General features: G+C 65.4%; 107 protein-coding genes and 2 tRNA genes (2 of these 109 cut by a window edge). 51 read left to right on the top strand and 58 right to left on the bottom strand.

The genetic code is table 11. From position 1 onward, the window contains the following. Nucleotides 1–1,284, bottom strand: partial view of a cardiolipin synthase gene (gene cls, locus ACFOMH_RS04550; protein ID WP_377742903.1) — the 5' portion only. The gene continues 144 nt to the left of window position 1, outside the view; the window shows 1,284 of its 1,428 coding nt (coding positions 1–1,284); its start codon is at nt 1,282–1,284; the stop codon falls past the left edge of the window. 88 nt (nt 1,285–1,372) lie between these two features. On the opposite strand from cls, the gene accD reads away from it, so the two are divergent. From accD to ACFOMH_RS04535, 3 genes are all read left to right on the top strand, one after another. Next, the gene (gene accD / locus ACFOMH_RS04545) at nt 1,373–2,323 is read left to right on the top strand and encodes an acetyl-CoA carboxylase, carboxyltransferase subunit beta (protein WP_377742902.1); all 951 of its coding nucleotides are present in this window, start codon (nt 1,373–1,375) and stop codon (nt 2,321–2,323) included. A 77-nt stretch (nt 2,324–2,400) separates the two neighbouring features. Then, entirely contained in the window at nt 2,401–3,636 is a 1,236-nt protein-coding gene (locus tag ACFOMH_RS04540) for a bifunctional folylpolyglutamate synthase/dihydrofolate synthase (protein ID WP_377742927.1), read from the top strand. A 164-nt stretch (nt 3,637–3,800) separates the two neighbouring features. After that, entirely contained in the window at nt 3,801–4,733 is a 933-nt protein-coding gene (locus ACFOMH_RS04535; RefSeq protein ID WP_377742901.1) for a Hint domain-containing protein, read from the top strand. A gap of 62 nt (nt 4,734–4,795) precedes the next feature. On the opposite strand, the gene zapE is transcribed toward ACFOMH_RS04535, so the two are convergent. The 6 genes from zapE to ACFOMH_RS04505 form a co-directional block, all read right to left on the bottom strand. Continuing rightward, entirely contained in the window at nt 4,796–5,917 is a 1,122-nt protein-coding gene (gene zapE / locus ACFOMH_RS04530; RefSeq protein ID WP_377742899.1) for a cell division protein ZapE, read from the bottom strand. Between the two features lie 70 nt (nt 5,918–5,987). Beyond that, on the bottom strand, nt 5,988–6,596 hold the full coding sequence (locus ACFOMH_RS04525; protein ID WP_374425513.1) for a DUF6778 family protein: 609 nt from the start codon (nt 6,594–6,596) through the stop codon (nt 5,988–5,990). Nucleotides 6,597–6,841: 245 nt separating this feature from the next. Then, a complete protein-coding gene (locus ACFOMH_RS04520; protein WP_377742897.1) occupies nt 6,842–8,155 on the bottom strand; it encodes an MFS transporter in 1,314 nt (437 codons plus the stop codon). Between the two features lie 183 nt (nt 8,156–8,338). Continuing rightward, the gene (locus ACFOMH_RS04515) at nt 8,339–9,583 is read right to left on the bottom strand and encodes a hypothetical protein (protein ID WP_377742896.1); all 1,245 of its coding nucleotides are present in this window, start codon (nt 9,581–9,583) and stop codon (nt 8,339–8,341) included. Then, nucleotides 9,580–10,629, bottom strand: coding sequence for a hypothetical protein (locus ACFOMH_RS04510; protein WP_377742894.1), 1,050 nt, complete (start codon nt 10,627–10,629; stop codon nt 9,580–9,582). Before ACFOMH_RS04510 ends, ACFOMH_RS04515 begins: the two co-directional genes overlap by 4 nt. Nucleotide 10,630: 1 nt before the next feature. After that, nucleotides 10,631–11,050 carry a hypothetical protein gene (locus ACFOMH_RS04505; protein ID WP_374425509.1) on the bottom strand — a complete coding sequence of 140 codons (420 nt, stop codon included), beginning with the start codon at nt 11,048–11,050 and terminating at the stop codon, nt 10,631–10,633. Nucleotides 11,051–11,405: 355 nt separating this feature from the next. Between ACFOMH_RS04505 and ACFOMH_RS04500 the strand changes: the two genes are divergently transcribed. Further along, complete coding sequence (locus ACFOMH_RS04500) at nt 11,406–12,812, top strand: hypothetical protein (RefSeq protein ID WP_377742892.1); 1,407 nt, start codon at nt 11,406–11,408, stop codon at nt 12,810–12,812. Here the strand turns inward: ACFOMH_RS04500 and ACFOMH_RS04495 are convergent, their stop codons facing one another. Continuing rightward, nucleotides 12,813–15,056: a heavy metal translocating P-type ATPase gene (locus ACFOMH_RS04495; protein ID WP_377742891.1), complete on the bottom strand. Its 2,244-nt coding sequence runs from the start codon at nt 15,054–15,056 to the stop codon at nt 12,813–12,815. A gap of 91 nt (nt 15,057–15,147) precedes the next feature. On the opposite strand from ACFOMH_RS04495, the gene ACFOMH_RS04490 reads away from it, so the two are divergent. Next, on the top strand, nt 15,148–15,576 hold the full coding sequence (locus tag ACFOMH_RS04490; RefSeq protein WP_377742889.1) for a MerR family transcriptional regulator: 429 nt from the start codon (nt 15,148–15,150) through the stop codon (nt 15,574–15,576). Here ACFOMH_RS04490 and queF read toward each other — a convergent pair. Genes queF through queC form a run of 4 tightly spaced genes read right to left on the bottom strand, consistent with a single transcriptional unit; the run spans nt 15,573 to nt 17,806 of the window. Further along, the gene (gene queF, locus ACFOMH_RS04485; protein ID WP_377742887.1) at nt 15,573–16,037 is read right to left on the bottom strand and encodes a preQ(1) synthase; all 465 of its coding nucleotides are present in this window, start codon (nt 16,035–16,037) and stop codon (nt 15,573–15,575) included. The two genes, ACFOMH_RS04490 and queF, sit on opposite strands and share 4 nt — an antisense overlap. Nucleotides 16,038–16,047: 10 nt before the next feature. Then, on the bottom strand, nt 16,048–16,758 hold the full coding sequence (gene queE / locus ACFOMH_RS04480; RefSeq protein WP_377742885.1) for a 7-carboxy-7-deazaguanine synthase QueE: 711 nt from the start codon (nt 16,756–16,758) through the stop codon (nt 16,048–16,050). Next, nucleotides 16,755–17,108, bottom strand: a complete 354-nt coding sequence (queD, locus tag ACFOMH_RS04475; RefSeq protein WP_377742883.1) for a 6-carboxytetrahydropterin synthase QueD — start codon at nt 17,106–17,108, stop codon at nt 16,755–16,757. The genes queE and queD overlap by 4 nt, the downstream gene beginning before the upstream one ends. Next, nucleotides 17,108–17,806 (bottom strand): 7-cyano-7-deazaguanine synthase QueC, encoded by a 699-nt coding sequence (gene queC, locus ACFOMH_RS04470; protein WP_377742880.1) that lies wholly within the window; start codon nt 17,804–17,806, stop codon nt 17,108–17,110. Before queC ends, queD begins: the two co-directional genes overlap by 1 nt. 183 nt (nt 17,807–17,989) lie before the next feature. On the opposite strand from queC, the gene phnC reads away from it, so the two are divergent. The 4 genes from phnC (at nt 17,990) to phnE (ACFOMH_RS04450) (ending at nt 22,000) form a co-directional block, all read left to right on the top strand. Beyond that, complete coding sequence (gene phnC / locus ACFOMH_RS04465) at nt 17,990–18,820, top strand: phosphonate ABC transporter ATP-binding protein (RefSeq protein ID WP_374425501.1); 831 nt, start codon at nt 17,990–17,992, stop codon at nt 18,818–18,820. A gap of 20 nt (nt 18,821–18,840) precedes the next feature. Further along, on the top strand, nt 18,841–19,755 hold the full coding sequence (gene phnD / locus ACFOMH_RS04460) for a phosphonate ABC transporter substrate-binding protein (protein ID WP_374425500.1): 915 nt from the start codon (nt 18,841–18,843) through the stop codon (nt 19,753–19,755). 62 nt (nt 19,756–19,817) lie between these two features. Further along, a complete protein-coding gene (phnE, locus tag ACFOMH_RS04455) occupies nt 19,818–20,690 on the top strand; it encodes a phosphonate ABC transporter, permease protein PhnE (RefSeq protein ID WP_377742878.1) in 873 nt (290 codons plus the stop codon). Beyond that, nucleotides 20,690–22,000 carry a phosphonate ABC transporter, permease protein PhnE gene (gene phnE / locus ACFOMH_RS04450; protein WP_377742877.1) on the top strand — a complete coding sequence of 437 codons (1,311 nt, stop codon included), beginning with the start codon at nt 20,690–20,692 and terminating at the stop codon, nt 21,998–22,000. The genes phnE (ACFOMH_RS04455) and phnE (ACFOMH_RS04450) overlap by 1 nt, the downstream gene beginning before the upstream one ends. A 55-nt stretch (nt 22,001–22,055) precedes the next feature. Here phnE (ACFOMH_RS04450) and phnF read toward each other — a convergent pair whose 3' ends face one another. Then, a complete protein-coding gene (gene phnF / locus ACFOMH_RS04445) occupies nt 22,056–22,775 on the bottom strand; it encodes a phosphonate metabolism transcriptional regulator PhnF (protein WP_377742875.1) in 720 nt (239 codons plus the stop codon). A gap of 90 nt (nt 22,776–22,865) precedes the next feature. Here phnF and phnG point away from each other — a divergent pair, with 90 nt between their 5' ends. Genes phnG through ACFOMH_RS04430 form a run of 3 tightly spaced genes read left to right on the top strand, consistent with a single transcriptional unit; the run spans nt 22,866 to nt 24,957 of the window. Continuing rightward, on the top strand, nt 22,866–23,306 hold the full coding sequence (gene phnG / locus ACFOMH_RS04440; protein ID WP_377742873.1) for a phosphonate C-P lyase system protein PhnG: 441 nt from the start codon (nt 22,866–22,868) through the stop codon (nt 23,304–23,306). Beyond that, entirely contained in the window at nt 23,303–23,872 is a 570-nt protein-coding gene (gene phnH / locus ACFOMH_RS04435; protein ID WP_377742871.1) for a phosphonate C-P lyase system protein PhnH, read from the top strand. The genes phnG and phnH overlap by 4 nt, the downstream gene beginning before the upstream one ends. After that, nucleotides 23,872–24,957 carry a carbon-phosphorus lyase complex subunit PhnI gene (locus ACFOMH_RS04430; protein WP_377742869.1) on the top strand — a complete coding sequence of 362 codons (1,086 nt, stop codon included), beginning with the start codon at nt 23,872–23,874 and terminating at the stop codon, nt 24,955–24,957. The genes phnH and ACFOMH_RS04430 overlap by 1 nt, the downstream gene beginning before the upstream one ends. A 5-nt stretch (nt 24,958–24,962) precedes the next feature. Here the strand turns inward: ACFOMH_RS04430 and ACFOMH_RS04425 are convergent, their stop codons facing one another. Beyond that, a complete protein-coding gene (locus tag ACFOMH_RS04425; RefSeq protein ID WP_377742867.1) occupies nt 24,963–25,193 on the bottom strand; it encodes a hypothetical protein in 231 nt (76 codons plus the stop codon). A gap of 11 nt (nt 25,194–25,204) precedes the next feature. On the opposite strand from ACFOMH_RS04425, the gene ACFOMH_RS04420 reads away from it, so the two are divergent. From ACFOMH_RS04420 to ACFOMH_RS04400, 5 genes are read left to right on the top strand one after another with little or no spacing between them, the layout of a single operon-like run. Then, the gene (locus tag ACFOMH_RS04420) at nt 25,205–26,044 is read left to right on the top strand and encodes an alpha-D-ribose 1-methylphosphonate 5-phosphate C-P-lyase PhnJ (protein WP_377742865.1); all 840 of its coding nucleotides are present in this window, start codon (nt 25,205–25,207) and stop codon (nt 26,042–26,044) included. A 38-nt stretch (nt 26,045–26,082) separates the two neighbouring features. After that, nucleotides 26,083–26,871 (top strand): phosphonate C-P lyase system protein PhnK, encoded by a 789-nt coding sequence (phnK, locus tag ACFOMH_RS04415; protein WP_377742864.1) that lies wholly within the window; start codon nt 26,083–26,085, stop codon nt 26,869–26,871. A 2-nt stretch (nt 26,872–26,873) separates the two neighbouring features. Next, entirely contained in the window at nt 26,874–27,560 is a 687-nt protein-coding gene (phnL, locus tag ACFOMH_RS04410) for a phosphonate C-P lyase system protein PhnL (RefSeq protein ID WP_377742925.1), read from the top strand. After that, entirely contained in the window at nt 27,557–28,081 is a 525-nt protein-coding gene (locus tag ACFOMH_RS04405) for a phosphonate metabolism protein/1,5-bisphosphokinase (PRPP-forming) PhnN (protein ID WP_377742863.1), read from the top strand. Before phnL ends, ACFOMH_RS04405 begins: the two co-directional genes overlap by 4 nt. Further along, entirely contained in the window at nt 28,078–29,208 is a 1,131-nt protein-coding gene (locus ACFOMH_RS04400) for an alpha-D-ribose 1-methylphosphonate 5-triphosphate diphosphatase (RefSeq protein WP_374425489.1), read from the top strand. The genes ACFOMH_RS04405 and ACFOMH_RS04400 overlap by 4 nt, the downstream gene beginning before the upstream one ends. A gap of 69 nt (nt 29,209–29,277) precedes the next feature. Here ACFOMH_RS04400 and gltX read toward each other — a convergent pair whose 3' ends face one another. After that, nucleotides 29,278–30,603 (bottom strand): glutamate--tRNA ligase, encoded by a 1,326-nt coding sequence (gltX, locus tag ACFOMH_RS04395; RefSeq protein ID WP_377742861.1) that lies wholly within the window; start codon nt 30,601–30,603, stop codon nt 29,278–29,280. 77 nt (nt 30,604–30,680) lie between these two features. Here gltX and ACFOMH_RS04390 point away from each other — a divergent pair, with 77 nt between their 5' ends. Then, entirely contained in the window at nt 30,681–31,088 is a 408-nt protein-coding gene (locus ACFOMH_RS04390; RefSeq protein ID WP_374425487.1) for a metallopeptidase family protein, read from the top strand. Further along, nucleotides 31,085–32,062, top strand: a complete 978-nt coding sequence (locus ACFOMH_RS04385) for a 1-phosphofructokinase family hexose kinase (RefSeq protein WP_377742859.1) — start codon at nt 31,085–31,087, stop codon at nt 32,060–32,062. The genes ACFOMH_RS04390 and ACFOMH_RS04385 overlap by 4 nt, the downstream gene beginning before the upstream one ends. A gap of 22 nt (nt 32,063–32,084) precedes the next feature. Here ACFOMH_RS04385 and ACFOMH_RS04380 read toward each other — a convergent pair whose 3' ends face one another. The 10 genes from ACFOMH_RS04380 to rpmH all read right to left on the bottom strand — a co-directional run bounded on the left by ACFOMH_RS04380 (nt 32,085) and on the right by rpmH (nt 40,562). Then, on the bottom strand, nt 32,085–32,603 hold the full coding sequence (locus tag ACFOMH_RS04380) for a SixA phosphatase family protein (RefSeq protein WP_374425485.1): 519 nt from the start codon (nt 32,601–32,603) through the stop codon (nt 32,085–32,087). 91 nt (nt 32,604–32,694) lie between these two features. Further along, nucleotides 32,695–33,594 (bottom strand): acetylglutamate kinase, encoded by a 900-nt coding sequence (gene argB / locus ACFOMH_RS04375; protein ID WP_377742923.1) that lies wholly within the window; start codon nt 33,592–33,594, stop codon nt 32,695–32,697. A gap of 61 nt (nt 33,595–33,655) precedes the next feature. Further along, nucleotides 33,656–34,306: a ribosome biogenesis GTP-binding protein YihA/YsxC gene (yihA, locus tag ACFOMH_RS04370; RefSeq protein WP_374425484.1), complete on the bottom strand. Its 651-nt coding sequence runs from the start codon at nt 34,304–34,306 to the stop codon at nt 33,656–33,658. Then, the gene (locus ACFOMH_RS04365; protein ID WP_377742856.1) at nt 34,303–35,067 is read right to left on the bottom strand and encodes an MOSC domain-containing protein; all 765 of its coding nucleotides are present in this window, start codon (nt 35,065–35,067) and stop codon (nt 34,303–34,305) included. The genes yihA and ACFOMH_RS04365 overlap by 4 nt, the downstream gene beginning before the upstream one ends. After that, a complete protein-coding gene (gene yidC / locus ACFOMH_RS04360) occupies nt 35,064–36,968 on the bottom strand; it encodes a membrane protein insertase YidC (RefSeq protein ID WP_377742855.1) in 1,905 nt (634 codons plus the stop codon). Before yidC ends, ACFOMH_RS04365 begins: the two co-directional genes overlap by 4 nt. A 445-nt stretch (nt 36,969–37,413) precedes the next feature. After that, the gene (locus tag ACFOMH_RS04355) at nt 37,414–38,703 is read right to left on the bottom strand and encodes an EAL domain-containing protein (RefSeq protein WP_374425481.1); all 1,290 of its coding nucleotides are present in this window, start codon (nt 38,701–38,703) and stop codon (nt 37,414–37,416) included. Nucleotides 38,704–38,762: 59 nt separating this feature from the next. After that, complete coding sequence (ttcA, locus tag ACFOMH_RS04350; RefSeq protein WP_377742852.1) at nt 38,763–39,671, bottom strand: tRNA 2-thiocytidine(32) synthetase TtcA; 909 nt, start codon at nt 39,669–39,671, stop codon at nt 38,763–38,765. Between the two features lie 44 nt (nt 39,672–39,715). Beyond that, a complete protein-coding gene (gene yidD, locus ACFOMH_RS04345; protein ID WP_374425479.1) occupies nt 39,716–39,967 on the bottom strand; it encodes a membrane protein insertion efficiency factor YidD in 252 nt (83 codons plus the stop codon). Then, nucleotides 39,964–40,392 (bottom strand): ribonuclease P protein component, encoded by a 429-nt coding sequence (rnpA, locus tag ACFOMH_RS04340; protein WP_377742851.1) that lies wholly within the window; start codon nt 40,390–40,392, stop codon nt 39,964–39,966. Before rnpA ends, yidD begins: the two co-directional genes overlap by 4 nt. Before the next feature lie 32 nt (nt 40,393–40,424). Next, nucleotides 40,425–40,562, bottom strand: coding sequence for a 50S ribosomal protein L34 (rpmH, locus tag ACFOMH_RS04335; RefSeq protein ID WP_028718048.1), 138 nt, complete (start codon nt 40,560–40,562; stop codon nt 40,425–40,427). A gap of 250 nt (nt 40,563–40,812) precedes the next feature. Here rpmH and ACFOMH_RS04330 point away from each other — a divergent pair, with 250 nt between their 5' ends. Next, nucleotides 40,813–42,246, top strand: a complete 1,434-nt coding sequence (locus ACFOMH_RS04330; protein ID WP_374425477.1) for a sensor histidine kinase — start codon at nt 40,813–40,815, stop codon at nt 42,244–42,246. A 92-nt stretch (nt 42,247–42,338) separates the two neighbouring features. Next, nucleotides 42,339–42,415: transfer RNA gene (locus ACFOMH_RS04325), tRNA-Arg, on the top strand. 96 nt (nt 42,416–42,511) lie between these two features. Here ACFOMH_RS04325 and ACFOMH_RS04320 read toward each other — a convergent pair. The 4 genes from ACFOMH_RS04320 to ACFOMH_RS04305 are packed head-to-tail and all read right to left on the bottom strand — an operon-like array spanning nt 42,512 to nt 45,859. Next, nucleotides 42,512–42,652, bottom strand: a complete 141-nt coding sequence (locus ACFOMH_RS04320; protein ID WP_377742849.1) for a hypothetical protein — start codon at nt 42,650–42,652, stop codon at nt 42,512–42,514. After that, nucleotides 42,653–43,573 (bottom strand): CobW family GTP-binding protein, encoded by a 921-nt coding sequence (locus tag ACFOMH_RS04315; RefSeq protein WP_377742847.1) that lies wholly within the window; start codon nt 43,571–43,573, stop codon nt 42,653–42,655. Next, nucleotides 43,570–45,219 carry an amidohydrolase gene (locus ACFOMH_RS04310; protein ID WP_377742845.1) on the bottom strand — a complete coding sequence of 550 codons (1,650 nt, stop codon included), beginning with the start codon at nt 45,217–45,219 and terminating at the stop codon, nt 43,570–43,572. Before ACFOMH_RS04310 ends, ACFOMH_RS04315 begins: the two co-directional genes overlap by 4 nt. A 19-nt stretch (nt 45,220–45,238) precedes the next feature. After that, on the bottom strand, nt 45,239–45,859 hold the full coding sequence (locus ACFOMH_RS04305; RefSeq protein WP_374425474.1) for a helix-turn-helix domain-containing protein: 621 nt from the start codon (nt 45,857–45,859) through the stop codon (nt 45,239–45,241). 133 nt (nt 45,860–45,992) lie between these two features. Here ACFOMH_RS04305 and ACFOMH_RS04300 point away from each other — a divergent pair, with 133 nt between their 5' ends. The 6 genes from ACFOMH_RS04300 to ACFOMH_RS04275 all read left to right on the top strand — a co-directional run bounded on the left by ACFOMH_RS04300 (nt 45,993) and on the right by ACFOMH_RS04275 (nt 54,059). Next, a complete protein-coding gene (locus ACFOMH_RS04300; RefSeq protein ID WP_377742844.1) occupies nt 45,993–47,588 on the top strand; it encodes an ABC transporter substrate-binding protein in 1,596 nt (531 codons plus the stop codon). 57 nt (nt 47,589–47,645) lie between these two features. After that, the gene (locus tag ACFOMH_RS04295) at nt 47,646–48,614 is read left to right on the top strand and encodes an ABC transporter permease (RefSeq protein WP_377742843.1); all 969 of its coding nucleotides are present in this window, start codon (nt 47,646–47,648) and stop codon (nt 48,612–48,614) included. Beyond that, nucleotides 48,611–49,492 carry an ABC transporter permease gene (locus ACFOMH_RS04290; RefSeq protein WP_377742842.1) on the top strand — a complete coding sequence of 294 codons (882 nt, stop codon included), beginning with the start codon at nt 48,611–48,613 and terminating at the stop codon, nt 49,490–49,492. The genes ACFOMH_RS04295 and ACFOMH_RS04290 overlap by 4 nt, the downstream gene beginning before the upstream one ends. Next, nucleotides 49,492–50,490, top strand: a complete 999-nt coding sequence (locus ACFOMH_RS04285; RefSeq protein ID WP_377742840.1) for an ABC transporter ATP-binding protein — start codon at nt 49,492–49,494, stop codon at nt 50,488–50,490. Before ACFOMH_RS04290 ends, ACFOMH_RS04285 begins: the two co-directional genes overlap by 1 nt. Beyond that, nucleotides 50,487–51,500, top strand: a complete 1,014-nt coding sequence (locus ACFOMH_RS04280) for an ABC transporter ATP-binding protein (protein ID WP_377742838.1) — start codon at nt 50,487–50,489, stop codon at nt 51,498–51,500. Before ACFOMH_RS04285 ends, ACFOMH_RS04280 begins: the two co-directional genes overlap by 4 nt. 90 nt (nt 51,501–51,590) lie before the next feature. Continuing rightward, entirely contained in the window at nt 51,591–54,059 is a 2,469-nt protein-coding gene (locus ACFOMH_RS04275) for a GcvT family protein (RefSeq protein WP_377742836.1), read from the top strand. Between the two features lie 493 nt (nt 54,060–54,552). Here ACFOMH_RS04275 and ACFOMH_RS04270 read toward each other — a convergent pair whose 3' ends face one another. The 8 genes from ACFOMH_RS04270 to ACFOMH_RS04235 all read right to left on the bottom strand — a co-directional run bounded on the left by ACFOMH_RS04270 (nt 54,553) and on the right by ACFOMH_RS04235 (nt 63,467). After that, a complete protein-coding gene (locus ACFOMH_RS04270) occupies nt 54,553–55,311 on the bottom strand; it encodes an SDR family oxidoreductase (RefSeq protein ID WP_377742835.1) in 759 nt (252 codons plus the stop codon). Continuing rightward, nucleotides 55,308–56,336, bottom strand: coding sequence for a zinc-dependent alcohol dehydrogenase (locus ACFOMH_RS04265; protein WP_377742833.1), 1,029 nt, complete (start codon nt 56,334–56,336; stop codon nt 55,308–55,310). The genes ACFOMH_RS04270 and ACFOMH_RS04265 overlap by 4 nt, the downstream gene beginning before the upstream one ends. A gap of 13 nt (nt 56,337–56,349) precedes the next feature. Beyond that, nucleotides 56,350–57,444, bottom strand: coding sequence for a mandelate racemase/muconate lactonizing enzyme family protein (locus tag ACFOMH_RS04260; RefSeq protein WP_377742831.1), 1,095 nt, complete (start codon nt 57,442–57,444; stop codon nt 56,350–56,352). Nucleotides 57,445–57,451: 7 nt separating this feature from the next. After that, nucleotides 57,452–58,411, bottom strand: coding sequence for an ABC transporter permease (locus tag ACFOMH_RS04255; protein WP_377742829.1), 960 nt, complete (start codon nt 58,409–58,411; stop codon nt 57,452–57,454). Next, complete coding sequence (locus ACFOMH_RS04250; RefSeq protein WP_377742827.1) at nt 58,411–59,361, bottom strand: ABC transporter permease; 951 nt, start codon at nt 59,359–59,361, stop codon at nt 58,411–58,413. The genes ACFOMH_RS04255 and ACFOMH_RS04250 overlap by 1 nt, the downstream gene beginning before the upstream one ends. Further along, nucleotides 59,358–60,881: a sugar ABC transporter ATP-binding protein gene (locus ACFOMH_RS04245; RefSeq protein ID WP_377742825.1), complete on the bottom strand. Its 1,524-nt coding sequence runs from the start codon at nt 60,879–60,881 to the stop codon at nt 59,358–59,360. Before ACFOMH_RS04245 ends, ACFOMH_RS04250 begins: the two co-directional genes overlap by 4 nt. A 79-nt stretch (nt 60,882–60,960) precedes the next feature. Further along, nucleotides 60,961–61,935 carry an ABC transporter substrate-binding protein gene (locus tag ACFOMH_RS04240; RefSeq protein ID WP_377742823.1) on the bottom strand — a complete coding sequence of 325 codons (975 nt, stop codon included), beginning with the start codon at nt 61,933–61,935 and terminating at the stop codon, nt 60,961–60,963. A gap of 56 nt (nt 61,936–61,991) precedes the next feature. Then, entirely contained in the window at nt 61,992–63,467 is a 1,476-nt protein-coding gene (locus tag ACFOMH_RS04235) for an aldehyde dehydrogenase family protein (protein WP_377742822.1), read from the bottom strand. 184 nt (nt 63,468–63,651) lie between these two features. On the opposite strand from ACFOMH_RS04235, the gene ACFOMH_RS04230 reads away from it, so the two are divergent. From ACFOMH_RS04230 to ACFOMH_RS04220, 3 genes are all read left to right on the top strand, one after another. Beyond that, on the top strand, nt 63,652–64,374 hold the full coding sequence (locus ACFOMH_RS04230; RefSeq protein ID WP_374425459.1) for an FCD domain-containing protein: 723 nt from the start codon (nt 63,652–63,654) through the stop codon (nt 64,372–64,374). 40 nt (nt 64,375–64,414) lie between these two features. Beyond that, complete coding sequence (locus tag ACFOMH_RS04225; RefSeq protein ID WP_377742821.1) at nt 64,415–66,037, top strand: GMC family oxidoreductase; 1,623 nt, start codon at nt 64,415–64,417, stop codon at nt 66,035–66,037. A gap of 275 nt (nt 66,038–66,312) precedes the next feature. Further along, nucleotides 66,313–66,816, top strand: coding sequence for a peptide-methionine (S)-S-oxide reductase (locus ACFOMH_RS04220; RefSeq protein WP_374425457.1), 504 nt, complete (start codon nt 66,313–66,315; stop codon nt 66,814–66,816). Between the two features lie 239 nt (nt 66,817–67,055). On the opposite strand, the gene gndA is transcribed toward ACFOMH_RS04220, so the two are convergent. From gndA to ACFOMH_RS04190, 6 genes are all read right to left on the bottom strand, one after another. Beyond that, nucleotides 67,056–68,480: an NADP-dependent phosphogluconate dehydrogenase gene (gene gndA / locus ACFOMH_RS04215; RefSeq protein WP_377742820.1), complete on the bottom strand. Its 1,425-nt coding sequence runs from the start codon at nt 68,478–68,480 to the stop codon at nt 67,056–67,058. A gap of 103 nt (nt 68,481–68,583) precedes the next feature. Beyond that, nucleotides 68,584–69,546 (bottom strand): aldo/keto reductase, encoded by a 963-nt coding sequence (locus tag ACFOMH_RS04210; protein ID WP_377742819.1) that lies wholly within the window; start codon nt 69,544–69,546, stop codon nt 68,584–68,586. A gap of 8 nt (nt 69,547–69,554) precedes the next feature. Beyond that, nucleotides 69,555–70,313, bottom strand: a complete 759-nt coding sequence (locus ACFOMH_RS04205; RefSeq protein ID WP_377742818.1) for an SDR family NAD(P)-dependent oxidoreductase — start codon at nt 70,311–70,313, stop codon at nt 69,555–69,557. A 37-nt stretch (nt 70,314–70,350) separates the two neighbouring features. Further along, on the bottom strand, nt 70,351–71,187 hold the full coding sequence (locus tag ACFOMH_RS04200; protein WP_377742816.1) for an amidohydrolase family protein: 837 nt from the start codon (nt 71,185–71,187) through the stop codon (nt 70,351–70,353). A gap of 141 nt (nt 71,188–71,328) precedes the next feature. Beyond that, the gene (locus ACFOMH_RS04195) at nt 71,329–72,954 is read right to left on the bottom strand and encodes a glucan biosynthesis protein (protein WP_377742814.1); all 1,626 of its coding nucleotides are present in this window, start codon (nt 72,952–72,954) and stop codon (nt 71,329–71,331) included. 243 nt (nt 72,955–73,197) lie between these two features. Continuing rightward, nucleotides 73,198–74,061: a pirin family protein gene (locus ACFOMH_RS04190; RefSeq protein WP_377742812.1), complete on the bottom strand. Its 864-nt coding sequence runs from the start codon at nt 74,059–74,061 to the stop codon at nt 73,198–73,200. A 221-nt stretch (nt 74,062–74,282) separates the two neighbouring features. Here ACFOMH_RS04190 and ACFOMH_RS04185 point away from each other — a divergent pair, with 221 nt between their 5' ends. From ACFOMH_RS04185 to ACFOMH_RS04175, 3 genes are all read left to right on the top strand, one after another. Next, nucleotides 74,283–74,873, top strand: coding sequence for an NADPH-dependent FMN reductase (locus ACFOMH_RS04185; protein ID WP_377742811.1), 591 nt, complete (start codon nt 74,283–74,285; stop codon nt 74,871–74,873). 142 nt (nt 74,874–75,015) lie between these two features. Next, nucleotides 75,016–75,330, top strand: a complete 315-nt coding sequence (locus tag ACFOMH_RS04180; protein ID WP_377742810.1) for a GNAT family N-acetyltransferase — start codon at nt 75,016–75,018, stop codon at nt 75,328–75,330. Nucleotides 75,331–75,354: 24 nt separating this feature from the next. Then, a complete protein-coding gene (locus ACFOMH_RS04175; RefSeq protein ID WP_377742808.1) occupies nt 75,355–75,999 on the top strand; it encodes an isochorismatase family protein in 645 nt (214 codons plus the stop codon). Between the two features lie 130 nt (nt 76,000–76,129). On the opposite strand, the gene hmgA is transcribed toward ACFOMH_RS04175, so the two are convergent. From hmgA to ACFOMH_RS04160, 3 genes are all read right to left on the bottom strand, one after another. Further along, nucleotides 76,130–77,485, bottom strand: a complete 1,356-nt coding sequence (hmgA, locus tag ACFOMH_RS04170; RefSeq protein ID WP_374425447.1) for a homogentisate 1,2-dioxygenase — start codon at nt 77,483–77,485, stop codon at nt 76,130–76,132. Between the two features lie 63 nt (nt 77,486–77,548). Beyond that, nucleotides 77,549–78,322: a prephenate dehydrogenase/arogenate dehydrogenase family protein gene (locus ACFOMH_RS04165; RefSeq protein ID WP_377742806.1), complete on the bottom strand. Its 774-nt coding sequence runs from the start codon at nt 78,320–78,322 to the stop codon at nt 77,549–77,551. Between the two features lie 163 nt (nt 78,323–78,485). Further along, nucleotides 78,486–79,523, bottom strand: a complete 1,038-nt coding sequence (locus tag ACFOMH_RS04160) for an AraC family transcriptional regulator ligand-binding domain-containing protein (protein WP_377742804.1) — start codon at nt 79,521–79,523, stop codon at nt 78,486–78,488. Between the two features lie 183 nt (nt 79,524–79,706). On the opposite strand from ACFOMH_RS04160, the gene ACFOMH_RS04155 reads away from it, so the two are divergent. Genes ACFOMH_RS04155 through ACFOMH_RS04145 form a run of 3 tightly spaced genes read left to right on the top strand, consistent with a single transcriptional unit; the run spans nt 79,707 to nt 82,866 of the window. Continuing rightward, a complete protein-coding gene (locus ACFOMH_RS04155) occupies nt 79,707–81,161 on the top strand; it encodes an APC family permease (RefSeq protein ID WP_377742802.1) in 1,455 nt (484 codons plus the stop codon). A gap of 3 nt (nt 81,162–81,164) precedes the next feature. Beyond that, the gene (locus ACFOMH_RS04150; protein ID WP_377742800.1) at nt 81,165–82,487 is read left to right on the top strand and encodes an NAD(P)/FAD-dependent oxidoreductase; all 1,323 of its coding nucleotides are present in this window, start codon (nt 81,165–81,167) and stop codon (nt 82,485–82,487) included. Nucleotides 82,488–82,509: 22 nt separating this feature from the next. Next, nucleotides 82,510–82,866 (top strand): cupin domain-containing protein, encoded by a 357-nt coding sequence (locus tag ACFOMH_RS04145; RefSeq protein WP_374425442.1) that lies wholly within the window; start codon nt 82,510–82,512, stop codon nt 82,864–82,866. A 96-nt stretch (nt 82,867–82,962) separates the two neighbouring features. Here ACFOMH_RS04145 and ACFOMH_RS04140 read toward each other — a convergent pair whose 3' ends face one another. Next, nucleotides 82,963–83,697 carry a helix-turn-helix domain-containing protein gene (locus ACFOMH_RS04140; RefSeq protein WP_377742797.1) on the bottom strand — a complete coding sequence of 245 codons (735 nt, stop codon included), beginning with the start codon at nt 83,695–83,697 and terminating at the stop codon, nt 82,963–82,965. 148 nt (nt 83,698–83,845) lie between these two features. Here ACFOMH_RS04140 and ACFOMH_RS04135 point away from each other — a divergent pair, with 148 nt between their 5' ends. The 6 genes from ACFOMH_RS04135 (at nt 83,846) to ACFOMH_RS04110 (ending at nt 89,479) form a co-directional block, all read left to right on the top strand. Then, nucleotides 83,846–84,805, top strand: coding sequence for an MBL fold metallo-hydrolase (locus ACFOMH_RS04135; RefSeq protein ID WP_377742796.1), 960 nt, complete (start codon nt 83,846–83,848; stop codon nt 84,803–84,805). 26 nt (nt 84,806–84,831) lie between these two features. Next, nucleotides 84,832–86,412: an FAD-dependent oxidoreductase gene (locus ACFOMH_RS04130; RefSeq protein ID WP_377742794.1), complete on the top strand. Its 1,581-nt coding sequence runs from the start codon at nt 84,832–84,834 to the stop codon at nt 86,410–86,412. After that, nucleotides 86,400–86,591 (top strand): DUF2783 domain-containing protein, encoded by a 192-nt coding sequence (locus ACFOMH_RS04125; RefSeq protein WP_374425438.1) that lies wholly within the window; start codon nt 86,400–86,402, stop codon nt 86,589–86,591. Before ACFOMH_RS04130 ends, ACFOMH_RS04125 begins: the two co-directional genes overlap by 13 nt. 34 nt (nt 86,592–86,625) lie before the next feature. Further along, nucleotides 86,626–88,026, top strand: a complete 1,401-nt coding sequence (locus ACFOMH_RS04120; RefSeq protein WP_377742792.1) for an aldehyde dehydrogenase family protein — start codon at nt 86,626–86,628, stop codon at nt 88,024–88,026. A 164-nt stretch (nt 88,027–88,190) separates the two neighbouring features. Further along, a tRNA-Ser gene (locus ACFOMH_RS04115) sits at nt 88,191–88,280 on the top strand. A gap of 395 nt (nt 88,281–88,675) precedes the next feature. Further along, the gene (locus ACFOMH_RS04110) at nt 88,676–89,479 is read left to right on the top strand and encodes a hypothetical protein (protein ID WP_377742790.1); all 804 of its coding nucleotides are present in this window, start codon (nt 88,676–88,678) and stop codon (nt 89,477–89,479) included. Between the two features lie 389 nt (nt 89,480–89,868). Here the strand turns inward: ACFOMH_RS04110 and glmS are convergent, their stop codons facing one another. After that, nucleotides 89,869–91,686, bottom strand: a complete 1,818-nt coding sequence (glmS, locus tag ACFOMH_RS04105) for a glutamine--fructose-6-phosphate transaminase (isomerizing) (RefSeq protein ID WP_377742788.1) — start codon at nt 91,684–91,686, stop codon at nt 89,869–89,871. A 3-nt stretch (nt 91,687–91,689) separates the two neighbouring features. Then, nucleotides 91,690–93,030, bottom strand: coding sequence for a bifunctional UDP-N-acetylglucosamine diphosphorylase/glucosamine-1-phosphate N-acetyltransferase GlmU (gene glmU, locus ACFOMH_RS04100; protein ID WP_377742786.1), 1,341 nt, complete (start codon nt 93,028–93,030; stop codon nt 91,690–91,692). A 106-nt stretch (nt 93,031–93,136) separates the two neighbouring features. Between glmU and ACFOMH_RS04095 the strand changes: the two genes are divergently transcribed. Beyond that, entirely contained in the window at nt 93,137–93,838 is a 702-nt protein-coding gene (locus tag ACFOMH_RS04095; RefSeq protein ID WP_377742785.1) for an HAD-IA family hydrolase, read from the top strand. Between the two features lie 29 nt (nt 93,839–93,867). Here ACFOMH_RS04095 and ACFOMH_RS04090 read toward each other — a convergent pair whose 3' ends face one another. From ACFOMH_RS04090 to ACFOMH_RS04080, 3 genes are all read right to left on the bottom strand, one after another. After that, nucleotides 93,868–94,287: a hypothetical protein gene (locus ACFOMH_RS04090; RefSeq protein WP_377742783.1), complete on the bottom strand. Its 420-nt coding sequence runs from the start codon at nt 94,285–94,287 to the stop codon at nt 93,868–93,870. 166 nt (nt 94,288–94,453) lie between these two features. After that, nucleotides 94,454–94,939 carry a bacterioferritin gene (gene bfr, locus ACFOMH_RS04085; RefSeq protein ID WP_377742782.1) on the bottom strand — a complete coding sequence of 162 codons (486 nt, stop codon included), beginning with the start codon at nt 94,937–94,939 and terminating at the stop codon, nt 94,454–94,456. After that, nucleotides 94,887–95,177 (bottom strand): (2Fe-2S)-binding protein, encoded by a 291-nt coding sequence (locus tag ACFOMH_RS04080; protein ID WP_374422673.1) that lies wholly within the window; start codon nt 95,175–95,177, stop codon nt 94,887–94,889. The genes bfr and ACFOMH_RS04080 overlap by 53 nt, the downstream gene beginning before the upstream one ends. Before the next feature lie 119 nt (nt 95,178–95,296). Between ACFOMH_RS04080 and queA the strand changes: the two genes are divergently transcribed. The 4 genes from queA to lpdA all read left to right on the top strand — a co-directional run bounded on the left by queA (nt 95,297) and on the right by lpdA (nt 99,714). Further along, nucleotides 95,297–96,352, top strand: a complete 1,056-nt coding sequence (gene queA / locus ACFOMH_RS04075; protein ID WP_377742781.1) for a tRNA preQ1(34) S-adenosylmethionine ribosyltransferase-isomerase QueA — start codon at nt 95,297–95,299, stop codon at nt 96,350–96,352. Beyond that, complete coding sequence (locus tag ACFOMH_RS04070) at nt 96,352–97,596, top strand: MFS transporter (protein ID WP_374422669.1); 1,245 nt, start codon at nt 96,352–96,354, stop codon at nt 97,594–97,596. Before queA ends, ACFOMH_RS04070 begins: the two co-directional genes overlap by 1 nt. A gap of 84 nt (nt 97,597–97,680) precedes the next feature. Then, nucleotides 97,681–98,265 (top strand): DUF924 family protein, encoded by a 585-nt coding sequence (locus ACFOMH_RS04065; protein WP_377742779.1) that lies wholly within the window; start codon nt 97,681–97,683, stop codon nt 98,263–98,265. A 42-nt stretch (nt 98,266–98,307) separates the two neighbouring features. Beyond that, a complete protein-coding gene (gene lpdA, locus ACFOMH_RS04060) occupies nt 98,308–99,714 on the top strand; it encodes a dihydrolipoyl dehydrogenase (protein ID WP_377742777.1) in 1,407 nt (468 codons plus the stop codon). A gap of 102 nt (nt 99,715–99,816) precedes the next feature. Here lpdA and ACFOMH_RS04055 read toward each other — a convergent pair whose 3' ends face one another. The 3 genes from ACFOMH_RS04055 to ACFOMH_RS04045 form a co-directional block, all read right to left on the bottom strand. Further along, entirely contained in the window at nt 99,817–100,986 is a 1,170-nt protein-coding gene (locus ACFOMH_RS04055; RefSeq protein WP_374422665.1) for a M20 aminoacylase family protein, read from the bottom strand. 102 nt (nt 100,987–101,088) lie between these two features. Further along, nucleotides 101,089–101,802 (bottom strand): TetR/AcrR family transcriptional regulator, encoded by a 714-nt coding sequence (locus ACFOMH_RS04050; protein WP_374422664.1) that lies wholly within the window; start codon nt 101,800–101,802, stop codon nt 101,089–101,091. Nucleotides 101,803–102,126: 324 nt separating this feature from the next. Then, complete coding sequence (locus ACFOMH_RS04045; RefSeq protein WP_377742776.1) at nt 102,127–103,959, bottom strand: ABC transporter ATP-binding protein; 1,833 nt, start codon at nt 103,957–103,959, stop codon at nt 102,127–102,129. Between the two features lie 232 nt (nt 103,960–104,191). Here ACFOMH_RS04045 and ACFOMH_RS04040 point away from each other — a divergent pair, with 232 nt between their 5' ends. From ACFOMH_RS04040 to ACFOMH_RS04025, 4 genes are read left to right on the top strand one after another with little or no spacing between them, the layout of a single operon-like run. Further along, the gene (locus ACFOMH_RS04040) at nt 104,192–105,895 is read left to right on the top strand and encodes a peptide ABC transporter substrate-binding protein (protein WP_377742774.1); all 1,704 of its coding nucleotides are present in this window, start codon (nt 104,192–104,194) and stop codon (nt 105,893–105,895) included. A gap of 54 nt (nt 105,896–105,949) precedes the next feature. Next, nucleotides 105,950–107,644, top strand: coding sequence for a peptide ABC transporter substrate-binding protein (locus ACFOMH_RS04035; protein WP_377742772.1), 1,695 nt, complete (start codon nt 105,950–105,952; stop codon nt 107,642–107,644). A gap of 16 nt (nt 107,645–107,660) precedes the next feature. Continuing rightward, nucleotides 107,661–108,668, top strand: a complete 1,008-nt coding sequence (locus ACFOMH_RS04030) for an ABC transporter permease (RefSeq protein WP_374422656.1) — start codon at nt 107,661–107,663, stop codon at nt 108,666–108,668. Beyond that, complete coding sequence (locus ACFOMH_RS04025) at nt 108,661–109,662, top strand: ABC transporter permease (protein ID WP_377742770.1); 1,002 nt, start codon at nt 108,661–108,663, stop codon at nt 109,660–109,662. Before ACFOMH_RS04030 ends, ACFOMH_RS04025 begins: the two co-directional genes overlap by 8 nt. 39 nt (nt 109,663–109,701) lie before the next feature. Here ACFOMH_RS04025 and ACFOMH_RS04020 read toward each other — a convergent pair whose 3' ends face one another. The 3 genes in view from ACFOMH_RS04020 to ACFOMH_RS04010 are tightly spaced (at most 2 nt apart) and all read right to left on the bottom strand, a layout consistent with a single transcriptional unit that may run on beyond the window. Then, nucleotides 109,702–110,358, bottom strand: coding sequence for a thiamine diphosphokinase (locus ACFOMH_RS04020; RefSeq protein WP_377742768.1), 657 nt, complete (start codon nt 110,356–110,358; stop codon nt 109,702–109,704). After that, the gene (locus tag ACFOMH_RS04015) at nt 110,355–110,567 is read right to left on the bottom strand and encodes a DUF2842 domain-containing protein (protein WP_377742766.1); all 213 of its coding nucleotides are present in this window, start codon (nt 110,565–110,567) and stop codon (nt 110,355–110,357) included. The genes ACFOMH_RS04020 and ACFOMH_RS04015 overlap by 4 nt, the downstream gene beginning before the upstream one ends. A 2-nt stretch (nt 110,568–110,569) precedes the next feature. Further along, on the bottom strand, nt 110,570–111,430 hold the 3' portion of the coding sequence (locus tag ACFOMH_RS04010; RefSeq protein WP_377742764.1) for an adenylosuccinate synthase. The gene runs 432 nt beyond the window's last position; the window shows 861 of its 1,293 coding nt (coding positions 433–1,293); its start codon lies beyond the right edge, outside the window; it ends in the stop codon at nt 110,570–110,572.

Genomic DNA, 111,430 nt, shown 5'->3' with positions numbered 1-111,430 from the left:
GCCCACGAAGAGCATGTTCATTTCGTAATTCAACTCAAAGCTGCGGCGGTCCATATTGGCGCTGCCCAGCATGACCATTTCGTCGTCGACGCTGATGATCTTGGCATGAAGCAGGCCGCCTTCGAACAGCATCAGCTTCACCCCCGCCTTGACCAGACCGTAATAGAATCCCTCGGAGGTCGCCTGCACGATCAGCGAATCGTTGCGCGCCGGCAGGATCATGGTCACGTCGATGCCGCTGCGCGCTGCGGTGCGGATGGCGGAATCCAGATCGCTGCCCGGCACATAATAGGGCGTGGTGATGGTCAGCTTGCGCCGCGCGGCATAGATCATCGTCGTCATGCTGTCCGAAAGCGATCCGTTGCGGCTGTCGGGTCCGGTGGCCACGACCTGCGCGATTTCGCCGGGCGCCGCGACCGGGGGCACCATGCACAGCATGTCGCCCAGATCCTCGCCGGTATAGCTCATCCAGTCCTGCAAAAAGATCGCCTGCATCTGGCGCACGACCGGCCCCTGAATGCGCAGAAAGATATCGACCCAGGGCGCGAAACGCGGCTTGACCGCAAAGGCGCGGTCCGAACAGTTGCGGCTGCCGGTAAAGCCCAGATCGTTGTCGATGATCACGATCTTGCGGTGGTTGCGCAGGTCCATGCGCTGAAACAAGAGCCCGATCACCGGCATGCCCAAGGGCAGGGCCTCGACGCATTCGCAGCCCGCCGCACGCATCCGCGCCCAGACATCCGACCGCCCAAAGGCGCGCGAACCAAAGGCGTCGATCACCGCGCGCACCTTGACCCCGCGCCCGGCGGCGCGGATCGCCGCCTCGGCGACCGACCGGCCCGATGCATCGTCCAGCCAGATATAGAACAGCATATGCACATGCACCTGGGCGTCATCGATGGCCGCGACCAGATCGGCGATGGCGCTGTCATCCTCGGCCAGCAGGGTGGCGTGGTTTCCGGCGACCGCATAAAAGCCGCCGATGGCCTGATTCGCCGCCACCACCGGCGCGGCCAGCGCGGGCGGCTTGCGCACCACCTCGGGGCTGGGTTGCCACAGGCCCGACAGATGCTGCCGGACCCGGGCCATGGTCGATTTTTCGGCGCTGCGCATGCGCACCTCGCCAAACAGGATATAGGCGACGACACCGACCAGCGGCACCAGTTCGATCACCAGGATCCAGGACAGGCGCACCGTCGGTTCCAGCCCCGGGCGCAGCAGCACCCGGACGACGACGACAAGCGCCAAAAGGAAATGGGCATAAGCGATAATTTCGGTCCACATCCCGGCATCAAAGCCCGGCCTGCGCGGAATTGCAATTCCGCGCGGTTTTGCCTATCTGACCCCCTGAACGCAGCGTGAGGACCCACCGATGAACTGGATCACCAACTATGTCCGTCCGCGCATCAATTCACTGTTTTCGCGCCGCGAGGTGCCCGAAAACCTGTGGACCAAGTGCCCGGAATGCGGAACCATGCTGTTCCACCGCGAATTGGCGGACAATCTGAACGTTTGCAACAATTGCGACCACCACCTGGCGATCACGCCGCGCGCCCGTTTCGCGGCGCTTTTCGATGGCGGCGTCTTCAACGAGGTCAAGGTCCCCGAGCCGGTCGCCGACCCGCTGCAATTCCGCGATCAGAAGAAATATCCCGAACGGATGAAGGCGGCGCAGAAATCCACCGGCGAAAAAGAGGCCATGCTGGTCGCCGAGGGCGAGATGGGCCGCACCCCCGTGGTCATGGCCGCGCAGGATTTTTCCTTCATGGGCGGGTCCATGGGGATGTATGTCGGCAATGCCATCATCGCCGCCGCCGAACGCGCGGTGAAACTGAAACGGCCCCTGGTGCTGTTTTCGGCCGCCGGCGGCGCGCGCATGCAAGAGGGGATCCTGTCCCTGATGCAGATGCCGCGCACCACCGTCGCGGTCGAGATGCTGAAAGAGGCGGGCCTGCCCTATATCGTGGTGCTGACCCATCCGACGACCGGCGGCGTCACCGCAAGCTATGCGATGCTGGGCGATATCCAGATCGCCGAGCCGAACGCGCTGATCTGTTTCGCGGGCCCGCGCGTCATCGAACAGACCATCCGCGAAAAGCTGCCCGAAGGGTTCCAGCGCGCCGAATATCTGCGCGATCACGGCATGCTGGACCGGGTGACGCATCGCAAGCAGCTGCGCGATGAGCTGATCTCGATCCTGCGCATGGTCGGCGGCCTGCCCGCCCCGGTCGCGGGCGATCTGCCGGCGCCGGGCAATATCCCGGCCGGCAAACCCGACGCCGCCGACAAGCCAGAGCCGGCCCCCGCCAAGGTCGGCGCCTGATCCTCGTCCCAGAGGAACCGCGCCACAGGAACGCTGATATCGTGACCATCACATCCGACGCCATTCTCGCGCGGCTCATGGCGCTGCATCCCAAGATCATCGACCTGTCGCTGGACCGGATGCAGCGCATCCTTGCGGCATTGGGCAACCCCCAGGACCGGATCCCGCCGGTGATCCATATCGCCGGCACCAATGGCAAGGGTTCGACCCAGGCGATGATCCGCGCCGGGCTGGAATCGGCCGGGCTGCGGGTCCATGCCTATACCTCGCCGCATCTGGCACAGTTTCACGAACGCATCCGGCTTGCGGGCGAGCTGATCACGGAAACCGATCTGGCCGCGATCCTTGCCGAATGCGAGGCCGCGAATGCCGGCCAGCCGATCACCTTTTTCGAGATCACCACGGCCGCCGCCTTTCTGGCGTTTTCCCGCGTGCCGGCGGATTTCACCCTGCTTGAGGTGGGGCTTGGCGGGCGGCTGGACGCGACGAACGTCATCGACACGCCGCGCCTGACCGTCATCACCCCGGTCAGCATCGACCACACCCAGTATCTGGGCGAAACCCTGGCCGAGATCGCCGGCGAAAAGGCCGGCATCCTGAAACGCCGCACCCCCTGCATCGTCGCCCCCCAGGACCCGGTCGCCCGCGCGGTGATCGAAGAAAAGGCCGAGCGGCTTTTCGCCCCCCTGCGCATCGGTCGCCAGGACTGGGACAGCCGGCGCGAAGGCATGAGCCTGATCTATCAGGACGATCACGGGCTGATGGACCTGCCTTTGCCCGTCCTGCCCGGCCCGCATCAGATCGTCAACGCCGGCACCGCCATCGCCGCGCTACGCGAGCTGGGCTTTGGCCGCATCGAGGCCCGCGCCGCCGTCATCGAGGCCGAATGGCCCGCCCGCATGCAGCGGCTGAGCCACGGCCCGCTGGTCGAGGCGGCGGGTCAGGCCGAGCTTTGGCTGGATGGCGGCCACAACCCGGCCGGCGGCGAGGCGCTGGCCGCGACACTGGCCGGCATGGCGAAAAAGCCCACGCACCTGATCTGTGGCATGCTGAACACCAAGGATGTCGCGGGTTATATGCGTCCGCTTGCGGCGCAGGTCCAAAGCCTGACCGCCATCGACATCCCGGGCGAGCCGAACACCCTGCCGGCCGGGGAAACCGCCCGCATCGCCGCCGAAACCGGCATCCAGGCCACGACCGCGCCCGACGCGGAAACGGCGCTGCGCCGCATCGTGGCCGAATCAGCCTCGGCGCGGGTGCTGATCTGTGGCTCGCTTTATCTGGCCGGGCACATCCTGCGCCAGAACGGCTAGCTGAAAACCCGCGCGAAATCTGGCCCTTTCGTCAGGTTTTGCCGCTGCGGGGCATTTGTCTAAAAATTTCATTTGCGCCTTTCCCGGCGCATGCACATCTTGCCTGCATGGGCGGTTTTTCCGCCCTCGAATAGCGATTCCGATCGGTAGCCAAGGAGACCATCGTGCCCATCGTGACCATTCAGGTCTATCGCACCACCGTGGTGAACGGCGTTGCGACCGCATCCCAACCCTTTGCCCTGCAAGTGAACGACGCCGATAACAGCGGCTCGATCACGCGCGACGAATGGGTCAGATATACCGGCGACAGCGCCGGCCATATCGGTGGCTCAGTCGGCGGCGTGCCCGCCCTTTGGGACGGCACCGATGGCACGCTGAGCACGAAATCCAGCGGCTTTCTCTATACCGCCGAGCCGCTGCCGATCACGGCGCCGGAGAATGCGACCCAGGTCCAGAACATTCTCAGACAGATCGTTCACGCCCCGAAATATGACGTCCGTCTGGCCGATCTGGAAATCTGCTTCCTGTCGGGCACGATGATCGACACACCCGAGGGCCCGCGCGCCGTCGAGACCCTGCGCGGCGGCGATCTGGTGATGACCCGCGATCACGGCCCGCAACCGCTGGTCTGGACCTCGTCCAGCCTTGTCAGCCGCGAGGATCTGGACCGCGCCCCGAACAAGCGCCCGATCCAGATCGCGGCCGGCGCGCTGGGGGACGGCCTGCCACGGAAAACCGTCGAGGTATCGCCGCAGCATCGCGTCATGGTCTGCCATGATGGCCGCGAATATCTGATTTCGGCGCGGCATCTGATGATGGCCGGCCTGCCGGGTGTGAGCGCGCGGCGCGATGACAACGAATTCACCCTGATCCATATCGCTTGCGCCGATCACCAGATCGTGCTGGCCGAAGGCGCGCCGATGGAGACCTTTTTCACCGGGGTGATGGCGGTGCGCGCACTTGGCCTGCCCCAGCGGCTCAGCCTGATGATCGCGCTGCCCGAGCTTGCGATGGGCGGCAATCCGATGACCCCGGCCCGCCCCTTTATCAAGCATCATGACTATGCCCGGATGCTAACCCCCGGCACAGCGGCCTGAACCGACCGGCCCCACAGAACCGCACCCCGCGTCCCGAGAGGCGCGCGGGGCCACCCGGCGATCTAGCCGGCCGTTTCCGATGCCGGCCGGCCCCAGTCGGCATCGCGCATTTCGCGCAGCCGGCTGGCGGTGCGTTCGAATTCGAACGCCCCCTCGCCCTCGGCGTAAAGCCGTTCGGGTTCATCCGCGGCGCTGGCGACAAGCCGCACCCGGGCCTCATAGAGCGCGTCGATCAGGGTCACGAAACGCTTGGCCTCGTTATAATTCGACATGCTCAGGCGCGGGATGCCATCCAGAAACAGCACATCGACCGCCGCCGCAATGGCCAGATAATCGGCCGGCCCCAAAGGTTTGGCGCACAGATCCCAGAAGCTCGCACGGGCCACGCGGCCACAATGGCGCGGCAGTTCGACCTTGCGCCCCTTGACCTCAAGCAATAGCGGGCTTGCCATCTCGCAATTGGTCAGCCGGTCCCAGAGCGCATCCATCTGTGTCCGCGCACCGGCATCGGCGGGAATGAACCAGACCTGCCCACCCTCGTCCCGGTTCTGCCGGTAATCGGTGGCGCTGGCCAGTTCGACGACCTGCATGCGGTCGCGGATCAGCCCGATAAAGGGCAGGAAAAGCTGGCGGTTCAGCCCGTTCTTGTAAAGATCCTCGGGCACCCGGTTCGAGGTGGTGACGATGGTCACCCCCTCTTCGAAGAGAACCTGAAACAGCCGCCCCACGATCATGGCATCGGCGATATCGGTGATCTGCATCTCGTCGAAACAGAGCAGCCGGGTCTGCTGCGCAACGGCAAGGGCCACGGGACGGACGGCATCTGCCTGACCGGTCTTGCGCACACCTTCCAGCGCACCCTGGATATGCTGCATGAATTCGTGGAAATGCACGCGGCGCTTTTGCGGGATCGGCGCCGCCTCCATGACCAGATCCATCAGCATGGACTTGCCGCGCCCGACACCGCCCCAGAGATAAATCCCCTTGACCGCCTGTGCCGGGGCCGAGGCGCCGCCCATCAACCGCGAAAACCAGCGCGATTTCGGCGCCGCCGTCGCCGGAACCGCCTGCGCCAGCTCACGCGTGACCCGATCCAGCGCCGGCAGAACGCCGCGCTGCGCATCGTCCGGCGCAAGTTCCCCCGAGGCGACCCGGGCATCGTATAATTCGGTCACGCTTGCCATCACTGGCACCTGCCAAAGATCGAACCGGCCCGCAAGAGCCGGTTCGACCGGAACCGGATTTTCCCTGCGATCAGCGTCCCATGCGGGAATAATGCGTGCGCGGATCGGGTCCCTTGCCCAGCCAGTTCTGCGTCACCGCCGCGATATGGTTCACGATCTGGACACGCTGCGTCAGGCCACGGGCATCGGCCTCGTCCCCGGTCTTGCCGGTCAGGGCGGGGAATTCCGCCTTGATATTCTGCGGCTCGGTCAGCGCGGCGCCGCTATGGGCGTCAAACACCTGAATCGTGTACTGAATATTGTGAACGCCGACGCCGTCCATCTTGCGCACGGTCGGGGTGATGGCATGAAACTGCGTGATGGTGGCGGAAATGCGCACCGATTTGCGGCCGTGAAGGGCGCTGCGCGCACCGCGTTCGATCCCCTCGGTGACGATGGCGGCGGCCTGTGCCCGGCGGTCGCCGGCCGGTTCGCCATGCCAGACGATGTCAAAGTTCGGCACATAGCCATCCGTGTCGCTGGTGGTCAGCGTTTCGGGGGCCGCCACATCGACCATGGCCAGCCGCCAGCTGGCGGCCTGGGCCGGATCGACCTGCGTATAGGCGGTTTCCCATTCCGAGGTCGCGCAGCCTGCAAGCCCAAGCGCCATCGCCAATGCGACAAGAGTATGTTTCAGCATGAAAATCCTCACTCATGACAATCCCCGGACAAGGTACCGCATGCCCCCTTTTGCCGGATTGCCGCTCGCGTCTTGCCATGATTTCGTTAAAGCAATCTTAATAGATGACAAAAAAGCGCAGGACGATCAGGCATGGCTTGCGCCTTGGCCGGTGGGCGACGGGGAATCCGTCGCCTGCGGGCCAGAATACCCATGCCGGGGCCACGGGCAATGCCCATCCCACCGGCCCGCCACGCTTTCACATCCTAAGCGATCGAGCGGTTTCGCGTCTCGGTCGGGATGAAGAGCGTGGCAATGGCGGCCAGCAACAGCAGCGCCGCGAAGACCCCGATGGCAAGGCCGAACCCCCGCGCCACCACCAGCCCCAGAAGCGAGGGCGCAAGCAAGCCGCCCACCCGCGCCACCGCGCTTGCCGTCCCCATGCCGGTGCCGCGCAGGCCGGTCGGATAAAGCTCTGGCGTAAAGGCATAAAGCGCGCCCCAAGTGCCCAAAAGCGCAAAGCTCATCAGCAAAAGCGAGGCGGCGACCAGCCAGGGGCTGGCGGCGATGGTGAACAGCACACAGCCCGCCGCACTCAGCAACAAAAACAGCTGCAAGGTCGGCTTGCGCCCCCAGCTTTCGACCCCATGCGCAGCCAGCGCATAGCCCGGCACCTGTGCCAGCGCCAGCAGCACCAGAAAGCCATAGCCGCGCACAAAGCCGAAGCCGCCCTTGACCAGCTCGGACGGCAGCCAGACGAACACCCCGTAATAGGACAGCGACACCAGAAACCATGCCGCAAAGATGCCGATGCTGCGGCGGCGCAGTTCGGGACCAAAGAGCCCCTGCCCCGCCCCCTCGGCCGGGGGCGCGATCAGCCGCACATCATCCGCCAGCGCCCGGCCACCATTGGCCATCAGCACCTTATTGAGCACCGCACGCGCCGCCGGCTCATCGCCCTTGCGCAACAGATACATGGGCGATTCCGGCACCCAAAGCCGCAGCCAGATGCCGATCAGCGCCGGAAAGGCCGCCACCGCAAAGATCCAGCGCCAAGGCTCGGCCGCGCCCGCCAGATGCGCAATCCATGCGGTCAGCGCGATGACCAGCGTGCCGACGGCCCAGAACCCTTCGAGCCAGACCAGCCAGCGGCCGCGATTGCGCGGCGGCAGGAATTCGGCCATCATCGCATAATCGACCGGCAAGGTGCCCCCCACCGCCATCCCGGTCAGAAAACGCAGCATCAGCAGCGTCCAAAAATCCGGCGCAAAGACCGAGGCCAGCCCGAAAACCGCGTCGCAGGCCACGGTCAAAAGCAGCACCTTGCGCCGCCCGACCCGGTCGGCGATGCGCCCGAACAGCGTCGCCCCCGCGAACATGCCCAGAAAGAACAACGTGCCGGTTTGCAGCGCCTGCGCCACGCTCAGCCCGAAACTGGCCGCGATCGAGGCGGCGGTAAAGCCGATGGCGATGACCTGCATCGCATCCGCCGCCCAGACCAGACCGAAAATGCCCAGCAGGCGACGCTGAAAGCGCCCGGCCCCGCCTTGGGTCAGCGCCTCGTCGATGGTCATGTTCATGCCTGCCTCCGCCCTGCGAATCGGCGACAGTTTCACAACGTTTTCGGGCATGTCCACGCCAAACTTGGAACGCCGCGGGCTTTTCCCCGGCAAGGCGTGGCGGATATGGCAATGCCCGGCCGGGCGATGCGCCGGCCGGGCATGATGTCGCAAAAGACCCCCGGACCGCCGGCGCCGCGCCGGTCAGGTGCCATCCTCGGGCCGGAAGATATCGCCCTGAAAGGTGCCGCGAAAACCGGGCAAGGACCGCCACAGCGTTTCCCCCGGCAGATAGCGGCTGGCCCGGCTGTGACTGCCAAAGAGCGTGGTCCGATGCGCCGACATCGTCATCCCGGCCGCATCGGCCATCGCCGCGCAATCCTGCACCTGATGGGCAAAGCGCAGCCAGCCGGCGGCCGGATTGGCCAGGGTGATGGTCACGCTGTCGCCTTGCAGATCGGGCTGGACGCCGACGATGCCGCCATCCGCCTCGAACCCGTAATGCGGACAGGTCGCGGCGCCGCCAAAGCTGTCATAAAGCCCGGCGCGGTTCAAAAGCGTCTCGCCCGGGCGCAGGTCAAAGCCCACGACAACCTGTGCGCCCGATTTCATCACCTGATAGGTGATGTTCCACGCATGACCGGCCTCGGTTTCGGCCATGGCCCATTCCGCCGTCTCGCCGATCAAGAGCTGGGCCTGACCGTTGATGTGGATATTGCGATCCTCGATCGGATAGGCGCGCTGCCATGTGGCGATGATGCCGTCGTAATCCAGCCCGATCCGGTATTGCGTCGCCGGCGTGGCATAAAGATCGCCGATGGTGTTCACGTCACCGCCATTGACCACCACGATCAGCCGCGGCCTGGCGCCGAACAGGCTTTCGGCCTGGGCAAGCGTCTGTCCATGCGCGGTGTCGAACCTCGCGCGATAATCGGCACCGGGATCGTCCTTGGCCGAAGTGCCCTGAAACAGCCAGACATAGGGACAGCTCAGCCCGATCTGCATGCTGTCGGCCAGACGCTTTGCCTCGCGCATCCAGTAAAGCTGATTGCGGCCGACGGGATTGGTGGGGTTGTTGATGTCCCATGCGTCGATCAGCTGTCCGCCGAAACCGTTATCGCCGATGATGACGCCGCGCTGCCCCTGCCCGGCATCGCGCCAGCGCGCGGCCCGCGCCATCAGCGCGGTAAAGGACGGCGCCACATCCGGCGAGGTAAACCCGGCAAGCCCCGTGGCCGGCACGTTCTGATCGATCGCGGTCGTGCCGGCGCCGTTCACGCCGATGGCGGTGCCGGCCACGGTGCGCATGCCGTCCAGAACATAGGCCTGTGCCGATTGCCCCGCCAGGATCAGGTCGGCCAGAACCGGATCGACCTTGCGGCGGTTTTCGCTTTGCCCATAAGCCGGCATGATTTCCAGTGAGGTGACGGTAGGTGCAGGGGCCGTCACACCCCCGCCCGAAAATCCGCAAAGACCTCCTCGAAGCTGACCGGCCATGCGCCGCCCTCGGGCCGGCCGAACACCGCCAGCCGGTGCAGGGTGCCGTTCAGATAGCGGCCAGAGATGACCCGCGTCAGGTCGGGATTGGTGCTGCCGATGGGCTGTTCGGAATAAGCGCCGGCAAGGTCATACATGCCCAGCATATCGGTCAGATCGTCGATACGCCCGCCGATCACGAAACGCCTGCCATAGGGGGTGGTGCCCGCGTTCATGGTGATGGTGGTGTCCTCGACCCCCTGCACCCGCAACGCGCCGCTCATGTCCAGCAGGTTGAGCCGGCTGCCCGCGCCCTGCAACAGCTGCCCGCTGGACGTGCCATAGCTGGTCAACGTGAAATCCACGACCGCGAACATCCCGTCGCCGGTCGGCTGGCCGGAAAGCACGGCGGATTGCATGTAAATGCCATTGGCAAAGGTAAAGCCCGCCGGGCCATGCGTGACCGGATTGCCCGACCCCGTGGCCGTCAGCACCAGCCCCTGCCGCCCGGTCGTGGTGATGGCGGTGACATTCGTGGCGCTGCCCTGAAAGGCAGAGGCCGCGTCGATATAGACGATGGCCTGGCCATAATTGATCGGCGGCGCCTGCGGCGCGGGCTCGACGGTCAGCGAGGCGATGACGGCATCGACGATGCCGGCATTGTTCGACCAGCTGACGCTCAGCTCGTAAAGCCCGGGCCGCGACAGCTCGACGGTCAGCACCCCGGCATCCAGCTGGCTGCGGATCGAATCGCCGTTCAGCGTGATATCCCAGCTGGCCTCGGGCTGCGGCGCGCCCGTGGCGGCCCCCAAATCCAGCGAGATACTGTCCCCGATCACCGCCCCAAGCGGCAGGATGCTGGGCGCGCGGGTGATCGAGGGGGCGATGTCGGGGCCGGCCCCCTCGATCAGCGTCCCCCCTTCGGCATTCAAAAGCGGGATCATCTGGCCGGCCAGATAGACCCGCTCGACCCCCCGGAACAGATTGCTTGCGATACCGTTCTGAATCGAGACCGCCATATCAGGCCCCCTTCACCAGCACGAGATCGCTTTCGCGGCGCTGCGCTTCGGGCAGGGCCGCATATTCGGCGTAATCGGACACAAAGATCAGCCGGGCGACGCTGCCATCCTTGGCCGCCTTGAGGTTCTGGGCGCTGGTCTTTTCCAGATCGCCCAGCGTGGTCGGCAGGGCCACCGGAATGAACAGCGATTTCACCTCGAAGACCTTGGCGACATATTGGTTATAGCCCTCGATCATCCAGCTGGTGCCGGCGGTATCGCCCTCGCCATTGACGATAAGATCCATGGCCCAGGCGCCGGTCGCATCGGTCGTGGCCTCGACCTTCTGGGTGACGATGCGCACGCCATCCTCGAATACGTCCGAGCCGCTGAGCGTGGCGATGATCTTGCCCTCGGAAATCGGGGCGAGTGTGGCGTCCATCAGGACCCCCCTGACTGTGGCTTTGTTCGGCATGTCTGTTTCCCTCTGCTCATTCCGAAAGGCGCGGCCATTATCGGCGCGATTCGGCGCCGTTGCCGTTCGGCGCGATGCAACGCGCCGCGCAGCGGGGCGCGACAGGCGGCAAACCACAATCGGGGGCCGGCAATCGGGCCCCTCTAGGGGGCGATTGCGGGCGGGACCGGTTTGACATGACCGGCGCTTGCGGCAATCCTTGCCCGGGCAGGCCGCCGCGCCGCGCGAAACCCCCAAAGAGCCGCCAGATGCCGCCCCACGCCCCCCTCGCCCGATTCCGTCCGCCCCGATGCCCGTCATGGCCGCGCACGGGGGGCGACCGGTGAGTGCGCGGCCGCGACTGACGCATCTGGCCGGCCTGTTGCCGGCGGCGGTCATGCTCTGCGTGATCTGGGGCGAATATGGCGGCGATCCGCTGGCCTCGGTGCTGGCGGGGATCTTTGCGCTGGCGGCGATGGCGGTGTTCAGCATCGGCGCACGCCCGTCGCGGCTGGCATTTGTCGCCATCGGACTGGGTCTGACCGTCTGGGCCATGCTCAGCCATGACGACTGGCTGGCGGGTCTGGCGGCGGCGATCCGCAGCGGCTGTCTGATCGTGGCGCTGTTCACCGCGCTTTCGGCCATTCGCAGCGCCGCCATCACCTCGCAAGAAATCCTCGAAACCGGGCGTTTCCTCGCCCGACAGCCGCCGGGCCTGCGGTATCTGGCGCTGACGGTGGGGGGACATCTTTTCGGGCTGATCCTGCTTTATGGCTCGATCGCGCTTCTGGGATCGCTGGCCACGGAAAGCGCCGCGCGCGAACCCGATCCGGAAATCCGCCGCCACCGCACCCGCCGCATGCTGGTCGCGATTCAGCGCGGTTTCGCGGCCACGCTCTGCTGGTCGCCCCTTGGCTTTTCCATGGCGCTCAGCACCAAGCTGGTGGCGGGGGCGAACTGGAACCATGTCGTGCTGCCCTGTCTGGGCAGCGCGGCGCTTTTGTTGCTGGGAGGCTGGGCGCTCGACACGATCTTCAAGCCGCGCCTTGCCAATCCGCCGCCGCCCCGCGCGCCGGAAACCGGCAGCTGGCTCGTGCATCTGCGCCCGCTTTTGCTGCTTTTGGCGGTGGTCGGGACCGGGGTCGCGATCCTTCATGCGCTGACCGGGGTCGAGGTGGTGGGCGCGGTGATGACGCTGGTGCCGCTGACCGCCATCGCCTGGGTCTTTCTGCAACGCCTGCCCAGCGGGGCCGGCGCGCTGCGCCATACCGGCGACCGCATCGCGGGCTTTGTGCTGCGCGAATTGCCCGGCTATCGGGGCGAGATCCTGCTCTTGTTCATGGCCGCCTTTATCGGCAGCCTCGGCGCGTTCCTGCTGGTGCCGCTGATGGCGCGGCTGGGGGTGGATTTCTCGGCGGTGCCGCCTTTGGCGATCCTGATCGCGCTGATCTGGATCATCCCCCTGACCGGACAGCTGGGGATGAACCCGATCCTGTCGGTATCATTGCTGATCCCGCTTTTGCCGACGCCGCAGGCGATGGGCATCAGCCCCACCGTGCTGATCGCCGCGATCACCGGCGGCTGGGCGCTTAGCGGCGTGACCTCGCCCTTTACCGCCTCGGTGCTGCTGGCAGGATCCCTGGGCAAGGTCCCCCCGCGCGAGGCCGGGCTGATCTGGAACGGGCCCTATGCGGCGGTGATGGGGGTCGTGCTCTCGGTCTGGGTGCTGCTGCTCGCCTGGCTTTTGTGATCACACCCGGTCGGGATCGAACCGCAAAAGCCGCAGCGCGTTTAGCGTCACCAGCACCGTCGCCCCGGTATCGGCCAGAATCGCGATCCAAAGCCCGGTGATCCCCAGAACCGAGGTCACCAGAAACACCCCCTTGAGCCCCAGCGCGATGGCGACGTTCTGGCGGATATTGCCCATGGTCGCACGCGCCAGCCGGATCAGGCCGGGCACATCGGCAACCCGGTCGCGCAGGATCGCCGCATCGGCGGTTTCAAGCGCCACATCGGTCCCCGACCCCATCGCCACGCCCACGCCCGCCTGTTTCAGCGCCGGCGCGTCATTGATGCCGTCGCCGATCATCATCACCCCGCCCTGCGCCGACAGGTCGCGGATCGCGACCAGCTTGTCCTCGGGCAGCATCTCGGCCCGGAACTCCATCCCCAGCCCCCCGGCAATGGCGGCGGCGGTGCGGGCATTGTCCCCGGTCAGCATCACCGGCACCAGATCCATCGCGCGCAGCTGCCGCATGGCTTCGGCCGTATCGGCGCGCGGCTCGTCGCGCATCGCGATCAGCCCGTGCGGCGCCCCCTCGCGCCAGACGACCACGACGGTCTTGCCCTCGGCCTCCAGCGCCTCGGCGCGGGCCTGATGCCCCGGCGCCATGCCGCCATTCCCGGCCGCATGCCGGGGCGAGGCGACCCAGGCAAGGCTTTCGCCCACCATCGCCTCGACCCCGCGCCCGGCCAGCGCCCGCGCCCCCTGCGCCAAAGGCGGCGCGATCCCCGCATCCCGCGCCCGGTTCAGGATCGCCAGCGCCAGCGGGTGGCTCGACCCCTGTTCGACCCCGGCGGCCAGCGCGATCAGCTGCGCCTCGCTGACGCCATCGGCGGTCAACAGATCGGTGACGACGGGCTTGCCAAGGGTCAGCGTGCCGGTCTTGTCGAACGCGACATGGCGCAGGCCCGCCGCCGCCTCGATCACCGCGCCGCCCTTCATCAACAGGCCACGCCGCGCCCCCGCCGACAGCGCCGAGGCAATCGAGGCCGGCACCGAAATCACCAGCGCGCAGGGACAGCCGATCAGCAACAGCGCCAGCCCGCGATAAATCCACGTCCCCCAATCGCCGCCAAAGGCCAGCGGCGGCACCACGATGACCAGCGCCGCCAGCGCGACGATGGCCGGCATATACCAGCGGCTGAATCGGTCGATAAAACGCTCGGTCGGCGCGCGGGCCTCTTCGGCCTCTTCGACCAGTCGGATAATGCGGGCGATGGTGTTGTCAGAGGGTTCCCGTGTCACGCTTACGCGCAGCGCCGCCTCGGTATTGATGGCGCCGGCGAAGACCGTGTCGCCCGGCCCGCGCGTCTGCGGCATGCTTTCGCCGGTCACCGGGCTTTCATCGACACCCGAGACGCCTTCGACGACCTCGCCATCGGCGGGAATGCGGTCGCCGGGCCGCACCAGAACCGTCTGAGCAATGCGCAGATTTTCCGCCGGAATTTCACGGGTTGCGCCACCTTCTTCAAGCAGGGCGGTCTTGGGCACCAGATTGGCGAGCGCGCGGATGCCGTCGCGCGCACGACCCGCCGCGACCCCCTCAAGCACCTCGCCCACGGCAAACAGAAAGACCACCAGCGCCGCCTCTTGCGCCGCGCCGATCATCAGCGCGCCAATAGCGGCAATGGTCATCAGGCTTTCGATGGTAAAGGGCTGGCCCATGCGCAGCGCGGCCCAGGCGCGCCGGGCCACCGGCATGACCCCGATCAGACAGGCGGCGACAAAAGCGTAATAGCCGATGCGACTTGCGGTCAGAATCTCGACCACCCAGGCCAGCGCCAGCATCGCACCGGTCAACAGCACCAGCCGCCCCTTGCCCGTCTGATACCAGCTTTTGCCGCGATCGGCGGGATCGTCATGGCTGTGGCTGTGGCCGCCGTGATCATGGCCGTCATCGCCATGGGCGTCGTGATCATGCGCATCACGATCATGCCCATCGCAGTTATGCCCGTCATGATCATGCGCGGCATCCGCCGTCGCGGGCGCCGCCGCCTCCCGCGCAGTGATGCCATAGCCCAGCTGGCGCACCGTGCCCTCAATCTGATCGGGGGTGGTGCCGCGGCCATCCAGTTGCAGGCTCAGCCGTTCGGTCATCAAGGCCACGCGCACCTCGCTGACACCGGGCAGGCGCTCGACCGCGCGCGTCACCTTGACCGAACAGGATGCGCAATCCATGCCGGTGATCTTCCATTCGTGACGTGCCTGCATGGCCTTCCCCTTCGCCGTCCATCGCCGGGCCTTGTGCCCCAGCGAATCGGAACCTAAGTGCTCTAGCAACTAGAGGTTCAAGAGGTTTTTCATGCTGACCATCGGAAAACTCAGCCGCGCCACCGGGGTCAAGGTCCCGACCATCCGCTATTACGAACAGATCGGCCTGATGCCCGCCCCCATCCGCAGCGCCGGCAATCAGCGCCATTACGACCGCGCCGCGCAGGACCGGCTGGGCTTTATCCGCCATGCCCGCGACCTTGGCTTCCCGCTTGAGGCGATCCGCGAATTGCTGGGCCTGAGCGACGATCCGCAAGGGGCCTGCGCCGTGGCCGACGACATCGCCCGCCGTCAGCTGGCGGCGGTCGAGGCCCACATCGCCCGCCTGACCCTGCTGCGCGACGAATTCAAGCGCATGCTGGCCCACCCCAGCGGCAGCGCCGCCGATTGCCGGGTGATCCAGGTCCTGGGCGATCACGCGCTATGCGGCCACGATCACGCCCGCGACGACATCGCCTAGCCCCGCCCGCGATAGGGCGGAACCCCCTGATCGGGGATCCAGACGGCGTCGGGCATCGGCCCGGTCTGCCAGAAGACGTCGATCGGGATGCCGCCGCGCGGATACCAATAGCCGCCGATGCGCAGCCATTGGGGCGCCAGAAAATCCGCCAGCCGCCGGCCGATGCTGACGGTGCAATCCTCGTGAAAGGCGCCGTGATTGCGGAACGATCCCAGATACAGCTTCAGCGACTTGCTTTCGACCAGCCAGTCGCCCGGCACATAGTCGATGACCAGATGCGCGAAATCGGGCTGGCCCGTCATCGGGCAAAGCGAGGTGAATTCCGGCGCGGTAAAGCGCACGTTATAGGCGGTGTCGGCCTGCGGGTTTCGAACCCGCTCCAGCTCGGCCGCCTCGGGGCTTTCGGGCAGGCGGGTGGCCCCGCCCAGCTGTTTCAGCCCGCCATAGATATTCTCGGTCATGATGTTCCTTTCAGACCCCGCGCTTGTTGCCCCAGATCAGCACATGCAGCTGTGGCAGCACGCGGGGCGCGAACCAGCCGTCGCCGGTGACCTTTTCGACCAGCCAGTGCAGCCGGTCGATACAGGCCTGCAAATCGACCGGCGTATCGGGATCGGTTTCGGGATTTCCCGGTTGCAGATAAAGCGGCAGCGCCGGATAGCGCGCCGCCGCGGCCTTGGCCCAGTCGTAATCCAGATCGTCAAAGATCACGATTTTCATCACCATCTGCGGCCCGGTGCCCGCCGCCGCCAGACAGGCGTCAAAGGCGGTCCAGTCCACCGTCTCGCCGCTGGAGGGCGGCTTGGGGCTAAGGACCAGCATATCCAGATCAGCGAACCATTTCCGCGCCACCGACCCCTGGGTTTCGCAGGCAAAGCGATAGCCTTCGGTCCAGCCGCGCGCGATCACCTGTCCGAAATCCTGAATCGCCGGATTGCCGCCCGAAATCGAAACCGTCAGCGGCCGCCCCCCCGTCAGCTCGCGCACCCGCGCCCAGATCTGATCGGGCGTCATCACCGCCCAGTCGCCGCGATGGACGCTGTCCACCGCATGCGGGCTGTCGCACCACGAACAGCGGTAATCGCAGCCGCCGGCGCGGATGAATACGGTGGGTTCACCGATCAGCGCGCCCTCGCCCTGAATGGTCGGGCCGAATATCTCGGCAATGCGCAGCCCGGTCATGGCCGGTACTCCGCCCAGGTCTTGGGCGTTTCCGACACCTTGACCGCCGACACTTCGGGCCAGCGGGCGCGGCACCAGTCAAAGAAATGCCGGGCCATGTTTTCGGCGGTCGAGGGCATTTCCAGCACATCGTTCAGATGCCGGTGGTCGAATGCCGTGTCGATATAGGTCTTGAGCGCCGCAAGCTCGTGATAGTCGCGCACAAAGCCATCGCCGTTCAGCGCCGGGGCCGCCAGCTCGACCACGACGATATAGTTGTGCCCATGCAGCCGCGCGCATTGGTGATCCGCCGGCAGATGCCCCAATTGATGCGAGGCCGAGAAATGGAATTCCTTGCTGATCCGGTACATCAGGCACGCGCCTTTTCGACCGCGCCGATCCAGAAATCCGCATCCTCGTAATCGGTCGGATCGGGAATGCCGGCCAGGTGGAACGCCTCGCGCCGCTCGACGCAGGTGCCGCAGCGTCCGCAGTGACGCGCGCCACCCTTGTAACAGGACCATGTTTCGGCGAATGGCGTGGCGACCCGCGCCCCCTCGGTCACGATATCGGCCTTGCTTCGATGCACGAACGGGGTCAACAGCGCCACCTCGGCATAGCCGTCCAGCGCGGCGCGCTGCATGCGGTCAAAGGCCTCGGTGAATGCGGGGCGGCAATCGGGATAGATGAAGTGATCGCCGCCATGAACGGCGGTCGCGACCGTCCCGGCCCCGGTCGCCGCCGCGATCCCGTAAGCAATGCTCAGCATGATGGCGTTGCGATTGGGCACGACGGTGATCTTCATCGTGTCCTCGGCGTAATGGCCGTCAGGCACGTCGATATCGTCGGTCAGGGCGGAACCGCTGAGCGCCGCGCCGATGCCACGCATGTCGATGACCCGATGCGGCACGCCCAGCCTGTGTGCACAGGCCGCCGCAAAATCCAGTTCCTTGCGGTGGCGCTGGCCATAGTCAAAGGACACAAGGCCGGCAAGTTCGCCGCGCGCGGCGATGATATGGGCAAGCGAAACGGAATCCAGCCCGCCCGAGCAGATGACAAGAGTTCGCAATGTATCAGTCCTTGTTTTGTTAACCGGGTAGGCTGCGACCGGTGACATCGCTGATAAAAGTCCCGCTCCCGGAATGCAACCGGGCTTGGGGCGCGACCGAAACTTCACAAACTGTCATGGAAACTGTCGCCCGACCGTCACGATCCGCCGCCATTTCTGCGCCCGAACCAGACAGGGGCGAACATGCGCATCGAAGCGGATCAGATCACACGGATTTTCGGCACCGCCCGCGCGGTCGACGCCGCCAGCTTCGTGATCGACCGGCCCATGGTGGTGGGCATCATCGGCAGTTCGGGCGCCGGGAAATCGACCCTGTTGCGGATGATCAACCGCCTGACCGACGCAAGCGCGGGCCGCCTGATGATCGGGGGGCGCGACGTGCTGGCGCTCAACGGTCGCGCGCGCCGCGCCTGGCAGGCCGATTGCGCGATGATATTCCAGCAATTCAACCTGGTGCCGCGCCTCGACGTGGTCAGCAATGTCCTGCACGGGCTCTTGAATAAGCGCGGCGTGCTGCCGACCCTGATGAACATCTGGGCGCGCGCCGATATCGACCGCGCCATCGGCATCCTCGACCGGCTCGGCATCGCCGAACAGGCCTGCAAGCGCGCCGAGGCGCTGTCGGGCGGCCAGCAACAGCGCGTGGCCATCGCCCGCGCGCTGATGCAGGATCCGCGGATCATTCTGGCCGACGAACCCATCGCCAGCCTCGATCCGATGAACGCCCAGATCGTGATGGACACCCTGCGCCGCATCCATGACGAGGACGGCCGCACCGTCATCGCCAACCTGCACACGCTGGACACCGCGCGCCGCTATTGCGACCGCGTCATCGGCATGCGCAAGGGCCGCATCGTGTTCGACGGCTCGCCCGCGCAGCTGACGACGGGCGCGGCCCGCGATATCTATGGCGCCGGCGCGGATTTCAGCGAGGCGATGACCTCGACCGCGCTGGAACCCAGCCCCCCGATCACCCCAGACCGCGCCTATGCCGAACGGCTGATGGCCGACTGATCCAACCCCGGAGACCAACCATGACCAAGACCCTGACCCTGCTGGCGCTTTCGACGGCGCTGGCCCTGCCGCAACTGGCCGCCGCGCAGGACATCACGGAATTCCGCATCGGCGTTCTGGGCGGCGAAAACGCCCAGGAACGCATGACCAACAATGAATGCCTGCGCAAGCAGACCGAGGAATTGCTGGGCGTTCCCGTCCGCCTTTTCACCCCCGCCGATTATGACGGCGTCATTCAGGGCCTTCTGGGCGGCACGCTGGATGCGGCGATCCTGGGCGCCTCGGGCTATGCCAAGGCCTATCTGACCGATCCCGAGGCGGTCGAGCCGGTGCTGGTCAAGACCAATCTGGACGGCTCTTCGACCTATTATTCGGTCGGCTTCGCGCGCAAGGATCGCAATGTCAAATCGCTCGACGACCTCAAGGGCAAAGTGCTGGGCTTTGGCGATCCGAATTCGACCTCGGGCTATCTGATCCCGGCGGTGGAAATGCCGGCCGCCGGCTATTCGATGGAACCGGGCCAGTTCTTTGGCGAGATCAAGTTCACCGGCGGCCATGAACAGACCATCGTCGCGGTGCAGAACGGCGATATCGATGCCGGCGTGACCTGGGCCGATGGGCTTGGCAACTGGGAAGACGGCTATAATTCCGGCGCGCTGCGCAAGGCCGTCGATGCCGGCATCGTTGACATGAACGACATGGTGGAAATCTGGCGCTCGAAGCCGATCGCCGAGGGACCGCTGGTCGTGCGCAAGGCCCTGCCCGCCGAGGTCAAGGCCAAGTTCACCAAGATGATGCAGGACATGATCAACACCGACAAGGAATGCACCTATGGCGTCGCAGGCGGGGAAACCGCCGGCTTCATGCCGGTGGCGCATGAAAATTACCTCAGCATCATCGAGGCCCGCAAGCTCGAGGAAGCCAAGGGCAGCTGATCGCCAGAACACCAGGCGGCGCGGGCCTGATCGCCCGCGCCTTTTTTCATGCCGAGGCCAGAATGACCGCATCCGCCGACCGGATTTCCGCCGCCTATCAGGCCCAGCTTGCACGCCGCCGCAGCTATGGCACTGTTCTTTGGGCCATTTTCATCGCGCTGATGGTGGCGGGCTTTGGCATGGCCGACGCGCGCAATGCCGGCGGCTTCTGGCAGGGACTGCCCGCCATCGCGGACTATCCCGCCCAGCTGATCGCCGAGGCCTGGGCCAAGGCGGCAAACCTGCCCGGCCATATGTGGCGCGCCCTTCCCGCGCTGGTCGAGACGTTGAACATCGCCGCTGCATCGACCCTGATCGGCGCGCTTGGCGGCGGCATCATGGCGTTGCTGGCAACGCCCGGGCTTGCCCCATGGCCGCGCATGGTGCCGGTCTTTCGCCGGCTTCTGGACATCTGCCGGGCGATCCCGGAACTGGTGATCGCGCTGGTGCTGATCTTTGTGCTGGGCGGCGGGCCGGTGCCGGCGGTCATCGCCATCGCCTTTCACACCACCGGCGCGTTGGGAAAGCTGTTTTCCGAAGTGGCCGAGAACGCCAGCCTGAAACCCGTCGAGGGGCTGGAATCGGTCGGCGCCGGCTGGCTACAGCGGGTCTGGTTCGGCATCCTGCCGCAGGTGGCGCCGAACTGGGCCAGCTATGCGATGCTGCGCTTTGAAATCAACATCCGCGCCAGCGCCATCCTTGGCTTTGTCGGCGCGGGCGGCATCGGCTATGAGCTGCGCAATGCCATCAGCTGGGGTCAGGGCCGCTATGACGCCGCCGCCGCGATCTTTATCCTGCTTTTCGCCACCATCGTCCTTTTCGACCAGCTGACATCCGTCGCGCGCCAGCGGCTGGTGCGCGGACAGGAACAGGGCGAAGCCGGAGGACGGATCTGATGGCACTGGCCGACATCACCCTTGAAACCAATAGAACTATTGCGCGCAGAAAACTGTTTTCGCTTGGTATTCCCGCGCTGATCCTGGTTTATCTTAGCTATGTGGCCTTTGCCTTCGACGTGGCGGGGCTGGCCGGGCGGGCAAGGCTCGACAATGGCGCGCTGCTTTTGCAGGACTTCTGGTCCTACAAGATCCACGTCACCCGCGACAATCGCAACAGCGCCGTGACCAGCGCGGTCGAGGGTATGCGCAACGCCACATTCACCCGCGAAAACCGCCCGGACTGGATCGCCGAGGATGCCGGCACGACGCGGATCGCCCTGCCGCGCGGCCATGCCGTCAGCTTCCTGCCCGACGGGCTGGTGATCCTGACCACGCCCAAGGCGCGTTACGACATCCGCCCCACCCCCGACGGGATCAAGACCGACATCCCCGTGCCGCCGCCCGGCTTCAGCATCTCGGACAGCCGGTTCAGCGCCGATCTGCCCGAGGGCGCGCGCCTGACCGTGACCCGCGCCCGGTCCGAGGTCTTTCGCCGCCAATTCGGGTGGGAGCTGTTCTTTTTCGACCTCTCCAGCCCCTTCCACGGCAAATCCCTGCCACAGCTGATCGGGCTTGCCTTCAGCGGCGAGCGGCTGGATCCGGCGCGGCCCAATATCTCGGCCATGGCGCATGATTTCTGGACCAACAGCATCTGGCACCATGGCGACACCGCCTGGGCGATGTTCGAAACCGTGCTGATGGCGTTTCTGGGGACCTTCGGCGCGGGGCTGATTTCGATCCCGCTGGCCTTTATGGCGGCGACGAATTTCACGCCCCTGCGCGTCGTGCGCCAGGTGTTCCGGCGCTTTTTCGACTTTCTGCGCGGGGTGGACGCGCTGATCTGGACGATCATGCTGTCGCGCGCGTTCGGGCCGGGGCCGTTGACCGGCAGCCTTGCCATCCTGCTGACCGAGACCGGAACCTTTGGCAAGCTTTTCTCTGAGGCGCTCGAAAACATTGACGAAAAGCCGGTCGAGGGGCTGCGCTCTACCGGCGCGGGGGCGCTTGCGCGCATCCGCTGGGCGGTGATCCCGCAGGTCGCGCCGGTGATCATGTCGCAGCTGCTTTACTATTTCGAATCCAACACCCGCAGCGCGACGGTGATCGGCGCCATCACCGGCGGCGGCATCGGGCTTTTGCTGATGCAGGCCATGCAGACCCAAAAGGACTGGGAACATGTCGCATGGTATATCGTGCTGATCGTGATGATGGTCATGCTGATGGATTGGGTCTCGGGGCGGATCCGCGCACGGCTGATCCGTGGCTGATCCATGGCGGACGCCGCCAGGGCCGCCGAAATGGCGGCCCCCGGCGTCCCACCCGTCACGTCACCGGATCGGCCTCATCCAGATGCGGCAGGGTCAGCGTCACCCGCTCGGCCGCCCACCATGTCAGGGCGCGTTCGATCATCCGCCCCTGCCAACGGCTCAGCCCCTCGGTCCGCAACAGCGCGTCGCCCGGCTCGATCTGCAACTTGCCGGCCTGGACCGCATCGGCGATCCGGGCCGAAATCCGCGTCGAAAGCCGGCGGTAATCATCGACTCCACAGGCCGCCAGCGCCCGCGTCACCGAATCCTCACGCCGCAGCGCCGCCGGCAGATCGGGCAACAAATCGGCCGGATAGGTCGACCGAAACAACGCCACCGGCTTGAAATCGACCAGCGACACCCCCTCGGCCACATGCACCATGGCGCCCGGCGAAAGCCCAAGCGCCATGGCCTCGGCATCCCCGGCCGGCCGGGTCATGATCGCGTCGATGGTCCGCCCCGGCACCTTTCCCGACAGCTCGATATTGCGATGAAAGCGCACGCGTTCGCTCAGCGGGTAATCGACCGGGTTCGCGGCGACAAAGACGCCCGCGCCACGCCGGGAATACAACAACCCCTCATCGGCCAGCACCCGCGTCGCATGCCGCACCGTGTGACGGTTCACGCCAAAGCGCGCCGCCAGCTCGGCCTCGGGCGGCAGTCGCGTTCCCGATGGCCATTTGCCGCCGGCAATCTCTCCGCGCAGTTGATCCGCTATGCTTTGCCAAAGGCTCATGTGTCACCGAAATTTCATGTTTTGCCGGATTGTGCCCCGGCCGGTTTCGTTCTACAACAAGTCTAGTTGTATAGACAACCGGTGAAATACATGACCGAGACCACATCCCCACCCGACCGGCGCGCGGCGCTTGGGCTATTGGCCCGCAGCCCGGCCGCCCGTCTGAATGCCCTTTTGCCGGACCTGCCCGCGCATGAGGTTCTGCGCAGCCCCGAGATCGGCACCGTCATGGTGCGCGGGCGCGCGGGCGGCACCGGAAACGCCTTCAATCTGGGGGAAATGACGGTGACACGGGCCAGCGTGCGGCTAAGCAGCGGCGAGGTCGGGCATGGCTATGTTCAGGGCCGCGACCGGGGGCACGCGCTGCGCGCCGCGCTGGTCGATGCGATGGGCCAGGCCGATCCCGCCCGCGCCGACGCGATCCTTGCGCCGCTGCGCGCCGACGAGGCCCGCCGCCGCGCCGCCATCGCCGCCGAGGCCGCCGCCACCCGCGTCGATTTCTTCACCCTTGTCCGAGGAGAGGACGAATGAACGCCCCCCTGGCCCGGCTTTCGGGCGGCTTCGCCCATCCCGCCCATGACAGCGCGCGCGGGTTCCGCGCCATCCTGAACGCGATGGCCCGCCCCGGCACCTCATACGGCATTGCCGGCGCACAGGGGCCGGCGCCGATCTCGGCGGCGGCGGCGACGGCACTGCTGGTGCTTTGCGACCGCACGACGCCGCTTTATCTGGCGCCGTCCCATGACGTGGCGGCGCTGCGCGACTGGATCGCCTTTCATTGTGCCGCACCGCTGGTCGCGGCCGGGGATGCGGCCTTCGCGCTTGGCGACTGGGCCGCGTTGCAGCCCGTGGACCGCTTTGCCATCGGCACCGCGGAATATCCCGACCGCGCCGCCACGCTGATCGTCGATCATCACGATTTCGATGCCCCTGCGCAGGTTCTGCGCGGCCCCGGCATCCGGGATCAGGCCCGGCTTGCACTGCCGGATGCGGATGTCTTTGCCGCCAACCATGCCCGTTTCCCGCTGGGCTGGGACACCATTTTCACCGCAGGCGACCGTATCGCGGCCCTGCCCCGTTCGACCGAGGTGGGCTGATGTATGTTGCCGTCAAAGGGGGTGAGCGCGCGATCGACGCCGCCCATGACTGGCTGGACCGCGCGCATCGCGGTCCAAAGGATCAACCGGCGCTCGACACCGCCCAGATCCGCGATCAGATGGGACTGGCCGTCGCCCGCGTCATGGCCGAGGGTTCGCTTTACGACCCCGATCTGGCCGCGCTTGCGATCAAACAGGCGCGCGGCGATCTGATCGAGGCGATCTTTCTGGTCCGCGCCTATCGCACCACGCTGCCCCGGCTTGGGGTTTCAAACCCGGTCGAGACGGGGGGCATGCGGGTCAGGCGCCGCATTTCGGCCACATTCAAGGACATTCCGGGCGGCCAGATCCTTGGCCCGACCTTCGACTATACCCACCGTCTGCTGGATTTCCGGCTGATGGCGGATGGCGAATTGCCCCCGACGCCCGACCTCTGCGGAAAGGATCAGCCGGCCCCCGCGCCGCATGTGCTGGATTTCCTGAACCGCGACGGGTTGATCGAAGATGCCTGCGATGACGGCGCCGAGCCGCCGGACCTGACGCGCGAGCCGATGGAACTGCCTGCCGAACGCGCGCTGCGGCTTCAGGGGCTGGCGCGGGGCGATGAGGGTTTCCTGCTGGGGCTGGCCTATTCCACGCAGCGCGGCTATGCGCGCAACCACGCCTTTGTGGGCGAGCTGCGCATCGGCACTGTTCCCGTCGAAATGGAGATCCCCGAGCTGGGCTTTGCCATCGAGATCGGCGAGATCGACCTGACCGAATGCGAGACGGTGAACCAGTTCAAGGGCAGCCGGCTTGAGCCCGCGCAATTCACCCGAGGCTATGGCCTGACCTTTGGCCAGACCGAGCGCAAGACCCTTGCCATGGCGCTTGTCGACCGCGCGCTGCGCTGGGAGGAGCTGGGCGAAGAGGATCAGGGCGCACCCGCGCAGGATGCCGAATTCGTGCTGTCGCATTGCGACAATATTCAGGCGACCGGATTTCTGGAGCATATCAAGCTGCCCCATTACGTCGATTTCCAGGCCGAGCTTGAACTGGTCCGCAGGTTGCGCTCGGGCGCGCTGGAACAGGTGGCCGCCGAATGACAGTTTCAGTCGCCGCCCCCGCCCCCTCCATCACCTCCACCGCAATCGCCGCCGCCGGAATCGGAATGGCAGCTGCCGGAATCGCCGGAACCGCCCGAACTGCCGGCGTCACTGGCGACGATGCCCGAGCCGCTGTCGTGCCGGGAAACACGGCTGGCGCGATTGGACATCACCGCCAATCGCCAAAGCACCACCGCCAGGATCAGCAATATCACCACGATCTTGGTATTCATCATGCAGGTTTCCCATGACTGACCAGAGCTATAACTTTGCATATCTCGACGAGGACACCAAGCGGATGATCCGCCGCGCGATCCTTAAGGGGATCGCGGTGCCGGGCTATCAGGTGCCCTTTGCCAGCCGCGAAATGCCCATGCCCTATGGCTGGGGGACCGGCGGCGTGCAGGTGACGGCGGCGACGCTGGTGCCCGATGATGTGCTCAAGGTGATCGATCAGGGCGCCGACGATACCACCAATGCCGTCAGCATCCGCAAGTTCTTTCAAAAGACCGCAGGCGTCGCGGTGACCGGCCGCACGCCCGAGGCGACGGTCATCCAGACCCGCCACCGCATCCCCGAGACGCCGCTGACCGGCGATCAGATCCTTGTCTATCAGGTGCCGATCCCCGAGCCGATGCGCTTTCTGGAACCGCGCGAGACCGAGACCCGGCGCATCCATGCGCTGGCCGATTACGGGCTGATGCAGGTGCGGCTTTACGAGGATATCGCCCGTCACGGCGAAATCGCCACCGCCTATGCCTATCCGGTCGAGGTGGCGGGGCGCTATGTGATGGATCCTTCGCCCATCCCGAAATTCGACAATCCAAAGCTGGACGATTGCCCGGCGATCCAGCTGTTCGGTGCCGGGCGCGAACAGCGCATCTATGCCCTGCCCCCCCATACAAGGGTGCGCAGCCTGGATTTCGAGGATCATCCTTTCGTCGCCTCGCGGGCCGAACATGCCTGTGCGATCTGTGGATCCGAGGCCAGCTATCTGGATGAGGTCATTACCGATGACGCGGGCGGGCGAATGTTTGTCTGTTCCGATACGGATTATTGCGCCCAGCGGGCGGAAGGGGGTGCATGATGGCGGGGTTGCTTGCCTCCGGCGGGGATATTTACGGCATGAAAGACGCAGAGGCGCCCCGGCCCCTGCTTTCGGTGCGGGGGATAGAAAAGCGCTATGGATCGCGGATCGGCTGTACCGGGGTCGATTTCGATCTGTGGCCCGGCGAGGTCCTGGGGATCGTGGGCGAAAGCGGTTCGGGCAAGTCGACCCTGCTGGGCTGTTTGTCGGGACAGTTGCGCCCCGATGCGGGCGAGGTGATCTTTGACACCCGCGAGCGGGGGCCGGTCGACACCCTGTCGATGTCCGAGGCCGAGCGCCGGCATCTGGGCCGCACCGACTGGGCCTTTGTGCATCAGAACCCGCGTGACGGGCTGCGGCTGGGCGTCAGCGCCGGCGGCAATGTCGGCGAGCGGTTGATGGCCGGCGGGGCGCGCCATTACGACCGCATCCGCAGCACCGCAGAGGATTGGCTGGCGCGGGTCGAGATCGACCCCGCCCGCATCGACGACCGCCCGCGACAGTTTTCGGGCGGCATGCAGCAGCGTTTGCAGATCGCGCGCAACCTTGTCAGCGGCCCCCGGCTGGCCTTCATGGACGAGCCGACCGGGGGGCTGGATGTCAGCGTTCAGGCGCGGCTTCTGGATCTGTTGCGCGGGCTGGTGCGCGATATCGGTCTTTCGGTGGTGCTGGTCACACATGATCTGGCGGTGGTGCGGCTTTTGGCCGACCGCCTGATGGTGATGAAGGGGGGCCATGTCGTCGAAAGCGGGCTGACCGATCAGGTGCTGGATGATCCGCGCCACGCCTATACGCAGCTTCTTGTTTCCTCTGTCTTGCAGGTATGACCATGATCATCGCCGAAAATGTCGCCAAGGAATTCACCCTGCACAATCAGGGCGGCACCGTCCTGCGGGTGATGGAGGGCGCGAGCCTTGCGGTCGCGCCGGGGGAATGTGTCGCGCTGACCGGGGCGTCGGGTGCGGGGAAATCCACGTTGATGCGGATGATCTGGGGCAATTACCGCACCGATGCCGGGCGCATCGTGGTGGGTGGGGTCGATGTGTCCCGCGCCGAGCCGCGCCAGATCATCGCGCTGCGCCGCGCCACGCTGGGCTATGTCAGCCAGTTCCTGCGCGTGCTGCCGCGCGTGCCGACCCTGCGCGTCGTGGCCGAGCCGCTGATGGCGCTTGGCCTGCCCGAGGCCGAGGCGACCGAGCGCGCGGGGGTGCTTTTGGCGCGGTTGCGGATCGCGGAAAGCCTGTGGGGGTTGTCGCCCACGACGTTTTCGGGCGGCGAGCAGCAGCGCGTGAACATCGCGCGCGGCTTTGTCCATCCCTATCCGGCGCTGTTGCTGGATGAGCCGACCGCAAGCCTTGATGCCGCCAATCGCGACACGGTCATGGAATTGATCGAAGAGGCCAAGGGCCGGGGCTGCGCTATTCTGGGCATCTTTCACGACGAGGGGGCGCGGGCGCGGCTATGCGACCGGCTGGTCGATGTGACGGGCTTTCGCCCGGAAACGGTGGCGGCATGAGCCATTTCGCCATCGTCGGCCCCTCGGGCGCGGGCAAGGATACGCTGATCGCGGCGGCGCTGGCGCGACGGCCCGATCTGGGCCGGGTGCGCCGGGTCGTCACCCGCGATCCCGATGCCGGCGGCGAGGATATCGAGGCGGTGACGCCCGCCGAATTCGCCCGCATGCGTGCCGAGGGGCGGTTTCTTCTGGACTGGAACGCGCATGGGCTGAGCTATGGCCTGCGTTCGGCCGCGTTTCTGGATGGGCCAAAGCTCGTCAACCTGTCGCGGCGGGTTCTGCCGCAGGCGGTGGCGGCGCTGCCGGGGCTGCGCGTCATCCATGTCTTTGCCCGGCCCGAGGTTCTGGCCCAGCGGCTTGCCGCGCGCGGACGCGAGGATGCGGATCAGATCGCCGCCCGCATTGCCCGCGATACCGGCGCGCTGCCGGCGGGGCTGGACATCATCCATATCGACAATTCCACAACCATCGAAGCAGCGACCACGGCCTTTCTGGCCGCGCTGGAAACGGTACACATATGATTCTGGCCAATGCCGAACTGATCCTGCCCGACCGCGTGATGCGCGGCGCGGTCCATGTCGAAGACGGGCTGATCGCCCGGATCACCGAGGGCGCCGAGGTGCCGCCCGGCGCCGAGGATTGCGATGGCGCGCATCTGGCGCCGGGGCTGATCGAATTGCATACCGACAACCTGGAGCGCCATCTGCGCCCGCGCCCCGGTGTCGACTGGCCGCATTCGGCCGCGCTTTTTGCCCATGACGGCGAGCTGGCGGCGGTTGGCATCACCACCGTCTTTGACGCGCTGCGCGTGGGCACCGTCATCCGCGATCAGGCCGCCGAGCCGCGCTATGCCCGTGCGCTGGCGGATGAACTGAATGCGCTGGTCGCGGCGGGGCGGATGCGGATCAGCCATCATATCCACCTGCGCGCCGAGATTTGCAGCGAGACCCTGTTGGACGAGCTCGCGGAATTCGGGGCCGAGGACCGGGTGCGGCTGGTCAGCCTGATGGATCACACCCCCGGCCAGCGCCAGTTCCGCGACCTGTCGAAACTGGCGCAATACATGCAGGGCAAGCATGGCTATAGCGATGCCGAATTCGCCGATCACACCGCCCGGCTGCGCGACATGCGCGACCGCGTCGGCCCGGCGCATGAGGCCGGGGCGGTCGCCGCCGCAAAGCGGCTGGGCGCGGTACTGGCCAGCCATGACGACACCACGGCCGAACAGGTCGCGACCAGCGCCGCGCATGGCATCCGGCTGGCCGAGTTTCCCACCACGATGGAGGCCGCGACCGCCGGCCATGCCCATGGCATCCGCAATATCATGGGCGGGCCGAACCTGATCCGTGGCGGGTCGCATTCCGGCAATGTCGCGGCCGAAGAACTGGCGCGCGAAGGGGTTCTGGACATCATTTCGTCCGATTACATCCCGTCGAGCCTGCTTCTGGGGGCCTGTCATCTGGCGCGGCTCTGGGGCGATCTGCCACGCGCCTTTGCCACCGTGACCGCGGCCCCGGCAGAGGCCACCTGCCTGTGCGATCGCGGGCGCATCGCGACCGGGCTGCGCGCCGATCTGATCCGGCTGGCCGATATCGACCGCACCGCTCGTGTCACCGGCAGCTGGGTCAAGGGCCGGCGCATCGCCTGACCCCTTGGGCGAAATGAAAAGCCCCCGCAGCATCGCGGGGGCTTTCTTGTTTCGCACCGTGGCGGCCCCTTAGCCGCGCGCGCGCACTACCTGCAAAAGCGGCATCACATCGGACATGTCCGGCCCATGCGCCTGTCCGGTCAGCGCCTTGCGCAGGGGCATGAACAGGCCCTTGCCCTTGCGGCCCGTCGCCTCTTTCACGGCATTGGTGAACTCGGCCCAGCTGGTATCGGTATAGGGCGGCGGCGGCAGCAGAGTCATCGCCTGGGCGATGAAATCGGCATCCTCGGGGTCGATCTGCGGCTCGGCGCCATTGGCAAAAATCTCCCACCAGCCGGCCAGATCGTCCAGCTTGGTGATGTTCTGCGAGGCCACACGCCAGAAACGTTCCGCCAGCGCATCGGGCACGCCAAGCGCCTTGATGCGGTCGCGCACCACCGCGAGCGGACGGGCCTGATTGGCCTCGCGGGTCAGGGGCCACAGATCCTCGGCGTCGAATTTCGTGGGCGAGGCGCCGAATTGCGACAGGTCGAACCCATCGGCCAGTTCGTCCAGCGTCATCCGCATCTCGACCGGCTGGGACGAGCCGAGCCGCGCCATCAGCGACAAAAGCGCCTCGGGGGCGACGCCGCTTTCGCGCAGGTCCTTGATCGACAGCGTGCCCAGACGCTTGGACAGTTCCTCGCCCTGCGCCCCGGTCAAGAGGCTGTGATGGGCAAAGGCCGGCGGCGTGCCGCCAAGTGCGCGAATGATCTGAATCTGGGTCGCGGTATTGGTCACATGGTCGGCGCCGCGCACGATATGCGTGACCGCCATGTCGGTGTCATCGACCGAGCTCGCGAATGTGTAAAGCACCTGTCCGTCCGCGCGGATCAGCACCGGATCCGACACGCTGGCCGCGTCGATGGAAATATCGCCAAGGATGCCATCGGGCCATTCGATGCGTTCCTGATCCAGCAGGAAGCGCCAATACCCTTCGCGCCCCTCGGCGCACAGCTTGTCCTTGTCGGCATCGGACAGGTTCAGCCCGGCGCGGTCATAGACCGGGGGCTTGCCCATGTTGAGCTGTTTCTTGCGCTTGAGGTCCAGTTCGGTCGGGGTCTCGAACACCTCGTAAAGTCGGCCGGAACCGCGCAGCTCATCGGCCGCCTGCGCATAGCGTTCTAGGCGGTCCGATTGCCGCTCGATCCGGTCCCATGACAGGCCCAGCCATTCCAGATCGCGCTGGATGCCGTCGGCATATTCCTGTTTTGAGCGCTCGCGATCGGTATCGTCCAGCCGCAGGATGAAGGTGCCGCCCGACTTGCGCGCGATCAGATAGTTCATCAACGCGGTGCGCAGGTTGCCGACATGGATATGCCCGGTGGGCGAAGGGGCGAAACGGGTGATGGTCATGGGTGATCTCCTGTCGGCTTCGCTCTTTCACAAACGCCGGTTTTTGTCCATATCGGGACCAAAGACGAGGTAAGCAAATGCTTGACTGGAAGAATGCAGAAGCCCCCGAAATCGCCGATATCGAGGATCTGGCCCGCGAAGCCATCGCCGGCCTGCCCCCCGAATTCGCCGGCCCCGCCGCGCAGGTCGTGCTGCGCGTCGAGGATTTCGCCAGCGAGGAGTTCCTCGATGAGCTGGAAATGGACGACCCGCTTGAGCTGACCGGCCTTTACGATGGCGTGCCGCTGACCGAAAAATCCACAAGCGACCCGCAGCATTTCCCCGATACGGTCTGGCTGTTCCGGCGCGCCATTCTGGATGAATGGGCGTCGCGAGGCGATGTCACGCTGGGCGCGCTGGTCGCGCATGTGGTGGTGCATGAATTCGCCCATCATTTCGGCTGGTCGGACGACGATATCGCCGCCATCGACAAATGGTGGGAATGATGGCGCAACAGGCGCGCATCCTGACCATCACGCTGAACCCGGCGCTGGATCTTTCGACGGCGGCGGCGCATGTGGTGCCCGATGTCAAGCTGCGCTGCGCCGCGCCCAGCCATGATCCGGGCGGCGGCGGCATCAATGTCAGCCGCGCCATCATGGCCATGGGCGGCGAAAGCCACGCGCTGGTCGCGCTTGGCGGACCCACCGGCCAGCGCATGGCGCAGATGCTGTCGCAGATCGGGATCAGGCTGATTTCCCTGCCCGCGCCGGGGGAAACGCGGCAATCGCTGACGGTGGATGACGAGACCACGCGCCAGCAATATCGTTTCGTCATGCCCGGCCCGGAATGGTGCGCGCAGGATGTCGAACGCGCGCTGAATGCCGCCGCCGGCACCGTCGAGCCCGACACGCTGGTCGTGCTTTCGGGATCGAACCCGCCGGGCGTGCCCTCGGGCTTTGCGGCCATGCTGGCCGAGCGCCTGCAAGGCACCGGCGCACGGCTGATCGTCGATACCTCGGGCGCGGCGCTGGCCGCCGTCGCCGCAGCCAATGACCTCCGGGTCGAGATCCTGCGCATGGACGATGCCGAGGCCGAGGGGCTGGCGGGACGGCCGCTGCCCTATCGCGCCGATACGGCGGCCTTTGCGGCCGGGCTTGTCGCCTCGGGCGCGGCGCGGGGGGTGATCGTGGCGCGTGGCCGCGACGGCAATATCATCGCCACCGATGACGGCATCTGGCATGCCGAGGCCGCGCGCGTGCCGGTGCGCAGCAAGGTCGGCGCGGGCGACAGCTTTCTGGCCGGTTTCACGCTGGGCCATGCGCGCGGCTGGCCGGTGGCGGATGCGCTGGGGCTGGCGGCCGCCGCCGCCTCGGCCACGGTACAGACGCCCGCGACCGAGCTGTGCCGCGGCGAGGATGTCGAACAGCTGTTCGCCGCCCGCGTCATCACCCGGATGCAGATCGACGCCGCGCCCTGATCAAAGGCGCGGCTGCGGGCGGTCAGCGCCGCCCGTCCATGCGCACGAAATCCAGCACGCTGCCCTCACCCGGTTGCAGGTCGGCCCAGCGGTCGATCTGAAAGTCGACGACCAGCGTCGCCGCCGTCGGATAACGACGGAAATCCGGGTCGACCGGCACCCGCGCCGGCAGCATCGCCGCCAGTTCGGCAATGCCGGGATTGTGCCCCAAGAGCATCACCGTCGGCGCCGAGGCAGTGCGCAGCATCGTCAGCATCTTTTCGGGCGAGGCATGATACAGCCCCGGCTCGAACCGCAGATGCGGCCGCACCTCAAGACAGGCCATGGCCACGCCGTCCCAGGTTTCGCGGGTGCGCGCGGCGGTGGAACACAGCACTTCTTCGGGCTCGTATCCGCGGCTGGCCAGCCAATCGCCCAGCTCGCGCGCCGAACGGCGTCCGCGATCGTTCAGGGGCCGATCGTGATCCGCCTGCGTCGGGTCGTCCCAGGACGATTTCGCATGTCGCGTCAGGATCAATCGGCAGTGTCCGAGAGGGGTCATCACAAGGCCCTTTCGACCATGTTGAGGTTTCGCCGCGCAGCCGAGCCTGCCACAGCTTTCGCGGGGCGGGCAAGCACTCTCTGCGCGAGTGTCAGAGGCCGCTGTCACCCTGTCGCAGACCGCGCGGCTTGACCCGCGGCTCTGTCGAACGGATCAGGCTGCCGGCGCCATGTTCGGTGAACAATTCCAGCAGACAGGCATTGGGCACCCGCCCGTCCAGAATGACGACCGCGCGCACGCCTTCGTCCAGCGCCTTGAGCGCGGTTTCGGTCTTGGGGATCATGCCGCCGGCAATGGTGCCGTCGATGATCATGTCGCGCACCTGCTGCGGGCTCATCGCCGTCAACACCTCGCCCGAGGCATCCTTGACGCCCGCGACATCGGTCAAAAGCAGCAGCCGGTCGGCCCTGAGCGCGCCGGCAATGGCGCCGGCGGCGGTGTCGCCATTGACGTTGAAGGTCTCATTATCCTCCATCCCGGTCGCGACGGGGGCGATCACCGGGATCAGGCCGGCATTGTAAAGATCGCGAATGATCTGGACGTTCATTTCGACCGGGCGGCCGACAAAGCCCAGTTCGGGATCGTCCGCCTCACAGACCATCAGGTCGTCGTCCTTGCCGGAAATGCCGACGGCGCGGCCGCCGGCATCGTTGATCGCCTGCACGATGCGCTTGTTGACCAGACCCGACAGCACCATCTCGACCACCTCGACGGTCGCGCGGGTGGTGACGCGCTTGCCGCGCACGAAATGGCTTTCGATGCCCAGCTTGCCCAGCAGATCGTTGATCATCGGGCCGCCGCCATGGACCACGACCGGGTGGATGCCCACCTGTTTCATCAGCACGATGTCACGGGCGAATTCGGCCATGGCCTCATCGTCGCCCATGGCATTGCCACCGAATTTCACCACCACGACCGCGCCCGAATAGCGCTGCATATAGGGCAGCGCCTCGGACAGGGTGCGGGCGGTGGCGGTCCAGTCACGGTTCATGTTCTGCTTTCTCATCAGTGACCCCTATGCGTCGCGCCCGACCCTAGGGCGCGGGCGCGGATCAGTCCAGACCGGCGATGATGCTGCGCAGGGTGGCGATGCCATGTCCCTTGTCCGAGCTTGTGATCACAAGCTCGGGATAGGCGGCGGGGTGCTTTTGCAGCGCCTCCTGAACCTGGGCCACGGTGGCCTCCATGGCCTGCGGACCGATCTTGTCGGCCTTGGTCAGGACCACCTGAAAGGGAACGGCAGAGCGGTCCAAAAGGCGCATGATCTCGTGATCGACATCCTTCACGCCATGGCGCGAATCGATCAGCGCAAAGGCCCGGCGCAGGGTCGGACGCCCGGACAGATAATTCTTCAAAAGCGCCTGCCATTTCGCGACCACCGCGACCGGCGCCTTGGCAAAGCCGTAACCCGGCAGGTCGACCAGATAGGACCGGTCGCCCAGGGTGAAATAGTTGATTTCCTGTGTGCGCCCCGGCGTGTTCGAGGCCCGCGCCAGCGATTTCCGGCCCGTCAGCGCGTTGATCAGGCTGGATTTGCCGACATTGCTGCGGCCCGCGAAACAAACCTCGGGCCGGTCGGCGGGCGGCAGCCCGTCCATGGCCACGACCCCCTTCACGAAATCGACCGGGCCGGCGAACAGCTGGCGTGCGGCCTCGGCCAGTTCGGGATCGGGCTCGGGGGCCAGGGGGAAAGCCACTTTCATATGCGCACCTCGTCACCCAAAGCGATGTCGCCGCCGCTGACAACCTCGGCGTAAATGCCGAATTCGCTGTGCCCGAACTGGGTCCGCAGCGCCTCGGGCATGTCGATGTCGATCCGGCCCGTCGCGGTGTCGGCGCTGGTCGCGGGGCATCGGCCAATCGTTTCGGTCACCCGCAATTCGACATCGCCAATGGTCAGGATATGGCCGATCAGATCGCGCTCGGCATAGGCGTCCCACCCCTCGAGCCACAGATTCGCGCGCCAGCGCTCAATGCCCAGCGGTCGGTTCAGCCGCGCCTCAAGATCGCGCAGGCTGGCCAGCGACAGGATGGAAATCCAGGGCTGCGCCACATCGGTCCAGCCGGTCGGCCCCTGGACCAGCCGCGTCGGCGCGGGCTTGTCGGCGGGCCAAAGCGGGCGGATCCATTCCAGCAACTGCGCGGCCCCGGTCACCGGGTCAAAGACCAGATCCGGCAGGTCGGGATGGCTCAGCCGGATCGGTCCATCCGGCCCGCCCTCGGCCCAGCCACCCTGAACGGCTTGCAGCGCGGCCGAGGCCGCGCCTCGCAGAAAGCAGGATTTGGGCAGCCAGCGTTCAGGGCGCGGACCGTCCCCGGCGTGACGTTCGCCCGCTTCGGTCAGCAACCCCCAAAGCCGATCGCCCGGCAGACGCCGCGCCGCATCCAGACGGGTGCGGGCGATGTCCTCGCCGCCGATCGCCTTGATGGGATGGCGGCGGATGCGGGCGATCCGCGCCGTCATTTACCGGTCTTGCCGCCCGGCTTGCCGTCGCGCTTTGACCGCGCCGGCAGGCTGGATTTGATATTGCCAAAGAAATCCGGCCGGTGACCATGCATCGACATGATGGTGTATTGCTGGATGATGGTGATGGTGTTGTTGGTGATCCAGTACAGCACCAGCCCCGAGGCAAAGCCGCCCAGCATCAGCATGAAGATCCACGGCATCCAGGCAAAGATCATCTTTTGCGCCGGATCGGCGGGGGCCGGGTTCAGCTTTTGCTGCATCCACATCGAAATGCCCAGAATGATCGCCAGAATCGGCAGCGAAAAGCTGTGCAGCAGGGTCCCCTGCCCCGGTCCGTCCCAGGGCAGCAGGCCGAACAGGTTCCACAGGCTGGACGGGTCCGGCGCCGAAAGGTCGCGGATCCAGCCAAGCCAGGGCGCGTGCCGCAGCTCGATGGTGACGAAGATCACCTTGTAGAGCGAGAAAAAGATCGGGATTTGCAAGAGCACCGGCAAACAGCCCGCGGCGGGGTTCACCTTTTCGCGCTTGTAAAGCTCCATCACCTCTTTCTGGTACTTCATCCGGTCGTCGCCGGTGCGCTCTTTGATGGCCTCCATCTCGGGCTGAAGTTCCTTCATCCGTGCCATCGAGACATAGGATTTGCGCGCCAGCGGGAAGACCAGCAGCTTCAGCACAAAGGTCAGCGCGATGATCGACCAGCCCATATTGCCGATAAAGCCGTGCAGCCAGTGCAGCAGGCGGAAGATCGGCTTGGTCAGGAAATAGAACCAGCCCCAGTCGATCGAATCGACGAAACGGTCGATGCCGGGATTTTCCTGATAGCCCTTGATGGTTTCCCAGACCTTGGCGCCCGCGAACAGATAGCTCGACGAGGTGCCGGTCGCGCCGGGCTGAATGGTCTGAACCGGCATCCGGGTTTCGGTCTGATAGATGTCCGAGCCGGGGATGTATTTCACCGCCGCCGTGAAGGTGGTGCCCGCCGCCGGGGCCAGCGTCGTCATCCAGTATTTGTCGGTGAACCCGATCCAGCCGTTTTCCTTGACCTCGATCAGCTGGCCGGGGAACTGGCCGTCGATCCGGTCCATATCGGGCAGGTTCTTGTATTTTTCCTCGAGCAGCTGGCCATCGGTCATGCCGACGACGCCTTCGTGCAGGACAAAGAAATTCTGCGTGTCGGGCAGGCCGTGGCGGGCCAGAATGCCATAGGGCGCGGCCGAAAACGGCGCCGTGCCGGTGTTTTCAACCGATTGCGTGACGGTGAACAGGTATTTGTCGTCCAGCTCATAGATACGGCGGAACACCTGACCGGCGCCATTGTCCCAGCGCAGCGTCACAGGCTTGCCGGGGGCCAGATCGGTGCCGGATTCGACCTGCCAGATGGTGGCAGGCCCCGGAACCAGCGCCGGATCGGTGCCGGCGGCCGGCGCCCAGCCGTAAAAGGCGTAATAGGGCTTGCGCACGACCGGTTTGAGATCGCCGCCGGGGGCAACCGCGCTGCCCGCCGCCGCAAGGCCCGGCTCGGCCGTGGGGGACAGCAGCCGGACATAGGGCGAATTATTGTCCAGCGTCTCGTGATAGCCGGTCAGTTCCAGATCGTCGATACGCCCGCCCGCAAGCGAGATCGAACCCGCCAGCGAGGGCGATTCGATCTTGATCCGCCCGGCGGTGGCCGAGGCATCGGCATTGGCGGTCGCAGCCGCGTTGCCCGGCGCGGTCGCCGGTTGCCCGGCCGTCCCGGGTGCTGCGGCACCGCCGGTTTCAGCGGTGGCGGCCACCTGTTCCTGCGCCGCATCGGGTGCGGGTGGAGGGGGTTCGGGCGCGAAGAAGATCGACCATACAAGCATGACAATGGCGGAAAGCACCATCGCCAGGATGAGGTTGCGGTTATTGTCTTCCATTCCGGAACTGCCCCTTCGTCGTCACCCGGCCTGTGGGTTCGGGCCGCTTCAACAGAAGCGACCGCCAAAGGTCAAGGGAATTTGCCCGAAACCGAACGAAGAGGCAGGCCGGAACATCGTCCCGGCGGTGTTTTCCACCCCGGATTTCGCGCGCCGCGGCGGGCCGCGCATGCCGGGATCAAAAAGGTGGGCGTATCCGGGTCTCAGCGCGCGCCGGCTCGCGCCCGGGAACCGCGCCGGGTCACGCCGGACGTCACAAGCGGTGCCCGCCGCACCGGGAACGCGCCTGAGCGTTTGCACGGCAGCCTTTGCACAGGTCCTTTGTCCGGGATGATCGCCCCACCCGCCCCGGGCATTCCTGCACAAGGACATGCGGGATGGATCGTCCGGCATCCGGGCGGGGCATGGCAACCATCCCGCCCCCTGGGACATCACCGGGCCGGGATCAGGCCCCCGATCGCATGGCCGGGATGGCGGCCATCGCATGCACATGCTCCATCAGGAAGCTGTCGGCATCTTCGGTATCCATCCAGGGTGCGACGGCCGCGCCCTGCACCGCATTGAACCCGATCTGGGTCAGGAAGGCGCATTCCGCCTGGGTATCGACACCATCCGCCAGCGTCGCGACATTCAGATGCTCGGCAAGCGCGATGATCGCCAGGATCATCCGCTGTTGATCGCCGCGACGGTCACAGCCGGCCGTGAATTCGCGGCCGATCCGCACCCGGCCGATGCCAAAGCGGCGCATATCGGCCAAACCGGCGCTGCCCGTGCCGAATTCACCAAGCGCGATCCGGCAGCCCAGCCCGGTCAGACGCTGCAAGCTTTCCCCGACCGGCAGGCGGCCGCCGCTTTGGCCGATGGGTTCGATCACCTCAAGCTCAAGCCGCGCAGGGTCCAGATCGAAACGGTCGAGTTCCCATGCGATGGTGTCGGCAATGATCGGATCGGCCAGAACCGCACCGGGCAGCGACAAGGACACGAACGGCACCCAGATGCCCAGCCGGTCCCAACCGCGCAGCGCCGACAGCGCCAGACGCAGCCCGGCATGGGTCAGGCTGACAAGCGTGTCTTCCTCGAGGCGCGACTGCACATCGGCGATGTCGACCGCTTCGGTGTCCGGCCGGGCGATCCGAATCACCGCGCGCAAGGCCGAAACCTGTCCGGTGTCGCAGCAGATCTGCGGCTGAAAGCGCAGCTCGACATCCTGGGCCGAAAGCAGGGGTTCGGGCGAGGCGCCAAAGACGCCGCCATCCTGCGGCATGTCGAGATAAAGCACATGCCCCGATTCGGTCAGCGGGTCCAGATTCTGCATCGCCAGCCGCGCGGTAGCGTAAAGCGCCGCCAGCTCGTGCCGATGCGCCGTCCCGGCGACGATCACGGCATTGATCACCGGCACGATGCGCAATTCCGGCAGGTCGATCCCGGTGCGGCAGATGGCCTGCAATTGCTGGATCAGTTGCGCCGGCGTCAAAGCCTGCGGATTGGCGAATACGCCAAGAATTTCGGTCGCCCCCGCCCCCCGCGTCTGTGGCAGCAGGCGCGCCTCTGACACCAGACGCAGCGTCAGCCGGTCGAGCATCTGATCCATCCGCGCCTGTCCGATGCTGGCGCGCAGCTGGACGACGTTTTCCAGCCGCAGCACCAGCGCAAGCCGGGTATTGCGCCCTTCATCGGCGCCCCCCTTGACCAGTTTTGCCAGACGCGTCGCCGCCGCCCCGATTCCATATGCCATCGTTCAATCCGAATCATGTTCCCTGATCCGGAGCCTAGGCAACCAAGCTTTTCGTCCCGTTAATGCCGGCGCAGGTCGGGGACCGCTTTATCATTAAAATCCGATGCATCTGGCATCAGGGCCGAGAAATCGAAAAGCTTGGGATCGGGCAGATGCGAGGGACGCACATTGGTCAGCGCCCGGAACATCACCTGACGGCGACCGGGGCTGCGCGTCTCCCATTCATCCAGCAGCTTCTTGACCTGCATGCGCTGCAACCCCTCCTGGCTGCCGCACAGATCGCAGGGGATGACGGGATAGTTCATGGCGCGGGCGAAACGGTCGCAATCGGCCTCGGCCACGAAGGCCAGCGGCCGCAGCACGTTCAGATCGCCCTCTTCGTTCAAAAGCTTGGGTGGCATCGAGGCCAGCCTGCCGCCATGGAACAGGTTCATGAAAAACGTCTCAAGGATATCGTCGCGGTGATGGCCAAGCACGACGGCGGTGCAGCCCTCTTCGCGGGCGATGCGGTAAAGATTGCCCCGGCGCAGGCGCGAACACAGACTGCAATAGGTGCGGCCTTCGGGAACCTTTTCCTTCACGATGGAATAGGTGTCCTGATATTCGATGCGATGCGCGACCTGACGGTCGGTCAGAAATTCGGGCAGGACGGTGGCGGGAAAGCCCGGCTGGCCCTGATCCAGGTTGCAGGCCAGAAGGTCGACCGGCAAAAGCCCCCGCCATTTCAATTCATGCAGAACCGCCAGCAGGGTATAGCTGTCCTTGCCGCCCGACAGGCAGACCAGCCAGCGATCACCGGGACGGATCATGTCATAGGTTTCGATGGCGGCGCGGGTTTCGCGCACCAGACGCTTGCGCAGCTTGCGAAACTCGGTCGAGGACGGGGCGCCGCGAAACAGCGGATGAATCTCGCCCATGACCTCATCGGCATTGTCCAGCACTTCGTCGGCGATATCGTCCCGCATCATTCCATCCTTGTTGCGCCAGACGCGGCGTCATGGTCGTGGCGGGATCAGCCCCGCAGCTTTTCATGCTCCGGGTCGGCGCCCGGAACCGGATCATAGCCCTGTCCGCCCCAGGGGTGACAGCGACAGACGCGCCGCGCCGCCAACCAGCCCCCGCGCAGGCCGCCATGGCGATCCAGCGCCTCAAGCGCATAGGCCGAGCAGGTCGGCTGAAACCGGCAACCGTGCCCGACCCAGGGACTTGCAACAAGGCGATACCCCCGCACTGGCAGCGCCAGAATACGGGCAAGCGGGCTCATTTGCCATGCACCCGGGCCAGCGCCGCGGCCAGATCGGCGCGCAGATCGGCAAAGCCGCGCTCGACGGTCACCCCGGGGCGACCGACCAGCACATAGTCCCAGCCCGGCCGCGCCAGATCCGGCATCACCTCGCGCGCGAGGGCGCGCAGCCGCCGCTTGGCGCGGTTGCGGGTGACGGCATTGCCCAGCTTCTTGGAACAGGTATAGCCGATGCGCACCCCGGCGCCGGCCTCGTCCGCACGGCGTTGCCGGGCCTGCAACAAGAAACCCGGCATGCCCTGACGGCGCGCCGAGGCCGCGCGCAGAAAATCCGCGCGCTTGCGCAGGACCTGCATATCGCCACCCGAAACGCCAAAGGCCGCCCTGTCCGGCGGCGCCTTGTCGGCGCCCCGATCAGCGGCGGCGGCATTCGAGATGCTCTCCATGGCAGGCAGCCCGCGCCCGCAGGCGCGAAGGCTTACGCGCTCAGGACCTTGCGGCCCTTGGCGCGGCGGGCGTTCAGCACGCGGCGGCCGCCCTTGGTTGCCATGCGCGCGCGGAAACCGTGACGACGGGCGCGAACCAGGTTCGACGGCTGGAAGGTGCGTTTCGACATCTTGTAACTCCGGGTCAGGGCACGTCAGGGTATGGGCCATCCGCCCACGCAAGTCGCGCCGGTCTATTCGAAGCCCGGTGGATAGTCCCGCGCCCGCCCCGAGTCAACCACCATGCGCGGCAAAACCGGCGTTTTCCCGCAAACGCCAAAGCCCGGGGAACCGATCCATGGTCACACAGGTTTGAACTGGGCAGATATGATCACTATGTGAAACCGCAAAGCCGAGACGAGGGGAAACTTCACGCGCACCATGTCCCTGAATACCCTTTCAGGCCGATTCGCCCTGCTGACCTGCATTTTCGTGCTTCTGGCGGAACTGCTGATCCTGTTGCCCTCGATTGCGAATTACCGGCTCGACTTTCTTGAATCGCGGCTTGAACGCGCGCAGATCGCCAGCCTTGCGCTGCTTGCGACCGATGAATCGCTGGCCACCGATCTGGAATCCGAGCTGTTGGAAAATGCCGGCGTCTTCAACGTCGTGCTGCGGCGCAACGATGTGCGCCAGCTGGTGCTGTCCTCACCGATTCCGGGGCCGATCTCGGCGACCTATGACCTGCGCGAACAGCCCTTCTGGACCTCGATCGGGGATGCCATCGCGCAGCTGATGGATCCGGCGAACCGGGTGATCCGGGTGATCGGCGCGCCGGTCAATCAGGCCGGCCAGCTGATCGAGATCACCACCGACACCAAGGGGTTGCGCGCCCAGATGATCGATTACGGGCTGCGGCTTTTGCTGATTTCCGCCGCGTTTTCGGTGCTGACGGCGCTGCTTTTGAACATCGTGGCGCAGCGGCTGCTGCTGGTGCCGATCCGGCGGGTCATCAATCACATGTCCGCCTATGCCTCGGCCCCCGAGGATGCCCGCGCCATCATCACCCCCGATGCCCGCCTGACCGAGTTGCACGAGGCCGAGACCGCGCTGGCCGCCATGCAGCGCACCGTCACCTCGGCGCTGAAGCAAAAGGCGCGGCTGGCGCAGCTGGGTCAGGCGGTGGCGCGCATCAGCCACGATCTGCGCAACATCCTGACCACGGCGCAGATCTTTGCCGACCGGCTGGAAACCAGCGCCGATCCGGCGGTGCGGCGTGCCGCGCCCAAACTGGTCAATTCGATCAGCCGCGCGGTGAACCTGTGTGAAACCACACTGGCCTTCGGCAAGGCCGAAGAGCCGGCGCCGACGCTGTCGCGCTTTAACCTTTCGGCGCTGGTGACCGAGGTGACCGAGGGCGAGGCAATGGCCGCCGACCGCCCCGCCGATTGCGAGCCTGTCGAGTTCCTGACCGATATCCCCGCCAGCCTCAGCATCCGCGCCGACCGCGATCAGCTGTTCCGGGTGCTCTCGAATCTGGTGCGCAACGCCCGTCAGGCGATCGAGGCCACACGCAAGCCCGGCACCATCGAAATCGGCGCGGGCGAGGATGAAAACGATTGGTGGATCCGCATCGGTGATACCGGCCCCGGCCTGCCGCCGAAAGCACGCGAATACCTGTTCCAGCCGTTTTCCGGCGGCTCGCGCAAGGGCGGGACCGGGCTGGGCCTGGCCATCGCGGCCGATCTGGTCCGCAATCACGGCGGCCGGCTCGAGCTTGTGCGCAGCGACGAAGAGGGCACGCAGTTCCTGTTGCTTTTGCCGCGCGAACTGGTGGGCATCAGCCCGCGCACGGCCGCCGCCGAGGCTGGATGACGGCCGCCGGCCCCGCGCCGAAGTTTTCCCGAATTTCTGCATTTTCACCCTTGCACCCCCCCGCCGGCATCGCTAAATCACCGGCCTACAGCGGACCCGTAGCTCAGCTGGATAGAGCACCAGACTACGAATCTGGGGGTCGGGCGTTCGAATCGCTCCGGGTCCGCCATTTAACATCCAGTAAACTCCAGGCAAAACTGCCTTTTGCGTCACGAAATTGCTTCGTGGCGCGGTTTGGCATGTCCGGCCTCTTGTTCCGCCGCGATCAGATTGCGGGCCTTTGGGTTTCGTACTGACGGCTCGGTTTGCCATTTGCTGTAACAAGGAAGGTCAGGTTGTCGAGCGGAAGAATGTCGATCAGCGCCTTCAAATCCGGGGACAGCGGGATAGAGGCGGAACCGCACATCTACACGGCAGATGGGACAAGAGCCGCATCAAGCCCCGCGCAGAAGGCCTCGAGCGGGGCAGGATCCCCGAAGGCGATGAAGACCACGCCGGGGGCGCCCTCGGTCGCCGGCGTCACCTTGACGCGGCGGCCAACGCATTGGATCAGCGCCGCAGATCCGGTCGCCGCGTCGATGACGAAACCCTTGGCGCGGTGAACGCTCTCGGGCAGGCTCGCGAAGGCGGCTTCGAGGCGGGCAAGGTCGACAGGCCGCCCGGGGTGCCAGATCCGGGTCGTGAAACCCGGCTGGACCCGAGGCGGGGCGGGACCGGCACCGCCGGGCGCGGGAATGCCGCCGGTGAAGAGCAGAGAGGCCGGCACGCGCCCCTGCACGATGCGCGCCACACGGGCGCCCTTTTTGCGGGCGTGAAGCCAGGCTTCGGTCGCGCGGACCGCGTCAGGTGCGCAAAGATCGGTCTTGGTCAGCAGCACGATATCCGCGCGGTCGAGCTGGTTCCGAACCAGTTGGCCGACGAACTTGTCCGCGGCCCGGCGGCGGATCGTCTCGGCATCCGCGGCGACCAGCACGGCGTCAAGCTCAAAGCCCGGCCAGTGCCCGGCGGACATGGCGATCCGCGCCGGTTCCGCCACGCCGCTCGCCTCGATCAGGACGCGGTCAGGCGGCGCGGGGCGTGCCGCGATGGCGCTAAGCGTTTCGCCAAGATCGTCGCCGATGGTGCAACAGACGCAGCCGTTGCTGAGTTCCATCACGTCCCGGCCACGCTGACGCACCAGCGCGGCATCGATATTGATCGGGCCGAAATCGTTCACCAGCACCGCGAGCCGCTGATCCCCCGCCCCGGCCAGAACCCGATTGAGGATCGTCGTCTTTCCGGCGCCGAGATATCCCGACAGCACGGTGACCGGGATGCGCCCGCTCATCGCGCGATCGGGAATGGCCGCCCTTCGAAGACCGTGCCCCAGATCGGGATGTCGCGCAGCGCTTCCGGCGCCACCTCAAAGGGATCCTGTTCGAGCACGGTGAAATCGGCCTTTTTCCCGCTTCGGATCGAGCCGACCTCGTCCTCCATGCCCAGAATATAGGCTGCATCGATGGTGATCGCCCGCATCGCCGCTTCGACGGAAACCCGCTCTTGCGGGCACATCACCGCCCCGGATTCGGCGATCCGGTTGACCGCGACCCAGGCGGAATTGAGCGGCATCGCCGGGGCCATGGTAAAGTCGGAATGCAGCGCAAACGGAATCCCAGCCCGCTCAAGCGCGCCGAGCCGCGCCATCTGGCTGGCGCGTTCATAGCCGATGGACTCTTTCCAATAGGCTTCGCCCAGCTCGTGCACATAATAGACATTCGCCGAAACGATGGCACCCAGATCGCTGATCCGCCGCACCTGTTCCGGGTTCGAGACGCCGAAATGCTCGATGGTAAAGCGGTGGTTGAAGCGCGGCTTCTCGTCCTGCAACCTCTGCAGCACGTCGAGCGCCAGTTCCAGCCCCATATCCCCGGTGCAATGCACATGGATCTGTTTGCCCGCCAGCCAAAGCGCCCGCGCATAGGTTTCAAAGGCTTCCGGCGCCATCAGCCACTCGCCGTGGTGCCCGTCGATGAAACCCGGCTCGCGCATCTGCATCAGCTCTGCGAAGAAGCCGCCATCGGTGAACAGCTTGACGTTCCGGCCAAAGAACAGCCTGTCGGTGTTGCGTTCGGCATAGGCCTCGATGCTTTTCAGGTCATCCTCGGGGGTGCATGTGAAATCGCCCCGTTGCACGCCGCGCGGTACCATTTTCGTGCGAAAGGGCGTGTCCTCGCGGTCAAGCGTGTGGCTCAGCACCCGCCATTCCATCGCGTCGTTCATCAGCGGATAGGCCAGTTCACCAATCGTCGTATGCCCGCCCAGATGCACCGTCCGCTTGACCAGCTCCAACCCGCGCCCATAACGCTCGGGGCTGAGCAGCACCCGGTTCATCGCCTGCGCGGCGACCGCCAGGCCGGTCTCGAAGAACCGCCCCGTCTCAAGGTCGATCTGGGGATGCCGTTCCAGATCGGCGCGCGCGACGCCCATCCATTCGATGGCCGCGTCATTGGCGATGATCTCGTGAAATGACCGCTGCCAGACAAAGATGGGCTTGTCGCCGGACACCGCGTTCAGGGCGGTCCGGTCGACATTGCCGTGCCAGATGCGGTGGAACCCCCATGTCACCACGATCTCTTCTGCCGCGCCCTCGCCCGCGACGATCTCGGCCAGCCGGGCAAGATAGGCCGCATGCGTGGTCACCGGAGCGCAGATGCGGTCGGGCAGCTTCCATTCCATCGCGGTGATGAAATGACAGGGCAGCAGCACCGCCCCCAGCGTCGGGTGCAAATGCGGATCGATAAAGCCGGGCATCAGCACATGGTTTTCGAACTGTCGGTCGATCCGGTGCGGGTGACCGTCGAGCCAGGGCTTCAGCGTCTCAAGGCTGCCGACCTCGACGATCCGGCCGTCCCGCACCGCCACCGCCGTCGCCTCGGGCATCGGCGCGTTCATGGTGACGATCTTGCGGGCGGTGAAAACGGTGATTTCGGACATGGCAACCCCCTTTGCGTGGTCAGTAATTCGCCGATTTGAAGGACCAGACGATCACCGCATCCACCGCCCCCGGATTGTGGCACCAGTGGCGGCCGATCTCGGTCATCTGAAAGCTGTCCCCGGCCTCAAGCAGGATGGTCTGGTCGTCGATGCGCAGCTCAAGCTGGCCGGACACGACATATCCGCCCTCTTCGCCCCGGCGCATCCGCCCCCCCTCGCCGGTGCCGGCACCGGGGGCAAAGGTGGTCAGCACCATCTCCAGACCGCCGGTCAGGTGCGGCGAAAGCAGTTCCTCGCGCACGCCCGAGCGGCTGAGGTTGATCTCGCGCCGCGCGCCCCGGCGCACCACGAACTTGCTTTCGGGCAGTTCCTCGGCCGAGGCCGCCGAGAAGAACCAGCTGATCGAAACGTCCAGCGTGCGGGCAATCTTGTCGAGCGTGTCGAGCGTGATCGGAGTGACCCCGCGCTCCAGCTCGCTGAGATGTCCAACCGAACGGCCGATGGCATTGGCCACATCGGTCAAGGTCAACCCGCGAGAGCGGCGCAGTTCGCGGATCTGGCGCCCGACCGGATGGTTCGGGCTGGCCGCGTGCCCAACGGCAATGGCCAGGTTCTTTCTGCTTGCCGTTTTCGGACTCATCTTCTTTCACCCGGCAGATTTCTGGATAGGTGAAAATTTTGTTGCATTATTTCGCTGTACTGACAAGCTGTGAAAAATTGAATCGAAAATTTCACTTCTGTGAATCATTCGGCTGCCAACAGGGAAACAGAAAATGCTTGAACGACTGGTCAGACGACTTACCAGAGCCGCGCCCGTGGCGCTGGTCGCCGCCACCAGCCTCGTGCATGTCGCACAGGCCGACCCTAAGGATGGCGGCACCCTGAATTCCTTCACCACCGGCTACCGCACGCTGAACCCCGCGGTGCAGTCCGGCTCTGCCACCGGGGCGCCGGGTTCGCAGATCTTTGCGGGTCTGGTGACGGTCGGAAAGGACTTTGTGGTCCAGCCCTATCTCGCCGACAGCTGGCAGGTCTCTGACGACCAGCTCACCGTGACCTTCGATCTGGTGGACGGTGCCAGGTTTCACGATGGCCAGCCGATCACAGGCGAGGACGTGAAATTCTCGCTTGAGACCGTCCGGGCCAACCACTCCTTTGGCGGCGCGATGTTCGGCAATGTCGAAAGCATCGAGGTGCCCGCGCCCGACAAGGTCGTCCTTCACCTCGCCAAGCCGGTTCCCGGCCTGCTCTATTCGCTTCAGCCGCTGCTGATGCCGATCCTGCCCAAGCACATTTATGGCGATGGCCAGGACATCAAGACCCATCCGCGCAACATGGATGACGTGGTCGGCTCGGGTCCCTTCAAGGTTCAGGAAAACAACCCGGCCGAGCGTCTGGTGCTGGTCAAGAACCCGGACTTTTTCATCGAGGGCAAGCCGCATCTCGACAAGATCGTCTTCCCGGTGGTCAAGGATCTGCTGACCACCGTGCTGATGCTGGAAAAGGGCGAAATCGATTATGCGCCCTTTGCCGGCATCCGTCCGACCGACGCCTCGCGGCTTGAAAAGGCCAAGGGCACGAATGTGACGACCGACGGCTATGAGGCCATCGGCTATGTCCACTATCTTGAGATGAACCTGCGCAAAGAGCCGTTCTCCAAGCGCGAGGTGCGCGAGGCGCTGGCCCATGCCATCGATACGGGATTTCTTGCCAAGGTGATCTTCGGCGGCCGCACCGTTCCCGGCACCGGGCCGCTGCACACCGGCAACCGGTTCTATTCGGCCGATGTTCCGATCTATGAACCCGACATGGAAAAGGCGGCCGCGATGCTCGACGCCGCCGGCTACCCGGTTGGCGCCGATGGCTCGCGCTTTTCATTTGTGCTGGACGTGCCGGGCTGGGCGGCCGCCGCCCATGTGCCGATGGCCGAATACATTCAGGCCCAGCTTGCCAAGCTCAAGATCAATGTCGAACTGCGCAAGTCGCCCGACTTTGGCACCTGGGTCAATCGGGTATCGAGCTGGGATTACGATGCCACGATGAACGGTTCATTCAACTATCCCGACCCCACCATCGGCGTGCATCGTCACTTTGAATGCGACAACATCAAGAACGTGATCTGGTCGAACACCCAAGGTTACTGCAACCCCGAGCTCGACACATTGCTTGACGCCGCCGCGGTCGAAACCGACACGGCCAGGCGCAAGGCGCTCTATGCCGATATCCAGCGCAAGGTTCAGGAAGACCTCGTCTTTATCTACATGCCGCAGGACTATTCGGCGACCGTCTATCGCGATGGCGTGGCGAACCTGCCCGACTCGCCCTTCGGTGCGCTGTCGCCCTTTTACGACGTCTATCTCGACAAGTGATCCGCCAATCGCCGGCCCGTATGGGCCGGCCAGGCAACCCCTTCGAAAGGATTGCCCGTGTTCAAGGGACCCCTGCGCAAATTCCTGAACGCCCTGCTGCTGATCGTGGCGGTGCTGGCGCTGAACTTCACGCTCATCCACATTGCTCCCGGCGACCCGGTCGAGGCTCTGGTCGGCGAAATGGGCGGTGCCACGCCCGAACAGATCGCCGACCTGCGCACCCGCTTTGGCCTCGACCAGCCACTCTATGTGCAGCTCGGCACCTATCTCGGCCGCATCGCACAGGGCGATTTCGGGCATTCACTCTATTACGACCAGCCGGTCACCGCGCTGATCGCCGAGCGCATCGGCCCGACGATCCTGCTGGTGACGACCGCGCTCTTTTCCGCGATCGTCCTTGGCACCGTTCTGGGCGTGTTTTCCGCCCAGCGCCGCCGCTCGGTGCTCAGCCATCTGGTGACGGTGATCTCGCTTGCCGGCTTCTCGGCGCCGGTCTTCTGGGTGGGGATCATGCTGATCCTGATGCTGTCGGTCTCGGTCCCGCTGCTACCGATCTCGGGGATGTCGAGCCCGGACTCGGATGGCACCGGCCTCTTTCACATCCTCGACGTGCTGCACCACCTCGTGCTGCCGGCGCTGACACTGGCGCTGATCTATCTGGCCTTCTATTCGCGTCTTTCGCGCACCAGCATGCTGGAAGTGCTTGGCTCGGACTATATCCGCACCGCGCGCGCCAAGGGGCTGCCCAGGCGCATGGTCATCTACAAGCACGCCCTGCGCAACGCGATCCTGCCCGTGGTCACCTTTGCCGGCCTGCAATTCGGGCAGGTGATCTCGGGCGCCGTGCTGGTCGAGACGGTCTTTGCCTGGCCGGGCCTTGGCACTTTGGCCTTTGAATCGATCCTGCGCCGCGACACGCCGACCCTGCTCGGCATCCTGTTCTTTTCCGCGCTGATGGTGGTGGTGATGAACCTCGTCACCGATTTTGTCTATCGCCGCGTCGACCCAAGGATCAAAGCCCGATGACCGCCCCCCCGACCAATCCCCCCGCCGCGCCCGAAGCCGTCTCTCCGGGCCTGCAATCCTGGCGCATGTTCCGGCAGAACCATTCGGCACTTTTCGGTCTTGCGATCATCGCCGTGATCGTCCTCGTCTCGGTGTTCGGCCCATATGTCTATACCGTCCCCCCGCGCGAGATGGTCTGGATGCCGCTGACCCCGCCCGGCGAATCCGAATACCTGCTTGGCACCGACTATCTCGGCCGCGACCTGCTGGCCGGTCTTATCAATGGCGGCCGGGTGACGCTGACCGTGGGCCTTGCCGCCGCCCTGCTGACCGTGCTGATCGGCATCACCGTCGGCGCGCTTGCGGGCTATTTCGGCGGCACGGTCGATGACGTGCTGATGCGCATCACCGAATTCTTTCAGGTGCTGCCGAACCTGCTTTTCGCGATGGTGGTGGTCATGCTGTTCTCGCCCTCGCTGATCAACATCGCCGTCGCCATCGGCGTCGTCTCCTGGACCTCGACCGCCCGCCTGACCCGCGCCGAGTTCATGCGCTTGCGCGAGATGGAATTCGTGAAAGCCGAGCGCTCCATCGGCGCCGGAAACGCCCGGCTGATCTGGCGGGTGATCCTGCCCAACGCCGCGCCGCCGCTGATCGTGGTCGCCGCGCTCAGCATCGGCACCGCGATCCTGTTCGAGGCCGGTCTCTCCTTTCTCGGTCTCTCGGATCCCAATGCCACCAGCTGGGGCCGCATGATCGGCGACAACCGCCCCTATATCCTCGACAGCTCATGGGGCGTCACCTTTCCCGGCCTCTGCATCTTTCTGACCGTGCTTGCGATCAGCCTGATCGGGGACGGCCTGAACGATGCCTTCAACCCCAAGCTGAGACAGCGCTGATGACCGGCCACAAGCTTCTTTCGGTCCGCAACCTCGAGATCACCTTCCGCACCGAAGGCGAAGATATCCCGGTGGTGCGCGACCTCTCTTTCGATCTCGACCATGGCGACACGCTGGGCATCGTCGGTGAATCCGGCTGCGGCAAGTCGATCACCGCCCTGTCGCTGCTGGGCCTGGTGCCCAGCCCGCCGGGCCGGATCTCAAAGGGCCAGATCCTCTTTGAGGGCGAGGACCTCGTGCAGGCCGGCGAACGCCGTCTGAACGAGGTGCGCGGCAACGACATCTCGATGGTGTTTCAGGAACCGATGACCTCGCTCAACCCGGTCTATACCATCGGCGAACAGATCGCCGAAACCGCCCGCGTTCACTTTGGCCTGAGCCCCGCCAAGGCCTGGGCGCGCGCGGTCGAGATGCTCGATCTTGTCGGCATCCCCTCGCCCGACAAACGCGCGCATGACTTTCCGCACCAGCTTTCGGGGGGCATGCGCCAGCGGGTGATGATCGCCATCGCGCTGGTCTGCGAACCCAAGCTTTTGATCGCGGACGAGCCGACGACCGCACTGGACGTGACGGTGCAGGCACAGGTTTTCGACCTGTTTCAGGAACTCAAGCAAAGGATCGGCGCCGCGATCATCCTTATCACCCATGACATCGGCGTCGTCGCGCAGATGACCAACCGCGTCATGGTGATGTATGCCGGCCGCAAGATCGAGGCGGGGCCGGTCGCCGATTTCATCCGCGACCCGCGCCACCCCTATACGCGCGGCCTCGTCTCCTGCATCCCGCGCCTGCACATGCCGCCCGAGGACCAGCCCGCACCGCTTTTCGAGATCCCCGGCGTCGTTCCCTCTCCGTGGGAACTGAACCGCCCCGGCTGCGCCTTCGCCCCGCGCTGCGCCCACGCCATGGCCCGCTGCCGGACCGAAAACCCGCTGCTGACGACGGTCGGCGATGGCCGCGCCGCGGCCTGCTGGCTGGAAACGGAGGCCACGGCATGAACGGCGCCCAGAACATTCTCGAAGTGACCGACCTCAAGGTGCACTACCCGATTGCCGGCGGCGGCAAGGTTCACGCCGTCGATGGCGTTTCCTTCGTGCTGCCCCCCGGGGTCGCCTTCGGCCTTGTCGGCGAAAGCGGCTCGGGCAAGACCACCGCCGCGCTGGCCTGTGCGCGGCTGAACGACATCACGGCCGGAACGATCCGGCTGAACGGCCAGGACATCACAAGGATCGAAGGCGAGGCGCTGAAAGCGGCGCGGCGCGACGTGCAGGTGGTTTTCCAGGACCCCTATGCCTCGCTCAATCCCCGCGAACGAGCCGGGGCCATCGTGCGCCGCCCGCTCGACCTGCTGAAGGTCGGCTCACCCGCCGAACGCGCCGCCCGCGTCGACGAGCTATTCGCCCTCGTCGGTCTGCGCCCCGACCAGAAAGAGCTGTTCCCGCACCAGTTCTCGGGTGGCCAGCGCCAGCGGATCGGCGTTGCCCGCGCCCTTGCCTCGCGGCCGCGCCTCATCATCTGCGACGAACCTGTCTCGGCCCTCGATGTGGCGATTCAGGCGCAGATCCTGAACCTGCTGGCCCGGCTCAAGCGGGATCTCGGCCTGTCCTATCTGTTCATCAGCCATGATCTCGCGGTGGTGCAGCATCTCTGCGACCGGATCGCGGTGATGTATCTGGGCCAGATCGTCGAGACCGGCACCCGCCGACAGATCTTTACCCGGCCATCGCATCCCTACACCCACGCCCTGATCTCGGCGGTCCCCTCGCCCCATGCCATTGGCGGCACCGACAGCCGGATCCGGCTTATCGGCGACCCGCCCAGCCCGATCGCGCCGCCCTCGGGCTGTCGCTTCGCCGGGCGCTGTGCCCATGCGCAGGACCGCTGTCGCCAGGACGCGCCGCCGCTGGCCGATACCGGCGAGGGTCACGCCGTAGCCTGTCACCGGGCAAACGACCCCGAGGTGGTTGCCGCGCGCGAGGCGCTGTTCCGTGCGGCCCCCTCGGGCTGATCGCCCGCCCGACCTGTCCCCCGCCCTGACGCTTTACCGGCAAGCGCAGGTCCCACCCTTGCCCGATATCCGCCCCAGGAGAACCCCGACATGACCATTTCCCTTCCGAAACACGCCAGCGCCGTCATCATCGGCGGCGGCATCGCCGGCTGCTCGGTTGCCTATCACCTCGCCAAGCTCGGCTGGAAGGACGTGGTCCTGCTTGAACGCAAACAGCTTACCTCGGGCACGACCTGGCACGCCGCCGGGCTGATCGCCCAGCTTCGCGCCTCGCGCAACATGACCCGGCTCAGCAAGTATTCGCAGGAGCTTTACGGCGAACTCGAAGCCGAGACCGGCGTCGCCACCGGCTTTCGCCGCAACGGCTCGATCACCATGGCCCTGACCGGGGAACGCCGCGAAGAAATCTATCGTCAGGCCTCGATGGCCCGCGCCTTCGGGGTCGAGGTCGAACCCTTGGGTGAAACGGATCTGAAAGCGCTCTATCCGCATCTGAACACCGACGGATTTGCCGGGGCCGTCTATCTGCCAAAGGATGGTCAGGGCGATCCGGCCAATATCGCGCTGGCGCTGGCCAAGGGGGCCCGGATGCGCGGCGCCCATATCCGCGAAAACGTCAAGGTCACCACCGTCACCGAGACGCTTCGGGGCGGCCGGCGCGCGGTCTCTGGCATCGAGTGGCAGTCCGTCGAAACAGGCGAGCGCGGCACCATCGCCACCGATTTCGTGGTGAACTGTGCCGGCATGTGGGCCGCCGAGCTCGGCCGCCGCAATGGGGTGAACATTCCGCTACAGGCCTGCGAGCACTTCTATATCGTCACCGAAAACATTCCCGGCCTTGCCCGCCTTCCGGTGCTGCGCGTGCCCGACGAATGCGCCTATTACAAAGAGGATGCCGGCAAGATCCTTCTCGGCGCCTTCGAGCCGGTCTCCAAGCCCTGGGGCATGCACGGCATCCCGGAGGATTTCTGCTTCGACCAGTTGCCCGAGGATTTCGAGCATTTCGAGCCGATCCTCGAAAAGGCCGTGACCCGTGTGCCGCTGTTGGAAAGCACCGGGATCCACACCTTCTTCAACGGTCCCGAAAGCTTCACCCCCGACGACGCCTATCACCTCGGCGAGGCCCCCGAGATCGCCGGCTATTTCGTCGCCGCCGGCTTCAATTCCGTGGGCATCCAATCCTCCGGCGGGGCTGGCATGGCATTGGCGCATTGGATGGAACATGGCTATCCGCCCTTTGATCTATCGGATGTCGACATCCGCCGCATGCAGCCCTTCATGGGCAACCGCACCTATCTGGTAGAGCGCGCGAAAGAGACGCTGGGCCTGCTTTACGCCGATCATTTCCCCTATCGCCAAAAGGCCACGGCGCGCGGCGTGCGGCGCGCGCCCTTTCACGAAATGCTTGCCGCACGCGGCGCGGTCTTTGGTGAAACCGCCGGCTGGGAACGCCCGAACTGGTTCGCCGGCAAGGGTCAGGACGCGGTCTATGCCTATTCCTGGAAACGGCAGAACTGGTTCGACAATTCAGCCGCCGAACATCGCGCGATCCGTGAAAATGTCGGCCTTTACGACATGACCTCCTTTGGCAAGATCATCGTCGACGGCCGCAACGCCGAACGCTTTCTCAATTACGTCTGCGGCGCCGAAATGGCGGTGCCGGCCGGCAAGATCGTCTATACCCAGTTCCTCAACGATCGCGGCGGCATCGAGGCCGACGTGACCGTCACCCGCCTGTCCGAGACGCGCTATCTGGTCGTCACCCCCGCCGCCACGACGGTGCGCGATCTCAGCTGGCTGACGCGCCACCGGGGCGACCATGCCGTTTCACTGATCGACGTCACCGCCTCCGAAGGGGTCCTCGCCGTCATGGGGCCAAGGGCGCGTGAGCTGATGCAGGCAGCGGCCCCTTGGCACGACTGGTCGAACGAGGCGCATCCCTTTGGCACCGCGCAGGGCATCGACATCGGGCTGGGCCAGGCCCGTGCGCATCGCGTCTCATACGTCGGCGAACTGGGCTGGGAAATTTACATGCCCACCGATCAGGGGGCGCATGTTCTCGAAACCCTGCTGGATGCCGGCGCAGCTTTCGATCTCAGGCTCTGCGGCCTGCACGCGATGGATTCCTGCCGCATCGAAAAGGGCTTCCGCCATTTCGGCCATGACATCACCGAAGAGGACCACGTCCTCGAAGCCGGTCTCGGCTTTGCGGTAAAGACCGAAAAGCCCGATTTCATCGGCCGCGACGCGGTTCTGCGCAAGAAAACGGAAGGGTTGACCAGCCGGATGCTGCAATTCCGCCTCACCGATCCCGAGCCGCTGCTTTATCACGCCGAACCGATCCTGCGCGACGGTCGGATCGTCGGTCATCTGACCTCGGGCAGTTACGGACATACGCTCGGCGGGGCCATCGGCCTTGGCTACCTCGCCTGCGCGGGGGAGGACGCGGCCTCGGTGCTGGCATCGCATTACGAGATCGAGGTGGCGGGCACCCGCTTCGCGGCAGAGGCGTCGCTGAAACCCCTCTACGATCCGCGTTCGGAACGGACGAAAGCGTAGGCGCGGCGTGGTTTGGCGCGGCGCGACAGCTTCGTGCTGACCTTGTCGCGGCCGCCTGTAGGCATCAGTGACGGCGACCCGCCGCGGGGCTTTCATCCAGCGGCGACCAGAGACCGGTGGGCTTCCCGACTCAATCAGATCCCGACAGGTGCAAAGCGCGCGGTCAGCATGGCACGGAACGGGTTCGGCCGCACGCCTTCCCCAAGGCCATCGTGAAGCGGACAGCCCGGGTTATCCCCGGGCCGTCCACGCCTTTGGTGGCTTCAAGATTTTGCCTGTAATACCAAAGCGGCCCGGTTTCGAACCATTCGAACGGCACGTTCACAGCCTGACACCTGCCAGAGAACGGGCCGGCTATCATACGGGGCTCACAAGGCGAATCCTGTCCCAGCACAAAATGGCACGCAAATCGCAATCATCCGTAACCCTCTGGCACTCGAACAGGATCGAAAAGCTGGCCGAAAACGCCCTGGATCCCTCGTCCGGCGGCGAGTTACCGCCCCATCCAGCCGCCATCCACCGTCAGGATCGCGCCGGTCATGTAATCCGAGGCCGCGCTGGACAGGAAGACGATCGGGCCGGCAAAATCCTCGGGGCGCCCCCAACGGCCCGCGGGGATGCGCGCGAGGATCGCCGCGGATCGGTCGGGATCGTTGCGCAGCGCCTCGGTATTGTCGGTGGCGATATAGCCGGGCGCGATGGCATTGACCTGAATGTCATGCGCGGCCCATTCATTCGACAGCGCCATGGTCAGCTGCCCGACCGCGCCCTTGGAGGCGGCATAGCCCGGCACGTTGATCCCGCCCTGAAAGGTCAGAAGCGAGGCGGTAAAGATCACCTTGCCACCGCGCCCGCGCGCGATCATGCCGCGCCCGACCGCCTGGCTCAGCAAGAACTGCGCGGACAGGTTGGTCTCGATCACCTCGTCCCACCATTCCTCGGGGTGGTCGGCGGCGGGCATGCGCTTGATGGTGCCCGCATTGTTGACGAGGATGTCGATGGGTTGGGACTCCATCCCGGCGGCAAAGGCTTTCAGCGCCGCACGGTCCGAAAAATCGACCGAGTGGCCCGTAAAGCTGCGGCCAAGCGCGCGGATCTGCGCGCCGACCTCGCCCCCGTCCGCCGCCATGCTGGCCGAGGCGCCGATGATGTCAGCGCCCGCACGGGCCAGTGCCAGCGCCATGCCGGCACCGATGCCGCGCCGCGCGCCGGTCACAAGGGCGGTCTTGCCGGTCAGGTCAAACAGGGTCATGCGGCACCTCCGATCTGGATCAGTGTCTTCATTGCCGTGGGGTTGCCGTCCAGCGCCTCGAACGCGGCCTGCACCTCGGCCAGCGGATAGCGGTCGGTGATCAGGCGGCCGACCGGCAGGCCTTCGGCCAGCATGGCGATGGCGCGGTCGTAATCCTGGGGTTCATAGACGCGGGCACCCAGCATCTCGACCTCGCGCCAGAAAAAGCGAAACAGATCGACCTCAGCCTTTTTCGCGTGAATGGCGACCATGACGATGCGGCCGCGCGCGCGCACCGCATCGGTCATCAGATCGACGCCGGGCTGGGTGCCCGAGACCTCGAAGACGACATCGGCGCCGGCGCCGCCGGTGCGCTCATGCACCGCCTCGGCCACATTCACCTCGCGCGGGTTCAGCCCCTCGACCCCCATGGCGGCGGCCATGTCCAGACGGTTCTGGTTGATCTCGGACAGGATGACGTTTGCGCCTTCGGCCTGCGCGACCATGGCGATCAGCATGCCGATGGGGCCGCCCCCGATGACCAGCACGGTTTCGCCCGCCTTGAGCCTCGCGCGGCGCACGTCATGAACGGCGACGGCCAGCGGCTCGACCAGAGCCGCCACCTCAAGCGACAGGCCCTCGGGCAGGCGATGCAGCGTAAAGGCCGGGACGATCCAGCGCCCCTGCATCGCGCCATCGGTATCGAGGCCAAGGAATTTCAGGTTCTGACAGATATGGGCGTGACCCGCCTTGCAGGTCGGGCAGCTGCCGCAGGGATGCAGCGGGCGCACGACGACCCGCTCGCCGGGGACGAAGTCGCCCGCGTCCGGGCCGACCTCGGCCACGGTGCCTGACATCTCATGCCCGATGACGCGGTTCTTGCCGACGCGGGCATCCATATTGCCGTGAAACACATGCAGGTCGGTGCCGCAGATGCCGACATAGGCCACGTCGATTGCGACCTCGCCGGGGCCGGGCTGGCGCGCGGGCATGGTGCCGACGGCAAAATGCCGGTCACCGCGATAGAATGCGGCGGGATGGGTCATGGATCGGGTCCTTTCAGGAGTGGATGGCAAAGGGCGCGAGGCGCGACCAGTCGAAGGCGACGCCGGTGCCGGGGGTGTCGGGGGCGATGCAATGGAGACCGTCCAGCACCAGCGGACGGGTGGTATATTGATCGATGGGGAAGGAATGCACCTCGACCCAGCCGGCATTTGGCTGTGCGCCGACCAGACTGACATGCAGTTCCTGCATCCCGTGCGAACAGACCGGAATGCCGTGTTCGGCGCAAAGCCGCGCCGCACGCAGCCAGCCGGTGATACCGCCGCAATTGGACGCATCGGGTTGCAGATAGGCGCAGCGCGACTGGGCCACCGCATATTCGAATTCGTGGATCGTATGCAGGTTCTCGCCCATGGCCAGCGGCACGCCGGTTTCAGCGTGGATGCGGGCATAACCCTGATAATCGTCGGGAATGGTCGGCTCCTCGAACCACAGAAGGTTCAGGGGCGCAAAGCCGCGCGCGGCGGTGATGGCCTGATCGACCGACCAGCCGTAATTGGCATCGACCATAAAGGCGCGGTCGGGCCCAAGCAGATCGCGCACCGCCTCGGCCCGGCGGAAATCGTCGCGCATGTCGGGCTGGCCGACCTTGATCTTGACCGCCTGATAGCCCTCGTCGATGAAACCTTGAACATTGGCGAGCAAGCGTTCCAGCGAGAAGTTCAGGTCAATCGCCCCGCGATAGGCGCGGCTGCGGTTCGACGCACCCCCGGCCATGCGCCACAGGGCCTGACCTTCGCGCTGTCCGCGCAGATCCCACAGGGCGATGTCGATGGCCGAGATCGCAAAGGAAGCAATCCCGCCCCGCGCGACGTAATGGACGCGCCATTGCATCGCGTCGTAAAGCGCATCGATGCCGGTTGCGTCCTTGCCCAGCAGGAAGGGCCGCAGGTCGTGGTTCACCATGGCCAGAATGGCGCGCCCGCCAAAGCCGCCGGTATAGGTATAGCCGGTGCCGCGGTGCCCGTCCTCGGTGGTGATCGTCACCGTGACAAGTTCGAAATGGGTGTGATCGCCATGCTTGGCGTCCGACATCACCTCGGGCAGCGGGACGCGAAACAGCCGGGCTTCAAGATCGGTGATGCGGGGCATGATGACCTCATTTCTTGGCGGCGGGCCGCGCCAAGCGGACCTGCAACAGGATGACGACAAGCAGGAACAGGCCGCGAATGACCGACTGCCAATGGGCAGACAGGCTGATGGTGCCACGCCCGTTCTCGAAGTTCAGAAGATTGAAGACCACGCCGAACAGAAGCGCCCCGGCGACGGTCGCGGGAACCGATCCCATGCCGCCGGTCAAGAGCGTGCCGCCGACGACCACCGCGGCGATGGCGGCCAGTTCCCAGCCCGCGCCTTCAAGCGGCTGGCCCGCGCCATAGCCCGAGGCGAGGAACACCCCGGCAAGCCCGGCGCAGGCGCCTGAGAACACATAGACAAAGATTTCGGCCCGGCGGGTTTTCAGGCCCATCAGATGCGCGGCCTCGGCATTGCCGCCGATGGCCAGCACGGTGCGGCCCAGCGACGTGCGCTCGACGATCACCCAGGCGATGACGACGACGACCAGCGCGATCAGCATGGTCCAGGGCAGGACCGCGCCGACCTTGTTCATGCCAAGCTTGGTGAAGTCGCTGGCCCAATCCACCGGCACGGTGCGGTTGTCCGACAGCCGCAGCGCCACGCCCTTGGCCGCCAGCATCGTGGCCAGCGTCGCCATAAAGGGCGGCAGCCGCAGTCCCGAGATCATGCCCGCGTTCAGCGCCCCCGCCGCCAGCCCGGCGGCAAGGCCCGCAGGCAGCGCGACGATCAGCCCATGCGGCGAAAGCTGGGCCGCGACCACGCTGGCCAGCGCGGCAACCGTGCCAACCGACAGATCGATCCCCCCGGTCATGATCACCAGACACATGCCGACCGAGATCAGCACGAACATCGAGTTATAGCCCAGAAACGACGACAGGTTATAAGCCGAGGCAAAATTGTCGTAGCGCAGCGTGCCAAAGACGATCAGCAGGACAAGCGCGACCCAGACGGCGACATGGCCATCCCCCAACAGCTTTTTCATCACGCCCTCCGCCCGCGTTGCAGCCAGACGGCCACGGCGATGATCACCGCCGTCACAATCAGCGTCATCTCGTCCGAGATGCCGTTGGCGATCAGCGTATAGCCCATCAACTGAATGAAGACGGCGCCCAGCAGCGTGCCAAGGATCGGCGCGCGTCCACCGGCCAGCGCGGCCCCGCCGACAATGGCGGCGGCAATGGCGTCTAATTCCATCAACTGACCGATCCGCGCGGCGTCCGAGGCCGAATTGATCGCGACGACAATCAGCCCGGCAAGACCGGCCAGGACGGCGGCGATGACATAGGTCGCGATCTTGACCCGCGCCACCGGCACGCCCGCCATGATCGCCGCGCGCTCATTGCCGCCCGCCGACAGCAGATAGCGGCCATAGATCGTGCGCCGGACGGTCCAGGCCAGCACCAACGTCAAGACCAGCGCGATCCAGCCCTGCACCGGCAGGCCAAGGATGCGCCCGGTGCCCAGCCATGTGAACGATGGGTTGTGGAAAGTCTGCAGATTGCCGTTGGTCAGCACCTGCGCGATGCCGCGCCCCGAAATGAACAGGATCAGCGTGGCGATGATCGGCTGCACGCCGAAGACGCTGATCAGCACGCCGTTGAACAGCCCGCAGAAGCCCGCGACGATCAGCGGCAGCAGGATCGAGGCCGCAAGCCCCAGCCCCGGACTGCCCACCGCCCAGTCCGACAGAAAGATGATCGGCGCCAAGGCCCCCGCCACCGCCATGGTCGAGCCGACCGAAAGGTCGATCCCGCCCGAGGCGATGACCAGCGTCATGCCCAGCGCCACGATGGCGATGGTCGCAACCTGGCTGACATTCACGGCCAGCGTCTGCATGTTCAGGAAATTCGGGGTGACAGCCATGTTGAGCAGGATCAGCACCGCCAGAGCGGCCAGTAGTCCGGTCAATTGCCGGTCGAGGCGCAGGTTCATGCCGCACCTCCGGCCGCCATGGCATGGATCAGCTGATCCTCGGTCACGCCGGGATTGGACAGGCGCGCTACGCTGCGGCCGTCCTGCATGACCACGATGTCGTGAGCGCCCTCGATTAGTTCCTCGAACTCGGAGGAAATCAGCAGGATGGCGCAGCCCTGTTCGACGCGCTCGCGGATGATCGCCTGAATCTCGCGTTTCGCGCCGACATCGACGCCGCGTGTCGGCTCGTCCAGGATCAGGAAGCGCGGTTCGATCGCCAGCCAGCGGCCCAGCAGCACCTTTTGCTGGTTGCCGCCCGAAAGCTGACGGATCGGCTGGTCCATATGCGCGGTCTTGATGCCAAGCGCGCGGATGAACTGTTCGACGATCTGGCGTTCGCGCGCCTCGTCGATCACGCCCATGCGCGACAGGCGCGGCAACAGGGCAAGGGTCAGGTTCTCGCGCACCGAAAGGTCGGGGATGATGCCCTCGGTCTTGCGGTCCTCGCTGAGAAAACCGATGCCCCCGGCGATTGCCCCGCGGGGCGAGGTGATGGCAGCGGGGTGCCCGTCCAGTGCCATCCGGCCGCTGGTCAGCGGGTCCATGCCGAAAAGCGCCAGTGCCGCCTCGGTCCGCCCCGAGCCCAAAAGCCCGGCAAGGCCCACGATCTGACCCGCGCGGACCGTCAGGTCCAGATTGCGCAGGCGGTGGCCAGTCGACAGGCCCACGGCCTCGATCACCGGGCGGCCCTCGGTCTGGGCAGAGCCACTGCCGGCCAGCTCGGTCATGCCGGCGCGGCGAATATCCTCGGCGCTGCGGCCCAGCATGCCGGCGATCAGATCAAGCTTGGTCAGATCGGCCATGCGCGCGGTGCCGACGGTGCGGCCGTCGCGCAGGATGGTGGCGCCGTCGCAGATCTCGAACAGCTCGTCGAGGAAGTGGCTGATATAGATCACCGCCGTGCCCTGTGCCTTCAGCTGGCGGATGACGCCGAACAGCACTTCGACCTCGCGCTCATCCAGCGATGAGGTCGGCTCGTCCATGATCAGAAGCCGCGCATCCATCGAGGCCGCGCGCCCGATGGCCACCAGCTGCTGGATCGCGGTCGGATAGCTGCCAAGCGCGCGATGCGGGTCCAGATCGATGCCAAAGCGCGACAGCACATCGCGGGTGCGCGCCTCGGCCGCACGCCAGTCGATCATGCCAAGGCGGGTCTTGGGTTCATAGCCCAGGACGATATTCTCGATCACCGTGCGCTGCGGCACCAGTGTCAGTTCCTGATAGATGGTGGCGATCCCGGCCTCTTGCGCCTCGCGCGGGGATTTCAGGTCGATCTCGCGCCCCTGCCAGCGCACGGTGCCGCCATCGCGGCGATAGACCCCGGTCAGGATCTTGATCAGCGTCGATTTGCCGGCACCGTTCTGGCCGACCAGCGTATGGACTTCGCCCGGCTGGATCACCAGCGAGGCATCCGACAGCGCCGGAACGCCGCCAAAGGCCTTGGTAATCCCGGTCATCTGCAAAAGAGGATCGCTCATGTGCCTGCCGTAAGGATGCGGATGGTCGGATGACCGGGCCGATGCCGCAGTGATGCGCGGCGCCGGCCCGATGCTGCGATCAATAGGCCTCGCCGATATGCTCGGCGGCATTCTCCTTGGTGAAGATGCGATCCTCGACCTTGACCCAGGGCTCGATCTTTTCGCCGGCGGCGTATTTCTTCATCGTGTCGCAGGCCAGCGGCCCGAAGAAGGGCGAGCTTTCGACCGTGACGCCCATCTTGCCGTCGATGATCGCCTGAAGCGCATCGCGGGTCCCGTCGATCGAGACGACAGTCACATCCTCGCCCGGCTTGCGGCCGGCAGCTTCCAGCGCCTGAATGGCACCGATGGCCATTTCATCGTTATGGGCATAGACGACGTTCACATCCGCATGGGCCTGAAGCAGCGTCTCCATGACCTTGCGGCCCTCGTCGCGGGCGAAATCGCCCGAGCGGCTGGCGACGATGGAAAAGCGGGCATCCGCCGCGACGGCATCGTCAAAGCCCTTTTTGCGGTCATTGGCGGGCGAGGATCCGGTCGTGCCCTCAAGCTCGACGATAACGCCCTTGTCGCCCTTGAAGTTCTTGATCAGCCAGTCCGCCGCGCGGCCGCCCTGATCGATGAAATCCGAGCCAAGGAAGGACACATAATCGCGCCCGGCCTGCGCCACATTCGGATCGACCGAGCGGTCGACCAGGAAGGTCGGGATACCGGCCGCCTTGGCGCGCATGACGGCGGGGATCAGCGGGCTTTCCTCGCGGGGCGGCAGGAACAGCACGTCAATGCCTTGCGCGATCATGCTGTCGACATCGGCAACCTGTTTGGCGGCCGAGCCACCGGCATCGGTCAGCACCAGATCCCAGCCACAGGTCGCGGCAGTGTCCTGAAAGCTTTTGGTCTGGGCGATGCGCCAGGGGTTGTTGCTTTCGGTCTGGGCAAAGCCGACCTTGTATTTGTCCTTGACCGCCAGCGCCGGCAGGTCCTGCGCAAGCACCATTCCGGCCGGCAGCAACATCGACAGGGCGACCGCGCCCATCAGAATACGTCTTTTCATGTCTTCTCCTCCCAAAGAAGCGATCCTTTGCGGACCGCGTTGCCGTCGAGCCCCGATCAGGCCCAGTTGAGATACATGGTCTTCTTGCGCAGATAGCCGTCGAAGCCGTGTTTCCCGTCCTCTCCGCCCAGGCCCGACTGGCCCCAACCGGAATGGAACCCCTGCACCAATTCGCCATTGGCGCGGTTGCAGTAGATTTCGCCGAAATTCAGCCGCGCGGCGGCGGCCATCACCCGACGCTGGTCGCGGGTCCAGACATAGGCCGACAGCCCGAATTCGCTGTCATTGGCCAGCGCAAGCGCCTGATCGAACCCATCGACGGCCAGCGCGGCCACGACCGGGCCAAAAACCTCGTCGCGCATCACGGGCAGGTCATTGCTGTCGGTCCGCAGCACCGTCGGCGCCATCCAGTGACCGCGCGCAAAGGCCCCTACGCGCAGCGGCCCGCCGCGCAGCAGAACCTCGGCCCCGGCGGCGATCGAAGCAGCCGTCAGCGCCTCGACCTTCTCGACCTCGCCGCCGCTGACCTTCGGCCCAAGATCGGGATCGGTCAGGGGCATGCCGATGCTCAGCGCGGCGGCGCGGACGGTGAACTTGTCCATGAATTCGTCGGCAATGGCACGGTGCAGGTACATGCGCTCGTTGCAGGTGCAGATCTGGCCGCAATTGGTGAAACGCGCGATCACCGCCGCCTCAACCGCGCGGTCGATATCGGCATCCTCCATCACGATGAAGGGCGCCTTGCCGCCCAGCTCCAGCCGCAGGTTCTTGATCTGCGCCGCGCCCGCCGCATAGATCTCGCGCCCCGCGCGGGTCGAGCCGGTCATGGTGACCATATCCGCGCCCTCGACCAGCGCCCGGCCCAAGGTGCGCCCGTCGCCGGTCACGACGTTGAACAGCCCCGGCGGCAGACCCGCCTGTTCGGCCAGCGCCGCCAGCGCCAGCCCCGACAGCGGCGTGAATTCATGCGCCTTCAGGATGAAGGCATTGCCCGCGACCAGCGCCGGCCCAAGTTTGCGCGCGGCCAGCGCCAGCGGATAGTTCCAGGCGGTCAGCCCGACCACCACGCCATGCGGCAGGCGGCGGATCTGGATTTCCTCGTCCGGCGCATCGGCGGGCAGGATCTCGCCCTCGACCCGGCGGGCCTGTTCGGCGGCATAGCGCAGAAAGGTCTCGGTCGCGCCAACCTCGCCGCGCGCCTGCGCAAGCGGCTTGCCCTGTTCCATCACCACAATGCGGGCGAGCAGGTCAGCATTGTCGCGGACGGCATCGGCAATGGCATGAACCGCCCGGCCACGTTCGACCGCCGGACGCGCGGCCCAGCCCGGTTGCGCGCGGCGCGCCGCCGCCAGCGCCTCGGCGGCGGTGTCGGCGTCGCCGGCGGGGGTGATGGCGATGATGCTTTCATCGGCGGGGTTTTCGACCTGATGCCCCTCGGTCGCGGCCTTGCCCCAGCGGCCGCCGATCAACATCTGCGCGGCGACAGGCCGGCCTTCGGTCACGAGTTGAGTGAGTCCTTGCAGCACGAGCATCGCCTTATTTTGGTATGATCAAAACTTGAGGTGATTAACGACACGAATCGGACATTGGTCAAGAAAATTTTGAATTTTCGCCAAAGAACGTCGACATCACTAATTTTACGCGGACCAAAATATAGATATTGCCAAGTTATGGTATGTCATTATGATCGGACCAAACCCACCAATCGAGCCACCCATGACCACCCAGACAGCCCCCAGCAAACCCGCCGGCAGCCGTGCCGCCGATGCCGTGGTCAAGGTGATCGAATCGCGCATCGCGGCGGGCGAACTGCCCGATGGCGGCCCCCTGCCCCCGGAACGCGACCTGATCGAAACCTTCGGCGTCAGCCGCACCGTGGTCCGCGAGGCGGTGGCGACGCTGGCCAGTCGCGGCCTTGTCGAATGCAAGCCGCGCTTTCGCCCGGTGGTCCGCCGCCCCGGCTATGACGCGGCGCTTGCCGCCGCCAGCGGCGTCGTGGGCTTTCTGCTGGCGCAATCGGGCGGGGTCAAAAGCCTATACGACATCCGTATCCTGCTTGAGGCGGCGCTGGTGCGTCACGCGGCCAAGCACGCCCGAAAAGCGGATGTCGAGGCATTGAAGCTGGCGCTGGCCGCCAATGAAGCCGCGATCCCGGACAGCGAAAGCTTCTATCGCACCGACGTGGCCTTTCACGCCGTGCTTTACGAGATTCCGAAAAACCCGATCCTGCCGTCGATCCACAAGGCCTTTACCGGCTGGCTGGAACCGCATTGGGTCAAGATGGAGCGGTCGCCCGAACGCAACCGGGTGAACTTTCTGCGCCATTCCGACATTTATCACGCCATCCGCGACCGCGATCCCGATGGCGCCGAGGCCGCGTTGAACGCCCATCTGAATGCCGCATGGGAATATGTGCGGGGCACGTTCGACGACCTCTGATCACCCCGCCAGCCGATTGCCGCGAAGGAAAGGATCACCCATGGCGCGTGAGGAATTCGACCATATCGTCATCGGCGGCGGCTCGGCCGGCTGCGTGGCGGCGGGGCAGCTGGTGGCGCAAGGCGGCTGCCGGGTCCTGCTGCTTGAGGGCGGGCATTCCAACCGCCACCCGCTGCTGGACATGCCGCCGGGCATCTTCAAGATGATCAACGGCTCGAAATTCATGGAATATCACACAACCGTGCCGCAGCCGCATCTGAACGGCCGCGCCCATGACATTCCGCAAGGGAACGTGCTGGGCGGCGGATCGTCGGTCAATGCGCAGGTCTATATGCGCGGGCGCCCGTCGGATTACGACGCATGGGACGCCGAGCTGCGCGGTAATAACGATGGCGCCGACTGGTCATGGAAAGCCGTCCTGCCGCATTTCCGCGGGATGGAGGACAACAACCGCCTGTTGAACGAACATCACGGCGCGGGCGGTCAGATGAAGGTTTCGGACCCCGGCCATATCGACCAGATGTCGCGCTGGTTCGTGCAATCGGTGCAGGCCTTGGGCGAACCATTCAACCCCGATTTCAACGGCGCCTCGCAGCGGGGCGTGGGATTCTACCAGTTCATGAACCGGCATGGCCGGCGCTCATCGGCCGCCTATGCCTTTCTGTCGCCGATCGAGGGGGATCCGCGCCTGACCCTGCGCCTTGAGGCGCGGGCCGAGCGGATCCTGATCGAAAACGGCCGCGCCGTCGGTGTAGAATGGCGTGACAAGGCCGGCACGCTGCATGAAAGCTTTGCGCGCGGCGAGGTGATCTTGACCTCGGGCGCGCTGATCACGCCGAAATTGCTGATGCTGTCGGGGATCGGCCCGGCGGATCATCTGCGCGAACACGGCATTGAGGTTCTGGCCGATCTGCCGGGCGTCGGGCAGAACCTGATCGACCATCCCGAAGTGCCGATCATCGCCACCGCGAACGGCCCCTATGGCTATTTCAAGCAAGGCGTCGGCTGGCGGATGATCCGTAACGGGTTGCAATTCAAGCTGTTCGGCTCGGGTCCGATCCTGTCGGCGGGGGTCGAGGCCGGCGCCTTCGTCAACCCCGACGACCCTACGGCCGAGCCGACGATTCAGGCCTTTTGCGTGCCCATCGTCTATCTGGACCGCGACACGCGAAGCCTTGTCGAAGATACCTATGGCCTGACCGTGACCACGGTGGTCGTGAAGCCCCGGTCGCGGGGCGAGGTGCGGCTGCGCTCGGCCAATCCGGCCGACAAGCCGCTGGTCAGTCCGAACCTTCTGAAGGATCCGACCGATATGGCCGCGATGATCGCCGGGCAGCGGTTCTTTGTCCGTGCTTTCCAGACCGGGCCGCTGGCCGAACGCATCAAGCGGATCGCCATTCCCGACCCGGCGGCGCTGGACGATGCAACGCTGGCCCAGCATTGCCGCCGCTTTGTCAAAACCAATTATCATCCGGCCTCGACCGCGCGGATGGGGGCCGATGGCGACCCGATGGCGGTTCTGGACGCGCGGATGCGCGTGCGCGGGATCGAGGGACTGCGCGTCGCCGACATGTCCGCCGTTCCCGACATCAATGCCGGCAATACCAATGCGCCGGCGATGATGCTGGGCGACCGCTGCGCGGCATTCGTGCGCGGGGCGTGAGGGCACATACGCCCCTCGGGCATGCCGCATTCTCGCTCCACGCCCGCAGGGATGCACGCCGGTCACGTGGGGACATCCCAGCCCTCCAAGTCGCGTTCACGTCGCGGCGGGTCAAAACGCCCGCGTCAAACCCGGATCGCCGCCGCCTTTGCGGGCATGGGCATCGCCATGCTGTCAAAGTCGTGATGATCGAAAGCGCCGCCATCCTGACCGACATGTGCTATCAGACGCGGCGCAAGCTGGCGCGCGGCGTCCCATCGGTCGAGGTCTGAGGAATGAAACAACAACGCGCGGGTTTTGGCGGCGGCTGCCATTGGTGCACCGAGGCCGTGTTCCAGTCGCTTCGCGGCGTGCTTGAGGTTTCACAGGGCTTCATCGCCTCAGACGCGCCGCATGACAGCTTTTCCGAGGCGGTGGCGGTGACCTGGGATCCGGCCGTGATCGCCTTCGAGGATCTGATCGCGGTACATCTGGCCACCCATTCCAGCAGCTCGCGCCACAAGATGCGCGGCAAATATCGCAGCGCCGTCTATGTCCATGACACCGCCGATGGCGCGGATGCGCGCCGGATCATCGACGCGATCGCAGAACAGACGGATAGCAGCTTTGTGACCGAAATCCTGCCCTTTCGGGCCTTCAAGGCCTCGGACGCGCGGTTCAGGGACTATTACACCCGCAACCGCGAGGGGCCGTTTTGCGACGCCTATATCGAGCCGAAACTGGCCATGCTGCGACAGCGCTTCGCAGCCCTGCAAGCGGGGGCCGCGACCAAGGTGTGAGATGCCGTCCGGGGCGCGCCCCCGGAACGGCGGAGAACCAAAGCCCGCGGGAAAATCCCGATCCGCTTTGCGGCGGATCGGAAACGAGGGGTGGTCAAGCCCGCGACAACCGGCGCATCACGACCGGCGCCGGATCCGCCCCGCCGCAAACCGGATCGCACCGGGTCGGCATCGGCGGGCCGCAATGCGCTATCTGCACGGATGGCGCGACCGGACAGCTCCCGGCCGCGCCCCTTGGATCAGCCCTGCGCGCCGTGCGCCCAGGGGCCGTGCGGGGCGTCGCGGCCGTCCAGACGCTGAAAGCCATGCGCGCCGAAAAAGTCCCGCTGCGCCTGGATCATGTTCGCGGGCATGCGCGGCGTGCGCATGAGATCGAACCACGAGAGGCCCGCCGACAGCGCCGGCACGGCGATGCCCGCCTGAGTCGCGGCGATGACGGTCCGGCGCAGCGCGGGCTCATGCTTGCGCAGCATGCCGGTAAAGGGTTCGGCAAAGATCAGGTTCCCGTCCGGGGCCGCCTCAAGCGCGCTGGCCATGTCATTGAGCATGTCCGACCGGATGATGCAGCCCTCGCGCCAGATCCGGGCGATGGTGGCCATGGGCAGCGACCATGAAAACTGTTCGGCCGCCTTTGCCAGCATCTCGAAGCCCTGCGCATAGCACAGGATCTTGCCCGCGATCAGCGTGCCCTCGATCACCTCGCGATCCAGCGCGCCTGCGGCCAGCGGATGCGGCAATGCGCCAAAGACCCCGGCGCCCCGCGCGCGCGTATCGACCCGGGCCGAGATATTGCGCGCGGCCACCGCGGCCTCGATGACCGGGACCGGCACGCCCAGCTGCTGGGCCTCGATCGCGGTCCAGCGGCCGGTGCCCTTTTGGCCGGCAGCGTCAAGGATGGCGTCCAGCATCGGACCGCCAGAGATCGGATCCACCGCCCGCGCCACCTTGCCCGAAATCTCGACCAGATAGGATGCCAGCGTGCCCTTGTTCCAGGTCTCAAAGGTTTCGGCGACCTCCGCGGCATCCCAGCCCAGCCCGTCATGCATCAAGGCATAGGTTTCGGCGATCATCTGCATATCGGCATATTCGATACCGTTATGGACCATCTTGACGAAATGCCCGGCGCCCCCCTGCCCCATCAGCGCCGCGCAGGGCGTGCCCTTGTACTTGGCCGAAATCGCCTCGAGCATGGGGCCGACGCGCTGCCAATGCGCGGGCTCGCCCCCGGCCATGATCGAGGGGCCATGCCGCGCGCCCTCTTCCCCGCCGGATACGCCGATACCGATAAAGTCGAATTTCGCATCCCGCGCCCCGGCGGTGCGCCGCTCGGTATCGGTGAAATTGGCATTGCCGGCATCGATGATCAGATCCCCCTCGTCCAGCAGGGGCGCCAGCGCCTCGATCTGGGCATCGACCACGGGGCCGGCGGGCACCATCAGGATGATGGTGCGCGGACGCGTGATGGCCGCGACCAGATCCTGCAAGCTATGGGCCGGGGTCAGATGCGGGGCCAGATCGCCGGCCGAGGCGATGAATTCATCCGTGACCGTACCGGTCCGGTTGAAGACCGCGATGGGATAACCCTTTTCGGCAATGTTCAGCGCCAGCGCCGCCCCCATCGTGCCCAAGCCGATCAACCCGTAATTCACGCGATCCTGCATCATCCGTACTCCCGCTTTTCTGACTGGCCTCCCGGGCCGTGTTCCGGCGCTAACATGGGACATCCCCCGGCGGATGTCGATGCGCCGGGGGCAGATAATCGCCGCGTCAGCCGGCGCGATAGGTGCGCGTGGCCTCGGGGTCGGTCATGTCATGGGGCAACGCGGCCAGCGCGTCCCATGCCGCCTGCGGGATCGGCGCCGAGGCCCAGTCCAGCACCTGCTGGACGCGCTCGGGCTTGCTGACCCCCACGATGGTCGAGGTCACGCGCGGGTCGCGCATCGAAAACTGCAACGCCGCCGCCCCCGGCGCGATGCCATATTCGGCGCAGATCGCCTCGATCCGGCGGATGCCGGCAAGGGCCTCGTCGCTGGCTTCCTGATAGGTCAGGCGGGGCATGACGGCGCTGCCCTTGGCCAATACGCCGCCGGCGAAGGGCGCGGCGTTCAGGATTGCCATGCCCGCGCCATGGGCATAGTCGAACATCGCATCCGCCGAACGGTTGACCAGCGTCATGCGATTATGGCTGACCAGCGCGTCAAAGGGCCAGGCGCGCAGGATCGGAAACATCATGTCGATCCGGCCCATGGCCAGCCCGACCGCGCGGACCAGCCCCTCGGCCTTGAGCTTGAAAAGCTCTTCCAGCGCGCCGCCCTTGCCGGTGATCTCATTCAGATCGCGGGCATATTCGGGATCGTGCAGATGCAACAGATCCAGCCGGTCCAGCCCCAGCCGGGTCAGGCTTTCCTCGACCGAGCGGCGGACGCGGTCGGCGTCAAAACGCCCGCTGGTCATGTCGCGGTCCAGCTTGGTGGCCAGAACGAAGCCATCGGGCAGGCCGCCGCGTTCGCGGATGATGGCGCCGATGCGTTCCTCGCTGCGGCCAAAGCCGTAATTGTTCGAGGTGTCGAGCATGTTCACCGGGCCGTCCAGGATCGCGGTCACGGTGGCCCGGGCGCGATCCTCATCGACCGAATAGCCATAGGTGGCCGGCATGTCGCCCAGCCCCGAGGTTCCGAAACAGATGGGCGTGACCTTGAGCCCGGTCCCGCCGATGGGTCGTTTGTCCATGTTCCCCCCTAGATGCTGCCGCCTTCGACCATGAAATTCTGTGCCGTGCACATCGCCGCGTCGTCCGAGGCCAGAAACACCGCCATGCGCGCGACATAGACCGGCTCGATCATGTCCTTGAGGCATTGGCGGTCGCGATGCGCCTCCATCGCCTCGGGGGTCAGCCACAGCTCTTTCTGGCGTTCGGTCATGATCCAGCCGGGCACGACCGTGTTCACCCGGATGCGATACGGGCCAAGATCGCGCGCCATGTTGCGCGTCAGCCCGTGCACCGCCGCCTTGCTGGTCGCATAGGCCGGAAAGCCGCCCATGGGCATCATCCATGACAGCGACGCCATGTTCACGATCGACCCGCCGCCCGCCTCGATCATGTCGGGGGCGACGGCCTGAATGGCAAAGAACATGTGCCGGATATTGGTGGCGGCGCGCTCGTCCCAATATTCGGCCGTCACCTCGCGCCAGTCATGGCGGTCGTCGCGGGCGGCATTGTTGACCAGCACCTGTGCCGGGCCCAGCCGTTCCCTGAGCCGCGCGAAGGCGGCTTTCAGGGCCGCGATATCGCGCAGATCGCAGGGCTCGAACGCGATATCGCCGGGCGTGGCCGCGACCAGCGCCGTCGCCGCCCCGACATCAAGATCGACGAAACCGACACGGCACCCCTGGCCCGCGAATTCGCGCACCAGATCCGCCCCGATCCCCGAGGCGCCCCCGGTGATGAACACCGTCCGCCCCTTCAGGCTGGGATAAATTCCGAATTGCATCGCCATGTTCCGATCCTTCCCCCTCATCAGACCCGGTCCCTCGTCAGATCCGGTAAAATTCCGCCGCCGTGCCGGCAAAGACCGCCGCCCGGCCCGCATCCGACAGATGCGCGCACAGGCGCAGGGCCATGTCGTGCCAGTCCCGGTATTCGCAGCGCAGCCGCAGCACCGGCCAGTCCGACCCCCACATCACCCGTTCGGGACCAAAGGCCGCCAGAATATGATCGCTATAGGGCCGCAGCCCCGCCTCGTCGGGGGTCTGATCGGCCTCGGTCACAAGGCCCGAGAGCTTGCAGCGGGCATCGGTCCGCGCCGCCAGCCGCGCCATGCCCTCGGCCCAAAAGGCAAAGGTGGCCGGGTCGGCATCGCCAAGCCGCGGCTTCAACCCGTGATCCAGCACCGCGCGCATCCCCGGATAGCGTTCCAGCAGCACCAGAAAATTCGCCATATGGCGCGGAAAGCCAAGGCAATCAAAGCTCAGATCCAGATCGCAAATGGCACGGAACGCCCATTGCACATCCGCGCGCAGCATCCAGTCGTCATCGGCAATATCCTGAATCATCGGCCGGACGCCCCGGAATTTGGGGTGCCGCGCCAGCCGGCGCAGGGTCTCGATCTGTTGCGGATCCTCAAAGTCGATCCAGCCGATCACGGCGGCAACATGATCGGTCGCATCCGCGATGCCCAGAAGATAGTCGGTTTCCGCCACGCTGGGCGCGGCCTGCACAAGCACCGTGCGCCCGATCCCGGTCGCCGCCAGCCCCGGCGCCAGATCGGCGGGGCCATAGGTCCGGCTCAGCACCGGATCATCCGCCGGCATCCAGCCATAATCCCCGCGCGCGGGGTTCCAGAAATGGTGATGCGCGTCGATCCGTGTCATGGAAGCGCCCCGGAAAGCCCCCGGCGGGAATGCGGCCCCGCCCGGACAGGGCCAGCCTGCCCCAGCGCGCCCCGTATGGCAACCCGGTGTCCCCGCCGGCTGGGGATCAGGCAGGGATCACCGGATCCGCCCGGTCGCGGGCTAGTTGGTGGCGGCCAGCATCTCGCGCAGCTGGCTGGGGAAAAGTTGCAGGATCAGGGTTTCGGTCGCCGCCTTGCCGTCATGTTCGACATAGACGCGCAGGTCGATCGGCTCATCCTCATCCGGCGGCAGATCGGCGAAATCGATGTCAAAGATCGCCCGCCAGCCATCCTGTCCGACGACCGGATAGGCCGCCTCGCCGCCGACGCGCCCGCGCGAGGCGGTGACGACGGTGCGGATCGCGGGGCCGCGTTCGGCCCCTTCAAGGCCGGTCGCCTCGAAATCGCAGACCACCTTGACGGTGTCGGCGGGACGGGGCTGGCCGGGGATGCCCCCCTTGCCCAGCCGGACGGCGCGAAAGCGGGCGTTGATCGGCGGCTGCGGATTGTCGGCCAGCCAGCTCAGCCGATAATTCATCCGGTATTCGCGCCCCGCCGCCGCCGGATCGGCCGGGGTCCAGAAGGCGACGATATTGTCGAATGTCTCGTCATCGGTGGGCAATTCGATCAGGGTGACGGCGCCCGCCCCCCAATCCTCAAGCGGCTCGACCCAGGCCGAGGCACGGCGGTCATAGAAAACGCCGTCATCCTCATACTGGTCGAAATCGCGTTCGCGCTGCATCAGGCCGAACCCCTGCGGGCTGGGTGTGGCAAAGCTGTTGGCCATGACGCGGGGCGGATTGTTCAGCGGCCGCCAGATGCGTTCGCCGCCGCCGGTATGGATTTCCAGCCCGTCGCTGTCATGCACCTCGGGGCGCCAATCGGCGGCGACATGGCGGTCATGCTTGCCAAACCAGTACATCGAGGTCAGCGGCGCGATGCCCAGGCGTTCGACATCGCGGCGCAGAAAGATATCGGCGCTGATATCCTGAACGACGCCCTTGGCCGCGCCGTCCTGACGGCGCGAAACGATGCGGTACGCCCCGGTCGCGCGCGGGCTTTCCAGCAGCGCATAGGTGGTGATGGCCCCGTCGCCCGTCTGTTCCAGCCAGAACCGGGTAAAGCGGGGGAATTCCTCGGGGCCGTCGGCAATGGCGGTGTCCAGCGCAAGCCCCCGCGCCGACAGGCCGAACTGTCCCGAATAGCCCGAGGTCCGCCAATAGGACGCGCCCAGAAAGGCCAGCCAGTCGGCCGACTGGGCGGGATCCTGCACCGCGAAACCGGCGAAACCCTCGGTCTTGTTCAGCTGACGCGCGGGGCTGTCGGCGGGCATCGTGAAGAGATCGCGCGAAAACGGCACCTCGCGGGCCATGCCGTCCTCGACGACATAGACATGCACCGGCTCGGGGAAATAGCGGCCCGGAAAGAAGAACTGCACCGGATTGTCATCGCCATGCCCGGCCCAAAGCTTGCGTTCGGGGCGAAAGCGGATGCGACCATGGGCGTCATAGTCGATCTGATCCAGGATCGCCGCCTCGGGCTTGGCCATGGGGGTAAAGGTCTCATGCGCCAGCCCCTGCGCCGCCTCGCGCAGGCGCTCGAACGAAAACGGCTCGGCCGGCCCCAGCGCGATCCCCGAGGCGATGGCCTCGGCCTGCGCGCGCGCCATTTCGGGCAACAGAAAAAACGCCCCCAGGCCCAGAGACTGGGCGAGAACGGTGCGGCGGTCGGGTCGTTCGAGGGTCATGCGACTCTCCGGATGTCATTGCTTCTTTGCAAGTTTCTGTCGGGACGCGCGCCGCCGCAATTGCAAATCGGCACCCGGGCACGGGTTTGCTGATCCAAGATGCGATTTCCGGCATGGTCTCGCCGGCCAGACGGGTCGCCGCCGCCGGGATGCGGGCATCACCGCAACGGAAAGCGGGCGGTGGCACCCGGCCACCGCCCGCATCATATCCCGACCCGACCGGGCCGGATGATCGCTTCGCCGTTACAGCCGGCCAAAGCGCCCGGACTGGAAATCAGTGATCGCCTGCCGGATCTCGGCCTCGCTGTTCATCACAAAGGGGCCATAGGCCGCGACCGGCTCGTCGATCGGCTCACCGGCCAGAACCAGCAGCTTGGCGTCGCTCGCCGCCTCGACCACCACGGCCCCGCCTTCACGCGACAGCCGCGCGCTGGACGGCCCCGAAAGCCGGGTTTCCGCGTTCAGCACCACCTCGCCGCTCAGCACGACGACGATGGTGTTATAGCCCTCGGGCGGGGTCAGGGTGACGGTCTTGCCGGCATTCACCCGCAGATCCCACACATCCATCGGCGAAAAGGTCCGCGCGGGCCCCTTGGCGCCGTCGAATTCCCCCGCGATCACGCGCAGCCGGCCGGCCCCCTCGGGCAGTTCGACGGCCGGGATCTGCGCCGCCTCGATGCCCTGATAGCCGGGGGCGGCGGATTTGTCGCGCGCGGCAAGGTTCACCCAAAGCTGCACCATCTCGAAGCGGCCGCCACGGGCGGTAAAGTCGTGGCTGTGGAATTCCTTGTGCAAAATCCCCTCGCCGGCGGTCATCCACTGCACATCGCCTTCGCGGATCACGCCACCGCGCCCGGTGCTGTCGCCATGCTCGACCTCGCCCTCATAGACGATGGTCACCGTCTCGAACCCCTTGTGGGGATGAACATCGACACCGCGCGGCCGGGCCGCAGGGGCGAAATCATGCGGACCGCCATAGTCCAGCATCAGAAAGGGCGTGTTCTCATTCGTGCCCGACATATGTGAAAACAGCGAACGCACGGGAAAACCGTCGCCGACCCAATGGCCGCCGGGTGCATTCGAGGTGGAAAGGATCTTGCGCATCATGACCTCCGTCACAGCAGGTTTCTCAGACAGGGCGGACCCGCCGCCGTTGTCAGCAAGATGGGGGCGATCCCCGGGCGAACAAGGCGCCATGCGTTCGACACGACAGAACGCCGATTTCGACAAGCGCCACTTGCACAGAACAAATCCGCGGACATATCCTGATCCTGGAAACGCATCCGGCCGGCCCGGTTCCATGGCCGCCACAGAAAAGGACACCCGCGATGAACAAACCCAGGATCGGCGTCATCATCGGCTCGACCCGCGACACGCGGCTGGCCGACAAGCCCGCGCAATGGCTGATCGAACAGGCCCGGACGCGTCAGGACATGGAGTTCGAACTGGTCGATCTGCGCGATTACGACCTGCCGCTCTTCAACGAGGTGGCCTCGAATCTCTGGGTGCCGTCACAGGACCCCAATGTCATCCGCTGGCAGGAAAAGCTCGCCGAATTCGACGGCTATATCGTGGTGACCCCGGAATATAACCATTCGATCCCCGGCGTGCTCAAGAACGCGCTGGATCAGGCCTATCGGGAATGGAACCACAAGCCGCTGGCCGCGATGGGCTATGGCGGCGTGGGGGCGGCGCGCGCGATCGAGCATCTGCGCGGCATCGCGGTCGAGCTGATGATGGTGCCGCTGCGCAATGCCGTCCATCTGGGCGGGGGCGAGTTCTTCAAGATCAGCCCGCTGGGCCAGAACGGCCCCATGTCCGAGGTCGACGCCCTGTTGCGGCCGTCGCTGAACGCCATGCTGGACGAACTGGCATGGTGGGCGGATGCGACCAAGGCCGCCCGCGAACGAACCGCCTGACCGGCCGATCCATGGCGGCGATCCGCGCAGGCATCGCGGCGCCGCCCCGAACGGCGTTGTCGCGAAACGGCAAACGCGTCAGCCTGAACCAGACCTCACCAACCAGAGCGCAACGCCCCCATATCCACAAACGAGGCCCCGCATGAGCCAGATCACCATCACCAAAGAGGACGGCCCAAGGAATGGCCGCTATGTCGCCCGCATCGACGGCATCGATGCCGAGGGCGAGATCACCTTTACCCATCGCGGCCCCGGCGTGATCAGCGCCGACCATACCGGCGTGCCCGACGCCATGGCCGGCCAGGGCGTCGCCAAGGCGCTGCTGAATGACCTGCTCGAGGATGCGCGGCAATCCGGGTTCCGCATCATTCCCGTCTGTCCCTATGTGCGCGCGCAATATGCCCGCCACCCCGAATGGGCCGAGCTTTTCACCACCAAACCCGGCGAAGACCCCTGAACCACCCTGTCAGGAGAACAGATCATGGCAAAGACCCAACCCGAACCGATCCGCGACCCGAAAAGCGACCGGCTGCTGACGCCGGAAAACTGCGCGCTGGTGCTGATCGACTATCAGCCCGAACAATATCGCACCGTCACCTCGTCCTCGGTCGATGAAATCAACCTCAACGTCATCGCGCTGTGCAAGCTGGCGCGGGCCTATGACATCCCGGTCATCGTGTCGACCGTCGGCGTGGACATGGGCGTGAACACCGGCACGGCGGCCGAAATCATGGCCGAACTGCCCGGCGTCACGGAAATCGACCGCAGCGGCGTCAACGCCTGGGAGGACGAGGAATTCCGCAACGCCGTCGCCGCCACCGGGCGCAGGAACATCGTCATGGCGGGCCTCTGGACCGAGGTTTGCCTGACCTTCCCGACCATCGACATGCAGGCCGAGGGCTTTCACGTCTATCCGGTCGCCGATGCGGTGGGGGGTATCTCCCCGGTCGCCCATGACCGTGCCATCGAACGCATGCAGGCGGCGGGCGCGACCCCGATCACCGCGATCCAGTTCGGATCGGAACTGATGCGCAACTGGGCGCGCGACTCCTCGCAGAAATTCCGCGAGGTACTGAAATGGTACTTCCCCAAACGCTTCGCGCTTCTGAAAGAAGGCAAGATCTGATCGCCGCAATCCGCGCGGCGGCCCTGCAAAGGAAAGGGGCGCGAAACCCGCGCCCCTCTCTTTCATGCCCAAATATCCCACGGGGGTCCGGGGGTGTGAAACCCCCGGCTCTCCTCCGACACGTCGCCGCTCACTTCAGCCCGGGCGTGCCGTCGAACTTCTTCTCGAGCTGGTTCCAGACCTCGATATATTCCTCCTGCATCGGCGCCTCCTTGGCGGCGAATTCGGTCAGGTGCTGGGGAAAACGGGTCTCGAACATGAAGGACATGGTATTGTCCAGCTTTTCGGGACCCAGCTCGGCATTCGATGCCCCCTCAAAGGCCTGCCGGTCCGGGCCATGCGGCAACATCATGTTATGCAGGCTCATCCCGCCGGGAACGAAACCCTGCGGCTTGGCGTCATACTGGCCATAGATATTGCCCATCAGCTCGGACATGATGTTCTTGTGATACCATGGCGGGCGGAAGGTGTTTTCCGCCACCATCCAGCGTTCGCGGAACAGCACAAAGTCGATATTGGCCGTACCCGGCACCCCCGATGGCGCGGTCAGCACGGTAAAGATCGACGGATCGGGATGATCGAACAGGATCGCCCCGACCGGACAATAATTGCGCATGTCATATTTATAGGGCGTGTAATTGCCGTGCCATGCGACCACATCGAGCGGGCTTTGATCGATCCGGGTCTCGTGGAACTGACCGCACCATTTGATGGTCACGGTCGAGGGCACCTCGCGATCCTCAAAGGCCGCGACCGGGGCCTTGAAGTCGCGCGGATTGGCCATGCAATTGGCACCGATCGGGCCCCGACCGGGCAGCTCGAATTTCTGGCCATAGTTTTCGCAGACAAAGCCGCGCGCCGGCCCCTCCAGCAACTCGACCCGATAGACAAGGCCGCGCGGGATGATGGCGATTTCCTTGGGCTCGACATCCAGAATGCCCAGCTCGGTCGCGAAACGCAGCCGCCCCTCTTGCGGGACGACCAGCAATTCGCTGTCGGCGGAAAAGAAATAGGCGTCCTTCATCGACTCGGTGACCAGATAGATATGGCTGGCCATCCCGACCTGGGTGTTCACATCGCCCGCCGTGGTGATCGTGCGCATCCCGGTCAGCCAGGTCAGCTTTTCGCCCGAATGCGGCACCGGGTCCCAGCGATACTGGCCCAGGCTGGTCACATCGTCATTCACGTTCGGCGCCGATTTCCAATAGGGCAGCGCGATCTTGTGATAGCGGGCCGAATGTTTGACGCTGGGACGGATGCGATAGCACCAGGTGCGTTCCGGCGGATTGGCGGTGAATGCCGTGCCCGAAAGCTGTTCGCCATAAAGGCCGTAATTGCATTTCTGCGGGCTGTTCATGCCCTGCGGCAGCGCGCCGGGCAGCGCCTCGGTTTCAAAATCATTTCCGAAACCGGGCATATAGCCTTCATGCGTGCCGGTGGTGACGGTGGCGCGGATCATGCCGCGCGGAAGATCGTGGCTGGTCATTGGCGGAACCCCTCCCGGATTCGTTGCGTCTGCAATGAAAATATCGTTGCTATCGCAACAAAGTCAAGCCCCGGTTTGCACGTCCCGCCCGGGCGCCAGCAGCAATCGCGCGAAACGTTCGCGCAGCGGGTCAAGATGCGGATTGCCCTGGGTCACCGCCTCGAACAGCTCGGGCGCATCGGCGCCGACCATGTCCAATGCCTCGGCCAAAAGATCGAAACTGCGGGTGCGGATCAACGGATGCGGCCGGAAATCGGCCATCGCACGGGCCAAAAGATGGGTCAGCCCCTGGGTCAGCGCCGCGTGACGGTCATGCTCGTCGGGCGTGGTCACGATGACCCGAAGGCCCGCCACCCGGCGCAGAAATGCCGCGATCCTGCGCCAGCGCAAAGCCCCCGCCCCGTCCCGCACCGGGCACAGCACGACACGCCCCCCTGCCAGATCCCCGGGCATGCTTTGCGGCCCGAACATCGGATGCGTGCCCAGAATGCCGACATCCCCCGGAAGGATCCGCCGCATCAGATCGGCCGGCCCCTGCTTAACCGAACAGACATCCATCACCATCTGCCCCGGCCGCAGATGCGGCGCCAATGCGCAAAGACAATCGCCCAGCGCCGGCACCGGAACAGCCAGCACCACCAGATCGAAATCGCCCGCCTGCGCGACATCCGCCAAGGACAGGCCCAGCGCGCCCGCATCCGCGCGCGCCACGGGATCGGGGTCGCAGATGGCGACGCGCAGATGCGGGCGCAGATGCCGGGCGATCAGCCGGCCAAAAGCGCCGAAACCAAGGATCAGAACACGGGGAAAGACAGGTGACATGGCGATCTCTTTCACGGGGAAAAGGGGCCAGAGGTCGGGATGCCGGGAAATGCCGAACCGCTGGCGGGACAGCGGCGGCATGGGGAAACGCTCCGCTGCTAGGGCAGCGGATAATAGAGCGACGAAAGGGGGGCCGTGCGTTTCATGCCGGCGGGGCTAGCCCGGTTTCCCCTCCCCGTCAAGCATCGGGATCCCGCGCGCCGCCCCGATCCCGCGATGGCGGCAAGCCCGCCCCCGCCTTATATGCCCGCCAGAATGCGGTGCTGTCGGCATAGCCCAAAAGCCGCGCGATTTCGGCATTGGACAGCCGCGCCTCGCGCAGATGGGTCCGCGCCAGATGCAGCCGGCTGTCGCGCAGCATGTCGCGCAGCGATGTCCGCAAGCCCGTCAGCCGCCGTTGCAGCGTCCGCGTCGACAGGTTCAGCTCGGCCGCGATCAGGTCCAGCGTGACCGGCCTTTGCCCCAGATGCAGCGCGATCAGCCGCCGCACCCGCGCCAAAAGATCGCCATCGGCCTTGGGCCGGCGCAGATCGGCGACATGCCGGGTCAGAATGGCCATCAGCCCCTCATCCTCGGGGCGCTGGACGCGCTCGGCCGCCGCCAGATCAAAAATCAGCCGGTTGGCCGACTGACCGAATTGCGGCCGCACGCCCAGGATGCGGGTCAGAACCGCCGCATGATCGGGTTCGGCATGTTCCAGATGCGCCTCAAGCAGCCGCGCCGCCGGTCCAAAGGCCGCCTGCGCCAGCGCCAGCGTCGCGGCCAGCGAATATTCGCTGTCCTGCCGGCGCGGCCAGAGGTCGGGATCGTCGATCTGATAGCTCCAGACAAGGGCGCCGTCCTCGGGCTGGACCCGGATCGCGGTCTGGTCCTGCCATGAAATCAGGCTCATCGCCAACCGCTCCAGCCCGCGCCGCAGCGTCGACGAGGCATCGAACAACAGCCCCACCGGCCCCAGATCGGCGGGCCGAAAGCTGGTGCCCACGCCGGCGCAAAAGGCCGCATCCCCCGTCACCCCGGGTGTATCCTCAAGAAAGGCCAGATAACGGCGCAGCGGGATTTCGACATAGCGGTCGCTCAGCTGCGCCCGCGTCAGCGCATGGCGCGACAAGAGCGCGGCGGCGGAAATGCCGCGCCGCTCGATTTCGCGCAGCACCGGAGACAGCGACGAGACGCGAATCATCGGCACCGGCACATCCTGTCGCATTTCGGTCATGCTGGCCGTCCTCCCCCGTGCCGGATGGCGCATTCTATCGAATCAATGGCGCGCTTCGCAATTACGGCTGCGGCACAGCGTCGCATATAATTCGTTTCATATGAAATGAACTTCGGCGCAATGCCGCCCGCTGACAACAGCACCACCGCCAACCGCACGCCGCCAACAGCAGGGAACATCCACATGTCACGCACCCGATCCGGGGATGCCGCGCCCGCCGCAGGACTTGCCCGCAATTCCGTCGGCACCGCCCATATCGTCTTTTTCGTCGTCGCCGCCGCCGCGCCGCTGGCCTCGGTCGTGGGTGCCTCGCCCGCGGCCTTTGCCTTTGGCAATGGCGCCGGCGTGCCGGGGGTCTATCTTCTGGCGGGGCTGCTTTATCTGGTGTTTTCGGTGGGTTTCACCGCGATGAGCCGCGAAACCGGCACCACCGGCGGCTTTTACACCTATATCACCCGCGGGCTGGGCCGTCCGGCCGGGGTCGCGGCGGCCTCGGTCGCGCTTTTGACCTATAAGATGATCCAGCTGGCGGTCTATGCGCTCTTTGGCATCTTCGTGTCGGGGGCTTTGGCGGGGCTTGGGATCGCGGCGATGCCCTGGTGGCTGCCGATTCTGGCGGTGATGGCGGTGATCTGGGCCTGCGGGTCGCGCAACATCGTCTTTTCCGGCCGCCTTCTGGGCCTGTGCATGCTGGCCGAGATCGCCATTCTCTTCGCGCTGGACATCGGCATCCTGTTGCGCGGCGGCGGCCCCGAGGGGATCACCCTGACCTCATTCGCGCCGACGACGGTCTTTGCCCCGGGGCTGGGCGCGGCGCTGGTCTTTGTGGTCGGCTCTTTCATGGGCTTCGAGGCCACCGCCATCTTTGCCGAAGAGGCCGAAAATCCCCGCCGCACCATCCCCCGCGCCACCTATGTCGCGGTGGCGCTGATCGCCGGCTTCTATGCCTTTTCGACCTGGGCGATCACCCAATATTACGGCCCCGCACAGATCCAGACCCAGGCGCAGACCGGGCTTGAGACGCTGTTTTTCACCGCCGCCACCGATGTTCTGGGCGGCTGGTCGGTCACGGCGATGGAGCTTTTGCTGATCGTCAGCCTGTTTGCCTCGGCGCTGTCGTTTCACAACACCATCAACCGCTATTTCTTTGCGCTTGGCCGCGACGGGCTGTTGCCGCGCGGGCTGGGGCTGGTCCATGCGCGCCACGGCTCGCCCCATGTCGCGGGCCGCGCGCAAGCGCTGATCGCGGCCGGGCTTCTGGCGGTGGCGGTGATCGCGGGGATGGATCCCTATGCGGTTGTGTTTTCCTGGACCTCGGCCATCGCGGTCATAGGCATCCTGTCGGTGCAGATGCTGGTTTCGGTCGCGATCATCGCGCATTTCCGCCGGCATGGCGGCGATCTGGGCCTGTGGACACGGTTGATCGCGCCGGCGCTTGCGCTGGCGGGGCTGGGTGTCGGGCTTGGGCTGGTGATCGCCAACCTGCCGCTGCTGGCCGGATCGGACAGCCCGGTCGTCTGGGGTTTTCCGTGGCTGGTCATGGGCTTTGGCCTGATCGGCGCCGCCTATGCCATCTTTCTGCGTTCCCGCCGTCCCGCGCTTTATGCTGCGCTTGGGACCGCCATCACCGAGGTCTGACCCATGAGCCTGATCGACCCCAAGACCATGCGCCAACTCGACGCGCTGAACTATTACACCGCCACCCGCAAATACGACCTGTCTTTCCCCCGCCTGACCGAGGATCTCGAGGCAGATATCGTGGTCATCGGCGGTGGCTTTTCCGGGATCAACACCGCGCTGGAACTGGCCGAAAAGGGCATCACCAATATCGTGGTGCTTGAGGGGCGGCATCTTGGCTATGGCGGCACCGGCCGCAATGGCGGCCAGGTGATGGCCGGGATCGGCCATGACCTGAACGCGGTCAAGAAACATGTCGGCGAGGCCGGGCTGGAAACCCTGTTCAAGATCGCCAATCTGGGTGCCGGCATCATCCGCGACCGCGTGGCGAAATACGCCATCGACGCCGATTTCTGCCGTGGCTACGGCTATCTGGCCTATAACCGGCGGCAATTGGAGACGCTGCGCGGCTGGCGCGACGAGTTCCGTCAGGTCGCGCCCGACGAGGATATCGAGCTGTTGGAAGGTCCGGCGCTGCGCCAGATCATCGGCTCGGATGTCTATGCCGGCGGGTTGAAACATATGGGCGGCGGTCATGTCCATTCGCTGAACCTGCTGCTGGGCGAGGCGCAGGCCCTGACCGGGCTTGGCGCGCGCATCTATGAAAACTCGCCCGCCATCGCGGTCGAATACGGCGCCCGCATCACCGTGCGCACCAATGCCGGTTCGGTCCGCGCCCAAAAGCTGCTTTGGGCCTGCGACAGCTTTCTGAACCGGATGGAGCCCGCGATCGCGGCCAAGACGGTGAACACCTATGCCTTTCAGATCGCGACCGAGCCGCTGCCGGATGCGTTGATCGAACGCATCAGCCCGATCCGCGGCGCCTATTCCGACATCCGCCCGGTGATCGATTATTTCCGCGTCACCAATGAAAACCGGCTGCTTTACGGCTCGGCCACGCGGGCGCTGGACCATATCCCGCAGGATCTGGCGGGCTGGAACCGGGACCTGATGCTCAAGACCTTTCCCTATCTCAAGGATGTGCGCATCGACATGGCCTGGGGCGGGCCGATGGCCTGTTCGGCCAATCTGTTCCCGCAGATCGGCACCCTGCCTGATCGGGGCAATGCCTTTTACGTTCAGGGCTATTCCGGCTTTGGCGTCACGCCCAGCCATATCGTCTGCAAGGTGCTTGCCGAGGGCATGAGCGAAGGCTCGGCCCGCTATGACCTGATGGCGCGGATCCCGCATGTCTCGATCATCGGCACCGACCATGCGCGGGGGGCCATCACCTCGGCCGCGAAATGCTGGCACCAGCTTTCCGGCTATTTCAACGGCCGCCGCTGAATTTCACACCAAGGAGAAAACCATGATCACCAAGATCGACACCAAGATCCCCGAACTGGAAAGCTGGGGCAGCATCGCCAATCTGGGCTCGGAGGTGCTGGAGGGCGATGTGCAATGCATGGGCCATATGGTGCATGGCGCGCCCACGGACCCGGTTTCATGCGCGTTTTTCGGCGTGACGCGGGGCAAGTTCCGCATGACCTATCCCTTTGACGAACATGCGACCGTGGTCGAGGGCAGCGTGACCTTGACCGACGAAAGCACCGGCATCGCCCAGACCTATCACGTCGGCGACGGCTGGTTCGTGCGCAAGGGCACCCCGATCCTGTGGGAGGTCACGAGCGACCGTTTCGTCAAGAACTATCTTGCCGTGGCATGATCCGGCCCGCGGCCCGCGCCCCCTTGGGCCGGGCCGCAACCATTCGCAAAGGCCACCCCCATGCGCCAGACGCAGACGCCCCGCACCGATCACCGGTCAGCCCATGACCGCCGCCAACAGGTCGCTTGCGCGCGACAGGCCCAGCTTCTGATAGGCGCGCTGGCGATAGGTCAGGACGGTGCCGGTGCCAAGGCCCAGCTCTTGTCCGATGTCGCGCGCGGTGCGCCCGATCAGGGTACGGGCGCAGACCTGTCTTTCGCGCGGGGTCAACACGGCATGGGTTTCGGCCAGCCGGCGCTCGACCTCATCGAGCAGCGGCCTGCCGGCGGCCGGGCGCTGCAACAGCCGCGTCAGCCCGGTGATCGCCACCTGCGCCAGCGCGCCCAGCTGCGCCATGTCCGGCGCGGCCCGGCCACGCTGATAAAAGGTCACGACAAGACAATGCCCCGGTGCCTGCCAGCCGAAACAGATCTTTTCCGAAAAGCGCGGCCGTTCGAAACACAGCTTGCGATAGGGGCCAAGCTCGATCGCATCGGCGGGGATGCGACAAACGAAACCATGGCCCGGCGGCGTGGCCAACCGCGCCTGCACCGCCGGATCGCTGCGGTGAAAGCGGCGGGCATAGGCCTCGGCCCGCTCGGCCACATCGCCCAGATCGCTGGACGAGGCCAGCGTTTCGGGCGCGCCATCGGCAATGCGATAGGCGAAAAGTTCCTCGATGCCGGCCGCCGAATGCGCGGCCTTGAGCAGATGTTCGGAAAAGCTGGTCAGATCGCGCGCATCCAGCACCGCCGCCGCGCGATCCGGGTCGATCAGCCCCGCAGATACCATTCCGCCCCCCTTGGCCCCGCCCCCGATGGCCGCCCCAGATGGCCCCCACACGGCCGCCTGTCATCAGGTCTAACGACATACAGCATCAATTCGTTTCATTAGAAACGATTTAGAACCCATTTTAGCCGAAAAGCACCGGAGAAAGAACATGAGCAAACCCTTTGCCTCCTCGGCCGATACGAGCCAGAAAACCGATACGCTGGAGGTGCTTGCCGACGGCGTCTATGCGCTGACCGCCGAGGGCGATCCCAATGTCGGTGCCGTCGAGGGCGAGGATTTCGTCGTCGCCATCGAATCGCGGGCGACCCCCGCGGCCTCGCGCGACTGGCTCAGGATCCTGCGCGAACAGACCGACAAGCCGGTCCGCTATCTGATCCTGACCCATTACCACGCCGTGCGCGTGCTGGGCGCAAGCGCCTTTGACGCGGGCGACATCATCATGTCGGACGCCTCGCGCGATCTGGTGGCGGAACGCGGCGAACAGGATTGGAAAAGCGAATTCGGCCGCATGCCGCGTCTGGCCAAGAACGCCGAAGAGGTGCCCGGCCTGACCTGGCCCACCATCACCTTCGCCCGCGAATACGATATCGACCTGGGCGGCGATCGCGGCAAGCTTGAGCTGCGCTTTCTGGGGCGCGGGCATACCGGAGGCGATATTGCCGTCTGGCATGACAAGACCCGCACGCTTTATGCGGGTGACCTCGTCGAATCCAAGGCCGCGCTTTACACCGGCGACGCCTATCATTTCGACTGGGCCGGCAAGACGCTGGATAACGTCAAGGCCTACCGTTCCGAAAACCTGATCGGCGGGCGCGGTGCCGTTTCGCGCGGCGTTGCCGAAACCGATGCGGCGGTCGAACAGACGCGCAAGTTCCTGAACGGCATGATCGAACATACCGGCCGCGTCCACCGCGCCGGCGGCGACCTGAAGGCCGCGTTCGAGGCGACGCGCGACGCGCTGGCCCCGGAATTCGGCGCATGGCCGATCTTTGAGCATTGCCTGCCCTTTGACGTACAGCGGCTCTGGGACGAGTTCGACGGCATCGAACATCCCCGCATCTGGACGGCCGAACGCGACCGCGAGGTCTGGGCCAAATTGCAGGACTGATCCCGCGCAAAAGGGAGGAGGAGAAGATGGCAAACGTTACGGGCATCCCCGTTTACAAAGAGATCGGCGCAAGCCCCGCGCCGCAGGGCGCGCGCGATACGGCGCGCGTGGTGATCGTCGGCGCCGGTCCCGTGGGTCTGGCGATGGCGCTGGATCTGGGCCGGCGCGGGCATGCCGTGACGGTGCTGAACCGGCTGGATTTCGTCGCCCATTGTTCCAAGGCGATCTGCTTTTCCAAACGCTCGCTCGATATTCTGGACCGGCTGGGCGTCGGCGATCCGGCGGTGGACAAGGGCGTAACCTGGAATGTCGGCAAGGTGTTCTGGGGCGCGGGCGACGAGCCGGTCTATCAATTCGACATGCTGCCCCTGAAGGATCAGAAGCGCCCCGGCTTCATCAACATCCAGCAATATTATATCGAGGAATATCTGCTGGAAGGCTGTCAGGCGCTACCCAATATCGACATCCGCTGGGGCCACCGCGCCGATGCGGTGAAGCCGCTGTCGCAGGGCGCCGAACTGGCCGTTCAGACCGATCAGGGCGCCTATGTGCTGGCCGCCGAATGGGTGATCGCCTGCGACGGCGCGCGTTCGACCATGCGCGACAGGATGGGGCTGGATTTTGCCGGCCGCATTTTCGAGGATAATTTCCTGATCGCCGATATCCGCATGAAACACGAGATGCCGGCAGAGCGCTGGTTCTGGTTCGATCCGCCCTTCAACCCCGGGCGTTCGGCCCTGATGCACAAACAGCCCGACGATGTCTGGCGGCTGGATTTCCAGCTGGGCTGGGACATCGACCGCAAGGCCGCGACCCGGCCCGAAAATGTCGAACCCTTCATCCGCGCCATGCTGGGCGAAGGCGTCGAATTCAGCCGCGAATGGTATTCGGTCTATACGTTCCAATGCCGCCGGATGGAGCGTTTCGTCCATGGCCGGGTGGTCTTTGCCGGCGATGCGGCGCATCTGGTGTCGCCGTTTGGGGCGCGCGGCTGCAATGGCGGTTTCGCCGATATCGACAATCTGGGCTGGAAGCTGGATCTGGTCCTGCGCGGCCGGGCCGATGACAGTCTCATTGAGACCTATAACCACGAGGCCATCGTCACCGCCGATGAAAACATCCTGAATTCGACCCGTTCGACCGATTTCCTGACCCCGAAATCCACCGCGAGCCAGGCCTTGCGCGACGCGGTTCTGGAACTGGCGCGCGAACATGCCTTTGCCCGGCCCTTTGTCAATTCGGGGCGGCTTTCGACGGCGGTCGGCTATGGCGAAAGCCCGCTTTCGACCCCGGATGCGGATATGTGGCAGGGCGGCGTGGCCCCCGGCCAGCCGGTGCTTGACGCCCCCCATGACGGCGGCTGGCTTCTGGACCATCTGGGCGGGGATTTCGTGCTGCTGAGCCATGGCTGGCAGGGCAAGGCGCCCACCGGTCTGCGCCGGATCGAGGTCGCGGATGCGGCGGCCGCGCGTCTGGGCCTGCCTGCCGGCGCGGCCATGCTGGTGCGCCCCGATCAATATGTCGCCGCCCGCTGGCTGCGGCCCGACACCACCGGCATTGCCGCCGCCCAACATCGCGCCGAAGGAGGAAAATCATGTCTGCACTGAACCTTGCGCCGAATCTGACCGGCCATGACGATCTTTATGCCGAGCTGGTGCGCATGCATGACGGGCTGAGCGAGGCGGAATCCCTTGGGCTCTGGTCGCGCCTTGCGCTGGTGCTGATGAACCATATCGGCGAGCGCGAGGTGATCGCGCAGGCGATGGCCGTCGCCCGCGCCCGCTGATCCCGGATCAAAGAACAGGTAGGGAGGAAACGCCATGTTCGACCTGACCATCGGCGGCCAACAGGTCGCCACAACCGCCCGTTTCGCGGTGCGAAACCCCGCGACCGGCGCAATCGTCGGCGAGGCGCCGAATGCCTCGGCCGCCGATCTGGACCGCGCCGTCCGGGCCGCCCGCGACGCCCAGCCCGGCTGGGCCGCCCGGCCCGATGGCGAACGCGCGGCGGCCTGCGGCGCCGTCGCCGCCATCCTGACCGAACATGCCGAGGAACTGGCCCGGCTTTTGACCCAGGAACAGGGCAAGCCGCTGAACGGGCTTGGCTCACGCTGGGAACTGGGCGGCGCGGCAGCATGGGCGGGTCACACCGCCAGCCTGTCCCTGCCCCCCGAGATCATTCAGGATGACGAAGCCGGCCGCGTCCAGGGGATCCGCAAGCCCATCGGCGTCATCGGCTCGATCACGCCATGGAATTTCCCGGTGATGATCGCGATCTGGCACATCATGCCGGCGATCCGGGCCGGGAATGCGGTGGTGCTCAAGCCCTCGCCACTGACGCCGCTGGCGACGCTGCGCATGGTGGAGCTGGCCAATGCCGCGCTGCCCGCAGGGGTGCTGAACGTGGTGACCGGCGACGACCGCGACTTCAATATCGGCGCCGCGATGAGCGAACATGCCGGCATCGACAAGATCGTCTTTACCGGATCGACCGCGACCGGCCGGCATGTCATGCGCAGCGCGGCCGGCAATCTCAAGCGGCTGACACTGGAACTGGGGGGCAATGATGCCGGCATCGTGCTGCCCGACGCCGATCCCGCCGCCATTGCCGAGGGCCTGTTCTGGGGCGCGTTCATCAATAATGGCCAGACCTGCGCCGCGCTGAAGCGGCTTTACGTTCATGACGACATCCACGATGCGGTTTGCGAGGCGCTGGTCGCCTTTGCCGGCCGCATCCCGGTCGGCGACGGCATGGACGAGGCCAGCATCCTTGGCCCGGTCCAGAACCGGATGCAATTCGACAAGCTGGCCGCGCTGGTTTCGGACGCCGCCTCGCGCGGGCAGGTCCTGCTGGGCGGGCGTCCGGGGCCGGGCCTGTTCTTTCCGCCGACGATCATCGCCGGGCTGAAAAACGGCGATGCGCTGGTCGATCAGGAACAGTTCGGCCCCGCCCTGCCGGTGATCCGCTATCGCGATCTGGAGGCGGCGATCGCGGCCGCCAATGACAATCCGAACGGGCTGGGCGGATCGGTCTGGTCCACGAATATCGAGGCGGCGCGCAGCGTGGCACAGCGGCTGGAATGCGGCTCGGCCTGGATCAACAAGCACGGCGCGGTTCAGCCCAACGTACCCTTCGGGGGCGTCAAGCAATCCGGCTTTGGCGTACAATTCGCCGAGGCGGGGCTGCGCGAAAACACCACGCTTCAGGTCATCTTTGGCTGATCCCGCCGGATACCGCACGGTCCACCGCCCCGCCCCGCAATCCATCCGTGATCGCGCGGCGGGGCGGCACGAACCAAATCCGTCACGCCCCCGGCCGCGCAAATCGGATTCCGCGCAGATTCCGCTTGCCTCGCCGCACAGCCACAATTAACTGACGGGCGCCCGGAGGAGTGGCAGAGTGGTTTAATGCACCGGTCTTGAAAACCGACGTGGGGGTAACTCCACCGTGGGTTCGAATCCCACCTCCTCCGCCAACGCGACCGGCGTCGAACCTGCTCTGGGCGCCTGGGGGTTCCGTTCGGACCATTAACGAATTCTTGACTATGAGTGTTGAGTCCGGTGCGGTGCCGATAAGACCGATGATCGACGATTTCACCGTCTCAATCGGGCGAATGCCGTCATCGATCTCGACGGTTTCGATCCCGTGAAGGAAGGCTGCGGGCATAGGCGACATCTCCGAAAAGATTCGGGAGACCGTCGCTTAACTGGGGGATGAAATAGCCCTTGAAGGCTTTCGGGGGCGCGCCAGGTGCGTTCGCACTCTGCTCAGTCTGCCAGATGAATAAGCGGTTTGTCAAAACCGCCAGCTCAAGACAGAGTGCACTTCAAACGGCGCAACGAGCAGCAACAACCCAACGAGACGGCTTTCATGGCGAGTAAATCACCATTTCGAGTCACTATATCTGTAGACGGCACCGATCGCTCGCTGATGTCGCTTTCCCCTACGCACGAGGGGGGACTGATGGTGTCCGTAAAGTGCGCGGAAGTTTTTTTCGGTGACTCGCGGGGCGTCGCTGGAAGAAACCGGCTGGTTCGCCAACGCTACAACATCCATTCAAGCATCCACGATCCACGCGCGACCACGATAAAGAAAATCACGGAACTTGAAGGAGAGCCGCGCGTCGAGGGCTACATTCGTACGACGGCGATCAAGTCCAAGAACCTGTTTGCTCCACTGTACTTCAAGCTATCACCTGACCTTGCGTCTGACAGGTACAGTAGCTTCGAAACAGCCGGACGAAAGCACATTTCTCTCGGGGCCTACAATCCGCGGAACTTCACGCTTCTATACGCGGTATTTGTGGGAAAGCGGGATGCGCAATTTCTGGACAGTACCTTTCTATCCAAGAGCCTATCGTATCGCCTGCATGACATAGGGAAGTTCAGGCTGGTCTTCTTGTACTCGTTCTTGAATATCCCGTCTCATCACTCGGGACGCTCAATACATGCGGGAGTTCCGGCGAGGGATGCCGCCTCCGACACGATTCCACTCGTCGACATGGATATGGCGTTCCCCGCAATGGGCGTGGTCTGCCATGCACTCACGTCGTTTAAGTCATTGGCCGATTTCCACATCGACTATCTTTGTCGGACCGAGGGGCCTGAGTTGGAGAAAAGTTTTAGCGGTTACCCATTCGACTTTTTTCCGACTGGGTTGCTGGTACGTCCATAGCGCTTCTCATTTCTCTCGACCGCTTGCGCCTACCGCGGCTCGTTCAGCTAGTATTGGCAAATGCCCACCCAGTTGGCATGTCACAGATCTAGGTATGTCCTGACAGCCTGCTGAGCGAGGGTGCCGTCGATATTGCTGTTGGCGGTAGCGACATAGTCGTGTTTAACGAGCGCCTGTTTTCCAGCCTGCGCCATGCCCGCCAGTTGATCGCGCCATGGCGCGACGAGCAAAAATCACCACCGCCCGCACGCAAGCCCTGACGGGCTTACGCCGCAGGAGGTCCTCAACCGGTCAGAAAAGGACCAAACCCCAAACAGAACTGACTTCTGAACGACGACAAATCGACGAGAAGGTCAGGCAGGCCATCCACCCCGCCTCAGCCGGGTGACCTATTCCACCGTCACCGATTTCGCCAGATTGCGGGGCTGGTCCACATCGGTGCCCTTGGCCACCGCCGTGTGATAGGCCAGATACTGCATCGGCACCGCGTAAAGGATCGGCTGGAACAGCCCGCCGCCCGAGGGCATGCGCAGCGTCGCGCGCGCGCCGTGGCCGCCGGCCTCGATCCCCTCGGCATCCGAAATCAACAGCACCTGACCGTGCCGCGCCATGACCTCTTGCATGTTCGAGACGGTCTTGTCGAACAGCGCGTCACGCGGCGCCACCACGACCACTGGCACGTTCCGGTCGACCAGCGCGATGGGCCCGTGCTTCAGCTCACCCGAGGCATAGCCCTCGGCGTGGATATAGCTCAGTTCCTTGAGCTTCAGCGCCCCTTCCAGCGCGACGGGATAAAGCGCGCCCCGGCCCAGATAGAGGACGTCCTGCGCCTCGCTCAGCCAACCGGCCAGACGGCGGCATTCGTCGCTGATCCCCAGCGCCTGGTTCAGCAGGCCGGGCAGCGCCCGCAGATCGTCCAGATGCGCGCGCAGTTCCGCGTCCGTCAGCCGGCCGCGATCATGCGCGGCCTTTACGGCCAGCACCGCCAGCACCGCCAACTGGCAGGTGAAGGCCTTGGACGAGGCCACGCCCACCTCGATCCCGGCCAGCGTCGGCAGGGCGATATCGGCGTCCCGCGCAATGGCCGAGGTGCCCACGTTCACCACACCGATGGTTTTCGCCACCTTGTCGCGGGCATAATGCAGCGCCGCCAGCGTATCGGCGGTCTCGCCCGACTGGCTGACGAAAAGCGCCCAGCTTTTGGGCGACAGCGGCGGCTCGCGATAACGGAATTCCGAGGCCACATCCAGATCGCAGGGCAGCCCGGCAAGGCTTTCGAACCAGTAGCGCCCCACATAGGCCGCAAGCGAGGCGGTGCCGCAGCCAACCAGCGTCAGCCGGTCCACGTCGCGAAAATCCAGCGCCTCGGGCAGGACGATCCGGTCGCCCTTGATGTAATGGCTGAGCGCATCGCCCAGCACCACCGGCTGTTCGGCGATTTCCTTGGCCATGAAATGGCGATAGCCGCCCTTGTCGATCTGGGTCGCGCCGACGTCGATCTGGGCGATCTCGCGATTGGCAAGGCGGCCTTCGGCATCGAAAATCTCGGCGCCGCTGCGGCGGATGATCGCGTGGTCGCCATCCTCAAGATAGGTGATGCGGTCGGTGAACGGCGCCAGCGCCACCGCGTCCGAGCCGATGAACATCTCGCCCTCGCCATGGCCAAGGGCCAAGGGGCTGCCCTTGCGGGCGGCGATCATCAGGTCCGGCTCGCCCTCGAACAGAAAGGCCAGCGCGAAGGCGCCATGCAGGCGGCCCAGCGTCGCGCGCGCCGCCGCCACCGGGTCCATCCCCTGCGACATGTGCCAGGCGGTGAGCATCGCCACGGTTTCGGTATCGGTCTGGGATTCCGGTTGCAGGCCAAGGGCGATCACCTCGTCCCGCAATTCACGGAAATTCTCGATGATGCCGTTATGGACCACGGCGACCGGGCCGCGCCGATGGGGATGGGCGTTCTGTTCGGTCGCCGCGCCGTGGGTCGCCCAGCGGGTATGGCCAATGCCCGCATGACCGGTCAGCGGCTCATGGACCAGCCGGTCCGACAGGTTGATCAGCTTGCCCACCGCGCGGCGACGGTCAAGCTGGCCCGCGTCATCGACGGTGGCCACGCCCGCGCTGTCATAGCCGCGATATTCCAGCCGCTTCAGCGCCTCGACGAGCTGCGGCGAAACCTCATGCCCGCCCAGGATCCCGATGATGCCGCACATGTCCTAATTCCCCTTTTTCTGGCGCAGGGCCTGCATCAGCCGCGTGGCAAGGCCGGGCTTGGTCACCTGTTTGGCGCGCCCCAGCGCCAGCGCATCGTCGGGCACATCCACCGTGATCACCGAGCCCGAGCCGGTCATCGCCCGAGCCCCCACCCGCACCGGCGCCACCAGCATCGTGTCCGAGCCGATAAAGGCATGCGCGCCGATTTCGGTCCGGTGCTTGCCGACGCCGTCGTAATTGCAGGTGATGGTGCCGGCGCCGATATTCGTGGCCTCGCCGATATGGGCATCGCCCAGATAGGTCAGGTGGCCGACCTTGACGCCTTCGTCCAGCACCGAATTCTTGATCTCGACGAAATTGCCGACATGGACATCGCCGCCCAGTTCCGCGCCCGGCCGCAACCGTGCAAAGGGACCAACGGTCGCGCCGGCGCTGACATGACAGCCCTCAAGATGACAGAATGGCAGGATCTCGGCACCGCTTTCCACGGTCACGCCGGGGCCAAAGACCACGTTCTGGCCGATGACGGCATCGCGCCCGATGGCCGTGTCCAGCGCGAACCAGACCGTCGCCGGATCGGACAGGGTGACGCCATCTTCCAGCGCCTGCGCGCGGGCGCGGGCCTGAAACGCGGCCTCGGCCCCGGCCAGTTCGGCGCGGGTGTTGATGCCCAGCGTCTCGGCCTCGTCGCAGGTTACCACATCGACACGCCGCCCGGCGGCACGCGCCAGCCCCGGCAGATCGGTCAGGTAATATTCGCCCGCTGCATTGCGGTTGCCGATCCTGGGCAGGAATTCGCGCAAGGTCGCGGCATCGGCGGCCAGAACCCCGGAATTGACCAGCCGGATCGCGCGCGTGGCCTCATCCGCATCCTTGTATTCGACGATCCGCTCAAGCCCTTCGGGACCGGTGACAAGGCGGCCATAGCGCCCCGGATCGGCGGCCTCAAAGCCCAGCACAACCACATCCGAGGGATGCGCGGCCAGAACATCCAGCGTTTCAGCCCCGATAAAGGGGGTATCGCCGTAAAGCACGATCACGCGCCCCTCGAACCCCTCAAGCAGGGGCAGCGCCTGACGGACGGCATGGGCGGTGCCAAGCTGTTCTTCCTGAAGCGCGATGCGCACATCGGGATCCAGCTTTGCCAGCGCCTTTTCCACCAGATCGGCGCCATGACCGGCGACGACGATCACCTCTTCGGGGTCAAGGCTGCGGCCGGCGGCCAGCGCGTGACCGACAAGCGGCACACCGCCCAGACGGTGCAGCACCTTGGGCAGGTCCGATTGCATCCGGCTGCCTTGCCCGGCGGCCAGAACGATCAGTGCCACGGGTTTCTCGGTCATCTCGGCCTCTTGCCTGTTTCTTATCCCTGGCGGGCGTTCTACCTAGGGGGCGGCGGGGCGAAAAGCCCCCCGGCGTTCAAACATCTTGACGGAAGGTTACAGCGACATGGCGGACAGGCGCGCGGGCACGGTGGTTTTTGATCTGGATGGCACGCTTGCCGATACCTCGGCCGACCTGATCGCGGCGGCGAATGCCTGTTTTCAGGCACGCGAGCTGGGCGCGCTTCTGGATCCGGTGGCGGATGCGCTGATCGCCTTTCACGGCGGGCGCGCCATGCTGCGCGCGGGTTACGCGCGCCTGCCCGCCGACAGATTGCTGCCCCCCGGCGCCGAGGATGAGGATTATCCCCGCCTGCTGGATCACTATGCCGGCGCCATCGCCGTCCATACCCGGCTTTACCCAGGCACCGAGGCCGCGCTTGAGCGGCTTGCCGCCGATGGCCATATCCTTGCCGTCTGTACCAACAAGCCGGCGGCGTTGGCCGAGGTGCTGTTGCGGGAACTGGGCATCCGCGACCGCTTTGCCGCGATGATCGGGGCCGACACGCTGCCGGTCAGAAAGCCCGATCCCCGCCCCTATATCGCCGCCGTTCAGGACGCGGGCGGCGAGGTCACGCACTCGTTTCTGGTTGGCGATACCGATACCGACCGCAAGACGGCGCGCGCCGCCGGGGTGCGCGTCGCCCTTGTGGCGTTCGGCCCCGAGGGCGCGGGCCTGTCCCGGCTGTCCCCCGAGGCGATGCTGGACCATTATGACGACCTGCCGGCGCTTGCGGCCGACTGGCTGGGTCAATCGCGGCGGCAATAGCCTCGCGGGCCGGCCGGGCGGATCATGCCCTATTGAACCTTTTGCGAGCGCCAGGGTTCGGGCATGCTCTGCGGATCGCAGCGCCGCAGCTCGTCGACCTGCCCGGTCTTGCGCTTGATCTGCAAACCCTCTCCGCCGGGCATAACCAACATCGGCGTGGCAAGCACTATAGCCTTGCTCTTGGCATCGCCGGCCCTGAGGCAGCTCTGCTCGACCACAAAGGTCACAGCGCCAGCCCGGTTGATCCGCCGAAACTCGCATGTCGCGGCGATGGAGCTTACCCCCTTTGAGCTCACGGTCACCACTTGGTGCGGCTGCGGCTTGGCGCAATCCACGCCCTGTTCCAGGTAATGACCCGGCTTGAAACCGGGAAGACCCCCGGCATTCGCGCCCTGCGTCGTAACGAGAAAGCTTGCGGCAGACAGCGCGAAAGCTGCCCGGCAGATCAACAGATATATCGACGGTTCGTCTTCCTTTATCCAATATAATGACCGCTCATGGCCGCGACGCCGTCGGGAAAACCCCCCGGGACCGCATAGCTGTCAGCCGTCATGAAATTGGATTTATATAAAAAAAAGGGGCCTTGCGGCCCCATATGCGTCGCAGTGTCGCAGCTTACTCGGCCTCGTCCGCCGATTTGGCGTTGAGCAGGCCGTAATTCTGCGCGCCGATGGTGTCGTGCAGCTGAATCTGGGTCTCGAGAAAATCGATGTGACCTTCCTCATCGGCGATCAGATCCTCGAACAGCGCCTTGCTGACGTAATCGCCGACCTTTTCGCAATGATCGCGGGCCTCGATATACAGCGTGCGGGCATCGTGTTCGCCGGCAAGATCGGCTTCCAGCGTTTCCTTGATGTTCTGGCCGATGCGCAGCGGGTCCAGCTTTTGCAGATTCGGGTGCCCCTCAAGAAAGATGATTCGCTGGATCAGGCGATCCGCGTGGTTCATTTCCTCGATCGATTCGGCACGGGACTTGCTGGCGATCTTGCCATAGCCCCAGTCCTCTTGCAGGCGGTAATGCAGCCAGTACTGGCTGACAGCAGTCAGTTCAGACCGCAGAGCTGCGTTGAGATACTCGATGACTTTCGCGTCGCCCTTCATGGCTCACCTCTGTGCGATTGGCTTTGAGCCCCCGAAGTATCGGAGGAACAGCCAGATTATCGCATCCACGCATGGTGTCCAGAAACAAGGGCATGCACCCGCCACAATCGGCGCGCTTGCCCAGCGCGCGATAGATCTTGCCGGGGGTGATGATCGTCGCCGGATCCGAGGCCCGCATCCAGTCCACGGCGGCGCGGATGTCGTGATCCGAAATCTGGGTGCAGTGGCAGACGATCATGGTGCTATCTCCGGCTGGGTATTACTTAGCAATTCTATCGGACATGTAAAGCCCGAGTTTTTCACTTTGTGATTGGGCGCCGCTTGACGCCTGCCGGCCGCAGGGACAGAAGCCGGAATATGAAGCTTGACGATTTCGACTTTGACCTGCCCGAAGCCCTGATCGCGACGCGCCCAGCGCGGCCGCGTTCCTCGGCACGGCTGTTGCTGGCCCAGGGGGCGGCGACGCGCGATCTCAGCGTGCGCGACCTGCCCGATCTTTTGGGGCCGGGCGATCTTTTGGTGCTCAACGACACCAGGGTGATCCCGGCGCGGCTGACCGGGACGCGCACGCGCCAGACCCCGCAGGGCGAGGCGGTGGCCCGGATCGAAATCACGCTTCTGGAACCGGTGGCCGATGGCTGGCGCGCGCTGGCCAAACCGCTGCGCAAGTTGAAACCGGATGAAATCATTCGCTTTTCCGACGCGCTCTCGGCCCGTGTCGCGCGGATCGAAAATGCCGAGCTGGTTTTGAGTTTCGACGCCACGGGCGCGGCCTTTGACACCGCGCTGGCAGAGGTCGGGGCGATGCCCCTGCCCCCCTATATCGCCGCGCTGCGGGCGCCCGACGCCGCCGATCATCAGGATTATCAGACGGTCTGGGCCCGCAATTCCGGCGCCGTCGCCGCCCCCACCGCCAGCCTGCATTTCGACGAGGATTTGCTGGCACGGCTGACCGACCGGGGCGTGCGTTTTGCCCATGTGACCCTGCATGTGGGGGCCGGCACCTTCCTGCCGGTCAAGGTCGAGGACGTGACCACCCACAAGATGCATGGCGAATGGGGCGAGGTCACCCCCGAGGCCGCGCAGGCGATCAACGACACCCGCGCCGCCGGGGGCCGCGTGATCCCGGTCGGCACCACCGCGCTGCGGCTGATCGAATCGGCGGCCACCCCGGACGGGCGGGTCCAGCCTTTCGAAGGCGTTACCGAAATCTTCATCTATCCGGGCTATCGCTTTCGCGTGACCGATGCCCTGATGACCAATTTTCACCTGCCGAAATCGACGCTTTTGATGCTCGTCAGCGCGCTGATGGGACAGGAACGCGTCCGCGAACTCTATCGCCACGCGGTGGATTCGGGGTATCGGTTCTTCAGTTATGGCGACGCTTCGCTGCTGATTCCAAAGGGTTCGTGATGCTGACCGTGCTTCGCACCACCTGGCCGCTGCTTCTGGGCATCCTGCTTTTGATGGTCGGCAACGGCATGCAGGGCACGCTTCTGGGGATCCGGGGCAATATCGAGGGGATTTCCACCTCGCATATGTCGGTGGTCATGGCGGCCTATTTCGGCGGCTTCCTGTTGGGGTCGCGCGTGGTGCCGGGCATGATCCAGAAGGTCGGCCATGTGCGGGTCTTTGCCGCGCTTGGCTCGCTCATCTCGTCGCTCTTGATCCTTTATGCGGTGGCGCCGCACTGGATCGCATGGGCGGCGATGCGGTTTCTGATCGGGTTCTGCTTCTCGGGGGTCTATATCACCTCGGAAAGCTGGCTGAATGCCAGCACGACCAATGATTCGCGCGGTCAGGCGATGTCGGCCTATATGATCGTGCAGATGCTGGGCATCATCTCGGCGCAATTGCTGATGAATACGGCCGATCCGGCGGGATACCTGCTTTTCGTCATCCCCTCGGTGCTGGTCAGCCTGTCTTTCCTGCCGATCCTGCTGTCGACCCAGCCCGCACCGCAATTCACTACACTGAAACGGATGAGCTTCGGCAAGCTGTTTCGCGTCTCGCCGCTGGGCTGCGTCGGGATCTTTCTGATGGGCGGCGTGTTCTCGGCGCTCTTCGGGATGGCCTCGGTCTGGGGGTCGTCCAAGGGCCTGTCGGTGACCGAAATTTCCGCCTTTGTTGCCGCGATTTATACCGGCGGCCTTGTGCTGCAATACCCGATCGGCTGGCTTTCGGATCACAGCGACCGGCGGCTGATCGTGCTGGGGCTGGCCATTCTGGGCTTTGTCACCTGCCTTGCCACCTATCGGCTGGATCCGGGCATCTGGGGTCTGCTGGCGGCGGCGGCGCTGGTGGGCGGGGTCGCGAACCCGATCTATTCGCTGCTTCTGGCCTATACGAACGATTTTCTGGACGCATCCGACATGGCCGCCGCCTCGGCGGGGCTTTTGTTCATCAACGGCGTCGGCGCGATGACCGGCCCGCTGATCACCGGTTGGATGATGTCGGCCATCGGCCCGGACGGGTTCTGGATCTATATCGGCCTGCTGCTTGTCATGCTGGCGGCCTATACCGGCTGGCGCCGGACCCGTCGCCCCACCCCGACGCAGGATCAGAACTTTGCCGTCATCGCCCCCTCGGCCACCCCCGTCGCGGTCGAGGCCGCGCTGGAAAATGCCGGGGCCGAGGACGCGGGCAAGCCGGCCTGACCGCCAAAACAGCACGGACGGGCTTGCAGCCGCCCGCCGCCTTTGCGACCATCCCCGGGAATGCGGATGCATCAAGGGGGCGCCATGACCACGATTGCCACTGCCGATCAGGTGCTGCAGTTCTGGCTCGTCGATGTCGGCGAAAAGGGTTGGTATGACGGGAACGCAACGCTCGACGCCACCATCCGCGAACGTTTCCGCCCGACCTGGGACCGCGCCGCCGAACTGGCGCCCGCCTGGGCCGCGACGCCCCGGGGGGCCTTGGCGGCGCTGATCCTGACGGATCAGTTTCCGCGCAATATGTTCCGAAACGACCCGCGCGCCTTTGCCACCGATCCCCTCGCGCGCCAGATCGCCAATGCCGCCATCGCGGCGGGGTTCGACCAAGAGATCGCGCCCCCCGCGCGCCAGTTCTTCTATATGCCCTTCGAGCATTCCGAACATCTGGCCGATCAGAAACGCTGCATCGACCTGTTTCGCGAAAATATGCCCGGCGAAAGCCTGCAACATGCCGAAATGCACCACGACACGATCGCGAAATTCGGCCGCTTTCCCTGGCGCAACGACGCGCTGGGCCGCCCGGCCTCGGCGGCGGAAAACCGCGTGATGCAGGCCGGCGGCTACGGCGCGCTGATCTCGGGAAAGCTGTCGCTTGATGACCTCGCGTAAATGATTTAACGCTGAACTATCTTTGTGAAGAGGGGGAATTCCATGGCGCAATCCTTCGACATGGTGGTGATCGGTTCCGGCCCGGGCGGCTATGTTTGCGCTATCCGCGGCGCCCAGCTCGGCCTCAAGGTCGCCTGTATCGAACGTGAGCATCTGGGCGGCATCTGCCTGAACTGGGGCTGTATCCCGACCAAGGCGCTCTTGCGCTCGGCCGAGGTGTTCCACCTCATGCACCGCGCCAAGGAATTCGGGCTTTCGGTCGAAAAGGCCGGCTATGACCTCGATGCCGTGGTCCAGCGCTCGCGTGGCGTGGCCAAGCAACTGGCGGGCGGCGTCGGCCACCTGCTCAAGAAAAACAAGGTCACCGTCATCATGGGCGAGGCCACCCTGACCGCGCCCGGCAAGATCAGCGTCAAGACCGACAAGGGCACCGAGGAAGTCACCGCCAAGAACATCGTGCTGGCCACCGGCGCCCGCGCCCGCAACCTGCCGGGGCTGGAAGCCGATGGCGAACTGGTTTGGAATTACAAGCACGCGCTGGTCCCCTCGCGCATGCCGAAAAAACTGCTGGTCATCGGCTCGGGCGCCATCGGCATCGAATTCGCCAGCTTCTTCAACACGCTGGGCGCAGACACCACCGTGGTCGAGGTGATGGACCGGGTGCTGCCGGTCGAGGATGCCGAAATCTCGGCGCTCGCGAAAAAGCAATTCCTCAAGCAAGGCATGAAGATCATCGAAAAAGCGACGGTCAAACAGCTGGACCGCGCCCCCGATGGCAAGGGCGGCGGCAAGGTGACCGCCCATATCGAAAAAGACGGCAAGACCGAAACCCAGGAATTCGACACCGTGATCTCGGCCGTGGGCATTGTCGGCAATGTCGAAAACCTCGGCCTTGAAAAGCTGGGCGTGAAAATCGACCGCACCCATGTCGTGACCGACGAATATTGCCGCACGGGCGTCCCCGGTCTTTTCGCCATCGGCGATGTCGCGGGCGCGCCTTGGCTCGCCCACAAGGCCAGCCATGAGGGCGTGATGGTCGCCGAACTGATCGCCGGCCAGCACCCGCACCCGATCAAACCGAACTCGATCCCCGGCTGCACCTATTGCAACCCGCAGGTAGCCTCCGTCGGCCTGACCGAGGAAAAGGCCAAGGCCGCAGGCTACGAGGTCAAGGTCGGCCGCTTCCCCTTCATCGGCAATGGCAAGGCGATCGCGCTCGGCGAACCCGAGGGGCTGGTGAAAACCGTCTTCGACGCCAAGACCGGCGAACTTCTGGGCGCCCATATGGTCGGCGCCGAGGTGACCGAACTGATCCAGGGCTATGTCGTCGGCCGCACGCTGGAAACCACCGAGGCCGAGCTGATGGAAACGGTCTTCCCCCACCCCACGCTCAGCGAGATGATGCACGAGGCGACGCTCTCCGCCTACGGCCGCGCCATCCACTTCTAGCATCCGGACGACCGGCAATGAACAAAGGGGGGTCCAAAGCCCCCCTTCTTTCATGCCCAAATATCCCGCGGGGGTCCGGGGGCGCGAAGCCCCCGGCGGCGCTCAGGCCGAAACCGGCATCCGCGCCTCGATCATGCCGGCATACCAGCTGGCCCCGGCCGGAATCGCGTTGTCGTCAAAATCATAGGCGGGATGATGCAGCATGGCGGTGTCGCCATTGCCGACAAAGATATAGGCGCCGGGCCGCGTGTTCAGCATATAGCTGAAATCCTCGCCCGCCATCAGCGGCGCCATATCCAAGGCCACATCGCCGGCAACCTGGCGCGCGACATCCGCCGCAAAGCCGGTTTCCTGCGGGTGGTTCATGGTCACCGGATAGCCACGCTCATACTGCACCTCGGCCACGGCGCCAAAGGCTGCGGCGACATTCGTCGCAACCCGGGCGATCCCGGCCTCAAGCTGATCGCGCACCCCGGGGTCCAGACTGCGGGCGGTCCCCTTCAGCTTCACCACCTGCGGGATCACATTATGCGCCGTCGAATCGGTCTCGATCACACAGACCGACACCACCCCGCTTTGCAGCGGATCGACATTGCGCGACACGATGGATTGCAGGGCGACGATGATCTGCGCCGAAACAAGCACCGTATCCACGGCCTCATGCGGCTTGGCGGCATGACCGCCCTTGCCGGTGACCACGATGTCGAACTGGTCGGCCGCGGCCATCATCGCGCCTTCGCGAATGGCGAAACTGCCCGTCGGATAGCCGGGCATATTGTGCATGCCATAGAATTCCTGAATGCCCCAACGCTCGGCCAGCCCGTCCTCGATCATCGCCAGACCGCCGCCACCCCCCTCTTCCGCAGGCTGAAAGATGACCACGGCGGTGCCGTCGAAATTCCGCGTCTCGGCCAGGTATTTCGCCGCCCCCAACAGCATCGCGGTATGGCCGTCGTGACCACAGGCATGCATGGCCCCCGGCACCGTCGAGGCATATTCCGCCCCCGTCAGCTCGCGGATCGGCAGGGCGTCCATATCGGCGCGCAGCCCGATCACCCGGCCCCGGCTGTCCGCGCGGCCCTTGATGACACCGACAACCCCGGTGCGCCCGATGCCTTCGGTGACCTCATCCACGCCAAAGGCGCGCAAAAGCTCTGCGACCTTTCCGGCGGTGCGATGCACCTCATATTGCAATTCGGGATGCTGGTGGAAATCCCGTCGCCAGGCGGTGATTTCCGGCAGCAATTCGGCAAAGCGGTTCTTGACGGGCATGTGTTTCTCCTTCGCGGGCAGGTTACGCCTTTCAGCCCGCGTCGCAAGGGTGGGCGGTTGCCGCATCCCCGCGCCTCTGACCCGATGGGCGCGGCGCGGGGCTCAGCCCTCGGGCGGATAGAAACGCAACAGCCGGTCCACGGCCCGCGCAGAGCGCAGCGCGATCTGCGCCGGGTCCGGGGGCGTGATCTGCCCGGTCACGCAACGGATCTGAAGATCGCCGATCAACAGGGCCAGCCAAAGCTCGGTCAGTTCGGTGGCAATCGCATCATCGCCAGCCGGGCCACCAGCTTCGTCACCGGCCAGATCACCGGCCGCATCACCCGGATCGGCATCGCCAAGGGGCAATCGGCCCCGCATTCTGGGCGCAAGCCGCGTGCCCAGATGCCCGGCGGCCAAAGCTTCGGCGACGATTTCGATCAACAGCGGCAGGACCGCGCTGCGCCCCGCCTCGGCCAGCACCGGCCCAAGCTGGCCCGTCCGATCCGCCGCCGCCGCCCGGTTCAGCGCAATCGCCCGGTCACTGAGAATGGCGCCCAAAAGCACCGGCCCGGCCCGTTCCAGCGCCGCAAGGCCCCGATGCCCCTCGGCGCGGGCGCGCGCGATCTGTTCGACGATCAGTCTGGCATTACGGGTGATCAGCGCGCGGTAAAGCCCGGTCTTGTCTCCATACCAACGGTAAAGCGTCTCGTTCGAGGCATGCGCCGCCTGGGCGATCGCCTGCATACCCGTTCCTGCAAATCCCCGCTCTTCGAGCAGCCGATAGGCGGCGGCCTCGATCTCCTCTTCGCGGATATCACGCTTGCTGCGAGCCATCTTGTGCCTCTTGCTTGCATTTTTCCGTAACGAATGTTACGGGACGCGACGTCAGCAATCAGTTACGAGTATATTTGGTCTTAATAATTTCTTGGTTTTGTACGAGTCCCCACGGCGTTACCGACTCATTGCTTGTATTTTGTCGCATTTGCTGACCAACGCAATCTTTGGCTCATTTCCACGCCTGAGTCTGATCAACGAGATGGGGACTCGCGACCAGGAGCCAGGGTTGAACCGTCCCGCCCATGGTCGGGTCGCCGGATCACCGTCCGCAATTTCGCCCCCCGCAATCTTGTCCCCTGTCGCGCGCGGCAGGCGTGGACCCTATCCATGCGTCACCGGATCGATCAGCACCAGATGCCCCGGCGCCACCTCGCGATAGACCGAGGGCGGCGCGACATGATCCGAGGGATGGATCGGTGAGGGGATCGGCCGAAAGCGCAGGTCCTCGGTGATCTTTTTCAGGCGCGGATCGGCCACCGGCACCGCCGACATCAGCTGCCGGGTATAGCTGTGCTGCGGGGTCTCGAACACCTGCCGGCGGCTGCCGATTTCAACGATCCGGCCCAGATACATCACCGCGACCTGATGGCTGATGCGTTCGACCACGGCCATGTCATGGCTGATGAACAGGATCGAGATACCCAATTCGCGCTGCAATTCCATCAACAGGTTCAGCACCTGCGCCTGAACCGACACATCCAGCGCCGAAACCGCCTCATCGGCGACGATCAGCCGCGGGTTCAGCGCCAGCGCGCGGGCAATGGCGATGCGCTGGCGCTGGCCGCCCGACATTTCATGCGGATAGCGGCGCATGAAGCTGCGCGGCAGCTCGACCCGGTCAAAAAGCGCGGCGATGCGGTCGCGGCGTTCGTCGCGATTGCCGATGCCGTAATTCAGCATCGGCTCCTCGATCTGGTCGAAAAGCCGCATCTGCGGATCCAGACTGGCAAAGGGATCCTGAAAGATCATCTGCATGTCGCGCCGCGCCCGGCGCAATTCGCCCGGCGCCATCGCGATCACGTCCTGTCCCGCAAGCCGCACCTCGCCCGAAGTCGGCTCGACCAGCCGCAGGACCGACCGCCCCGCCGTGGTCTTGCCCGAGCCGCTTTCGCCCACCAGCGACAGGGTTTCGCCGGCATTCAGGGTGAAGGTCACATCCTCGACCGCATGGACCTGTGCCACGGTGCGGCGCAAAAGCCCGCCCTTGACCGGGAAACGGGTGCACAGATGGCGCACCTCGAGCAGGGGTTCGGGCGCGCGGGCGGGCGCGGCTTCGGGCGGGGCGGCGGCGGCGCTGCGCAACAGGCGCATGGGCTCGGGCGCGTCGCGGCCGGTCATCTCGCCCAGACGCGGCACGGCGGCCAAAAGCGCCTTGGTGTAATCCTGTTGCGGGTTTTCGAATATTTCGGTGACCGGCCCCTCTTCGACCTTGTTGCCGCGATACATGACCACGACGCGGTCGGCCATCTGGGCCACCACCGCCATGTCATGGGTGATGAACAGCACCGCCATGCCGGTTTCGCGCTTGAGCCGGTTGATCAGGGCCAGGATCTCGGCCTGGATGGTCACATCTAACGCGGTCGTGGGTTCGTCACAGATCAGCAGACGCGGCTGACAGGCCATGGCCATGGCGATGACCACGCGCTGACGCATGCCCCCCGACAGCTCATGCGGATATTGTTTCAGCCGCCGCTCGGGCTCGGGGATGCGCACCTCGCGCAAAAGCTCAAGCGCGCGGGCCCGGGCCTCGGCGCGGGTCATGTCGCGATGGGTGATCAGCCCCTCGGCCAGCTGATCGCCGATGGTAAAGACCGGGTTCAGCGCGGTCATCGGTTCCTGAAAGATCATCGCGATCTCATTGCCGCGAATGTCGCGCATGCTGCGGCCATCCTGCGTGACGATGTCGATGCGGTCGCCATCCTCGCGCTGAAACAGCAGTTTCCCCTGCGCGATTTCGCCGCCGCCGAATTCGACCAGCCGCATCAGCGACAGCGAACTGACCGATTTGCCCGAACCGGATTCCCCCACCACGCAGACGCATTCGCCCGGCGCGATGTCGAATGTCAGATCGTTCACCCCGGTCACCCGGCCTTCGCGGGTCTGAAACTCGACCCGCAGATTTTGGATCGAAACCAGTGGCTTGGTATCCAGCATGCCCATTCCCCGATGCGACGCCCCGCCCGTCAGGCTAATCCCGCGCCGCCAGATTGCAACCGCTAAGCGTTGTGAAGTTGTTTCTTGCAATTCAGCCGCAAACCGTCTGAAACTCACGCCCATCACCAAGGCGTGAACGCCCAAAGGCAAACGAAAGAGAGGGCCTGGGCCAGGTGGCGCATGCGGCCCGCCAACAGCAACGATCACGAAACCGGTTCAACAGGAGATAGCGATGAAACTGAAAACGCTGATGATGGGTGCGGCCGCGACGGCGGTCATGGCGCCCGCGGCTTTCGCCGAACGCGGCGCGGACGGACAGGTCAATATCATCATGTGGCAGGCGCCCTCGACGATGAACATGTATCTGTCGGGCGGCACCAAGGACATCATCGCCGCCAGCATGACGCTTGAGCCGCTGGCCCGTTTCACCCCCGAGGGCAAGGTCGTGCCGTGGCTCGCGGCCGAGGTGCCCACGGCCGAGAATGGCGGCATTTCCGAGGATCTGCGTTCCGTCACCTGGAAGCTGAAGCCCGGCGTGAAATGGTCCGATGGCACGCCGCTGACCTCGGCCGATGTGGTCTTCACCGCCAATTACTGCATGGACCCCAAGGGCGGCTGCGCGCAGCTGGCCAAGTTCGAGGGCGTCGAAAGCGTCGAGGCGGTGGACGATCTGACCGTCAAGGTGAACTTCACCACCCCGCGCCCGGATCCGTTTTCGGCCTTTGTCGGCGGCCAGTCGCCGATCATCCAGAAAGCCCAGTTCGAGAAATGCATCGGCGAGGCCGCGCCGACCTGTACCGAACAGAATTTCAACCCGATCGGCACCGGCCCCTTCCGGGTGGTCGAATTCCGCACCAATGACGTCATCCGCTTCGAGGCCAATCCCGAATATCGCGACCCGGCCAAGCCCGCCTTCGCCACATTGGTGATGAAGGGCGGCGGCGATCCGGCGGCGGCGGCGCGTTCGGTGCTTGAGACTGGCGAATACGACTACGCCTGGAACACGCAGCTGGCCCCCGACGTGCTGGCGGGCATGGAGGCCGCCGGCAAGGGCAAGGTGTCGGCCGCCTTTGGCAGTCTGGTCGAGCGGCTGCATGTCAACATGACCGATCCGTCCTCGAGCCTGCCCGAGGGGGAACGTTCGACACTGAAGCACCCGCATCCGATCCTGTCGGACGTGAATGTGCGCAAGGCGCTTTCCATGGCCATCGACCGTCAGCTGCTGACCGAGGTCGGCTATGGCATCGCCGGCAAGCCCACCTGCAATATCGTGCCCGCGCCCGAGGCCTGGGCCTCGGACAATACCGAATGCCTGACCCAGGACATCGAGGGCGCCAAAAAGCTTTTGGACGAGGCCGGTTGGGTGCCGGGCGGCGACGGCATCCGCGAAAAGGACGGCAAGCGGCTGAAGCTGGTGTTCCAGACCTCGGTCAACGCGGTGCGGCAGGACTTTCAGGCGCTGATCAAGCAGTGGTGGCAGGAAATCGGCGTCGAGACCGAGCTGAAGGTGATCGACGCCTCGGTCTATTTCGGCGGGGATGCCGGCTCGCCGGACACGTTCCAGAAATTCTATGCCGATATCGAAATGTACGCGAACTTCTTTGAAGGCGCGAACCCCGAACCCTCGCTGGCCAAGAACATCTGTTCGCAATCGCCCGGCCCCGACAACCAGTGGCAGGGCGAAAACACCAGCCGCTATTGCGACCCGGCCTTTGACGCCCATGTCAAGGAACTCAGCGGCATCATCGACCCGGCCAAGCGCGCCGAGCTGGGCCGGACCATGAACGACATGCTCACCAAGGACAGCAATGCGATCATCCCGCTGGTCTATCGCGGGACGGCCTCGGCCCATGCCAATACGCTGGGCGGTGTCGCGCTGAACGCATGGGACACCGAAATCTGGAACGTCGCCGACTGGTTCCGGGTCAAGCAATAACCACGATTCCGCGGCCGGCCCGGCATGGGCCGGCCCCAGCATCATAGGACAGACATGAAATTCGGACATATCGCGCCGGCATTGGCGCTTGCTGTCGCAACCTCGCCCGCCCTTGCCGAACGTGGCGGGGACGGCGATCTGCGTGTGCTTTACTGGCAGGCGCCGACCGTCCTGAACCCCTATATCTCGACCGGGGCCAAGGATGTGGACCCGGCCTCGATGGTGATCGAGCCGCTTGCGCTGGTGGCCGATGACGGCAGCCTGATCCCGGTCCTGGCCGCCGAGATCCCCAGCCTGGAAAATGGCGGCATCGCCCAGGATTACATGTCCGTCACCTGGAAGCTGAAGCCGGGGCTGGTCTGGTCGGACGGCACACCGGTCACCGCCGAGGATGTGAAATTCACCGCCGCATATTGCATGCACCCGGAATTCGGCTGTTCGGTCCTGTCGGAATTCGCCGGCATTGCCTCGGTCGAGGCGCTGGACGCCCAGACGGTGCGGCTGAATTTCGACGCGCCGCGCTATGCGCCACTGCAAGCCTTTGTCGGCGGGCGCACGCCCATCCTGCAACAGGCGCAATTCTCCGCCTGTCTGGGTCCGGCCGGCGTCAGCTGCACAGCACAGAATTTCGGCCCCATCGGCACCGGCCCCTATCGCGTCACCGATTTCAAATCCGGCGATGTCGCCCAGTTCGAAATCAATCCGAACTATCGCGACCCGGCCAAGCCGGCCTTTGACCGCGTCATCGTCAAGGGTGGCGGCGACGCCATGGCCGCCGCGCGCGCGGTGCTGGAAAGCGCGGAATACGATTTCGCCTGGAACCTGCAATTGCCCCCCGAATCCGTCGCGGCGATGGAGGCCAAGGGCAAGGGCCGCGTCGTCGCCAGTTTCGGCAGCATGGTCGAACGGATCGACCTGAACCAAAGCGACGCCTCGCCCAACCTGCCCGAGGGCCTGCGTTCGACGCTGGCCAATCCGCATCCGTTTCTGACCGATCCGGCGGTGCGGCGGGCGCTTTCCATGGCCATCGACCGCCAGATCATCGCCGAACTGGCCTATGGCCCCGCCGGGCGGGCGACCTGCACCATTCTGCCGGTGCCGGCGGCCGTCGCTCCGACCGGGCCCTGTGCCGCACAGGATATTGCCGGCGCGCGCGCCCTTCTGGATCAGGCCGGGTGGGTGCCCGGGGCCGATGGCATCCGGCAAAAGAACGGTGTCCGGCTTTCGATGCTGTTTCAGACCTCGGTCAACGCCGTCAGGCAGGACGAACAGGCGCTGGTCAAGCAATGGTGGCAGGAAATCGGCGTCGAGACCGAGTTGAAGGCGGTCGAGCCGTCATCCTTTTTCGGCTCGGATCCCGGCAACCCGGACACGCGACAGAAATTCTATGCCGATGCCGAAATGTATACCGATGCCTATTATTTGCCCGATCCGGCATCCTTTCTGAACGAATTCACCTGCGCACGCATCCCCTCGCCCGATACGCAATGGCAGGGCAAGAACACGCCGCGTTTTTGCGACGCAGCCTATGACGAAACCATCCGCCAACTGCATCAAAGCATCACGCCCGCCGTGCGCCAGCAATTGTCGCGAGAACTGGACGCCCGCCTCACCGCCGATGGCAACTATACCCTGCCACTGATCCATCGCGGCATGGTGTCGGCGCATGTGAACACGCTGAACGGCGTCCTTCCAAATGGCTGGGAGGGGCAGTTGTGGAACGTCGCCGACTGGAGCCGCGCAAAATGATCCCGACGGAGGAGCCATGCTGACCTTCGCGCTGCGCCGGCTGCTGCTGGCGATCCCGACGCTGCTGTTCATCTCGCTGGTGATCTTTTTGCTGCTTGAGGCATCGCCGGGCGATCCCTTGGGCGAGGTGCCGCTGACCGTGCCGCCCGAGGTCAAGGAACGCATGCGCGAGGCCCTTGGCCTGGGCCAGGCCTGGTACATCCGCTATGTTCTTTGGCTAAAACAGTTTTTCTGGGTCGAGCCGCTTTACTGGTTCGACCAGATCTTTGGCACCTCGTTCAGCGAGGGGATGCAGCGCATAATCAGCTATCAGTCGCGTCAGCCGGTATTCGACGTCATCGCCGAACGCCTGCCGCAGACCCTGACCGTGGTCGGCATGTCCTATCTTTTGGGGGTGCTGATCGCGATCCCGATCGGCATCGTCTCGGCCTATCGGCAATACAGCTGGTTCGACCAGCTGGGGACATTCGTGTCGATGGTGGGGTTTTCGCTGCCGACATTCTTTACCGGGGTCGTGTTCATCATCATCTTCGGGATCAAGCTGCAATGGTTCCCGTCCATCTATGACACCACGCATCGGGTCACGGATTGGGACAGCTTTGTCGTGCAGGTGCGACAGATGGCGATGCCGGTGACCGTGCTCGCGCTCTATAACGCCGCGCAGATCAGCCGCTTCATGCGGGCCTCGATGCTGGACAACCTGCGTCAGGATTACGTCCGCACCGCCCGCGCCAAGGGCCTGTCGGAACGGGTGGTGGTGCTGAAACATGTGCTGCGCAATTCGCTGATCCCGGTGGTGACGGTGATCGCGCTCGGGCTTCCTGTGGTGTTTGGCGGCGCGCTGATCACCGAACAGGTCTTTAAGGTGAACGGGATCGGCCAGCTGCTGATCCTCGCCATTCATGCCAATGACATTCCCATGGTGATGACGCTGACCTTCATCTTTGCCATTCTGATCGTAAGTTTCACCCTGATCGCCGATCTGCTTTACGGCGTGCTGGATCCGAGGATCCGCTATGACTGATCCGCGCGAGAGTGAAATCACGGCGGCGGACTTGCAGATCGCCGAAACCGCCGTCAACGCCGCCCTGCCCGGCGCCGAGGCCCTGCCCCCCGATCAGCCGGTCGAGCCGGGCGCGCCCGCGCGCAGCCAGTGGCGCGATGTCTGGCATCAGTTCCGCAGCCATCGCGGCGCCATGGTGGCGCTGGTGGTGTTTGTGGGCATCATCCTGTTTGTCAGCGTCGGGCCGTGGCTGTGGACCATCGACCCGACCTATGTCGATTACCGCGCCCGCAATCAGGGCTTTACCGCCGCCCATCCGCTGGGCACCGACCAGCTGGGCCGCGATATTCTGGCGCGGATGATGACCGGGGGGCGGGTCTCGATCGCGGTCGGGCTGGTCGCGATGTCGATCGCGTTGACGCTGGGCAGCCTGATCGGGGTTCTGTCGGGTTATTTCCGGCGGTTGGACGCGCCGCTGATGCGGTTGACCGAGCTGTTTCTGGCGCTGCCGCTGCTGCCCTTGCTGTTGCTGATGGTGACGCTGTTTCGCGAGCCGCTCAGTCAATCGCTGGGCCCGGCGGGGGGGATATTCCTGTTGATCGTCGGGGCCATCGGGGTGACCTCGTGGATGCAGACGGCGCGGATCGTGCGAGGCGATGTGCTGGGCCTGAAAGAGCGCGAATTCATTCTGGCCGCGAAATCCATCGGCACGCCGGCGCCGCGGATGATCCTGCGCCATGTGCTGCCCAATGTGATCTCGCCGATCATGGTGGCGGCGACGCTGGGGATCGCGACCGCGATCATCACCGAAAGCGCGCTGTCATTCCTGGGTCTGGGGTTCCCGCCGGATTTCCCGACCTGGGGGCGGCTGCTTTACGATGCGGTCGATCAGATGCAGATGTATCCGTGGCGGGTCATCCTTCCCGGGGCGTTCATTTCGCTTACCGTGTTGTCGGTGAATTATATCGGCGACGGGCTGCGGGACGCGATGGATCCCCGCATTCGCGGGCGGTGATTGCGGCGCCGCCGCATGGATATTTGAGTGAAGAAGAAATCAGGCGCCTTGCCCAAGGCTTCGGGCAAGAAGCCCCAGCTGCGCGCGCGGCAGGATCAGCAGCATCGGCCCCCGCATCTCGATGCTGACCGGGCCGGTGGCGGCGTTTGAGGTGCCGACGCGGCCCGCGGGGGCGAAATCCAGCCCCTCGATCGGCCAGCGCAGGCCCGTTGCCCGACCCGAGGCCAGGCCCATCGGAAACAGCGAGAGCCGCGTGCCCGGCGCCAGATCCAGCGCGATCCGGGGCGGGCAAAGCGTGACGATATCCTGATCGGCGATCAGGATGCAGGGCGGGCCGATCCCCCGCGCCAGCGTATTCAGCGCCGCGAGGAAATGGTCCTGGCGCGCGCCGCAAAAGCCGATGGCCAGAACCAGCGGCGCGTCGATGCGCGACAGGCATTTTTCGAAATCGGTGCTGTCCTGTTCGGCGATGCGATGCAGGTTTTCGGGCGGGATCGCGGCGCGGGCTTGTGGTGAAATACTGTCGAAATCGCCCCAGACCGCTTGCGGCACCAAACCGTTCGCCAGCGCCGCATCGGCGCCTCCATCCGCCGCCGCCAGCACCGGCGCCAGCGCCAGCGCCGCGTCAAGATCGGCGCGCGGCACCGGCGCGCCGCCGATCAGGGTGACCGGCTGGCGACTTGCCAGCCGCGTCATTCGGCCTTGCCGATGCCGGAGAACACCTTGCGGAAAGGCAGGATCCAGATGATCCCAAGCCCGACATAGACCACGAATTCAAGGATCAGCGGCATCCGCCCCCAGAGATCGTAGATCAGGTTGGTCACGAACCATGCCGCGATCAGGTAGAGCGGCAGGCCCAGCAAAAGGATCACCAAGGCCCAGCGCTTGCGGGTTTTCAGATCCATGGTCAATCCGCGAAGGGGTCGGTGACCAGAATCGTGTCGTCGCGTTCGGGCGAGGTCGACAGCAGCGCGACGGGGCACTGGATCAACTCCTCGATGCGGCGGACATATTTGATCGCCTCGGCCGGAAGGTCGGCCCAGCTGCGCGCGCCGGCGGTCGATTCCTGCCAGCCCGGCATTTCCTCATAGATCGGGGTCACCTTGGCCTGAAGGGCGGCGGCGGTGGGCAGGTGATCGTATTGCACGCCGTCGATTTCATAGCCGACGCAGATTTTCAGCGTCTTGAACCCGTCCAACACGTCCAGCTTGGTCAGCGCGATGCCGTTCACGCCGGAAATCGCGCAGGTCTGGCGCACCAGCACCGCGTCGAACCAGCCGCAGCGGCGCTTGCGGCCGGTGACGGTGCCGAATTCGTGGCCGCGTTCGCCCAGGCGCTGGCCGTCCTCGTCAAAGAGCTCGCTGGGGAACGGGCCTTCGCCGACACGGGTCGTATAGGCCTTGACGATGCCAAGGACGAAGCCGATCGCGGACGGGCCCATGCCGGTCCCGGTCGCGGCCATGCCCGACATGGTGGTCGAGCTGGTGACATAGGGATAGGTGCCGAAGTCGATATCGAGCAGGCTGCCCTGTGCCCCCTCGAACAGGATGCGTTTTCCGGCCTTGCGGTAATCGTTCATCACCTTCCAGACCGGCTGGGCGTATTGCAGCAGCTTCGGCGCGATTTCCAGCAGCTTGGCGCGCAGCTCGTCGCGGTCGATGGGGGCGGCGCCCAGGCCCTGACGCAGGGCGTCGTGATGCGCAAGCAGGCGGTCAAGGCGCGAATCCAGCGTCTCGGCATCGCCCAGATCGGCGACGCGGATGCTGCG

It is taken from the genome of Paracoccus mangrovi (assembly GCF_042648425.1).
Classification (GTDB): domain Bacteria; phylum Pseudomonadota; class Alphaproteobacteria; order Rhodobacterales; family Rhodobacteraceae; genus Paracoccus; species Paracoccus mangrovi.
Note: the sequence above shows the minus strand (reverse complement) of the source record. Positions and strands in the feature narration are given on the sequence as shown.

What these genes read in the sequence shown, in the direction of transcription:
- bfr (WP_377742782.1), bottom strand. Translation starts at nt 94,939, where the DNA reads ATGAAGGGCGACGCGAAAGTCATCGAGTATCTCAACGCAGCTCTGCGG.
- ACFOMH_RS04300 (WP_377742844.1), top strand. Translation starts at nt 45,993, where the DNA reads ATGCTTGAACGACTGGTCAGACGACTTACCAGAGCCGCGCCCGTGGCG.
- ACFOMH_RS04195 (WP_377742814.1), bottom strand. Translation starts at nt 72,954, where the DNA reads ATGACCCTCGAACGACCCGACCGCCGCACCGTTCTCGCCCAGTCTCTG.
- ACFOMH_RS04250 (WP_377742827.1), bottom strand. Translation starts at nt 59,361, where the DNA reads ATGAACCTGCGCCTCGACCGGCAATTGACCGGACTACTGGCCGCTCTG.
- gndA (WP_377742820.1), bottom strand. Translation starts at nt 68,480, where the DNA reads ATGATGCAGGATCGCGTGAATTACGGGTTGATCGGCTTGGGCACGATG.
- ACFOMH_RS04110 (WP_377742790.1), top strand. Translation starts at nt 88,676, where the DNA reads ATGGCGAGTAAATCACCATTTCGAGTCACTATATCTGTAGACGGCACC.
- phnE (WP_377742877.1), top strand. Translation starts at nt 20,690, where the DNA reads ATGGCACTGGCCGACATCACCCTTGAAACCAATAGAACTATTGCGCGC.
- ACFOMH_RS04035 (WP_377742772.1), top strand. Translation starts at nt 105,950, where the DNA reads ATGAAATTCGGACATATCGCGCCGGCATTGGCGCTTGCTGTCGCAACC.
- ACFOMH_RS04160 (WP_377742804.1), bottom strand. Translation starts at nt 79,523, where the DNA reads ATGACCGAAATGCGACAGGATGTGCCGGTGCCGATGATTCGCGTCTCG.
- ACFOMH_RS04135 (WP_377742796.1), top strand. Translation starts at nt 83,846, where the DNA reads ATGAGCAAACCCTTTGCCTCCTCGGCCGATACGAGCCAGAAAACCGAT.
- phnH (WP_377742871.1), top strand. Translation starts at nt 23,303, where the DNA reads ATGAACGCCCCCCTGGCCCGGCTTTCGGGCGGCTTCGCCCATCCCGCC.
- ACFOMH_RS04540 (WP_377742927.1), top strand. Translation starts at nt 2,401, where the DNA reads ATGGCGCTGCATCCCAAGATCATCGACCTGTCGCTGGACCGGATGCAG.
- ACFOMH_RS04040 (WP_377742774.1), top strand. Translation starts at nt 104,192, where the DNA reads ATGAAACTGAAAACGCTGATGATGGGTGCGGCCGCGACGGCGGTCATG.
- ACFOMH_RS04145 (WP_374425442.1), top strand. Translation starts at nt 82,510, where the DNA reads ATGATCACCAAGATCGACACCAAGATCCCCGAACTGGAAAGCTGGGGC.
- rnpA (WP_377742851.1), bottom strand. Translation starts at nt 40,392, where the DNA reads ATGGAGAGCATCTCGAATGCCGCCGCCGCTGATCGGGGCGCCGACAAG.
- ACFOMH_RS04080 (WP_374422673.1), bottom strand. Translation starts at nt 95,177, where the DNA reads ATGATCGTCTGCCACTGCACCCAGATTTCGGATCACGACATCCGCGCC.
- ACFOMH_RS04190 (WP_377742812.1), bottom strand. Translation starts at nt 74,061, where the DNA reads ATGATGCGCAAGATCCTTTCCACCTCGAATGCACCCGGCGGCCATTGG.
- rpmH (WP_028718048.1), bottom strand. Translation starts at nt 40,562, where the DNA reads ATGTCGAAACGCACCTTCCAGCCGTCGAACCTGGTTCGCGCCCGTCGT.
- phnL (WP_377742925.1), top strand. Translation starts at nt 26,874, where the DNA reads ATGATCATCGCCGAAAATGTCGCCAAGGAATTCACCCTGCACAATCAG.
- phnC (WP_374425501.1), top strand. Translation starts at nt 17,990, where the DNA reads ATGCGCATCGAAGCGGATCAGATCACACGGATTTTCGGCACCGCCCGC.
- ACFOMH_RS04030 (WP_374422656.1), top strand. Translation starts at nt 107,661, where the DNA reads ATGCTGACCTTCGCGCTGCGCCGGCTGCTGCTGGCGATCCCGACGCTG.
- ACFOMH_RS04070 (WP_374422669.1), top strand. Translation starts at nt 96,352, where the DNA reads ATGCTGACCGTGCTTCGCACCACCTGGCCGCTGCTTCTGGGCATCCTG.
- ACFOMH_RS04290 (WP_377742842.1), top strand. Translation starts at nt 48,611, where the DNA reads ATGACCGCCCCCCCGACCAATCCCCCCGCCGCGCCCGAAGCCGTCTCT.
- ACFOMH_RS04505 (WP_374425509.1), bottom strand. Translation starts at nt 11,050, where the DNA reads ATGGACGCCACACTCGCCCCGATTTCCGAGGGCAAGATCATCGCCACG.
- ACFOMH_RS04185 (WP_377742811.1), top strand. Translation starts at nt 74,283, where the DNA reads ATGAACAAACCCAGGATCGGCGTCATCATCGGCTCGACCCGCGACACG.
- ACFOMH_RS04205 (WP_377742818.1), bottom strand. Translation starts at nt 70,313, where the DNA reads ATGGCGATGCAATTCGGAATTTATCCCAGCCTGAAGGGGCGGACGGTG.
- ACFOMH_RS04200 (WP_377742816.1), bottom strand. Translation starts at nt 71,187, where the DNA reads ATGACACGGATCGACGCGCATCACCATTTCTGGAACCCCGCGCGCGGG.
- yihA (WP_374425484.1), bottom strand. Translation starts at nt 34,306, where the DNA reads ATGAAAGTGGCTTTCCCCCTGGCCCCCGAGCCCGATCCCGAACTGGCC.
- ACFOMH_RS04385 (WP_377742859.1), top strand. Translation starts at nt 31,085, where the DNA reads ATGATGGCGCAACAGGCGCGCATCCTGACCATCACGCTGAACCCGGCG.
- ACFOMH_RS04020 (WP_377742768.1), bottom strand. Translation starts at nt 110,358, where the DNA reads ATGACGCGGCTGGCAAGTCGCCAGCCGGTCACCCTGATCGGCGGCGCG.
- ACFOMH_RS04220 (WP_374425457.1), top strand. Translation starts at nt 66,313, where the DNA reads ATGAAACAACAACGCGCGGGTTTTGGCGGCGGCTGCCATTGGTGCACC.
- yidD (WP_374425479.1), bottom strand. Translation starts at nt 39,967, where the DNA reads ATGAGCCCGCTTGCCCGTATTCTGGCGCTGCCAGTGCGGGGGTATCGC.
- ACFOMH_RS04130 (WP_377742794.1), top strand. Translation starts at nt 84,832, where the DNA reads ATGGCAAACGTTACGGGCATCCCCGTTTACAAAGAGATCGGCGCAAGC.
- ACFOMH_RS04310 (WP_377742845.1), bottom strand. Translation starts at nt 45,219, where the DNA reads ATGTCCGAAATCACCGTTTTCACCGCCCGCAAGATCGTCACCATGAAC.
- ACFOMH_RS04025 (WP_377742770.1), top strand. Translation starts at nt 108,661, where the DNA reads ATGACTGATCCGCGCGAGAGTGAAATCACGGCGGCGGACTTGCAGATC.
- queF (WP_377742887.1), bottom strand. Translation starts at nt 16,037, where the DNA reads ATGACCGAGAATATCTATGGCGGGCTGAAACAGCTGGGCGGGGCCACC.
- phnG (WP_377742873.1), top strand. Translation starts at nt 22,866, where the DNA reads ATGACCGAGACCACATCCCCACCCGACCGGCGCGCGGCGCTTGGGCTA.
- ACFOMH_RS04490 (WP_377742889.1), top strand. Translation starts at nt 15,148, where the DNA reads ATGCTGACCATCGGAAAACTCAGCCGCGCCACCGGGGTCAAGGTCCCG.
- yidC (WP_377742855.1), bottom strand. Translation starts at nt 36,968, where the DNA reads ATGGAAGACAATAACCGCAACCTCATCCTGGCGATGGTGCTTTCCGCC.
- ACFOMH_RS04125 (WP_374425438.1), top strand. Translation starts at nt 86,400, where the DNA reads ATGTCTGCACTGAACCTTGCGCCGAATCTGACCGGCCATGACGATCTT.
- ACFOMH_RS04235 (WP_377742822.1), bottom strand. Translation starts at nt 63,467, where the DNA reads ATGCTCGTGCTGCAAGGACTCACTCAACTCGTGACCGAAGGCCGGCCT.
- gltX (WP_377742861.1), bottom strand. Translation starts at nt 30,603, where the DNA reads ATGACCATCACCCGTTTCGCCCCTTCGCCCACCGGGCATATCCATGTC.
- ACFOMH_RS04510 (WP_377742894.1), bottom strand. Translation starts at nt 10,629, where the DNA reads ATGGCGGTCTCGATTCAGAACGGTATCGCAAGCAATCTGTTCCGGGGG.
- ACFOMH_RS04525 (WP_374425513.1), bottom strand. Translation starts at nt 6,596, where the DNA reads ATGCTGAAACATACTCTTGTCGCATTGGCGATGGCGCTTGGGCTTGCA.
- ACFOMH_RS04175 (WP_377742808.1), top strand. Translation starts at nt 75,355, where the DNA reads ATGGCAAAGACCCAACCCGAACCGATCCGCGACCCGAAAAGCGACCGG.
- ACFOMH_RS04280 (WP_377742838.1), top strand. Translation starts at nt 50,487, where the DNA reads ATGAACGGCGCCCAGAACATTCTCGAAGTGACCGACCTCAAGGTGCAC.
- ACFOMH_RS04045 (WP_377742776.1), bottom strand. Translation starts at nt 103,959, where the DNA reads ATGCTGGATACCAAGCCACTGGTTTCGATCCAAAATCTGCGGGTCGAG.
- ACFOMH_RS04155 (WP_377742802.1), top strand. Translation starts at nt 79,707, where the DNA reads ATGTCACGCACCCGATCCGGGGATGCCGCGCCCGCCGCAGGACTTGCC.
- ACFOMH_RS04065 (WP_377742779.1), top strand. Translation starts at nt 97,681, where the DNA reads ATGACCACGATTGCCACTGCCGATCAGGTGCTGCAGTTCTGGCTCGTC.
- ACFOMH_RS04015 (WP_377742766.1), bottom strand. Translation starts at nt 110,567, where the DNA reads ATGGATCTGAAAACCCGCAAGCGCTGGGCCTTGGTGATCCTTTTGCTG.
- ACFOMH_RS04320 (WP_377742849.1), bottom strand. Translation starts at nt 42,652, where the DNA reads ATGTGCGGTTCCGCCTCTATCCCGCTGTCCCCGGATTTGAAGGCGCTG.
- ACFOMH_RS04330 (WP_374425477.1), top strand. Translation starts at nt 40,813, where the DNA reads ATGTCCCTGAATACCCTTTCAGGCCGATTCGCCCTGCTGACCTGCATT.
- accD (WP_377742902.1), top strand. Translation starts at nt 1,373, where the DNA reads ATGAACTGGATCACCAACTATGTCCGTCCGCGCATCAATTCACTGTTT.
- phnF (WP_377742875.1), bottom strand. Translation starts at nt 22,775, where the DNA reads ATGAGCCTTTGGCAAAGCATAGCGGATCAACTGCGCGGAGAGATTGCC.
- ACFOMH_RS04240 (WP_377742823.1), bottom strand. Translation starts at nt 61,935, where the DNA reads ATGAAAAGACGTATTCTGATGGGCGCGGTCGCCCTGTCGATGTTGCTG.
- ACFOMH_RS04430 (WP_377742869.1), top strand. Translation starts at nt 23,872, where the DNA reads ATGTATGTTGCCGTCAAAGGGGGTGAGCGCGCGATCGACGCCGCCCAT.
- ACFOMH_RS04285 (WP_377742840.1), top strand. Translation starts at nt 49,492, where the DNA reads ATGACCGGCCACAAGCTTCTTTCGGTCCGCAACCTCGAGATCACCTTC.
- ACFOMH_RS04270 (WP_377742835.1), bottom strand. Translation starts at nt 55,311, where the DNA reads ATGACCCTGTTTGACCTGACCGGCAAGACCGCCCTTGTGACCGGCGCG.
- zapE (WP_377742899.1), bottom strand. Translation starts at nt 5,917, where the DNA reads ATGGCAAGCGTGACCGAATTATACGATGCCCGGGTCGCCTCGGGGGAA.
- ACFOMH_RS04420 (WP_377742865.1), top strand. Translation starts at nt 25,205, where the DNA reads ATGACTGACCAGAGCTATAACTTTGCATATCTCGACGAGGACACCAAG.
- ACFOMH_RS04230 (WP_374425459.1), top strand. Translation starts at nt 63,652, where the DNA reads ATGACCACCCAGACAGCCCCCAGCAAACCCGCCGGCAGCCGTGCCGCC.
- ACFOMH_RS04315 (WP_377742847.1), bottom strand. Translation starts at nt 43,573, where the DNA reads ATGAGCGGGCGCATCCCGGTCACCGTGCTGTCGGGATATCTCGGCGCC.
- ACFOMH_RS04365 (WP_377742856.1), bottom strand. Translation starts at nt 35,067, where the DNA reads ATGACGGCGCGGATCGCCCGCATCCGCCGCCATCCCATCAAGGCGATC.
- ACFOMH_RS04245 (WP_377742825.1), bottom strand. Translation starts at nt 60,881, where the DNA reads ATGAGCGATCCTCTTTTGCAGATGACCGGGATTACCAAGGCCTTTGGC.
- ACFOMH_RS04495 (WP_377742891.1), bottom strand. Translation starts at nt 15,056, where the DNA reads ATGCAGGCACGTCACGAATGGAAGATCACCGGCATGGATTGCGCATCC.
- ttcA (WP_377742852.1), bottom strand. Translation starts at nt 39,671, where the DNA reads ATGATGCGGGACGATATCGCCGACGAAGTGCTGGACAATGCCGATGAG.
- ACFOMH_RS04050 (WP_374422664.1), bottom strand. Translation starts at nt 101,802, where the DNA reads ATGGCTCGCAGCAAGCGTGATATCCGCGAAGAGGAGATCGAGGCCGCC.
- phnK (WP_377742864.1), top strand. Translation starts at nt 26,083, where the DNA reads ATGAAAGACGCAGAGGCGCCCCGGCCCCTGCTTTCGGTGCGGGGGATA.
- ACFOMH_RS04255 (WP_377742829.1), bottom strand. Translation starts at nt 58,411, where the DNA reads ATGAAAAAGCTGTTGGGGGATGGCCATGTCGCCGTCTGGGTCGCGCTT.
- glmS (WP_377742788.1), bottom strand. Translation starts at nt 91,686, where the DNA reads ATGTGCGGCATCATCGGGATCCTGGGCGGGCATGAGGTTTCGCCGCAG.
- ACFOMH_RS04095 (WP_377742785.1), top strand. Translation starts at nt 93,137, where the DNA reads ATGGCGGACAGGCGCGCGGGCACGGTGGTTTTTGATCTGGATGGCACG.
- ACFOMH_RS04265 (WP_377742833.1), bottom strand. Translation starts at nt 56,336, where the DNA reads ATGACCCATCCCGCCGCATTCTATCGCGGTGACCGGCATTTTGCCGTC.
- ACFOMH_RS04425 (WP_377742867.1), bottom strand. Translation starts at nt 25,193, where the DNA reads ATGATGAATACCAAGATCGTGGTGATATTGCTGATCCTGGCGGTGGTG.
- ACFOMH_RS04210 (WP_377742819.1), bottom strand. Translation starts at nt 69,546, where the DNA reads ATGGACAAACGACCCATCGGCGGGACCGGGCTCAAGGTCACGCCCATC.
- ACFOMH_RS04520 (WP_377742897.1), bottom strand. Translation starts at nt 8,155, where the DNA reads ATGAACATGACCATCGACGAGGCGCTGACCCAAGGCGGGGCCGGGCGC.
- ACFOMH_RS04120 (WP_377742792.1), top strand. Translation starts at nt 86,626, where the DNA reads ATGTTCGACCTGACCATCGGCGGCCAACAGGTCGCCACAACCGCCCGT.
- ACFOMH_RS04260 (WP_377742831.1), bottom strand. Translation starts at nt 57,444, where the DNA reads ATGCCCCGCATCACCGATCTTGAAGCCCGGCTGTTTCGCGTCCCGCTG.
- phnE (WP_377742878.1), top strand. Translation starts at nt 19,818, where the DNA reads ATGACCGCATCCGCCGACCGGATTTCCGCCGCCTATCAGGCCCAGCTT.
- queD (WP_377742883.1), bottom strand. Translation starts at nt 17,108, where the DNA reads ATGTACCGGATCAGCAAGGAATTCCATTTCTCGGCCTCGCATCAATTG.
- ACFOMH_RS04355 (WP_374425481.1), bottom strand. Translation starts at nt 38,703, where the DNA reads ATGGCATATGGAATCGGGGCGGCGGCGACGCGTCTGGCAAAACTGGTC.
- ACFOMH_RS04405 (WP_377742863.1), top strand. Translation starts at nt 27,557, where the DNA reads ATGAGCCATTTCGCCATCGTCGGCCCCTCGGGCGCGGGCAAGGATACG.
- ACFOMH_RS04180 (WP_377742810.1), top strand. Translation starts at nt 75,016, where the DNA reads ATGAGCCAGATCACCATCACCAAAGAGGACGGCCCAAGGAATGGCCGC.
- ACFOMH_RS04150 (WP_377742800.1), top strand. Translation starts at nt 81,165, where the DNA reads ATGAGCCTGATCGACCCCAAGACCATGCGCCAACTCGACGCGCTGAAC.
- queA (WP_377742781.1), top strand. Translation starts at nt 95,297, where the DNA reads ATGAAGCTTGACGATTTCGACTTTGACCTGCCCGAAGCCCTGATCGCG.
- lpdA (WP_377742777.1), top strand. Translation starts at nt 98,308, where the DNA reads ATGGCGCAATCCTTCGACATGGTGGTGATCGGTTCCGGCCCGGGCGGC.
- phnD (WP_374425500.1), top strand. Translation starts at nt 18,841, where the DNA reads ATGACCAAGACCCTGACCCTGCTGGCGCTTTCGACGGCGCTGGCCCTG.
- ACFOMH_RS04380 (WP_374425485.1), bottom strand. Translation starts at nt 32,603, where the DNA reads ATGACCCCTCTCGGACACTGCCGATTGATCCTGACGCGACATGCGAAA.
- ACFOMH_RS04305 (WP_374425474.1), bottom strand. Translation starts at nt 45,859, where the DNA reads ATGAGTCCGAAAACGGCAAGCAGAAAGAACCTGGCCATTGCCGTTGGG.
- queE (WP_377742885.1), bottom strand. Translation starts at nt 16,758, where the DNA reads ATGACCGGGCTGCGCATTGCCGAGATATTCGGCCCGACCATTCAGGGC.
- ACFOMH_RS04275 (WP_377742836.1), top strand. Translation starts at nt 51,591, where the DNA reads ATGACCATTTCCCTTCCGAAACACGCCAGCGCCGTCATCATCGGCGGC.
- glmU (WP_377742786.1), bottom strand. Translation starts at nt 93,030, where the DNA reads ATGACCGAGAAACCCGTGGCACTGATCGTTCTGGCCGCCGGGCAAGGC.
- ACFOMH_RS04225 (WP_377742821.1), top strand. Translation starts at nt 64,415, where the DNA reads ATGGCGCGTGAGGAATTCGACCATATCGTCATCGGCGGCGGCTCGGCC.
- ACFOMH_RS04390 (WP_374425487.1), top strand. Translation starts at nt 30,681, where the DNA reads ATGCTTGACTGGAAGAATGCAGAAGCCCCCGAAATCGCCGATATCGAG.
- ACFOMH_RS04400 (WP_374425489.1), top strand. Translation starts at nt 28,078, where the DNA reads ATGATTCTGGCCAATGCCGAACTGATCCTGCCCGACCGCGTGATGCGC.
- ACFOMH_RS04055 (WP_374422665.1), bottom strand. Translation starts at nt 100,986, where the DNA reads ATGCCCGTCAAGAACCGCTTTGCCGAATTGCTGCCGGAAATCACCGCC.
- argB (WP_377742923.1), bottom strand. Translation starts at nt 33,594, where the DNA reads ATGAACCGTGACTGGACCGCCACCGCCCGCACCCTGTCCGAGGCGCTG.
- ACFOMH_RS04140 (WP_377742797.1), bottom strand. Translation starts at nt 83,697, where the DNA reads ATGGTATCTGCGGGGCTGATCGACCCGGATCGCGCGGCGGCGGTGCTG.
- hmgA (WP_374425447.1), bottom strand. Translation starts at nt 77,485, where the DNA reads ATGACCAGCCACGATCTTCCGCGCGGCATGATCCGCGCCACCGTCACC.